This is a genomic window from Vibrio sp. sp1 (assembly GCF_016920955.1).
GTDB lineage: Bacteria > Pseudomonadota > Gammaproteobacteria > Enterobacterales > Vibrionaceae > Vibrio > Vibrio alginolyticus.
Genome location: NZ_CP060590.1, coordinates 1,151,510 through 1,266,852, shown reverse-complemented (window position 1 = coordinate 1,266,852; position 115,343 = coordinate 1,151,510). Strand labels below are relative to the sequence as shown.

The 115,343-nt window shown below is 43.3% G+C and carries 103 protein-coding genes and 6 tRNA genes (2 of these 109 running past the window's edge); 48 read left to right on the top strand and 61 right to left on the bottom strand.

What is annotated here, in order from left to right; all coding sequences use genetic code 11:
• The 8 genes from H9L11_RS21100 to H9L11_RS21065 form a co-directional block, all read left to right on the top strand.
• Positions 1-254, top strand: the end of a protein-coding gene (locus H9L11_RS21100; RefSeq protein WP_005390018.1) for an SPOR domain-containing protein. The gene continues 316 nt to the left of window position 1, outside the view; the window shows 254 of its 570 coding nt (coding positions 317-570); its start codon lies beyond the left edge, outside the window; its stop codon occupies positions 252-254.
• Positions 255-403: 149 nt separating this feature from the next.
• Entirely contained in the window at positions 404-1,393 is a 990-nt protein-coding gene (locus tag H9L11_RS21095; protein WP_033907069.1) for a D-alanine--D-alanine ligase, read from the top strand.
• A 128-nt stretch (positions 1,394-1,521) separates the two neighbouring features.
• Positions 1,522-1,908, top strand: coding sequence for a DUF3319 domain-containing protein (locus H9L11_RS21090; RefSeq protein ID WP_005376294.1), 387 nt, complete (start codon positions 1,522-1,524; stop codon positions 1,906-1,908).
• 1 nt (position 1,909) lies between these two features.
• Positions 1,910-2,221, top strand: a complete 312-nt coding sequence (gene yciH, locus H9L11_RS21085) for a stress response translation initiation inhibitor YciH (RefSeq protein ID WP_005376292.1) — start codon at positions 1,910-1,912, stop codon at positions 2,219-2,221.
• A gap of 1,090 nt (positions 2,222-3,311) precedes the next feature.
• Positions 3,312-4,331, top strand: coding sequence for an IS21 family transposase (gene istA / locus H9L11_RS21080; RefSeq protein WP_205390739.1), 1,020 nt, complete (start codon positions 3,312-3,314; stop codon positions 4,329-4,331).
• Positions 4,328-5,122 (top strand): IS21-like element helper ATPase IstB, encoded by a 795-nt coding sequence (istB, locus tag H9L11_RS21075; protein WP_205390738.1) that lies wholly within the window; start codon positions 4,328-4,330, stop codon positions 5,120-5,122. Before istA ends, istB begins: the two co-directional genes overlap by 4 nt.
• Positions 5,123-5,366: 244 nt before the next feature.
• Positions 5,367-6,206 (top strand): LysR family transcriptional regulator, encoded by an 840-nt coding sequence (locus H9L11_RS21070; RefSeq protein WP_005376262.1) that lies wholly within the window; start codon positions 5,367-5,369, stop codon positions 6,204-6,206.
• 296 nt (positions 6,207-6,502) lie between these two features.
• Complete coding sequence (locus H9L11_RS21065) at positions 6,503-6,715, top strand: hypothetical protein (protein WP_005376260.1); 213 nt, start codon at positions 6,503-6,505, stop codon at positions 6,713-6,715.
• Positions 6,716-6,805: 90 nt separating this feature from the next.
• Here H9L11_RS21065 and H9L11_RS21060 read toward each other — a convergent pair whose 3' ends face one another.
• The 10 genes from H9L11_RS21060 to H9L11_RS21015 form a co-directional block, all read right to left on the bottom strand.
• Positions 6,806-7,195: a universal stress protein gene (locus tag H9L11_RS21060; protein ID WP_017634770.1), complete on the bottom strand. Its 390-nt coding sequence runs from the start codon at positions 7,193-7,195 to the stop codon at positions 6,806-6,808.
• A gap of 873 nt (positions 7,196-8,068) precedes the next feature.
• Positions 8,069-8,230, bottom strand: coding sequence for a YoaH family protein (locus H9L11_RS21055; RefSeq protein WP_005376257.1), 162 nt, complete (start codon positions 8,228-8,230; stop codon positions 8,069-8,071).
• A 41-nt stretch (positions 8,231-8,271) separates the two neighbouring features.
• A complete protein-coding gene (locus tag H9L11_RS21050) occupies positions 8,272-9,411 on the bottom strand; it encodes a conjugal transfer protein TraF (protein ID WP_205391174.1) in 1,140 nt (379 codons plus the stop codon).
• Between the two features lie 60 nt (positions 9,412-9,471).
• Positions 9,472-10,353, bottom strand: coding sequence for a DUF2861 family protein (locus tag H9L11_RS21045; RefSeq protein ID WP_033907061.1), 882 nt, complete (start codon positions 10,351-10,353; stop codon positions 9,472-9,474).
• A gap of 6 nt (positions 10,354-10,359) precedes the next feature.
• Complete coding sequence (gene vxrB, locus H9L11_RS21040) at positions 10,360-11,022, bottom strand: response regulator transcription factor VxrB (protein WP_005376251.1); 663 nt, start codon at positions 11,020-11,022, stop codon at positions 10,360-10,362.
• Positions 10,997-12,451: a sensor histidine kinase VxrA gene (vxrA, locus tag H9L11_RS21035; protein WP_025767766.1), complete on the bottom strand. Its 1,455-nt coding sequence runs from the start codon at positions 12,449-12,451 to the stop codon at positions 10,997-10,999. Before vxrA ends, vxrB begins: the two co-directional genes overlap by 26 nt.
• 155 nt (positions 12,452-12,606) lie before the next feature.
• On the bottom strand, positions 12,607-13,983 hold the full coding sequence (pntB, locus tag H9L11_RS21030) for a Re/Si-specific NAD(P)(+) transhydrogenase subunit beta (protein WP_005376248.1): 1,377 nt from the start codon (positions 13,981-13,983) through the stop codon (positions 12,607-12,609).
• 8 nt (positions 13,984-13,991) lie between these two features.
• On the bottom strand, positions 13,992-15,548 hold the full coding sequence (locus H9L11_RS21025; RefSeq protein WP_205391173.1) for a Re/Si-specific NAD(P)(+) transhydrogenase subunit alpha: 1,557 nt from the start codon (positions 15,546-15,548) through the stop codon (positions 13,992-13,994).
• A gap of 434 nt (positions 15,549-15,982) precedes the next feature.
• Positions 15,983-16,264, bottom strand: a complete 282-nt coding sequence (locus H9L11_RS21020) for an HlyU family transcriptional regulator (RefSeq protein ID WP_017634616.1) — start codon at positions 16,262-16,264, stop codon at positions 15,983-15,985.
• 41 nt (positions 16,265-16,305) lie between these two features.
• On the bottom strand, positions 16,306-16,674 hold the full coding sequence (locus H9L11_RS21015) for a late competence development ComFB family protein (RefSeq protein ID WP_005376241.1): 369 nt from the start codon (positions 16,672-16,674) through the stop codon (positions 16,306-16,308).
• A 253-nt stretch (positions 16,675-16,927) separates the two neighbouring features.
• Here H9L11_RS21015 and H9L11_RS21010 point away from each other — a divergent pair, with 253 nt between their 5' ends.
• Entirely contained in the window at positions 16,928-18,166 is a 1,239-nt protein-coding gene (locus H9L11_RS21010) for a GGDEF domain-containing protein (RefSeq protein ID WP_205391172.1), read from the top strand.
• Positions 18,167-18,417: 251 nt separating this feature from the next.
• Here the strand turns inward: H9L11_RS21010 and H9L11_RS21005 are convergent, their stop codons facing one another.
• Positions 18,418-19,377 carry a diguanylate cyclase gene (locus tag H9L11_RS21005; RefSeq protein WP_017634619.1) on the bottom strand — a complete coding sequence of 320 codons (960 nt, stop codon included), beginning with the start codon at positions 19,375-19,377 and terminating at the stop codon, positions 18,418-18,420.
• A gap of 273 nt (positions 19,378-19,650) precedes the next feature.
• Between H9L11_RS21005 and H9L11_RS21000 the strand changes: the two genes are divergently transcribed.
• Positions 19,651-20,088 (top strand): DUF3069 domain-containing protein, encoded by a 438-nt coding sequence (locus tag H9L11_RS21000; protein ID WP_005376232.1) that lies wholly within the window; start codon positions 19,651-19,653, stop codon positions 20,086-20,088.
• Positions 20,089-20,164: 76 nt separating this feature from the next.
• Here H9L11_RS21000 and modC read toward each other — a convergent pair whose 3' ends face one another.
• The 4 genes from modC to H9L11_RS20980 all read right to left on the bottom strand — a co-directional run bounded on the left by modC (position 20,165) and on the right by H9L11_RS20980 (position 24,261).
• Positions 20,165-21,271, bottom strand: coding sequence for a molybdenum ABC transporter ATP-binding protein ModC (gene modC / locus H9L11_RS20995; RefSeq protein ID WP_205391171.1), 1,107 nt, complete (start codon positions 21,269-21,271; stop codon positions 20,165-20,167).
• Positions 21,268-21,957 carry a molybdate ABC transporter permease subunit gene (gene modB, locus H9L11_RS20990; RefSeq protein ID WP_205391170.1) on the bottom strand — a complete coding sequence of 230 codons (690 nt, stop codon included), beginning with the start codon at positions 21,955-21,957 and terminating at the stop codon, positions 21,268-21,270. Before modB ends, modC begins: the two co-directional genes overlap by 4 nt.
• A 27-nt stretch (positions 21,958-21,984) precedes the next feature.
• Entirely contained in the window at positions 21,985-22,740 is a 756-nt protein-coding gene (gene modA / locus H9L11_RS20985; protein ID WP_205391169.1) for a molybdate ABC transporter substrate-binding protein, read from the bottom strand.
• A 69-nt stretch (positions 22,741-22,809) separates the two neighbouring features.
• Positions 22,810-24,261, bottom strand: a complete 1,452-nt coding sequence (locus H9L11_RS20980) for a cobyric acid synthase (RefSeq protein ID WP_193837698.1) — start codon at positions 24,259-24,261, stop codon at positions 22,810-22,812.
• A gap of 155 nt (positions 24,262-24,416) precedes the next feature.
• Between H9L11_RS20980 and H9L11_RS20975 the strand changes: the two genes are divergently transcribed.
• Together H9L11_RS20975 and H9L11_RS20970 are read left to right on the top strand one after the other, a co-directional pair.
• A complete protein-coding gene (locus tag H9L11_RS20975; protein ID WP_005376220.1) occupies positions 24,417-24,791 on the top strand; it encodes a NirD/YgiW/YdeI family stress tolerance protein in 375 nt (124 codons plus the stop codon).
• A 154-nt stretch (positions 24,792-24,945) separates the two neighbouring features.
• A complete protein-coding gene (locus H9L11_RS20970; RefSeq protein ID WP_053307701.1) occupies positions 24,946-25,482 on the top strand; it encodes a hypothetical protein in 537 nt (178 codons plus the stop codon).
• 129 nt (positions 25,483-25,611) lie between these two features.
• Here the strand turns inward: H9L11_RS20970 and H9L11_RS20965 are convergent, their stop codons facing one another.
• The 3 genes from H9L11_RS20965 to H9L11_RS20955 form a co-directional block, all read right to left on the bottom strand.
• Positions 25,612-26,295, bottom strand: coding sequence for an ATP-dependent zinc protease (locus H9L11_RS20965; RefSeq protein WP_064354793.1), 684 nt, complete (start codon positions 26,293-26,295; stop codon positions 25,612-25,614).
• Positions 26,296-26,306: 11 nt separating this feature from the next.
• The gene (locus tag H9L11_RS20960) at positions 26,307-27,494 is read right to left on the bottom strand and encodes an amino acid aminotransferase (RefSeq protein WP_017634625.1); all 1,188 of its coding nucleotides are present in this window, start codon (positions 27,492-27,494) and stop codon (positions 26,307-26,309) included.
• Between the two features lie 155 nt (positions 27,495-27,649).
• Positions 27,650-28,507 carry an AraC family transcriptional regulator gene (locus tag H9L11_RS20955; protein WP_205391168.1) on the bottom strand — a complete coding sequence of 286 codons (858 nt, stop codon included), beginning with the start codon at positions 28,505-28,507 and terminating at the stop codon, positions 27,650-27,652.
• 120 nt (positions 28,508-28,627) lie between these two features.
• Here H9L11_RS20955 and H9L11_RS20950 point away from each other — a divergent pair, with 120 nt between their 5' ends.
• Positions 28,628-30,037 (top strand): MATE family efflux transporter, encoded by a 1,410-nt coding sequence (locus tag H9L11_RS20950; protein ID WP_205391167.1) that lies wholly within the window; start codon positions 28,628-28,630, stop codon positions 30,035-30,037.
• A gap of 84 nt (positions 30,038-30,121) precedes the next feature.
• Here H9L11_RS20950 and nrdG read toward each other — a convergent pair whose 3' ends face one another.
• Positions 30,122-30,592: an anaerobic ribonucleoside-triphosphate reductase-activating protein gene (gene nrdG / locus H9L11_RS20945; RefSeq protein ID WP_205391166.1), complete on the bottom strand. Its 471-nt coding sequence runs from the start codon at positions 30,590-30,592 to the stop codon at positions 30,122-30,124.
• Positions 30,593-30,676: 84 nt separating this feature from the next.
• Complete coding sequence (gene nrdD / locus H9L11_RS20940; RefSeq protein ID WP_205391165.1) at positions 30,677-32,797, bottom strand: anaerobic ribonucleoside-triphosphate reductase; 2,121 nt, start codon at positions 32,795-32,797, stop codon at positions 30,677-30,679.
• A 309-nt stretch (positions 32,798-33,106) separates the two neighbouring features.
• Here nrdD and H9L11_RS20935 point away from each other — a divergent pair, with 309 nt between their 5' ends.
• The gene (locus H9L11_RS20935) at positions 33,107-33,970 is read left to right on the top strand and encodes an endonuclease/exonuclease/phosphatase family protein (RefSeq protein ID WP_025767757.1); all 864 of its coding nucleotides are present in this window, start codon (positions 33,107-33,109) and stop codon (positions 33,968-33,970) included.
• Positions 33,971-34,006: 36 nt separating this feature from the next.
• Here H9L11_RS20935 and H9L11_RS20930 read toward each other — a convergent pair whose 3' ends face one another.
• Genes H9L11_RS20930 through H9L11_RS20920 form a run of 3 tightly spaced genes read right to left on the bottom strand, consistent with a single transcriptional unit; the run spans position 34,007 to position 35,171 of the window.
• Positions 34,007-34,447 carry a YeeE/YedE family protein gene (locus H9L11_RS20930; RefSeq protein WP_205391164.1) on the bottom strand — a complete coding sequence of 147 codons (441 nt, stop codon included), beginning with the start codon at positions 34,445-34,447 and terminating at the stop codon, positions 34,007-34,009.
• A gap of 14 nt (positions 34,448-34,461) precedes the next feature.
• Positions 34,462-34,863 carry a YeeE/YedE thiosulfate transporter family protein gene (locus tag H9L11_RS20925; RefSeq protein WP_025767756.1) on the bottom strand — a complete coding sequence of 134 codons (402 nt, stop codon included), beginning with the start codon at positions 34,861-34,863 and terminating at the stop codon, positions 34,462-34,464.
• Between the two features lie 17 nt (positions 34,864-34,880).
• Entirely contained in the window at positions 34,881-35,171 is a 291-nt protein-coding gene (locus H9L11_RS20920) for a metalloregulator ArsR/SmtB family transcription factor (RefSeq protein ID WP_005376206.1), read from the bottom strand.
• A 151-nt stretch (positions 35,172-35,322) separates the two neighbouring features.
• Here H9L11_RS20920 and H9L11_RS20915 point away from each other — a divergent pair, with 151 nt between their 5' ends.
• On the top strand, positions 35,323-37,026 hold the full coding sequence (locus H9L11_RS20915) for an FAD-dependent oxidoreductase (protein WP_104976080.1): 1,704 nt from the start codon (positions 35,323-35,325) through the stop codon (positions 37,024-37,026).
• Positions 37,027-37,093: 67 nt separating this feature from the next.
• Here H9L11_RS20915 and H9L11_RS20910 read toward each other — a convergent pair whose 3' ends face one another.
• Together H9L11_RS20910 and H9L11_RS20905 are read right to left on the bottom strand one after the other, a co-directional pair.
• Entirely contained in the window at positions 37,094-37,792 is a 699-nt protein-coding gene (locus tag H9L11_RS20910) for an aspartate/glutamate racemase family protein (protein ID WP_053349909.1), read from the bottom strand.
• 139 nt (positions 37,793-37,931) lie between these two features.
• A complete protein-coding gene (locus H9L11_RS20905) occupies positions 37,932-38,732 on the bottom strand; it encodes a PhzF family phenazine biosynthesis isomerase (RefSeq protein WP_031781164.1) in 801 nt (266 codons plus the stop codon).
• 147 nt (positions 38,733-38,879) lie between these two features.
• On the opposite strand from H9L11_RS20905, the gene H9L11_RS20900 reads away from it, so the two are divergent.
• A complete protein-coding gene (locus tag H9L11_RS20900) occupies positions 38,880-39,329 on the top strand; it encodes a YkgB family protein (protein ID WP_005376100.1) in 450 nt (149 codons plus the stop codon).
• Between the two features lie 198 nt (positions 39,330-39,527).
• On the opposite strand, the gene H9L11_RS20895 is transcribed toward H9L11_RS20900, so the two are convergent.
• Both H9L11_RS20895 and H9L11_RS20890 read right to left on the bottom strand, forming a co-directional pair.
• On the bottom strand, positions 39,528-40,004 hold the full coding sequence (locus H9L11_RS20895; protein WP_005376099.1) for a DM13 domain-containing protein: 477 nt from the start codon (positions 40,002-40,004) through the stop codon (positions 39,528-39,530).
• 195 nt (positions 40,005-40,199) lie between these two features.
• The gene (locus tag H9L11_RS20890) at positions 40,200-42,524 is read right to left on the bottom strand and encodes an FdhF/YdeP family oxidoreductase (protein ID WP_205391163.1); all 2,325 of its coding nucleotides are present in this window, start codon (positions 42,522-42,524) and stop codon (positions 40,200-40,202) included.
• Positions 42,525-43,190: 666 nt separating this feature from the next.
• On the opposite strand from H9L11_RS20890, the gene H9L11_RS20885 reads away from it, so the two are divergent.
• The 10 genes from H9L11_RS20885 (at position 43,191) to H9L11_RS20840 (ending at position 56,623) form a co-directional block, all read left to right on the top strand.
• Positions 43,191-44,075, top strand: a complete 885-nt coding sequence (locus tag H9L11_RS20885; RefSeq protein ID WP_005460961.1) for a LysR family transcriptional regulator — start codon at positions 43,191-43,193, stop codon at positions 44,073-44,075.
• A 53-nt stretch (positions 44,076-44,128) separates the two neighbouring features.
• Complete coding sequence (gene fdhD, locus H9L11_RS20880) at positions 44,129-44,959, top strand: formate dehydrogenase accessory sulfurtransferase FdhD (protein ID WP_205391162.1); 831 nt, start codon at positions 44,129-44,131, stop codon at positions 44,957-44,959.
• Positions 44,960-45,364: 405 nt separating this feature from the next.
• Complete coding sequence (gene uhpT, locus H9L11_RS20875) at positions 45,365-46,759, top strand: hexose-6-phosphate:phosphate antiporter (protein ID WP_021707729.1); 1,395 nt, start codon at positions 45,365-45,367, stop codon at positions 46,757-46,759.
• A 138-nt stretch (positions 46,760-46,897) separates the two neighbouring features.
• Positions 46,898-47,506, top strand: a complete 609-nt coding sequence (gene uhpA, locus H9L11_RS20870; protein ID WP_005376090.1) for a transcriptional regulator UhpA — start codon at positions 46,898-46,900, stop codon at positions 47,504-47,506.
• A complete protein-coding gene (uhpB, locus tag H9L11_RS20865; RefSeq protein ID WP_205391161.1) occupies positions 47,506-49,008 on the top strand; it encodes a signal transduction histidine-protein kinase/phosphatase UhpB in 1,503 nt (500 codons plus the stop codon). The genes uhpA and uhpB overlap by 1 nt, the downstream gene beginning before the upstream one ends.
• Positions 49,009-49,014: 6 nt before the next feature.
• Positions 49,015-50,355 carry an MFS transporter gene (locus tag H9L11_RS20860; protein WP_064369240.1) on the top strand — a complete coding sequence of 447 codons (1,341 nt, stop codon included), beginning with the start codon at positions 49,015-49,017 and terminating at the stop codon, positions 50,353-50,355.
• A 124-nt stretch (positions 50,356-50,479) separates the two neighbouring features.
• On the top strand, positions 50,480-51,697 hold the full coding sequence (gene manA / locus H9L11_RS20855; RefSeq protein ID WP_005376084.1) for a mannose-6-phosphate isomerase, class I: 1,218 nt from the start codon (positions 50,480-50,482) through the stop codon (positions 51,695-51,697).
• A gap of 352 nt (positions 51,698-52,049) precedes the next feature.
• Complete coding sequence (locus H9L11_RS20850; RefSeq protein WP_047101062.1) at positions 52,050-53,312, top strand: hydroxymethylglutaryl-CoA reductase; 1,263 nt, start codon at positions 52,050-52,052, stop codon at positions 53,310-53,312.
• A gap of 407 nt (positions 53,313-53,719) precedes the next feature.
• Complete coding sequence (locus H9L11_RS20845; protein ID WP_064369239.1) at positions 53,720-55,288, top strand: DUF1800 domain-containing protein; 1,569 nt, start codon at positions 53,720-53,722, stop codon at positions 55,286-55,288.
• A gap of 9 nt (positions 55,289-55,297) precedes the next feature.
• Positions 55,298-56,623 (top strand): DUF1501 domain-containing protein, encoded by a 1,326-nt coding sequence (locus H9L11_RS20840; protein ID WP_170890083.1) that lies wholly within the window; start codon positions 55,298-55,300, stop codon positions 56,621-56,623.
• A gap of 86 nt (positions 56,624-56,709) precedes the next feature.
• On the opposite strand, the gene H9L11_RS20835 is transcribed toward H9L11_RS20840, so the two are convergent.
• Positions 56,710-57,804, bottom strand: coding sequence for a ketoacyl-ACP synthase III (locus H9L11_RS20835; protein WP_053349917.1), 1,095 nt, complete (start codon positions 57,802-57,804; stop codon positions 56,710-56,712).
• Between the two features lie 162 nt (positions 57,805-57,966).
• Between H9L11_RS20835 and trxC the strand changes: the two genes are divergently transcribed.
• The gene (gene trxC, locus H9L11_RS20830) at positions 57,967-58,401 is read left to right on the top strand and encodes a thioredoxin TrxC (protein ID WP_005387991.1); all 435 of its coding nucleotides are present in this window, start codon (positions 57,967-57,969) and stop codon (positions 58,399-58,401) included.
• A gap of 176 nt (positions 58,402-58,577) precedes the next feature.
• Complete coding sequence (locus H9L11_RS20825; RefSeq protein WP_033907039.1) at positions 58,578-59,738, top strand: MFS transporter; 1,161 nt, start codon at positions 58,578-58,580, stop codon at positions 59,736-59,738.
• Between the two features lie 50 nt (positions 59,739-59,788).
• Here the strand turns inward: H9L11_RS20825 and H9L11_RS20820 are convergent, their stop codons facing one another.
• Complete coding sequence (locus tag H9L11_RS20820) at positions 59,789-60,178, bottom strand: nitrous oxide-stimulated promoter family protein (RefSeq protein WP_005387988.1); 390 nt, start codon at positions 60,176-60,178, stop codon at positions 59,789-59,791.
• A gap of 14 nt (positions 60,179-60,192) precedes the next feature.
• Entirely contained in the window at positions 60,193-60,702 is a 510-nt protein-coding gene (locus H9L11_RS20815; protein ID WP_033907038.1) for a GNAT family N-acetyltransferase, read from the bottom strand.
• Positions 60,703-60,838: 136 nt separating this feature from the next.
• Between H9L11_RS20815 and H9L11_RS20810 the strand changes: the two genes are divergently transcribed.
• Positions 60,839-61,030 carry a DUF2986 domain-containing protein gene (locus H9L11_RS20810; RefSeq protein WP_005376066.1) on the top strand — a complete coding sequence of 64 codons (192 nt, stop codon included), beginning with the start codon at positions 60,839-60,841 and terminating at the stop codon, positions 61,028-61,030.
• A gap of 49 nt (positions 61,031-61,079) precedes the next feature.
• Here H9L11_RS20810 and H9L11_RS20805 read toward each other — a convergent pair whose 3' ends face one another.
• Both H9L11_RS20805 and H9L11_RS20800 read right to left on the bottom strand, forming a co-directional pair.
• Positions 61,080-63,251: a TonB-dependent receptor gene (locus H9L11_RS20805; protein WP_005376064.1), complete on the bottom strand. Its 2,172-nt coding sequence runs from the start codon at positions 63,249-63,251 to the stop codon at positions 61,080-61,082.
• Between the two features lie 89 nt (positions 63,252-63,340).
• Complete coding sequence (locus H9L11_RS20800; RefSeq protein WP_042520969.1) at positions 63,341-64,078, bottom strand: siderophore ferric iron reductase; 738 nt, start codon at positions 64,076-64,078, stop codon at positions 63,341-63,343.
• A 419-nt stretch (positions 64,079-64,497) separates the two neighbouring features.
• Between H9L11_RS20800 and H9L11_RS20795 the strand changes: the two genes are divergently transcribed.
• Positions 64,498-65,829, top strand: coding sequence for an anaerobic C4-dicarboxylate transporter (locus H9L11_RS20795; RefSeq protein ID WP_005376060.1), 1,332 nt, complete (start codon positions 64,498-64,500; stop codon positions 65,827-65,829).
• Between the two features lie 86 nt (positions 65,830-65,915).
• On the opposite strand, the gene H9L11_RS20790 is transcribed toward H9L11_RS20795, so the two are convergent.
• Positions 65,916-66,404, bottom strand: coding sequence for an NYN domain-containing protein (locus tag H9L11_RS20790; protein ID WP_005387978.1), 489 nt, complete (start codon positions 66,402-66,404; stop codon positions 65,916-65,918).
• Between the two features lie 119 nt (positions 66,405-66,523).
• Here H9L11_RS20790 and H9L11_RS20785 point away from each other — a divergent pair, with 119 nt between their 5' ends.
• Positions 66,524-66,964: a DUF4174 domain-containing protein gene (locus H9L11_RS20785; protein WP_005387976.1), complete on the top strand. Its 441-nt coding sequence runs from the start codon at positions 66,524-66,526 to the stop codon at positions 66,962-66,964.
• Positions 66,965-66,980: 16 nt separating this feature from the next.
• On the opposite strand, the gene cobA is transcribed toward H9L11_RS20785, so the two are convergent.
• From cobA to nirB, 4 genes are all read right to left on the bottom strand, one after another.
• Positions 66,981-67,739 (bottom strand): uroporphyrinogen-III C-methyltransferase, encoded by a 759-nt coding sequence (cobA, locus tag H9L11_RS20780; protein ID WP_205391160.1) that lies wholly within the window; start codon positions 67,737-67,739, stop codon positions 66,981-66,983.
• A gap of 206 nt (positions 67,740-67,945) precedes the next feature.
• Positions 67,946-68,794, bottom strand: coding sequence for a formate/nitrite transporter family protein (locus H9L11_RS20775; RefSeq protein ID WP_005387971.1), 849 nt, complete (start codon positions 68,792-68,794; stop codon positions 67,946-67,948).
• Between the two features lie 211 nt (positions 68,795-69,005).
• The gene (nirD, locus tag H9L11_RS20770; RefSeq protein ID WP_054575426.1) at positions 69,006-69,329 is read right to left on the bottom strand and encodes a nitrite reductase small subunit NirD; all 324 of its coding nucleotides are present in this window, start codon (positions 69,327-69,329) and stop codon (positions 69,006-69,008) included.
• Positions 69,330-69,342: 13 nt separating this feature from the next.
• The gene (gene nirB / locus H9L11_RS20765; protein WP_205391159.1) at positions 69,343-71,907 is read right to left on the bottom strand and encodes a nitrite reductase large subunit NirB; all 2,565 of its coding nucleotides are present in this window, start codon (positions 71,905-71,907) and stop codon (positions 69,343-69,345) included.
• A gap of 527 nt (positions 71,908-72,434) precedes the next feature.
• On the opposite strand from nirB, the gene rnk reads away from it, so the two are divergent.
• The 5 genes from rnk to H9L11_RS20740 all read left to right on the top strand — a co-directional run bounded on the left by rnk (position 72,435) and on the right by H9L11_RS20740 (position 77,821).
• Positions 72,435-72,842: a nucleoside diphosphate kinase regulator gene (gene rnk / locus H9L11_RS20760; RefSeq protein WP_005390213.1), complete on the top strand. Its 408-nt coding sequence runs from the start codon at positions 72,435-72,437 to the stop codon at positions 72,840-72,842.
• Positions 72,843-73,080: 238 nt separating this feature from the next.
• On the top strand, positions 73,081-74,040 hold the full coding sequence (locus tag H9L11_RS20755) for a diguanylate cyclase (protein WP_064376974.1): 960 nt from the start codon (positions 73,081-73,083) through the stop codon (positions 74,038-74,040).
• A 227-nt stretch (positions 74,041-74,267) separates the two neighbouring features.
• Complete coding sequence (locus H9L11_RS20750) at positions 74,268-75,254, top strand: ABC transporter substrate-binding protein (RefSeq protein WP_005376042.1); 987 nt, start codon at positions 74,268-74,270, stop codon at positions 75,252-75,254.
• A gap of 298 nt (positions 75,255-75,552) precedes the next feature.
• Positions 75,553-76,593 (top strand): GGDEF domain-containing protein, encoded by a 1,041-nt coding sequence (locus H9L11_RS20745; protein ID WP_225455651.1) that lies wholly within the window; start codon positions 75,553-75,555, stop codon positions 76,591-76,593.
• 274 nt (positions 76,594-76,867) lie between these two features.
• The gene (locus tag H9L11_RS20740) at positions 76,868-77,821 is read left to right on the top strand and encodes an LLM class flavin-dependent oxidoreductase (protein WP_230238042.1); all 954 of its coding nucleotides are present in this window, start codon (positions 76,868-76,870) and stop codon (positions 77,819-77,821) included.
• Positions 77,822-77,826: 5 nt separating this feature from the next.
• On the opposite strand, the gene H9L11_RS20735 is transcribed toward H9L11_RS20740, so the two are convergent.
• Positions 77,827-77,900: transfer RNA gene (locus H9L11_RS20735), tRNA-Cys, on the bottom strand.
• A gap of 36 nt (positions 77,901-77,936) precedes the next feature.
• Positions 77,937-78,023: transfer RNA gene (locus H9L11_RS20730), tRNA-Leu, on the bottom strand.
• Between the two features lie 301 nt (positions 78,024-78,324).
• Here H9L11_RS20730 and H9L11_RS20725 point away from each other — a divergent pair.
• Positions 78,325-79,254: a CHAD domain-containing protein gene (locus H9L11_RS20725; protein WP_064376958.1), complete on the top strand. Its 930-nt coding sequence runs from the start codon at positions 78,325-78,327 to the stop codon at positions 79,252-79,254.
• Between the two features lie 69 nt (positions 79,255-79,323).
• The gene (locus H9L11_RS20720) at positions 79,324-80,112 is read left to right on the top strand and encodes a lipase (RefSeq protein WP_005375991.1); all 789 of its coding nucleotides are present in this window, start codon (positions 79,324-79,326) and stop codon (positions 80,110-80,112) included.
• 74 nt (positions 80,113-80,186) lie between these two features.
• Here H9L11_RS20720 and H9L11_RS20715 read toward each other — a convergent pair whose 3' ends face one another.
• The 4 genes from H9L11_RS20715 to H9L11_RS20700 all read right to left on the bottom strand — a co-directional run bounded on the left by H9L11_RS20715 (position 80,187) and on the right by H9L11_RS20700 (position 82,598).
• A complete protein-coding gene (locus H9L11_RS20715; RefSeq protein ID WP_005375990.1) occupies positions 80,187-80,441 on the bottom strand; it encodes a hypothetical protein in 255 nt (84 codons plus the stop codon).
• A gap of 130 nt (positions 80,442-80,571) precedes the next feature.
• A complete protein-coding gene (gene amyS / locus H9L11_RS20710) occupies positions 80,572-82,095 on the bottom strand; it encodes an alpha-amylase (RefSeq protein ID WP_115386660.1) in 1,524 nt (507 codons plus the stop codon).
• A gap of 306 nt (positions 82,096-82,401) precedes the next feature.
• Positions 82,402-82,475, bottom strand: a tRNA-Cys gene (locus tag H9L11_RS20705).
• Positions 82,476-82,511: 36 nt separating this feature from the next.
• Positions 82,512-82,598 (bottom strand) — tRNA-Leu (locus H9L11_RS20700).
• A gap of 550 nt (positions 82,599-83,148) precedes the next feature.
• On the opposite strand from H9L11_RS20700, the gene H9L11_RS20695 reads away from it, so the two are divergent.
• The 4 genes from H9L11_RS20695 (at position 83,149) to H9L11_RS20680 (ending at position 87,559) form a co-directional block, all read left to right on the top strand.
• A complete protein-coding gene (locus H9L11_RS20695) occupies positions 83,149-84,780 on the top strand; it encodes a methyl-accepting chemotaxis protein (RefSeq protein WP_005375988.1) in 1,632 nt (543 codons plus the stop codon).
• A gap of 201 nt (positions 84,781-84,981) precedes the next feature.
• Positions 84,982-86,211: an alanine racemase gene (gene alr / locus H9L11_RS20690; protein WP_005375987.1), complete on the top strand. Its 1,230-nt coding sequence runs from the start codon at positions 84,982-84,984 to the stop codon at positions 86,209-86,211.
• Positions 86,212-86,522: 311 nt separating this feature from the next.
• Positions 86,523-87,254 (top strand): AzlC family ABC transporter permease, encoded by a 732-nt coding sequence (locus H9L11_RS20685; RefSeq protein ID WP_005375986.1) that lies wholly within the window; start codon positions 86,523-86,525, stop codon positions 87,252-87,254.
• Entirely contained in the window at positions 87,251-87,559 is a 309-nt protein-coding gene (locus H9L11_RS20680; RefSeq protein WP_017820198.1) for an AzlD domain-containing protein, read from the top strand. Before H9L11_RS20685 ends, H9L11_RS20680 begins: the two co-directional genes overlap by 4 nt.
• 140 nt (positions 87,560-87,699) lie before the next feature.
• Here H9L11_RS20680 and dld read toward each other — a convergent pair whose 3' ends face one another.
• The 6 genes from dld to H9L11_RS20650 form a co-directional block, all read right to left on the bottom strand.
• Positions 87,700-89,406, bottom strand: a complete 1,707-nt coding sequence (dld, locus tag H9L11_RS20675; protein WP_205391158.1) for a D-lactate dehydrogenase — start codon at positions 89,404-89,406, stop codon at positions 87,700-87,702.
• A gap of 382 nt (positions 89,407-89,788) precedes the next feature.
• Positions 89,789-90,691 carry a LysR family transcriptional regulator gene (locus H9L11_RS20670; RefSeq protein WP_017633645.1) on the bottom strand — a complete coding sequence of 301 codons (903 nt, stop codon included), beginning with the start codon at positions 90,689-90,691 and terminating at the stop codon, positions 89,789-89,791.
• A gap of 239 nt (positions 90,692-90,930) precedes the next feature.
• Positions 90,931-91,006: transfer RNA gene (locus H9L11_RS20665), tRNA-Gly, on the bottom strand.
• A 37-nt stretch (positions 91,007-91,043) separates the two neighbouring features.
• Positions 91,044-91,117, bottom strand: a tRNA-Cys gene (locus H9L11_RS20660).
• Positions 91,118-91,321: 204 nt separating this feature from the next.
• Positions 91,322-92,776 carry an ATPase RavA stimulator ViaA gene (gene viaA, locus H9L11_RS20655; RefSeq protein WP_017820201.1) on the bottom strand — a complete coding sequence of 485 codons (1,455 nt, stop codon included), beginning with the start codon at positions 92,774-92,776 and terminating at the stop codon, positions 91,322-91,324.
• Positions 92,777-92,785: 9 nt separating this feature from the next.
• Entirely contained in the window at positions 92,786-94,447 is a 1,662-nt protein-coding gene (locus tag H9L11_RS20650) for an ATPase RavA domain-containing protein (protein WP_205391157.1), read from the bottom strand.
• Positions 94,448-94,716: 269 nt separating this feature from the next.
• Here H9L11_RS20650 and H9L11_RS20645 point away from each other — a divergent pair, with 269 nt between their 5' ends.
• From H9L11_RS20645 to H9L11_RS20625, 5 genes are all read left to right on the top strand, one after another.
• Positions 94,717-95,232 carry an NUDIX hydrolase gene (locus H9L11_RS20645; RefSeq protein ID WP_005375979.1) on the top strand — a complete coding sequence of 172 codons (516 nt, stop codon included), beginning with the start codon at positions 94,717-94,719 and terminating at the stop codon, positions 95,230-95,232.
• Positions 95,233-95,254: 22 nt separating this feature from the next.
• On the top strand, positions 95,255-96,259 hold the full coding sequence (gene ltaE, locus H9L11_RS20640) for a low-specificity L-threonine aldolase (protein WP_205391156.1): 1,005 nt from the start codon (positions 95,255-95,257) through the stop codon (positions 96,257-96,259).
• A gap of 78 nt (positions 96,260-96,337) precedes the next feature.
• A complete protein-coding gene (locus tag H9L11_RS20635) occupies positions 96,338-96,658 on the top strand; it encodes a cytochrome c (protein WP_149192240.1) in 321 nt (106 codons plus the stop codon).
• Between the two features lie 212 nt (positions 96,659-96,870).
• Positions 96,871-98,403, top strand: coding sequence for a putative basic amino acid antiporter YfcC (gene yfcC / locus H9L11_RS20630; RefSeq protein ID WP_205391155.1), 1,533 nt, complete (start codon positions 96,871-96,873; stop codon positions 98,401-98,403).
• Between the two features lie 110 nt (positions 98,404-98,513).
• Positions 98,514-99,509: a succinylglutamate desuccinylase/aspartoacylase family protein gene (locus tag H9L11_RS20625; RefSeq protein WP_205391154.1), complete on the top strand. Its 996-nt coding sequence runs from the start codon at positions 98,514-98,516 to the stop codon at positions 99,507-99,509.
• Positions 99,510-99,716: 207 nt separating this feature from the next.
• Here H9L11_RS20625 and H9L11_RS20620 read toward each other — a convergent pair whose 3' ends face one another.
• The gene (locus H9L11_RS20620) at positions 99,717-100,250 is read right to left on the bottom strand and encodes a lipocalin family protein (protein ID WP_005375974.1); all 534 of its coding nucleotides are present in this window, start codon (positions 100,248-100,250) and stop codon (positions 99,717-99,719) included.
• 307 nt (positions 100,251-100,557) lie between these two features.
• On the opposite strand from H9L11_RS20620, the gene H9L11_RS20615 reads away from it, so the two are divergent.
• A complete protein-coding gene (locus H9L11_RS20615; RefSeq protein WP_205391153.1) occupies positions 100,558-100,938 on the top strand; it encodes a cystatin domain-containing protein in 381 nt (126 codons plus the stop codon).
• Positions 100,939-100,997: 59 nt separating this feature from the next.
• Here H9L11_RS20615 and H9L11_RS20610 read toward each other — a convergent pair whose 3' ends face one another.
• The 11 genes from H9L11_RS20610 to H9L11_RS20560 form a co-directional block, all read right to left on the bottom strand.
• Positions 100,998-104,054, bottom strand: a complete 3,057-nt coding sequence (locus tag H9L11_RS20610) for an SMC family ATPase (RefSeq protein WP_033907017.1) — start codon at positions 104,052-104,054, stop codon at positions 100,998-101,000.
• Positions 104,055-104,063: 9 nt separating this feature from the next.
• Positions 104,064-105,197 (bottom strand): exonuclease SbcCD subunit D, encoded by a 1,134-nt coding sequence (locus H9L11_RS20605; protein ID WP_033907016.1) that lies wholly within the window; start codon positions 105,195-105,197, stop codon positions 104,064-104,066.
• A 361-nt stretch (positions 105,198-105,558) separates the two neighbouring features.
• Positions 105,559-106,398, bottom strand: a complete 840-nt coding sequence (locus tag H9L11_RS20600; protein ID WP_025767716.1) for a hypothetical protein — start codon at positions 106,396-106,398, stop codon at positions 105,559-105,561.
• Positions 106,399-106,689, bottom strand: coding sequence for a PAAR domain-containing protein (locus H9L11_RS20595; RefSeq protein ID WP_005375969.1), 291 nt, complete (start codon positions 106,687-106,689; stop codon positions 106,399-106,401). It lies immediately after the preceding gene.
• Between the two features lie 11 nt (positions 106,690-106,700).
• Positions 106,701-108,536, bottom strand: a complete 1,836-nt coding sequence (gene tssI, locus H9L11_RS20590; RefSeq protein ID WP_017820211.1) for a type VI secretion system tip protein TssI/VgrG — start codon at positions 108,534-108,536, stop codon at positions 106,701-106,703.
• 49 nt (positions 108,537-108,585) lie between these two features.
• Entirely contained in the window at positions 108,586-109,065 is a 480-nt protein-coding gene (locus tag H9L11_RS20585) for a type VI secretion system tube protein Hcp (RefSeq protein WP_005375967.1), read from the bottom strand.
• 208 nt (positions 109,066-109,273) lie between these two features.
• Positions 109,274-111,841: a type VI secretion system ATPase TssH gene (gene tssH, locus H9L11_RS20580; protein WP_205391152.1), complete on the bottom strand. Its 2,568-nt coding sequence runs from the start codon at positions 111,839-111,841 to the stop codon at positions 109,274-109,276.
• Positions 111,842-111,851: 10 nt separating this feature from the next.
• Positions 111,852-112,817, bottom strand: coding sequence for a type VI secretion system baseplate subunit TssG (gene tssG / locus H9L11_RS20575; protein ID WP_005375963.1), 966 nt, complete (start codon positions 112,815-112,817; stop codon positions 111,852-111,854).
• Positions 112,814-114,637: a type VI secretion system baseplate subunit TssF gene (gene tssF, locus H9L11_RS20570; RefSeq protein WP_017820213.1), complete on the bottom strand. Its 1,824-nt coding sequence runs from the start codon at positions 114,635-114,637 to the stop codon at positions 112,814-112,816. The genes tssG and tssF overlap by 4 nt, the downstream gene beginning before the upstream one ends.
• Positions 114,634-115,098 carry a type VI secretion system baseplate subunit TssE gene (gene tssE, locus H9L11_RS20565; protein WP_017635621.1) on the bottom strand — a complete coding sequence of 155 codons (465 nt, stop codon included), beginning with the start codon at positions 115,096-115,098 and terminating at the stop codon, positions 114,634-114,636. Before tssE ends, tssF begins: the two co-directional genes overlap by 4 nt.
• A 7-nt stretch (positions 115,099-115,105) precedes the next feature.
• Positions 115,106-115,343: the 3' end of a type VI secretion system accessory protein TagJ gene (locus H9L11_RS20560; protein WP_005375952.1), read on the bottom strand. It continues 557 nt past the right edge of the window; 238 of the gene's 795 nt are visible here — the last part of the coding sequence; its start codon lies off the right edge, out of view; the stop codon is at positions 115,106-115,108.

Sequence of the window (115,343 nt, the reverse complement as noted above, 5' to 3'; positions counted from 1 at the left end):
CTGTGGGTAGCCAAGCTAAAGTCGATCAGTTTGCAAATAAGCTGCCACAGAACGGTCAGCCAATTTGGGAAAACTACAAAGTTGTAAACGGTACTAAGTGGTTCTCAGTTTTATACGGAGACTACGCAACAAGCGCAGAAGCCAAGCAAGCGATTTCGACTTTGCCAGCTCAATTTCAGCAGTTAAGACCATTTGTTAAAAGCATTGATGCAATCAAAAACTCAGCTTACCCAACGCTTAACAAATTAAATTAACACATAAAATAAGGGAGCGAATAGCTCCCTTATTTATTTGCTCAAATCCTATTCGAACAACATTCCTCACATTAAAATTACTGTACGTCACACTTCAAAGGTTTATCATAATAAATAGTATCTTTTGTAGGTCACGGAAAGATGGATTCATGATTAAAAATATTCTTTTACTATGCGGCGGTGGCTCTTCTGAGCACGAGATTTCATTATTGTCTGCAAACTTTGTCGAACAACAACTAAATCTTATTGAAGACGTTCACGTTACACGCGTAGAAATAAAAAACGAAGGTTGGATGACCAACCAAGGTGAGTTGGTTTACTTGGATCTCAATACCAAGCAGTTGTGCTCAAGTGAATCTAATCAAACCATTGATTTCATCGTGCCTTGTATACATGGTTTTCCTGGCGAAACAGGCGACATTCAATCTCTGTTTGAAATCGCAGGTATTCCTTATCTTGGCTGCGGGCCAGAAGCGAGTAGCAATAGTTTCAATAAAATCACATCTAAGCTTTGGTACGACGCTATCGGCATACCCAATACGCCATACTTATTCTTAACGCGAAACGATGAAGAAGCTCACGTTCAAGCTCATAAAGCCTTTGAAAAGTGGGGAAAAGTTTTTGTTAAAGCCGCTCGCCAAGGTTCTTCCGTTGGCTGTTACAGTGTCACAGAAAAAGACAAGCTTTCTAATGCAGTAAATGATGCTTTTGGGTTTTCTGACCAAGTGTTGGTTGAGAAAGCAGTAAAACCTCGAGAACTTGAAGTTGCTGCATATGAGATGAATGGCCAACTACATATCACTAAGCCAGGCGAGGTCATCGCGCCTGATGGTGCTTTTTACTCGTACGATGAAAAGTACAGCAGTTCAAGTCACTCGCTCACAGAAGTTGAGGCGAAGAATCTAACTCAAATACAATTAGATTCCATCCAACACGCGTCAGAGACGGTATTTAAACAAATGAATCTTCGTCATTTATCTCGTATCGACTTTTTCCTAACGGAAGATGATGAGATTTACTTAAACGAAGTAAACACATTTCCAGGAATGACTCCGATCTCAATGTTCCCTAAAATGCTTCAAAACAACGGGCACAAATTTCATGAGTTCTTGGAAGATTGTATAAACAGTGCAAAGTGATTAACGTTATCGAGACGCGTTTTATGATACAAGTTGTTTTCTAGAGCAAGGATTATTCAAGCCGTATTTGAATATTGCTCAGTAGCAATTATGATTATATCAACGCATTAAACAGATGACTCAGTGGTATGGCGATTTCAAATTATAGAGGTTTTAACCTGCAGTCAGTCGGATCAGATGGCAGTGTTTGGAAGGTTAAAATCAAGAACCACGTTTTACAGGGCAGTTTGACGGCGGTAAAGAAAAGCATTGATTGGTGGTGTGACACCGCATCGATTATTGATCCCAAAGAGTTTGCTTCACTCGGACAAAGAGTGCAGCAAACTGGTGTTGCAAAATCAGAGGTCTTTAACGGCTATACTATTCAAAACGATACAGGCCAACCTAACTCTTGGTACTGTATGTTTAATGGTAAACTGATTAAGGGCAGTAAAGCCGCTATTCAACGCCATATCGAAGCTTATTTGGTTGCAAAGCAAAAAGCGATGCAAGCTCAACAACAAAAGAAACAATAGAATGACTCTGGTATATTCAACAGAAACCGGTCGAATTAAACCGGAAGAAGAAAAAGTATCTCGCCCTAAAGGCGATGGTGTTGTTCGGATTCAGCGCCAAACGAAAGGCCGTAAAGGTAAAGGCGTATGCATTGTTACAGGTTTAGACTTGGATGATGCACCTTTAAAGTTATTAGCGGCAGAACTCAAAAAAGTCTGTGGCTGTGGTGGCTCTGTAAAAGATGGCAATATCGAGATTCAAGGTGATGCTAGAGACAAGATCAAGGCACATCTTGAAAAGAAAGGCATGACAGTCAAATTAGCCGGTGGCTAATTTAATATTTCCAGTAAACAAAAATGGCGTCTAAAGAAATAGACGCCATTTTTTATAAGTTGCTAATTGAAGAGCAAGCAATCGTAGATTGATAGATTGATATTAGCTATTTTATGGTAAATAGATTATGGTTAAATTAGAAAAACAGCTTTCAGGGCATTATATGTACAAATATACGCTCATAGATTTTGCCAAGAAAGTAAGAGGGGTTATAAAGTTAACGTTCTAATTTATCTAGCCTTAGGGTAAGTACGTGTACAGAATACTAATCATTGTGAATTTAACATAACACATATAATGCGAACTTAAGAGTTAGAAGATTAGCATTGGTGAAGTCAGTTTAGTTACACCGTATTTGGCTGTTGCTGCTTTGCAAGCTTCATCAGCTGTCTTGTATGGGCCATGAACTTCGATTCCACCACAGCGACCACTTCTGTATCTGACACCATGCACGTTGGTTTTGCATCTTGCTCATTCAATATGAGACAACATGGACACGCATTTGCTTAACCCAAACGTGTAAGTACTATATTATCTTTATAGGAACAAGGAATCTATTAGATATAAACTCTCTACTTTTCAATCTATACCTAGATCTTTCTTCATATGTTCACTCAACTCGTTAGTGGTTCTTACATTAATCTTATGTTTGCAATGATGGATTCTCAACTCTTCACCAAATAATTTTACTAGTGATTTGGTATACAAAGTACTAATATTATTTATTATTCTATACAATGTATCTTTCGGATAAACAGATCTTTTCGAATTTTGTATTGCAGTCTTCATATTTAAATATCCTCACACTTTTAACTTTATAATTTAAAGAATCAATTTCAACTTTTATTATTACTTTTTCCGATATGGAATGAGTCATTATCAATGATGCACAATAAATAATTAAATCACCCGAATCCAACTTAGTAAGTTCACGAGACAAATTTTTTATTTTTAAATCTTTATTTTCTATATTTAATCCGGTTGAGTTAATTCCTGTCAGCGCCGATGTAAAAATGACCCACTAACGCCGATTTAAAATTGGCCCACCTGAGGCAAACTATCCGTTCGTAAATGGACAAAACGGCGGATTATGATCAATCAGGAGCAACTAGTGGAAATACACGTTTTACATCAGCAAGGGCGAAGCATCCGCCGCATCGCAAAGGATCTGGGTATCTCAAGGAATACAGTTCGCACTTATCTTCGAGATAAAAGCAAAGCGCCTGTGTATCCCGAGCGGCAATCTCGACCAACCAAACTGCAGCCTTACCATGACTACTTGCGCACCCGCATTGAAGCCGCAAAGCCTTATTGGATACCCGCAACTGTCTTACTACGTGAGCTGAAATCTCTCGGTTACGAAGGCGGTATAACGATGCTCAAAGAGCACATCAGGCAGTACAAACCGAGTACGCCAATCGACCCTGTCGTTCGATTCGAGACATTGCCAGGTGAGCAGATGCAAGTCGACTTTACGACCATCACCCATTACGGTGTACGTGTTAAAGCCTTCGTGGCAACGCTTGGTTATAGCAGAGCGACCTTCGTTCGCTTTAGTGAACGAGAGCGCCAAGAAGACTGGATACAAGGTCTTGAAGAAGCGTTTGAATACTTCGGCGGCGTCCCTAAAGAAGTTCTGTTCGATAATGCGAAAGCCATCATGATAGAGCGTGATGCTTATGGTGAAGGTGAACACCGCTGGAATCCAGCACTGCTCACCGCCGCCAAGAAATACAGTTTTAAACCAAGAGCCTGTCGTCCATATCGCGCAAAGACCAAAGGGAAAGTGGAGCGCTTTAACTCTTACTTGAAGAATAGCTTCGTCACTCCGCTTGCGGCGACACTCAAGCAGCACGGTCTTAAAATCACCGTCGATGTTCTTAATGGGCATATCGGCGCATGGCTAGAAACCGTCGCTCATCAACGAACTCATAGAACGACAGGTGCAAAGCCTCAAGTTCTCTTAGATGAAGAGCGCTTTATACTTCAGCTACTCCCATCGCCAACGCGCCCAGTCACAACCCTAACAATGAGTGATAATGTGGTGCCGCTGGAGAGCTTCCAGCACCCACTATCAACGTATGATGCACTGTTGGAGGTGCGACCATGAACCTTCAAATGAATCGCATTGAAGCTGCCTGTGCAGCGCTGAAGCTACAAGCTATCGGTCAGGAATGGCCGAGATTAGCAGAAGCCGCCAACCATCGTGAACTAAGTCTAGCCGATTACTTAGAGTCACTTCTGAACGCAGAGTTGGAAGCACGAGCGGAACGCACAAGAGCCACACTGACTAAGTTCGCCAGCTTTCCAATGAAAAAAACGTTCGATGACTACGACTTCAAGTTCGCAACAGGCGCTCCGAGAAAGCAGCTCAAAGAGCTAACAGGGTTGGCCTTCATCGAGCGAAAGGAAAACGTGGTGCTACTTGGGCCAAGTGGCGTTGGCAAAAGTCACCTTGCGGTAAGCTTGGGTCACATAGCGGTTCAAAAGGGTTTAAAGACAAGGTTCATCACGGCAGCAGACTTGATGCTTCAACTCTCCACTGCGAAAGCTCAAGGTAAACTTGAAAGCTACTTGAGACGCAGTGTTCTCGCTCCAAAGCTCCTTATCGTCGATGAAATCGGGTATCTACCGTTCGGCAGAGAGGAAGCGAACTTGTTCTTCAATGTCATCGCCAAGCGTTATGAGCAAGGCAGCATTATCGTGACTAGTAATCTGCCGTTCTCCCAATGGTCAAATGCGTTCGCCGACGATACGACCTTGACGGCAGCTTTACTCGATAGGCTTCTTCATCACTCGCACATCGTACAAATCAGCGGTGAAAGCTATCGATTAAAAGGAAAGAAGGCGGCTGGAACCATACCAACGGTTCTGGAAAACCTATCTGAAAGTAGAAGTTAATTACATGGGTGGGTCAGTTTTACTTCGGCGATAACGTCGATAAGTGGGTCAAATTTAAACTGGCGTTGACAATTCCTTCAGGATATCGGTTTAACTTAATATCCAATATGGTTTTATTAAGATAGTAGTCTGCCATTATTTCATGGCGGCTTTTAAATATCATTGTCCCCCTCCGATGATGCAAGTTATACTTTCCCACCAGTTAAAAGACAACGTGACTCAGAGTTGCAAAAAGGTAACAATCATGGAATTGATGAACAATGAGCTGATCTGCTTTGCAGCCATTTGTAAACGCCTCTCTCTTACAGATGCATCAAAAGAACTTGGAAAGTCTAAAGCTCAAGTCAGCAGGCAGCTAGCAGCATTAGAAAAACAACTTGGCGTAACACTCGTCCACAGAACAACAAGGAAACTCGTTTTAACTGATCATGGCGAAAGCATTAGAGAGCTTGCTATCAAGACGTTAGAGAGTTTGCACGAGTTAAATTACAGAGCTAGCTCGTTGAGTGAATGCATTGATGGAAAGTTTAAAATCACAATGCCCAACTCTATAGCCTCTTCTATTTTTGGTTCTGTTCTTAAAGACTTAAAAGAACGATATCCAAAAGTTGATTTTGAAATATCGTCAAGTAACAATGTAGAAAATTTATTAGAAAGCAATGTAGATTTAGCGATTAGGCTTAATAATGTTATTGATGACACTCTTATTGCACATAAACTTGGTGATTATAGTGATGTTTTGATATCTAGGGTAAGTAATGCCAACCACAAAACACTATTAATCTACAAACATCATTCGAATAAGGAATCAATTAAAAGTCAATATACTGATGTTATCGAAGTTGATAACACCTCTATTTTAATAAACTTTGTTTCTGAGGGAGTTGGGGTTGGTGTCATTCCAAACTATCTTGTTAAAAGTAACTATATAGACAAAAACATCCGAATATCGCAAACTTTTGATATAGAACGTTCCATGTATATGGCCTACCCTTATCAAAACCCTTTGCCAAGAAAGCTAGCCGAGATATCTACTTTTATTAGGTCTGAGTTATCACAAGTATTGAAGAGTGAGTCATTTTAGGGCGGTTGTTCAGATTTAGAATTTTGCGTTGTCTACTCAACTAGGCCTAACGCTAATCTTTGTAACATATTGTTTCGGCGGTATTTATTAACACCCCCATCTTTATGCTTGCTATCACAATGTGGGATGCTCTTCCGCTTTGTTATCAAGGTTTTGCGTGGAATAAATCACGTGGGGTAAATGATAGATTGACTTACATTAAAATTTTCATCAAAAGCAACTTTATATAAAATTGATTTCATACCAATCTATGTGTATCTTCTTCCCATATCCCCACAATAACCAAGGAGAATGCCATGGATAAGCTACTCGCGTCTGCATTAGAAATTAAGCAGCGAACTATGGTGACTGGCTTTTTTGCTAGAAATGGATTCAAAATCGCTATGACCGATTTTGATGATGTCACTTTTGAGCGAGAAGGCGTGCAAGTTAACGTACATTTTGATCTGCAGTCAAACGCGGAGTCTGCATCTGTTTTATCTCATGAGGCATCAATCATTCCTGGCTAAAAACTTTTATTATCACCGATACACCAAGCCGAACATAAACGTTCGGCTTGTTAGTGACAAAAAATGATGAGTGCGAACAAGAGTTGTCGATCACTCGTCTAAATAGACGATTAATAAATCAGCTTCAACCTCGTTCACAACCTTTGGTATCGATGAAAAAAAGCGACTCAATAAGTTGTGATGATGACCACATACAACTAAGTCTATCCCCTCTTTTTTGACGATTCCCGATAGTTTTATATGAAGATCGCCGATTACTACCATGGTCTCGTTTACTGGATATAAGCATTTATCAGCGAGCTCTTGCAGCCTTCTTTCCAATTCTTGCTCTTCCTTCGCTTCCATGACTATGCGATCAACATCTACGTAAACAAATGAGAGTTTGCTGCTTGAGTTATCTGCTTGCATTATTGCTTTTTCGATAACGGCTTGGCTAGATTGAGATAAGTCGACAGCAACCAAAACGTGCTTATAACCCATCATTCCTCCCTAGGTTAGTTTTTGTTCTCATATTAAGTCTAGTCCACATAGAGCGAACACAACATCAAAACTACTGCTACATGATAGTTAAAGGAGTTTAGTGTAAAACAGGCAAATAGTTTTCATTACAACCTTGTTGCTTCCTCTCATCCAAAGATCAACGATGTTTTTCCAATTTCTTCTCTAATTATCGGACTATTTAACAGGAAGGATGCCAGGAAACGTTACGTTGTAATGCGCGTTACTGCTCTTGATTTCTACTACTCTTGAGGATTCATATTACCCACTTCAACGTCGCCTAGTTTAGTAAAACTACTTTAGATTAAGCATATTCAATATGTAACGCTCCGCTCAAATCCAGGAGACGTATTTCGGCTAAAAAAGCAGCTCAATAAGATGAATTTCGATTCATCTATTACATATGTCTGCGAGTGCTTACTGTTCTTATATCGCTTATTTAATAACTCTGGTTTAATTATCGTTATAAGTTACGGTGTCTCTTTTTTCTTTTTTTAGCATAATCTTCTGTCTGAGAACGAAGCTCTCTTGGGCTTTGTAATTAAATTACAAGATCAATCGCGACCAATATGGTTGGCAGATTAAAAGACCGAGGTAAACAATTGATATAATAGAGTTTAACTTATAAGTTCTTTAAAAAATGCCTAACTACCTGCACTGTGTAAGCCAAGGTTAATATGATGAGGTAAAATTTTACTAACCCGCTATTTAGTTTTAAAGGTAATTGCACAAGATTACAATCATAGAGGTATAGTAAATTTTAGTTACAGCGTAACCAGGGTGGTGTTTGGGAGTGTAAAGGAATAGAAAATAGAAAGGCAAAAAAACAGGGCGTATGCCCTGTCCATGAATTGATTAGTTTTGTTGCTGTTGTTTTTCTGCGTACTCAGATCGAATCCGTTCTGCAACAATTTTGATAGCTTCTGCAGTACTTGTGCCCTTCGCCATCAATTCTTGAATTCTCTCTACAGCTTGTTGTTGCTCTTGGTGAGATAGAGGGGGTAAATCGTCAAACATAAAAAGCTCCTCATTTTGAGGAGCTGACTATAACGATTCAATTAATAGGTCGCAAGGAAATTAATGGATGCACCCATAGCGTTCTCGTTTGTGTACTGAGCTGCGATATCCAATTCGAACAACTTAAGTGGGGACAACCCGATACCAGCAGTAATGGTTCCTTCGTCATTACTTCGAGCTAAGTTCTTCATATACCCTGCTCGTAATGCCATTTGACGCAAAATATCAAACTCAATACCAGCTCGAATCATCTGCGTATTATCATCAAAGGATGAAAAACGTTTTTCTTCGTTAAGATCGTAGTCAACACTCATCGTAAAGTAATCGGCAACAATCCCTGCCCCAACGGTGTATACAGGACGCATGCTATATTCGTATGATTTTATCGTATCGCTGCCATATTGGAATGATTTTGTTTTAACGTCTCTTCCGATCAAATTTTTCGCTGAAATACCGAGACGATATGGGCCAAAGAACCAAAGTGCGCCTGCGTCTAAGTTAAACATCGTTTCCGCGGTCTCATTTTCACGTAAGTCTTTAGTATCAAAATTCTGAAAACTCGTGGCGTATGAGTACGTGTATATACGCTGAAGTTTAGGAGTAACACCAAAAGAAAGGTGTTGGTTCATGAAATTAGTGTATTTAGCAAGTGAAATACCAGCTTCAGCCACGCCAATAGAAACACCTTGTACATAGCTATCATCTAATGGATTAGTACCTGAGGTATCAACATTTGGTTGTACGAATGATTCAGTGTATAACTTACCGTATGCAGTTGCAGATAAGAATTTGTTGGGAATACCAATGGCAACGACACCACCAAGATCAAAGTCTGTCTTTTTCCCATCGATAGCATCCATCGATTTTTTGATTTCATCGACGTCTGCCAATTTGCTGATGCGTTCGATCTCATCAACTAGATCATATTGATCATCGTAGCTGCCACCAAAACTTGGCACGATCATGCCTGCATCGTCATTTCGGCGATAAATCGCAGTAAGAGCGGGGTTGAAAAAAGGCGCAGTTAGATAAGTTGCTGATACGGTACCAACGCCACCCATTGCATCACTACGAGCCTCTATCGCATAAGTAGCAGCAGAGGCAGCAGAGGCAGCAGAGGCAGCATTAGTGAAAAGAATAGTAGCAACAGAAGTGGCAAGAATTTTATATTTGTTTTTCATACTACACTTGTGATTTTAGTTCGTCCTGAACCTTTATCGGCACAAGTAGTATTTCTTTAACTATTCTTCCTGGGAAAGATCATAGGTTCGGCTAATAGTTTGAGCCTGCTCAACAATTATATCGCCCTGCCAACGGCGACTATTGATACTTACCGCCAATACGTATCTATCGTTTGGGACACCCGCTAGCTCCAATGAATTTGGATAGTTAGACTCGTAAGTCTTTTTCCACATTTGCTCGTACTGGCCATCAATGTAGTCATACAAACCGACTTCAAGTTGCGGTAATGGACAATGGGGATTACGAAGTGCGCTCTTTTCTACTTTCCAATTCTCTTTAGATGTCCAACGAACATATTGAGAAGAGTTTGAATCTCCAAGTATTACCCAAGTTCGATACTCTTGTTTATCAGTAGAAACAACGGTTAAGTGATATAAACCAGCTTCAAGTTTACCTGTTAAGTTATAGCGTTTCGAGTAGCTACGCTCGTTGGCAAGTTCTGTCCCGCTCGGCTGTTGTTCATAGCTGAATGAACTGTCCGCGGATATAGAATCATCCACCCATCGATTAAATGAAATATTTTCGATGTCAGTTGTAGCTCTTAGCTTGATTACCAATCTAAATGTATCTCGCCCAGGGCTTTGAATAGTCTGACGAATAACGTTCACACCACTTATCCAATCAGGCAGCGTTACACCAGTGAGAGCCTTGCCACAGTTTTTAGATAGTGACTGACCAAGAAGATCATTAAGGTGAGGAGTCAAATCTTTACTTGGTTCCGTTTGCCAGAGTTCAACAAGAGAGTTGAACATACCCGCAAGATCATCTTCAAGTAAGTGTTGATGTGCCTGTGTTAAAGGCGTGTTAGTTTGAAACCAGTCCATCGCATGGACTGGTTTCACTAACGCTAATGAGACAACTACAGGGAGTAGTATTTTCATTACGACTTATGCTTTCATCTTGTAGCCAACACCACGAAGTGTTTCAATTTCCAGTCCTGGCAGTTTTTGACGAAGCTGTAGTACATGTGTATCAACCGTACGTGTTGTCGGGAAATGATTGTAACCCCAAACGTGGTCAAGTAGCTCATCACGAGTAAACACGCGACCTAAGTTTGACGCCAAAAATAGCAGCAAATCAAACTCTGTTCGAGTAAGCGTAATTAGCTCGTCTTTATAAGTCACTTCACGAGTCGAGCGGTCAATCTCTAAGTCTTTTGTAATCACTTTATCAGCGTTGCTTTGTTCTGCTGAATCCGGTGCTCGTAGCTGTGCACGGATTCTCGCAAAAAGCTCCGCCTCAGCAAAAGGCTTTGTTAAGTAGTCGTTCGCGCCGGAATCAAGGCCTGCAACTTTATCTTTTACGGTAACAAGTGCCGTTAACAAGATAACTGGTACGTCTTTAATCTGTTTCCATTCTGGGAGACATTGTACAGAGTCACCATCTGGGAGTTGGCGATCGAGAATTACCAAGTCAGCTTTTTTCCATTGTGGCTCTACGTCTGCAATACGCTCCACATGTAAACACTCATATCCTGCTTGTTCCAGGCTTACTAACAGGCCGTCAGCCAAGTTTTTATCGTCCTCAACGAGAAGCAGTGTCTGTTTCACAAGGTATCTCCAATATAAAAGTTGTAGGTGGTCCCATTAAGGACATTTTTCCGCCCATGCGGCCTACCATAGATTCAACGATTGTTAATCCAAGTCCTAACCCGCTCTTACTTACGAACGGTTTCTTCAAATTTGCCCAATCTTTAGCCGTTAGGCCTCCTGCATCTCGGACTTGGAATACTATTTTTTCTTCACTAGTTGAGACATCCAATTCAACCGGTGCGACACCGTACTTAAGCGCATTACGAAGCAAGTTATCGATACAAGTTCCTAACCAGTACACATTAACTTTAGCAGCCACATCTTCATTGATGTTAAAAAGCACGGCACTATCAAATTCTTCTTCGATCTTAAATTCTAACCAATCTGCAACGGATGGTACCCAGTCTGTTGCAAGCATTTGGTTATCAGATTGCAAATAATCTTTACTTGCTTCTGCCAATTGACGCAGGCGGCGCGTATCTTCACACAATCTGCGGAATTCGTCATACACACTTTCAGGCAAATGCTCGAACTCTCGACGAAAGCCTTCAACCGTTAGTGACAGAGATGCAATCGGTGTTCTGAGCTCATGCGTTAAAATTTGCAACACGAGCATTCTACTACGTAGTTCTTCTCGCTTGCTATTCCAACGGTACACCGCCCAACCAATCACCAAAAGAATATTGGCGATTACCAGTATGATCATACTGATCCGCAGAACTTGCGAGTGATCTTCTACATCCCAACAAATATTGCCTCGTTTAACAAAGCAACTTTTGCTTTGAGAGGCTAGAGCGTATGACAGACCCGCATTCGCTACGTTCTCTTGCCAGATATCTTTCTCGAAAACAAAGTAACGGTCACCACGTCTTAGCCAAAGTTCGTTACCTTCAATAAACATGCTCGCGCCTGCAATCAAAGCATTAATGGCGTCGTCATCCATGTTTTTCAAGCTTTCTAGCAACTCATCCCCTTCCTCGTTATCACGCTCTTTTATATGCATGTACTGAGATAGTTTGGGTTTGAGTTCTGGATACTTATCCACATAACGTGCCGCGTACGTCCCACCACCAGGGTGAATGAGACCACTACGCGAGAACCAACGAGGTGTCAGCTGCGTCCCTTTACAAATCGCTCTTGTAAATACTAAAGGCTCAGTAATTAAAGGACTTAATGGTAATTTGCCACGACAAGTATTCGCCAAGCTGTAAAGCTGTTGGATATCTTTTAACGGATAGTCAGACGTTTGCGGCAGAAGCGAATCTGGCGCAAGTAACTTGGTAGGATAATTTGATTGCAGAATACGAATATCGTACGACTTAAGAGCTACTTCATAGTTAAATAGCTCTGTAAACGTATCTATTCTTTCTGGTAGTGAATCGGAAAATGCAGGTGCCGAAAAAAGCGGCAATACAGTTGCAAAACCGAGCAAAAACTTTTTAATCAAACTGTTACCGTCACTTGTTACATTAGCCAAAACTATACATCAATCTACAAGCAATTGACATCTGCTAACAGAAGGATTTGCATTACTATAACATTGAAACGGAACAAAAAAGGGCCAGCGATTGCTGACCCTGTATAGTTTTAAATCAAGAATGGTTAAAGTGCTTTAAAAATAGACTCAACACTTTCTTTCGCATCACCAAATAGCATTGATGTATTTTCTTTGAAGAACAGTGGGTTCTGTACTCCTGCGTAACCAGTGTTCATTGAGCGCTTGAATACCACTACGTTTTTCGCGTTCCATACCTCCAATACGGGCATACCAGCGATTGGGCTGTTCGGATCTTCCAGTGCGGCTGGGTTGACCGTATCGTTAGCACCGATAACCAATACGGTATCGGTTTCTGCAAAGTCATCATTGATTTCATCCATTTCAAGAACGATATCATACGGTACTTTTGCTTCAGCGAGTAACACATTCATATGCCCCGGTAGACGACCCGCTACTGGGTGAATCCCAAAGCGAACTTCAATACCTTGTGAACGAAGTACATCAGTAATTTCATGAACAGGGTATTGTGCCTGAGCTACTGCCATGCCATATCCTGGAGTGATGATTACTGATTTTGAGTTCTTCAACATCTCTGCAACTTCTTCAGCCGTTGTTTCACGATATTCGCCCTGCTCTTCGTCACCTGAAATCACTATCTCTTGACCAAAACCACCGGCAATAACACTGATAAACGAACGGTTCATTGCTTTACACATGATGTAAGAAAGAATCGCACCTGATGAACCTACCAAAGCACCTGTTACAATCAATAGATCATTTGCGAGCATGAAACCTGCTGCCGCTGCTGCCCAACCTGAGTATGAGTTCAACATAGAGACAACAACTGGCATATCAGCACCACCGATTGAAGCGACTAAATGGTAGCCGAATGCGAACGCGATCAAAGTCATCACAATAAGAGCGAACATGCTGCCATCTGCTTTTACGAAGTAGATCATAAGAAGCGTAGAAATAACAACCGCTGCGAGGTTCATTTTGTGCTTATGAGGCAGGTTAAGTGGCGACGAAGAAATCACACCACGCAGCTTACCAAATGCGACAATTGAACCGGTGAAAGTTACGGCACCGATGAACACACCCAAGAATACTTCTACAAGGTGGATAACATGCTCAGCATGTGTTGCTGCTTCTGGCGCATCTAGGTAACTGTTGTAGCCAACTAAAACCGCAGCTAAACCTACAAAGCTGTGTAGAATCGCAACCAGTTCTGGCATCTCGGTCATTTCTACTTTCTTCGCATAGAAAATACCGATCGCACCACCTATCGCCATCGCGATAATGATCCAACCAAAACCTTGCGCATCTGGGCTAAAGATCGTCGCTATCAGCGCGATCGTCATACCAGCGATACCGTAGTAGTTACCATTACGAGCAGACTCTTGCTTTGAAAGTCCCGCCAAACTCATGATGAAAAATAATGCAGCAACAATGTAAGCTGCTTGTACTAATCCTGCAGACATTGTGACTCCTATTTATCTTTGCGGAACATTTCAAGCATACGCTTGGTGACGGTGAAACCACCGAAGATATTGATACTCGCGATCAATACGGCAATAAAAGATAGGAATGAAACGACGCCATTACCTTGTCCAATTTGCAGTAATGCACCAACGACAATAATGCCAGAGATAGCATTCGTTACTGACATTAGTGGAGTATGAAGTGCATGGGTAACATTCCATACTACGTAGTATCCGACAACACACGCTAGAACAAATACAGTAAAGTGAGAAAGAAACGCTGCCGGAGCAACCGATGCAACCCATGCAAAGGCTCCAACAGCCGCTGCCACACCAATAATTTTCTTCGTTGGAGACGTAGGTTCTTCTACTTTAGGCTCTGGCTTCGCAGGCTGTTCTTGTTTCACTTGCGGCTGAGCTGAAACCTGAATTGGTGGCGCTGGCCAAGTAACTTCACCTTCTTTCACCACGGTAATGCCACGGATAACAACATCTTCAAAATCAATATTGATGTTGCCATCTTTCTCTTTACACAGCAGTTTTAGAAGGTTAACAAGGTTTGTCGCGTAAAGCTGAGAAGATTGTGTAGGCAAACGACCAACCATGTCAGTGTAACCAACAATTTTTACCCCGTTATCCGTCATGATAACTTGGTCTTTCACTGTATATTCACAGTTACCGCCATTAGCGGCTGCCAAGTCAACAATTACACTGCCCGCTTTCATGCTGTCGACCATTTCTTTGGTGATCAACTTCGGCGCAGGTTTACCAGGGATGAGCGCGGTCGTAATAATGATATCAACATCTTTAGCTTGCTCTGCGTATAACTCTGCCGCTTTTTTGTTGAAGTCATCAGACATTTCTTTTGCGTAGCCATCCCCAGAGCCTGACTCTTCTTGAAAGTCAACGGTCAGGAACTCAGCGCCCATCGATTCAACTTGCTCTTTTACTTCTGGGCGAACGTCAAACGCACGGACAATGGCACCTAAGCTACCTGCAGCACCGATAGCCGCCAAGCCAGCGACGCCAGCACCCGCAACCAATACTTTCGCTGGAGGTACTTTACCGGCAGCCGTAATTTGACCTGTAAAGAAACGACCAAACTCATGAGCTGCCTCAACCACTGCACGATAACCAGCGATATTAGCCATCGAAGATAGCGCGTCTAAGGCTTGTGCACGTGAGATACGAGGAACGGAATCCATGGCAAGAACGTTAATGTTCTTACTTGAAAGTTGTTCCATCAACTCAGCATTTTGAGCCGGCCAAATAAAGCTAACCAGTGTTGATCCATCTTGCAGTAACGCAATTTCGTCAATGCCTTGCTCATCATCCACAATTGGCGCATTAACTTTTAAAATAAGGCCAGGTGCCCAAACTTCTTCACTAGAAACGATTTTCGCACCAGCTGCTTCATAAGCGGCATCATCGAAACTCGCTAGCACCCCCGCTTGGGATTCAATCGCGACATCGAATCCCAATTTTATTAACTGCTCAACCGACTTCGGCGATGCAGCCACTCGCGATTCACCCGCGAGTATCTCTTTAGGTACACCGATTTGCAAAACGCATACTCCTTGTATACATATCAATAAATTAGTCCCAAAACAGAGCGTCGCTCTACTCTAATTCTTTTTTATTTCTATCTGTTTACCACGCAAGACAATTGCAAACGAAAGATGATGTTTGGGGACACCCATTTGCACAATAACACCTTGACTAACAGCCCTGTTATTATTCTGTTTGTATCGAACGCGTCTCATTACTTCAAGTGTTTTGTAATTTAAATACTAAATTTCATTACATATAACGCTAAGTAATGAATGATTGTCGCTCTGTGCTCGAAAAATAACAACGCAACACCGTACTAGACTGAGGTCTAACCAGGTAACGATTAAATACTGACTTAACAGAGATTTAAGCGTTAAAAAGAAAGAACCACTAGCATATACACTAATGGCTCTTTTTAAGATGACTGGAATCAAATTGCAGTAAATTGCTAGTCGAAGATTTTATCGCCCATTTGATCAATAAACATTTGAGATTTCTTCAACATAAGGTCATTGGCATCTTGCTCTGAGCCAAGTAAATCGGAGCGAATAAACCGATGTGTTTTCACTTCATCATTGTCATGCTTTTCTATTCGACCAGCGATGCGATATTGTCCGCCCTCTGAAAGGCTCTCTGGGTAAATAAAGAAACCTTTATACTCAACTGGCTCGATAGTTTTAGCTTCAGCGGTTTTCTCACTACCACCAAACAAACGCGAAAAAAATCCCACGATTCCTCCTTGGGTCAGCTCACTAGTCAACTGAGCGACTCTTACTTAATATTAACGTTAAGGATCGGTTTTTCATACCAATCCAACTCTTTGTCATCATCATAACTAGTATGGGAAAAAATTACAGGCACATCATACTCTCGGTTCTTACGCCTGTCTTCTTTCACCATTTCTGCGGCGTTTTTCACCGCTATATCCGCGCTTTGCTTAAACTGGCTTAATTTTTGTTCAGGAAGTGAAGACAAAAAATCAATATCATGACGGATATAGACAGGCTTGAGCTGGATAAGCGCAAGGCAAGCAATATCGGCTAACTGTTCGTTGTCATACTGTTCTAAAAATTCGGGCAAACTGAGGACCTGGCCTACTAATGTTTCCATGTAGTTGTGCACATCTGAGCTTATCTGCATCTGTAAATCTCCTTTTTCCTATGAAATGAGTATAGCAACGACTTGTTTATAACAACTTATTGATTGCTCTTAATTTAATCAATCTCTCTCTTTTTGCCGTAATGTCTTCCAAAATACTTGGGAAAAGGAACAAATAGACGTATTCTTGCTAGTTCTCAAAGTTCGAAATTCAATAACGGATAAATATCCATATTGATAAAACGATTTACCTAACCAATTATATAGTCAACTATTTTCAGGCAGTTTGTAATAGATGTCCTCATCGTCAATGACTTCATCAGGCTTCAGATTCTTATTCCCTTTTTTGCTACTGGGCATAGTGAGTTCGGGCATGGACAGCATTATTCAGATGACTCAGGCAAACTGGGGCATTGCCGCAAACTTGCCGTACATACTATTAGGTTGTGCGCTACTCCTTTGTTATTCATTTAAGCAAGGCAGAGAGTCCATGGTGTGCTTGGCAATGTTGCTAGCCTATTTCGTGATACAGCACCGCCTACAAGTCCCGCTTCAAAGTGGTACCGCTTTACTTGAGCTAACCATTTTAGCCACGTTACTTCCTGTCTCGTTTCTTACGGTATTTTTGTTTAGTAAAGAAGGTTTTGACTCCAGAGCCATGTTGACTTATATCTTGATGTTAGCAATGTTCGTTCTTTGGTCTTATCTAACGCTAGCATATTACGTTGAAGGAGGGTTTGAACAATGGACAAGCGGTATTTTATTTATTGTACCGACCGTCTCTAAACTGCCTTTCATTCTTGTTTTATATTGCGTGGGTATTGTCTGTTTTCTTGGAATCCTTGTTTTAAAGAAGAATGAAATTATCCATGCGATGACCTACTCTGCCATGGTATTGGCGTCTGCGACGTTCATTTTCTTTGATGTGCAGTACATATCAAGCACCATGTTTACGCTAACAGGGCTGCTTATCATTATTTATGCCGCTTCCGCTAGCCATCAACTGGCTTTCACCGATAGCCTAACGCTGATTCCGAGCAGACGTGCACTTGATCTCGATCTAAAACACATGGGTAAGAAGTTCACGATCGCAATGCTTGATGTTGACCATTTTAAAAAGTTTAACGACACCTACGGTCACGATACTGGTGATGACGTTCTAAAAATGGTCGCTTCGCGCCTCACTAAAACCCCAGGCGGCGCAAAAGTTTATCGATTTGGCGGAGAAGAATTTACCATCGTTTTTAAAGGCAAATACGCTGACGAATGTAAGAACTTTTTGGAAGAAGCTCGCAAATCGATTGCAGAATACGAGATGATATTACGCGATGAAGAATCTCGCCCTGAGAACCATAAACAAGGACAAAAACGTCGTGGTAGCAACAGTTCGAAAAGAAAGTCGGTTTTTGTTACCGCAAGTTTCGGAGTTGCTGATAGCCGGAATGGGCAAGCTCCTCTGGACGTTGTTAAATCAGCGGACGAAGCACTTTACAAAGCGAAAAAGGCGGGACGTAACTGCATAAAGCTTCGTTAGGCCCTAACCAATCGTGAAAGTTAACAAGCTTGTCTGGGTTTAAAACAAAACCGAACTTCCCCATCAGCATAATAACTGCACTCATCGTTGCCACTATCCCGATGTTATCTATCTAATCAAAGGTATAAGGTATACGCCCGATTGCGACATTCCGTTCGCACTGTTTGCCTATCTTACTTTGAGTTAGCTTTAAAACAACCACCAAAAAGTGACAACGCAACAAAAAGAGTGGCATTCATAAGGCTTTGTTTTTAAAAAGAATTAACTACAGTATGTGTGTTTCTTCCCAAAGACTTCGAGGTATATAGCGCTTTATCAACGGTTGCATACAAGTCTGATTGCACTTCTTTCCCTGTCGGTTGAAAAACAAAAACACCCTGTGACACCGTCACTCTATTTGACACACTAGAATACTCATGTGGGTAATCGAGAAAATACATAGCCTCTTGTATACGCTCGGCTTCTCTTTCTGCTGTTTGAGTGTCGGTACACCCTAGCAACACGACAAACTCTTCTCCACCATATCGACCCACATATTCCCCAGAGCGACAAAACGTCGCCTTTAGTTGATTCGCAATCGCTTGCAAGCAACGGTCGCCTTCAATATGACCGTAATTATCATTAAACGGTTTAAAAAAATCGACGTCCAATAGAATCAAAGCCATTGGCATATTGTGACGGCCATGCCATGCAACCATCGATTCCAACTTATGGTCGATATAACGGCGGTTATAGAGTTTGGTTAGGCCATCTTCATTCGCTTGCTGAGTCAAAAGTTGATTAACTTGCTCCAATTGAGCTGTCGCTTGCTTAAGCTCTCGTCTCATATGAGCAATACGCTGCATTGCGATAAGTTTAGAGTTCAGTACCAGTTTATCTACCGGCTTAATTAAATAGTCATCACCGCCCGCGTCTATGGCTTTAGCAATCATTTCTGGCTCTTCGTGACTACTCAAGAAAATAATTGGGATCCAATCCGGAAACGTTTCTCTTATATGAAGAGAGACTTCAAAACCGTTCATATCTGGCATTGATATATCGAGTAACACCAGTTCCGGATCAAAACTCTCGTAGGTATTTAACGCCTCTAGTCCACTACCTACGGCTTTTACAATATGTCCAAGTTGCTTTAGACGAATAGCCAACTGCATCCTGTCTAGCTGAACATCGTCAACCAGAAGGATTCGCATCGATGTCCCTGTCGGTTGCATAACGCGTTCCATTTTTAATTATGTCTTTATTAAACATATACCATACTCATAGAGTTGTTGCATTCGACTCATAATTAAGTGCTATATTTTTGTTTGAATATCACGGAATCCATTGCATAAAGCAGTTAGACTGGACGTTACCCTATCTAATCATGGCCTGTGAGCAGAAGTTCAACAAACTCATTCACTTTGGTCATCTTGTGGATTAATGGGTATAGCTATTTGATGCATTTGGTATTAATATTCCCGCCTTTTTGTAATGAGAGACACACCATGTCAGAAGCAACTAACAGCGAAAGCAAAAAAATCGATCTAGCCAGCATTTCTCCAGAGCTACGTAAAGTTATCGAATTTGACGAAGTTCCAGAGCAAATGTTCGAAATGGTTACCTCTATCCATGAAGTGTCTGAAGAAGCGGTACGTGAATCATGGGACGAAATGCCAGCAAGTGCACAGAACATTCTAGACAACTTTGAACAGTTTCATGCTCTAGTTTCTGTAGGCCAAGCATTCGCTGGTATTAATGTGATGGAAGAGTTTCCGACTCTTAATCTGCCAGAAAACATGACAGATGAAGATAAAGAAGAATACCGTGCTCAACTACTTGATAATGTGCTTCACAACTGTGTGAAAGACATGGTTAAGCAACTTAAGAAAGCACGTCGTGACCCACTTCTTAAGCGTGAATTCAAAGAAGTATTCGCGAAGTAATTCCGACATTCTTCTAGTAACAAAGGCCGCACTTTGCGGCCTTTTTTGATCATGAAGCGTAAATCAGTCTAAACGGTTAATGAGGCGTTAGTGCCATATCTTTTTGTGTCACACTGACACCTTTAATTTGTGCAAAAACACGGCTACCAACTTTTAGGTTGAGATCATCAAGGGCCCACGGTGTGATCGTTGCCCACAAATAACATTTCTCGTCTAGCTTGAGTGATACATTAATACTCTGCTTGTCATCGGCTGCGTTAAACGCCTCAATGGAATCGACAATAGCAGGCAAAATATTTCGAATCGACGTCGCCTTGGGTTGCTCGAGCGTGATAGAAACGTCGTTGGCACGCACTTGCAAGCGTATTGGCGTGTCTGGTGTTCCGTCAATCTTTTGCACCCACAGGAATACATTAGGTGCAAGGCTGATACAAGTCAGTGCATAACGTTCATGATGTTCAGCAATCCGGCCTTCAAATAAGCTGCTTTGATCTGAGAAAGATTGCCATGGACGCATAGTATGAGAAGCCCACACTTCCTCAAGCTTACCTGAACTCGAAATTTTACCTTGGTCAATAATTGCAAGGTGCTGAGCAAGCCTTAAAATTTCCTGGAGACTGTGTGTGACATAGATAATAGGGATATTTACCTTCTCCGACAACTCCTCAAGAAAAGGCATTACCTCACGCTTTCTTGGCATATCGAGTGAGGCAAGTGGCTCATCCATCAAAAGCAAATTGGGTTTAGATAGCAATGCGCGCGCAATCGCAACACGTTGCTTTTCACCACCAGAAAGTGATACCGGAAAGCGCTTTAGTAACGGTTTGATAGACAAGAGTTCGGTGACTGCATCAAAATACTCGTCATCTTTTTCTTTAACGCCATATAACAAATTGCCTTGAACCGAATAGTGAGGAAACAAACGTGAATCCTGAAACACATAACCAATACCACGCTTGTGCGTTGGTAGGTTGATTCCCTGTTCACTGTCAAACAAAACATGCTCACCAACCGCAACATACCCTTGCCTTGGAGTTACCAATCCGCTGATGATGTTAATCAACGTCGTTTTACCAGCACCAGATCGTCCAAACAAGGCACTAATTCCGTTACAGGGTAACTTAAGTTTGATGTCGAAGTCAGTCTCACCAAGCATTTGTTTAAATTGGACTTTAATCGTCATTGCTTCGCACCCAATCTGCTTGCCGCTTTACGATTTAGCCATTCAGAGATCATTAATGTAGACAAGGCTAACGCGATAGAAATGATACACAGACGAGCCGCCTGCATTTCTGCACCTGGCGTTTCAATAAAGTTGTACATCGCCAGCGGAATCGTTTGGGTCTCACCCGGAATGTTAGAGACGAAACTGATCGTCGCCCCGAATTCGCCAAGACTACGAGCAAATGACAGCATCGTGCCCGTAATAATTCCGGGAATGGTCAGTGGTAACGTGACGGTGAGAAACACTTTTAAAGGAGAAGCGCCTAACGTAGAGGCTGCGTGCTCCAATTTAGGGTCGACGCTATCTAAGCTTAAGCGTACTGAACGAACCATCAAAGGCAAAGCCACGACAATACAAGCGACTACTGCCCCTTTCCAATTAAAGCTAAAGACTACCCCTAAGTTTTCATAGAGCCACTTTCCAAGGACCCCTTGTCGTCCTAAAGAAATCAACAATAAATAGCCGATTACCACTGGCGGCAATACCAGTGGTAAATGAATTAAGCTATCGAGAATCGATTTACCAAAGAACGTTTTTCGAGAAAGTAGCCAAGCAAGAAAAACGCCGAGAGGAATCAGCCAAAGTACTGCGTACGCGCCTACTTTGAGGCTTAACATTAAGGCTTGGTATTCCAGTTCTGTCACGCTTCGTTCCTATAATTGAAGGCCGGTTTATTGCTGAAAGCCATATTGAGCAAAAACGCGTGCGGCTTCGTCCGATTTTAGGTACTGGAAGAACTGCTCCGACTCAGTAGAATCATTCACAATTGCAGCCGGGTAAACAATAGCCGCATGCGTATCACTCGCAAATTCGCCGACAATTTTGACTTTATCAGTTAACTGAGCATCGGTTTTGTAGACCACACCTAAAGGCGCTTCTCCACGTTCAACCAACGCCAAAGCTAAGCGCACATTCTTTGCTGGTGCGACGTGAGTTTGAACCGCTTTCCATGCACCCAGTGTAGTCAATGACTCTTTCGCGTACATACCGGCAGGCACTGACGTCGGATTGCCTAACGCAAGACGATTTCCATGCAATGCCTTCTCCCATGCCTTTGCATCAGAAAAGTTAAATGAGGTTAATTCTGAAGACTGGGGAGCAATCAACACTAAGCTATTGCGCACTAGATTTATGACATTGTCACGATAAATGACGTCTTTATCGACCAAATAATCCATCCATTTCGTGTTCGCAGAAATGAATACATCCGCTGGTGCGCCATTGATAATTTGTCGAGCGATAGAAGAAGAACCACCATAAACGGGAGTGATAGAAACGTCATACTTTTCTTCAAAGTTTTGCGCGACCTCGTTAATCGCATTCGTCATAGAAGAGGCTGCATACACTTTTAGGTTCGTTGCTGCGTTTGCTGAAAATGAAATGCTTAATACTGCCGCAAGGCAAGCATGCTGTTTCCATGCTTTCATAGAGATACTCCAATACAAGGCAAGCGAAAGAACAGGTTATTTGAATATAAAGTTCAATCAGTTAATGTGCTATTTAAACAAAAAATCAAGGCGCATATGTTGTTCTATCGCATCTGCGATGCGATTAATGCCTTGCTCCTTTAACTCTTCAAAGTCTTGTTGTTTGATTTGGGTGCCGTTTACCCATTCTGATACCAGGCTTAAGACATCTGCCTCGTCAAAGAACCCGTGAAGGTAGGTTCCCATGATTTGGCCACACTCGCTGATCGCCCCTTCCGCTTCACCGGAACTGAATGTAAGAGGTTGCAGGCCCCGTACTTCACTTCGCCCTACGTGGATTTCATAACCCTTTACATTGGCTGTTTTGCCGTTAAGAGAAAGCTGTGCTTGTGTGTTTGTAAGCTGTTTGCTGTTAGTTAGCGTCGTAGTGATATCAAGCAAGCCAAGTCCTTCGCTTTGACCTGGTTGGCCTTCGACGCCGTTTGGATCATCAATCAAGTTTCCAAGCATCTGGTAGCCACCACAGATACCAATCACTTTTCCACCAAGACGAATATGACGCAAGATATCTTTATCCCACCCTTGGCTTCTTAGATACTCTAAGTCGTCTCTCACTGATTTGGTCCCAGGCAAAATAACAAGGTCGGCTTTATCTATTTTTTCGCCTTTACCTACATAACGTAGATTGATATCTGGATTCAATCGCAGCACATCAAAATCAGTATGATTACTAATCCGGGTTAAAACAGGCACAACAACATTCAGTTTTACCTCAGAGTGCAACTCTTGCTGCGCAGTGATCGCGTCTTCTGCTTCTAAATTCAAACCATGAAGAAAAGGAAGTACACCAAGTACAGGTTTACCTGTTTTTTCTTCTAGCCAATCGAGGCCCGATTGCAATAAACGAATATCACCTCGAAAACGGTTGATAACAAATCCTTTTACTCGCGCTTGTTCAGATTCAGAAAGTAACGCAAGTGTTCCGTACAAATGTGCAAACACTCCACCACGATCAATATCAGCAACAATGATCACTGGTACATCAGCGGCCTCAGCAAAACCCATGTTTGCAATATCGCCTTCTCGTAAATTGATTTCAGCAGGACTCCCCGCGCCCTCGATAATGATCGAATCAAATTCTTGAGTCAGACGAGAGAAGGAATCTAACACCGTGTCCATCGCCACTTTCTTGTAATCATGAAAGCCAGCCGCATCCATATTGGAAATCGCCTTACCCTGCAAAATGATCTGAGCACCTGTATCACTGTTAGGTTTAATTAAAACCGGATTCATATGTACGGTTGGCTCAATATTACACGCCTGTGCCTGAACGGCCTGTGCTCGACCTATTTCACCGCCATCTTTGGTTACCGCACTATTTAGTGCCATGTTTTGTGGCTTAAATGGGGCAACATTTATCCCTTTTCGTGCTAATACACGGCATAAACCTGCCACAAGGACACTTTTTCCGGCATCCGAAGTGGTGCCTTGAACCATTAAAGATGGGATCGCTGATTTCATGAACATTTGTAAGGAATAGAGGAAGATGAACAATCATAACGTCATCGTCCCCACTTACTCAAGCAAATGAATAGAATATGAATGTTGAAATCATCATTGGTTCAAACAAGCCCTGCTTTAATGACCCCATCAAAACAAACCGATGAGGATGTAACATGAAAAAGAATACAATTATCGCAACAATCGCCGCCTTAGCTATTGCTCCTTCTATCGCGTTCGCGAAAGATAACGCTCAAAACCAATCAAACTTGCAGTTTAACGGTCCTGTCACTGTGGAAAAATTGGATGCCTTGCTAAACGACTCCAATATGTTTACTGAAAAAGATGTGGTCGTTGAAGGTAACTTATTGCGTCAAGTTCGCGCGGATAAGTTTGTCTTTAGCGATGGTTCCGGTGAAGTGATGGTCGAACTCGATGACGATATTCAGCTAAATACTCCGATTGACCACACGACTAAAGTCCGTCTGTTTGGCGAATTTGAAGGCGGGAACAAACCAGAGATTGAAGTCGAACAACTCGTGGTCATGTAAAACAAACCCCGATTGCTGTGCATATCAACATGATGTAGTGACGATTACAGCTAAATAGTGACGGCAAGCACTTAAAATGATAGCTTTATCAATCTTGGTCTGCTTTTTGCAGACCATTTTTTTGTTCATTTTAATCATCTTGCCCGGAGACACCATGCTAGGTAAAGTTCTAAAGGTTGCAGCCTTTGGTTTGTGTGCTATTTTGCCACTTTCCGCACATGCAAATAATTTCAACTACAACACGATGGAATTTCGCATGGGCACTAGCCCTGGTACATTTGGTGGCGAGTTCAATACCTACTTTACAGAAAATACCCATTTCATTGCTCGCGCAGACAGTGAATTCAGCGGAGACTGGGACATTGCTGGTGGTATAGGCTTTAATGGGCCAGCAGGCCAATTTGCAGATATTTATGGCCAAATGTTGGTACACAACATTAAAGAGAACGGCAGTGATAAAGTCGGCGACGAGTGGCGCACGGAAGTGAATATTGGCACTCGTATTTGGTTTATGCAAAATGTTGAGCTACATGGCCGTATCGGCCAAATCATAGATAATGACGATTCGAACACCATTTACAATCTGGGCGCACGATTCCACTCAACTCAGCAACTATCGCTTGGTGCAGATTTCAAAAATAATGGTGTCTATGGCCAGCAAATTGTAATGTCTGCTCGTTTTGCATTTTAGTGGACATGACTATGACTACCAGGGCATCACAAGCAAGCATATGATTCAATAAAAATGGCCTCCAATTTTGGAGGCCATTTTTTGTTAATCACGAATTATTAGCTTGTAGCAGAAACTAGCTGTAATACATCAGTTTTTAGCGGTTTTTTTAGGTTTATCTTGCACATATTTTTTCGATACATCTACAACGGCGATATCTCTAAAAAAGCTTCGACCAAGCAAAATTGGAAACGTCATATGTCCGCGATCCGCTAACGTAAACTCTGTCTTTTCTTTGTGATCCCCAACGGTAATGTAGGCTTTTACCACCGCTCGTTTATCCACCTCTTCTGACGAAGACTGCTTAACTTTAGCCCAGCGCTCAACGGGTACTTTAAATTCTTTGGTGTCTTTGTCACCTAAATCTATCTTAAATTTAACCCAGTCTTTACCATCACGCTCAAACGGAACAATGTCAGTCGCACTAATTGATGATGTTGTCGCACCTGTATCGACTCTAGCCTTGAAAGTCTGGTCAATTTCAGGAACATAAACCCATTCTTCAGAACCAAGAATTAACATGCCATCGGGTGTTTTTGTGACCTTGACTGGCTTCTTAGGCTTTGGTTCCGGCTTTTTCTCAGGTTTCGCTTCTGGTTTGGGCTCCACCTCTGGCTTTGGATCTACATCAGGTTTCACTTCTGGCTCGACTTTAACGGGCGCTTCGACCTTTGGCGACTCTGGCTCAACAGGTTCCTGCGTCGTTTGAGTTGACGTACAAGCAATTAAACTGCCGCTCATCATAAGCGGCAGAATCAGTTTCCAGTTTTTCATCCACACTCCAATTAAGCTTGAGATACTTTCTTAATTGCGTCCGCTACGTATGGAATATGAGTTTCGGTAAGTCCGGCAATGTTAATTCGACCATCGCCAACACCATAAATGCCATAATCTTCACGCAGTTGCGCCATTTGGTTTCCACTAAAGCCTAGCACAGTAAACATGCCTTTGTGACCCTCAATGAAATCAAATTGATCTGTATTATGGTTGTTTCTCAACTCGTTACACAAACTTTGACGAAGGCTAACCAAACGATGTTGCATTTCACTCAATTCTTGCTTCCAAACGGAAGTGAGATTGTCATCTTGCAGAATGGTCTTGACTAAAGCTGCACCATGGTCGGGTGGCATCGTGTAAGTCGAGCGAGCTAGAGTGAGGAGTTTACCTTTTGCATTGGTTACATCATGCATGTTCTTACCAACCACAATCGCTGCACCAGTTCGTTCACGGTACAGACCAAAGTTCTTCGAACATGAAGTAGTAATCAACATCTCTTCAACGTTATCTGCCATAAAACGAAGACCTTTTGCGTCTTCTTCTAGGCCATCACCGAAGCCTTGGTAAGCAATGTCCACAAATGGGATGAAACCGTTCTTCTGCGACAATTCTGTAATGGCTTGCCAAGCAGAGAAGTCAATATCTGCACCAGTTGGGTTGTGGCAACAACCATGAAGAAGTACCACATCTGAAGGCCCAGCTTTCGCAAGATCATCCATCATTTTTGCGGTGTCTACTTGTTTCGTTTCCGAAGAGAAATAGTGGTAGAACTTAACTTTAAGGCCTGCTGCTTCCATCACTGGCTTGTGGTTTACGTAGCTTGGGTTGGAAATCCAAACCGTCGTATCTGGCTGTGCGATCTTCATTAGATCACCGAGCATACGCAGCGCACCACTTGCACCTGGCGTTTGAATAGCTGCAACACGATCCATTGCAGACGTTCCCGTCAGCAGCAAATCGATCATGCTTTTATTAAATTCTTCGCAACCCGCAAGACCAACATAAGACTTGGTTTTTTGAGTTTCAACAACGACATCCTGCGCCATTTGAATGGCTTTCATAATCGGCGTTTCGCCTGCGCTGTTTTTGTATACGCCAATGCCAAGGTCAACCTTGTTTGGACGTTCATCGTTACGGTATGCAACGGATAGAGATAAAATAGGATCTAATACGGGAGTTGGGAGATTAGAAAACATGAAAGTCATAACCCTTTGAAATTCAAGTACCGAACCTCACGTTAACACCATCGCAAAAAATGACGAAATGATTTTTCACTTATTTCATCAATTAGAGAACAAAATTCTGGATTGCGGTGAGTTTTGTGCGCTCTATCGTTCAGAAAAAGAACGATTCACTCCTCGTCGTACCAATCCACTCTACCGTTTTTTCTAAACTCTCTTGGTGTCATGGTCGACCACGCTTTAAAACGTGTACTAAAGTTAGCGCTGGTCGGATATCCGACTATTTCTCCAATATGCTGAATTGGCCATTCTGTTGAACGAAGTAACCTAGCAGCATATTCCATGCGCATACGCGTTAAATGTGCCATTGGGCTTCGACCAAACTGCTTTTGAGTCAGTCGATGCAAATGAGGCTCCGAACATGGATATAGAGCCGCCACCTGCTCAACGCTCCAATCCTTATGGAGCTGACGTTGGACAAGGTCAAATACACGCCGAAGCCTCAATTGGCTGCGTGATATCGACTCTGAGGGCGGCATGTTTAACATCAGCTCTAACTGAGCCACACTATGCTCACCTACCGCACCACCATAATCGATTGGAAGGTTAATGCTGCGTAGTAACGTTTGGATACATGCATACATCACTTCAGGTGTAGATGAAAGCTGGTAGCGAACATCGCATTCTAATATCGGCCACTCTCTATCAGGAGCAAGAAAAAGCCACGCGATCTGCCAAGGTTCTTCTTCTATACCAAAACCGTTTTCAACACCTGCGGGTACTGTAATCAACGAGCCCGGTTCCAAATCGTATCGATAAGTCCCACTCTCTAGCCACCCTTTACCACGCACCGTATAGAGCAGCATGTGTTTCTTTTGGTTTTTACGATAAACAGAGAAGAAGTCACGACAAGTGGCAATGCCGCACTGCACAATGCCTCTCTCCTCAAGTGCTAATACTCGACTGTGATCAATAAACTCTTGATAAGTTTTTTCTGAAATCGCGTAGCGTTCTTGTTTATCTTCCATGATTTATTGGCTCACATGTGCGTTAGTAGAGAGTTTTACAAAGGTTTTGGATTCCTTTGAAAAATACACCGCCAAATCATGAGGATAAACTACTCGCATTAATCTTTAAGGAGAAATGCGATGCTCTTAACACGCGAATACATCGATAAAGCATTTTGGCAAAAGCTGATTACGATTGGCCTACCTGTTTCACTTCAGTCCATGCTTTTTGCTTTGCTCGGCGTCGTGGATATTTTCATGGTAAGCCTACTCGGAGAATCTGCAACGGCAGCAGTTGGAGTTGGAAATCGTATCTTTTTCTTCAACCTAGCGGTTGTCTTTGGCCTGTGCGGTGCAGTTACCGTACTTGCTTCTCAATACTACGGCTCAGGAAACCTAGCCGGAATTCGCAGAACGTTGGCGCAATCTTGGTTTATTTCCATTTTGGTGACGCTGCCGTTTATCGTTCTTTATGCGATTTTTGATGAAGAGATCGTCTCTTTTATGTCAGACGATCCTGAATACGTCACTTATGCACGTGATTATCTTGTGGTTACGGGCTTTAGCCTCATTGCTACGGCGATAGTAGTACCGATTGAAGCGGTATTGCGCTCCGTGGGCCAAACCAAACTGGCAACCAACGTTAGTATCTCCGCCATTGTCGTTAACGTCGCGCTTAATTATGTTTTGATTTTTGGTTTATTTGGTTTCCCTCAATGGGGCGTATTTGGTTTCCCTCAATGGGGCGTATTTGGTGCAGCCGTAGGTAGTTTTGTTTCTCGATTTTTCCAAACCGCCGTCTTGATTTATTTTTTCTACAAACGATATGCTTACCTAATTCCGACTAAGTTCGATTGGGTACAAGACCGCTTAAAACAGTATCGAAAAAAGTACTTTAAGGTTTCTTTACCCATGTTGGTCCACGATGCACTTTGGACTGGTGGATTGATCGTTTACAGCATCATCTATGGTCAATTGGGCGTTTCAGAACTGGCGATCATCTCATTCTTATCACCGATTGAAGGGGTACTGATTTCAACCTTTATGGGATTTGCGGTCGCTGCATCCGTTCTTCTTGGGAATGATATTGGTGCAAAACATTATGACCGAGTCGAGAAAACGGCGTGGTGGTATGTGTTAACCAGCGCAATCTTAGCCACCTTGCTGTTTTTCCTAGTGTGGTTGAGCTCGCCCATGATTCATCACCTATTGGTACTGAGCCCGTTAACCGATGCAGACATGGCACTTAACGTATGTTTAGTCATGGCGCTAGGTATGATTTTGAGGGTGTTTAACATGGTTGGGATTGGCGGCGTACTAAAGAGTGGCGCTGATATTCGCTATAGCATTTTCATCGACACGTTCGGTCAGTGGGCTATTGGCATCCCCCTTACTTATTACACAGGCATGGTGTTAGGGCTGCCTTTGCATTTTGTCTTGATGTCTCTGCTCGCGGAAGAGTTAGTGAAAGGCGTACTGACGACTTACCGTATTCAATCTAAACGTTGGATAAATAATATGGTTGAAGATGACCAATCGGTGACAGCGTAACCTAAAAGACATTAACGAACTCACACCAAAAGGGCTCACCCGTTATGCACGCGTGAGCCCTTTTTATGTGCGGAGAATGCTTGATTAGATGTCCGTAAAGCGATGAATGATTTGGTTTGAACTGCCACGCCATTCGAGATTGAGGTCTTTCTTGTCTTGTTCAAACTTACCATCAATCAAAACATCGATGTATTGCACCACTTCCCTTTGCGCGTTATTCAGTTCCGTCAGCGTGTAGCCAGTCCAAACCCAAATGTCTTTACCTGGGCACTCCTCTTTCACCCTTTTCACTATCTTCAAAATATGAGGCACATTAGCAGGGTGAAGCGGATCTCCACCCGACAACGACAAGCCACGGCGTTTGATACGCGTGTCGTTTAAGTCAGCGATGATTTTGTCTTCCGCTTCTTGCGTGAAAAGTACACCAGAATCCAAACGTTGCGTCGACTGGTTATAACACCCACGGCACTGATGCACACAACCCGACACAAACAGCGTGCAGCGCGTACCCGGTCCGTTAACAACGTCAATTGGATAGTATTGGTGGTAATTCATAATGCGTCTCTGTGTTATCGCGAAAGAGAAAATCAACCTGTTTAAAGTTGATTTTCAAAGTGTTAAAACGAGTGGTAGTAAACCTTACAGGTGTTTAACTCGGCGCTTCACTTCTTCTTGCTTACCGAAGTTAAACGGGCGTGCATCTGGGCTGCCTAGGTAGCCACAAACTCGACGTGTTACTGATACTTTAGTTGAGTCATGGTTACCACAGCTTGGGCAAGTGAAGCCTTTACTTGTACAGTCAAACTCGCCGTTGTAGCCACACTCGTAGCACTCATCAATTGGCGTGTTTGTACCGTAGTAAGGCACTCGGGTGTAACTGTAGTCCCATACGTTTTCTAGTGCTTCAACGTTACGTTGCATGTTCGGGAACTCGCCGTAACAGATAAAGCCGCCGCTTGAGATTTCTGGGTAAGGCATCTCAAAGTCGATCTTGTCGTACGGGTTCACCTTCTTCTCAACATCTAGGTGGAAGCTGTTGGTGTAGTAACCTTTGTCTGTTACGCCTTCAATTACACCGAACTCTTTCGCATCGATGCGGCAGAAACGGCTGCATAGGTTTTCACTTGGCGTTGCATATAAGCTGAAGCCATAGCCAGTTTCGTCAGCCCATTGATTCACAGCATCTTTTAGATGCTTGATGATAGCGACCGCTTTTTCACGCAAAACAGCGTCATCATAAACGTGCGCTTCTGTACCGAATAGCGCGTTAATTGTCTCGTGTACACCGATGTAACCAAGAGAAATAGAAGCACGACCGTTCTTGAAGATATCTGCGATTGAGTCGTCTGCTTTCAAGCGAACACCACATGCGCCTTCCATGTATAGGATTGGGGCCACGCGTGCTTTCACGTTTTCAAGGCGAGAGATACGTGTCTCTAGTGCTTTACGAGCAAGACGTAGGCGGTCATTTAGAAGCTCGTAGAATTTCTCTTCGCTTCCGTTTGCACGGATAGCGATACGAGGAAGGTTCAAGCTCACGACGCCAAGGTTGTTACGACCTTCGTGAATCAGCTCACCGCTTTCTTCGTAAGTACCAAGGAAGCTACGGCAACCCATTGGCGTTTTGAATGAACCGGTTACTTCCACTACTTTGTCGTAGTTAAGAATGTCTGGGTACATACGCTTAGACGCACACTCAAGCGCAAGTTGCTTGATGTCGTAGTTTGGATCTTCTGATTTGTGGTTCAAACCATCTTTGATGCCGAATACAAGTTTAGGGAATACCGCTGTTTTACGGTTCTTGCCTAGACCTGCAATACGATTCTTCAGAATCGATTTCTGGATCAGGCGGGATGCCCAGCTTGTACCAAGACCAAAACCGAACGTAACGAATGGGGTTTGACCGTTCGCTGTATGCAGCGTGTTTACTTCGTATTCTAGAGATTGAAATGCGTCGTAACACTCTTTCTCAGTGCGCGCTTTTGCGAACTCTTCTGGCTCAGCAATGTTCCACTCTTTTGCAATCTCTAGGTGTTTCTCGTAGCTTGTGATTACGTACGGTTCTAGAACCTCATCAATACGGTTGATGGTTGTACCGCCGTAAATGTGGCTCGCGACTTGAGCAATGATTTGTGCTGTTACCGCTGTTGCAGTCGAAATTGATTTTGGCGTATCAATCTCAGCGTTACCCATTTTAAAACCATGCGTCAGCATGCCTTTAAGATCGATAAGCATACAGTTAAACATTGGGAAGAACGGTGCGTAGTCTAAATCGTGGTAGTGAATGTCACCCACTTCGTGCGCTTGAACCACATCGCGAGGAAGAATGTGCGTCTTCGCGTAGTGTTTCGCTACGATACCAGCCAACAAGTCACGTTGAGTCGGAATTACTTTGCCGTCTTTGTTCGCGTTCTCGTTGATTAGATCCAGATTACTTTCTTCAATCAAACCTTCGATTTCGCGAGTTAGTGCACTTTGCTTCTCACGAGCGATGTCGCGATCGTGGCGATATTCAATGTAAGAACGCGCTAGGGCTTTGTAAGGACCTTGCATGAGTTCATTTTCGACTAAGTCTTGAATCTCATGGATGTGAACTTCATCGTGTTCTCTTAACTGTAACTCGACAGCAAGAGCCACATTAAGAGCATAAATAGCGACATCTTTATCTTTGTTTTCCGCTGCTGCTTCAACTGCTGCTTGGATACGATCCCTGTTGAACGGAGCTCTTGATCCGTCGCGTTTGATTACGATTGGTTTCACTTTGTTCTCCTTACCCGAGCATACTCACAGAGTTATCCATAAACACACTATATGGGGTCATTTTTTATTCTGGCAACACAATATATTGTGGCGCATTTAACGAGAAGCACCACTCGAAAACATTGATTTTGATCAATAAAGATTGGCTAGCGAACAAGAAGAAATCGATCTTATTGGCGTTGATCTCAGTTGCGAAGAAAACCATGAAAATTGCAAAATTGGTACTAAATCTACTTGCTATTTTTGGAGGTCTTGTAGGATAAAGGATGGAAAGGAATACGCTAAAAGATAGGAGTGCAACAGGCCAAAATGCGATCACTTTTTGTTACGTTAATATTACTTTTTAGTTCTCTTTCATTTGCTCAAAACTCCATCAATCTAACCAGTTGGAACATAGAATGGTTATCTATAGATGGTGGAAAAGTGTCGAGAACACCACAAGATTTTGAAAAGCTGACCCACTATGTGGATAAAACACAAGCCGACATTTTTGCTTTTCAAGAAGTCGAAAGTGCTGCTGCCATCCAAAAAGCCGTTGGCAATGACTTCACTATTTATCTTTCCGATCGTTCAAACGCCTCCAACCGACACCTTCAGTTTAACGACACCAACCAATACACAGGCTTTGCCGTGCGCAATGGCGTAAGCGTATTAGACAAGCCAGACTTCTCTATCACACGAGGCAACAGCAAGCTTCGCTTCGCGAGCTACCTTGTTTTAAATCCAAACCAAGAAAACGAGACTCACCTACTCTCTGTACATCTGAAAGCGGGTTGCAGTGGCGCGTATCGTAATAACCGCGATTGTAAGATAGTGAAACAACAAGGACAGGCACTAGCTAAGTGGATAAAGGCGCGCGAGGACAACAAACAACATTATGTCGTGCTTGGCGACTTTAACCACAACTTGGGTTATCAAGGAGATTGGTTGTGGGACGTGATATCGGACAATACTAGTGCAAAGCTAGTGACTAAAGACACTAAAGCGGAATGTAAAGTGCGCTCTAATCGTAATCCGAATAAAACCCACCAATTCCGCTCGGTGATAGACCACATCATTGCGAGTGGTGATTTAAAGGCGTCGTCTGGTGTTCAAACCGTTTTCAAAACACAAGATGTACTCGACTATAAACTGAGTGACCATTGCCCGGTTTCTACGACACTCACTTTTTAGCGTTTAAGTACTCTTTTTAACGTTGAAGTACTTTCTTTATTGACGAACCACTCTTTTAGCGGTGAATGACCCAACCAACATTGCCGCTATAAAGAGCAGAACTTGTGTGTTGCCAGTAAAAAGGCTGGCAACCGCAGGACCAGGACACACACCCAGTAAGCCCCAACCAATACCAAACAGTGCTGCACCAACGACTAACTTTTTGTCTATCGTTTTAGAAGTCGGACAGACAACCTCATCACCAAACACAGATTCGCTTCTTGGCTTTATTAATAAAAGATAAGCAGGAACGAACACAACAAGTGCTCCGCCCATAACGAAGGCTAAGCTTGGGTCCCATGAACCGGTAATATCAAGAAAGCCGATCACTTTTGCCGGATCTGCCATACCAGAGACCACCATACCAATACCAAAGAGCACACCAGAAAATGCAACAACGGACATTTGCTTAATACTTTTCATTACGTGAGTTTTCATAACGACACTATTCCTCACGATACTAGCAAGACGGTTAACATGGCTGTGGCCATAAAAGTACACGTCGCGACCACAGAACGGATTGAGAAACGCCCTATTCCACAAATGCCATGGCCACTAGTACAACCATTGCCGATACGCGTACCAACACCGACTAACAAGCCAGCAACGATAACTAAAATAAGAGAACCGCTGTACTGATCTGGTACATGCCCGCCAAGAACATAAACAGCAAACAAGCCACCTAATACCATCGCAATTAAAAAAACAATTCGCCAAACGCGGTCTGCGCTCTCAACGGCACCGTTTAAGATCCCACTGATCCCAGCAGTCTTGCCAGTAAATAGCATCAGTGTTATCGCTGATACGCCAACTATTATGCCGCCCAACAGCGACATCCAAGGAACTTCAAACATAGCAACCGCCAAACTAATTACTTACAGAAAACTTGCTTAAAGGCCTCAACCAACGGACCAACTCTTTCATCAGAAATTGAATAAAATACCTGCTGAGAAACTTTTCTAGCTTTAATAATGTCGTGCTTTCTCAATACGGTGAGATGTTGTGAAAAAGCAGATTGGCTTAATGATGAACCTTCAAACAGTTCACCAACCCCTTTCTCGCCTTCAATCAGCTTACACATCACGATTAGGCGCTCTGGATGAGCCATAATTTTAAGCAGCTCACTCGCTTCGGTCGCACTTTGTAGCATACTGTCGCCCATTCTTATGCCTCTTCATTACTACATTACATTTCATTAGATATTACTAATTAATATTATTAAGTCAATGCTAATGTAGATTAAATAACATTAGACTTAGCTAATTTATTTAAGTAAGGTGTAGGCGTTTTCGATCATTCAGCAGGAGAAATCCATGAGCAAAATCGTGATTATTGGTGGGGTTGCTGGAGGTGCATCTGCAGCAGCTCGCGCTCGTCGTCTTAGTGAAGACGCAGAAATCATTATGTTTGAACGCGGTCCATTTGTGTCATTTGCAAACTGTGGCTTACCCTATCACATTGGTGGCGATATCCAAGAGCGCAGCAAACTGCTTCTTCAAACGCCTGAGAGCTTTTTAGCGCGTTTCAATGTTGATGTCCGTGTGATGAACGAAGTGGTTTCTATTAACCGTCAAGACAAAACGGTTACGGTTAAGAATTTGCTTGATGGCTCGGAATACCAAGAGAGCTACGACTTTCTTCTACTCAGCCCTGGCGCAGGTCCAGTTGTGCCGCCTATTCCGGGTATTGATAACCCGTTAACGCACTCGCTGCGCAATATTCCAGATATGGATCGCATCATTAAAACGATCGAAACCAACAAAGTTGAACACGCTACGGTCGTTGGTGGTGGTTTTATCGGTTTGGAAATGATGGAAGCCTTCCACCAGCTAGGCATAAAAACCACATTAGTTGAAATGGCGGATCAAGTGATGACGCCCGTTGACCGTGAAATGGCTGGCTTCGCACATGCTGAAATTCGTGAGAAAGGCATCGACCTTAAACTTGGCGTCGCACTTGAGTCGGTGAAATTCGTACCTAACGAGCACGTGGCAAGTTTCGACTCTGGTGAGAGCGAAAAACACCAACATCTAGAAGGTGAATTAGAATTAACACTAAACAACGGTGAAAGACTCACCACCGATATTTTGATTATGGCAATTGGTGTTCGCCCCGAGACCAAATTAGCGAAAGAAGCTGGCTTAGAAATCGGCGCTCTTGGTGGTATTTATACCAATGAATACATGCAAACCAGCGATCCTTCGATCTACGCTGTCGGCGACGCGGTAGAAGAGAAAGACTTTGTGACTGGCGAGCAAACTCTAGTGCCACTTGCGGGCCCGGCAAACCGTCAAGGCCGAATGGCAGCAGACAACATGCTTGGCCGCCAAGAAACTTACCAAGGTACGCAAGGCACGGCGATCTGTAAGATTTTTGATTTAGCCGTCGCTTCTACTGGTAAAAACGAGAAACAGCTGAAACGTGAAAACATCGCTTATGAAAAAGTGTATGTGCATACAGCAAGTCACGCGAGTTACTACCCAGGTGCAGAAACCGTGTCATTCAAAATGCTGTTTGATCCAGTAACAGGTAAAATATTAGGTGCGCAAGCAGTAGGTAAAGACGGTGTTGATAAACGTATCGACGTAATGGCAGTTGCTCAGCGTGCTGGTATGACGGTAGAGCAACTGCAACACCTCGAGCTCACTTACGCGCCACCTTATGGCTCTGCTAAAGATGTAATTAACCAAGCGGCGTTTGTGGCAAATAACATCATCAAAGGCGATGCGACCGCGATTCATTATGATGAAATGGATTCACTGACAGAAGACCAACTGTTACTTGATGTTCGTAATCCTGGTGAATTGGAGTCCGTTGGTTATCTTGAAGGTGCAATTAATATTCCTGTCGATCAACTACGTCGTCGCATGCACGAACTTCCTAAAGACAAAGAGATCGTGATTTACTGTCAAGTTGGGTTACGCGGTAACGTAGCATACCGTCAGCTGGTCAACAATGGTTACAAAGCCCGCAACTTGATTGGTGGATACAGAACTCTCAAATTTGCTCGCTTATAACTTGATAATAAAAAAGAGAAAACCACGTGCTTGGTTTTCTCTTTTTTTGCAGGAAAGAAAGCGTAGATCATTCACCTTCAATTGCCAAACGGACTGCTGCTTGAGCATGGATAGAAGTGGTATCGAGTAGTGTAACATCGGTGTGACTTTGGTTTACAAGTAAGGCAATTTCAGTACACCCGAGAATCACAGCTTCAGCTCCGTGCTCTTTTAGTTTTTCAATAATTTGCAAGTATATCGTCCTTGACTCCTCTTTGATTTCACCTTGGCATAACTCTTTATAAATAATGTTATGTACTTTAGAGCGGTCGTCTTGATCGGGAATGACGACATCAAGCCCATAACGGTCGGAAAGCCTTCCTTTATAAAAGTCTTGCTCCATTGTGAATTGAGTACCAAGGAGTCCGACCTTTTGAACCCCTTTCTCACGAAGTAACTCAGCAGTCGCGTCTGCGATATGTAGTATGGGGATATTAATACTGGCTTCAATTTGAGGCGCAACTTTGTGCATTGTGTTAGTACAAATAAGAATGAAGTCAGCGCCCCCTTTTTCTATTAAAGATGCAGCATCAGATAGAATGCTTGCCGTTTCTTCCCATTTACCTTGATGTTGAAGTTTCTCTATCTCCGAAAAATTCACGCTATACATACAAATTTTTGCGGAATTTAGGCCGCCTAACGCCTCTTTGACTCCTTCGTTGATCAATTTGTAATAACTAAGCGTCGACTCCCAGCTCATACCACCTAGAAGACCGATAGTTTTCATATAACTCTCCAATCGTTATACACCACCGTGCCAGGGGTGTTTTTACAAAAAAAATCAGCCACTTAAATAAGCAGCATTCAAGCGTCTTCACTATTGAGCATTGGGTAACACGAAAATAAAATCATTCCCACAAGGACCGCTACGCGATTCTCATATATCCTCGCAATATCGTTACTGCATTTCCAGAAAGCTTAACGTGCTCAGTGCTTAACAACTCTGTATGGACGACCCCACTTCTCTTGGAGGCTTGGAAGCCTTTCAGTTGCTTTTTGTTGAGCTCTTTAGCCCAGTAAACACATAAAGCGCAATGTGCAGAGCCTGTAACTGGGTCCTCATTAACACCTACCCAAGGCGCGAAGTATCGAGAGACAAAATCGGCGTCAGTGCTTGATTGAGCAGTGATGACGACGCCACGGCCTTTTTGTTTAAGCAGCGCACCAAAATCAGGGTCGAGCTGTTCAAGCACAAATTCATCATTAATGACGACCAACTGCTTATTATCAAACTGACCGTAGGCGACTACATTGGCGGCATCTAGCCCCAAACCATGAAGTAAGTCTTTGTTAATACTAGCTCGCATATCTAAAGTTGGAGCAGGAAACACCAAATGAATTTCTTCATGATCGAGTTGTGCAGTTAAAACCCCAGATAGCGTAACGAACTCAATCGTATCTCCAGTATTATATAACCCCTGCTCTTTCAGAACGTGCGCCGTTGCAAGTGTGCCGTGTCCACACAAAGCAACTTCCGTCCTCGGTGTAAACCAACGAAGTTGCATTGTACTGAGTGACAGAAATGCCGTTTCAGATAACGACATCTCGGCCGCGATGGCCAACATCGTTTCCTCATCAAGGCTTGACTCTGTGATACAAACACCCGCGGGATTACCTTTGAAAACCTCTGATGTAAACGAGTCAACCTGAAAAATTTTAACTTCCACGAAATATCCTTAAGTTCTATCAAACACGTAATTCTGTATCACGTGATTTTTAATATCTGTTGTTTGAGCGAAAAAAACCTATGAAATTTTCTACCAACCTTATAGGTCTTGTTGGAAGCGCTAACAAACAGGAGAATGTAGTTAATTATGCAAAACGTAAAAAGCCATCATCAATGTGACTCAATTGGATATCTTATCGGAGTTTTCGGCGTTTCTTTAGTTCTAATATGGATTGGTATTTATAAATTCACACCTACAGAGGCCAAGCTTATACAACCGCTCGTTGAAAATCATTTTCTGATGAGTTGGTTGTATGATGTGATGTCAGTTCAAGCCGTATCAAACATCATTGGCGCAACAGAAATCATTGTCGCTATTGGATTAATCGTTGGCCTTAAAAACACACGAGTCGCTTATTTTTCTGGCATAGCCGCCGCAATTATTTTTCTTGCGACACTCAGCTTTCTAATTACGACACCGAATACATGGAAAGTGTCTGATGGGGTTTTGGTGACAAACTTCTTTTTAGTAAAAGATATTCTATTTTTAGCCATTGCGATTAGCGTCATCGAACGAAACAAGCCAAACAGAGAATAACTCTAAATAGTTCGAAATCTTGTTTTTCCAGAACGTAGCCTGAAAGGTGCAAACGACTTACAGGTCGAATGGTTCTGTCAATAACTCTAAACAAAGGCTCTTAAATTTAGAGTGTTTAAGAGTCTTTGCCTCTTAATTATGCGAAACAACATCCTAGCGTAAAGTGAAAAGAAAAGCCTTTCACTCTACTGCTAAGGTTTATTGATACTTTGCCGAAGTAATGAACTCACCGAATGTCTCGCACCATACAACAACCGTATTGTATTCAGAAATTGAAGTGCTTTGAGGAACCTCAACAACGAAGTTATCGAACGTTTTGACATCACCAATTAAGCTCATCTCAGATTTAAGGTCATTAAACTCTTGTTCCGTTTCGACAAACTTAGGAGATAGATAGAGTTTATAGTCTGGTCCGGGAGCGAGTTTTCCTACCAACGTAATGACTTCAGAACTCAAATGAATTTCTCCCTCTCCCCAATGAAAAGCGTCGCTACCTTTGAGTTCCCTCTTAAACACTGCGCTGTATTCTGCACCTTGCTTGCTCTTAGCAACTTGTTCATCGGTCGGCGCAGGTGGTGCAATAAGGATCGGTAAAGTATAGATACCTATCGCAATGCCAATAGAAACTGCCACTAAGTGACTGATTGTTAATTTAATTATATTTTTCAAGGTCATAAGCATCTTCTTATTAGTTTTACTACTTGAAATTAGATTCAAATCGGCCTTATCTGTCTATTATCGAGCAGCATAATGTCATTAACATTATACACAAGCTATGCGCACTAAATGCAGACTGAGCGCAATTAAAAACGGCTGATAATTAATATCAGCCGTTTGCTTATCGGAAATGTCGTTGTGCCGGTTTGGTCACTATTCCGCTTCCACCAAAGCGATCTTATCGGATGTCGATTTTTCCAATTTTATCGCAATAAACTTAGAGGTTGGCGTAAACGTTCTATCCCCATAACTGTCCAAAGGAACTAATGGGTTTGTTTCTGGATAGTAAGCCGCCGCCTGACCTGCTGGTACATCATAGGCAACAAGCGTAAATCCGCTCACACGGCGCTCAACGCCATCTTCCCACAATGACACCATGTCCACTTTGTCGCCCGGTTCAAAACCGAGTTTACGAATATCCGCTTCATTGATAAACAGCACTTCGCGCATACCAAATACTCCACGATAACGGTCATTCAAGCCGTAAAGTGTCGTATTGTATTGGTCGTGTGAGCGCATGGTTTGCAAGATCAAATCTGGCTTTTGGCCTTTTTCGAGTATCGCTTCGCTGATCAACTGCTTCGGCAACTCGCTAGAGCTGAACTGTGCTTTGCCGCTTGGTGTATTCCATCGACGCTCGGCAGCTGGGTTTACCAAGTGGAATCCACCCGGGTGTTTAAGCTTATGGTTAAAGTCGGTAAAGCCCGGAATCGTGTCTGCAATCAAATCGCGAATACGGTCGTAATCTTCAATCGCCCACAACCAATCAATTGGTTTTGCCCCGAGTGTAGCATTGGCAATACCGGCAATAATCGCTGGTTCTGAACGCAAATGCTCCGAACGCGGTTTTAGCTGACCAAATGAGATATGCACCATGCTGAAAGTATCTTCAACCGTCACGCCTTGTGGGCCCGTCGCTTGCTGATCAATCTCAGTACGGCCTAAGCATGGAAGAATAAGCGCATCTTTACCTGTGACAAGGTGAGAACGATTTAACTTCGTCGAAATGTGTACGGTTAAATTACAGTTTCGCATCGCGTTGTGCGTACGTTCTGTGTCTGGCGTTGCTTGTGCAAAGTTACCGCCCAAACCGATAAATACTTTCGCTTGCCCTTCTTCCATCGCTTTAATGGCTTGCACAGTGTTGTGGCCTTCACCACGCGGGACGTCAAAGTTAAATCGACTTTCAATGCGATCCAACAACAGATCTGAAGGTTTTTCATCAATGCCCATCGTACGGTCGCCCTGAACGTTACTGTGACCTCGCACTGGTGAAAGACCCGCGCCCGGCTTACCAACGTTACCTCGTAACATTTGCACGTTTGCGACTTCTTTAATGGTTGGTACAGAGTGACGATGCTGAGTCAACCCCATCGCCCAACACATGATCACACGTTCTGCACGTCGATACATGCTCGCCACCATCTCGATTTCACTTAAATCAAGACCCGATTGTTCCGCGATGTGTTCCCAAGAGGTTGCGTCCACTTCAGCCAAATACTCATCAATACCTATCGTGTGTTGCTTGATGAACTCACGGTCAAATACCGCTTTGCCACCGTTTTGCAATGCCTCGCGTTCCCATTGCAACAAGAATTTCGCGATACCACGAAACACTGCCATGTCTCCACCTAAAGCAGGACGCAAGTACGCCGTGTTGGTAGGTTCTGAGCCGTTACTGAGCATCTCAATCGGCATTTGTGGGTTTTGGAAACGCTCTAATCCGCGCTCTTTCAGCGGGTTTAGACAGATAACCTGCGCACCACGTTTTACCGCTTCGCGCAGAGGTTCAAGCATTCGTGGGTGGTTCGTGCCCGGGTTTTGACCAATCACAAAAATCGCGTCGGCTTCTTCAAAATCATCAAAGATCACTGTGCCTTTACCAACGCCAATGGTGTCTTTCATCCCGATTGCACTGGCTTCGTGACACATGTTGGAACAATCTGGGAAGTTGTTGGTACCGAATGCGCGCACAAATAGCTGATATAAAAACGCCGCTTCGTTGCTTGCACGACCAGAGGTATAAAACTCCGCTTGGTGCGGTGAATCCAATTGATTGAGATGTTTAGCCACAAGAGAAAAAGCCTCATCCCAAGAGACAGGTACATAGTGGTCGGACTCGGCATCGTATCGCATTGGGTGCGTGATACGGCCTTGGTATTCCAACCAGTAATCGGTTTGCGTTGAGAGAGATGAAACGCTGTGATTGGCAAAAAACTCAGGATCAACCAGACGATTGGTCGCCTCCCAGTTTACCGCTTTCGCGCCATTCTCACAAAAATTGACTTTACCACTATCTGGCGACTCGCCCCATGCACATCCCGGGCAGTCGAAACCGCCATTTTGGTTGGTTTTGAGCATAGTGCGAATGTTTTTAACTGCATTTTCACTGCCCCACCAACTTCTGGTTACGGCTTTCAGTGCACCCCAACCACCAGCTGGACCTTTGTATGCTTTTATTTGTTCTTTTTGGCTCACGACTTTACTCCTCGCAGATATACCAGCAAGCAGGGTGCCCGTGAAAACAAGCGCGTTATTTATTGAGATAATGCGGAAGTATTGAAGGGCTTAGTTTCTAATCCATGTATTTTTTAATCCAAATAAGTAACCACTCAACACGCTCTCGCTTGTCCGAGCGTTTACTTATCTAGATTCTTGATATCGGATACCCGCCTACTGTTTCTAAGACTGGTAGATTCAATTCGCATTGCTGCATCTTGATCTAAATCAAAGATTAAGTCGATATTCAATATGCGTCCAATTGATAATCCTGACCGAGTGATAAACAAAATCTATGACGATTTTTTCCACTGACGGTCATCACATTTTTAATCAATACAATTTATGAGGTTAATCGTTTTCCCATTCGATTCCACCTAGTTCGCTTAACGAACTCAATAAAATCGGCCCTCTTGATAATAGATAATATCTATCACACTATAGATACTTTAAATTTGACCCTAATTAATATCAGGAATAGCCTTGATTCAGATCAATTTTGAGTGTGGTTTTATTCTTGACTTGGTTTTGGTTTTCCATTCCCCAGTTAAAACGCTCCAGCGCTTAAAAAGTACGGTAGTGCTGTGCCCTTTTTAGGGAGTTCCCCCGTACATGTGACTCACAACGCAAGGTTAACAAGCCATTATGGATATCAAACAACTTAAATATCTCATCGCACTTGAACAGACCAAACACTTTGGTCAAGCCGCCGCATTGTGCCACATTACGCAGCCTACCTTGTCCATGAGAATCCGGAGCTTAGAGGAAGAACTCGATCTCGAATTAATCCAAAGAAGTCAACGATTTGAAGGATTTACTGAAGCCGGAGAACGCATTTTAGCTTGGGCAAAAACCGTCTTAGCAGCTCATGATGGATTGCAAGCCGAAGCCGCCAACTGCCGTGGTCAGTTGGTCGGCTCTCTTCGGCTTGGAATGGTGCCACTCGCCAGCCAAAACCCTATGCAATTGCTCAAACCATTAGCTCAACAGTTCCCTGAGTTACGCTTTCAAATACTCTCCATGACGACCGAACAGATCATAGACCAACTCAATCGCAATCAACTGGATTTGGGGATGTGTTATGTCGATCAAGTCAACACCGCTTACTTCGATGTTATCGAGCTAGATTCAACCAAACTTGGCGTTTTATTCGATGAGCGTCATTTTGATTTTGCCGAATCTGAAGTGTTGTGGGAGTCACTCAATAACATTCCGCTAGGGCTGCTTTCAAAGGGTATGCACTATCGCCACTCCATTGATCTTAGCTTTGTGAGTAAAGGGCTGGTTCCGCAAACCGTCATTGAAAGTAACTCCACCTTTCACTTGATCCAAGCAGTAACCAGTGGCCTTTGTTGCGCCATTATGCCGCTGAATTGTGGATTGGAAGAGTTGAACGATACGCTTCGCATTATCCCTATCGAAGAAGCCGCCGTTCACGCCCCGCTAGGTTTGTTAAAGCGAAAACAAGAACCCTTCTCCGCGCTAACCGATCAGTGCTTCGCAGAAGCAAAAAACATATTCAATCGATAACAAGAATCCACACGTCAATTTTTGGCATACATAACGGCTTATGAGGTGATTTCATGAGATGTACTACTCAATCTTATTTTGAACTGTCCGATTTCAATCAAGCACCACCTCGACCAAGTGCGTTCAATTACCGAGAATTGATTGATGGCCGCCCAGTGCAACAAATGTCGCTGGCGAGTGAATCCGCCTTAGCTATCAGCTACAACGGCATTAGCCAAGCGGTCATGATGGTGACGCCAGGCCATCTGGAAGACTTCGTGAAAGGGTTTAGCCTAAGCACAGGCATCGTCCACGATTTCAAAGAGATCAAAGACATTGAAATTGGCGGCGATCACGAATCTCACTATGCGGAAGTGGAAATCAGCAACCGCGCTTTCTGGGCGTTAAAAACACAACGCCGAAATCTTGCTGGCACAACCGGATGCGGCATTTGTGGTGTCGAGGCTCTGGAACAAGCTTTGCCTGATTTAGCACCGCTGACACCGTCTCTTCCTCCGCGCTCCGATGTATTTGAAGGGCTGCGAGACAAAGTCGCACTGCATCAAGAAGCCGCACGTGAATCTGGCGCGTTACACGCCGCTTTATTTGCAGATTTACAAGGCAACATCAAGTTGTGCCGAGAGGACATCGGCCGTCACAACGCGCTAGATAAGTTGATTGGCGCATTGGCCAACAATCACATCGAGCCTCAAAGTGGCTTCGCTATCATGACAAGCCGTTGCAGCTTAGAGTTGATCCACAAAGCCGTTCGCGCGCGTATCCCCACTCTGGTTTGCTTATCTGCACCTACAGCGTTAACCGTCGAATGGGCAAGAAGAAACCATTTGAACCTAATTCACTTGCCAAAATACGGCTCGCCGCGTCTATACAGCCCTGCGCCTTAACACGTCAACCTAGCCGAATTCCTAATATTTCTAACGGAGACCTCTGGGTCTCTGTTGTTTGTTTCTCATTCGCGATTGATAGCTAGCAACGAGACACTATTCTTCCAACCAAACGTACTCACCCCTTGTCAGCACTAAGCTTGCGTATATTAACCTGCTTGCATTTGAACGCTTTCCAATCCGATAAGAAACCAGTCAAAAACCCATAAATTAGTAAGGATTTTGTGTGACTCTTTTCACGCTTTTCCGCCTTCCTAGGCATTTCTAGGAATTTTTCCTAGCCGATCTAGGCAACCATCTCATGTGCCTCACAAAACCACTCTCTAGAATTCCGCTCAGTCAAAGGTAACAAGAGCGCATAACGGCCTCCGTTGTGTTTCTAAAACAATTACAAGAGAGTTCATCATGTTAAAATTCCTCGAACAGGTGCGGAAGCCGACCCTCGATCTTCCTGTCGAAGTTAGAAGAAAGATGTGGTTTAAACCGTTCATCCAATCTTACTTGGTCGTATTTATCGGCTACCTAACCATGTACTTGATTCGTAAGAACTTCAATGTCGCGCAAAACGACATGATCTCAACTTACGGTTTGAGCATGACAGACCTAGGTCTTATTGGCCTTGGCTTCTCCATCACATACGGCATCGGTAAAACCGTTGTCTCTTACTACGCTGACGGTAAGAACACCAAGCAATTCCTCCCTTTTATGCTGATCCTTTCTGGTCTTGCAATGCTTGGTTTCAGCTTCAGCATGGGCGGCGGTAGTGCAAGCCTGTTCTTGATGGTGGCTTTCTACGCTCTGAGTGGTTTCTTCCAAAGTACTGGTGGCCCTTCTAGTTACTCAACCATTACAAAATGGACACCTCGTAACAAACGCGGCTCTTACCTAGGCTTGTGGAACATGTCACACAACGTTGGTGGTGCGGGCGCAGCGGGTGTTGCTCTTTTCGGTGCCAACTACCTATTCGACGGCCACGTAATCGGCATGTTCGTGTTCCCTTCTATCATCGCGATCATCGTTGGTTTTATCGGTATGCGCTTTGGTAGCGACTCTCCAGAAGCTTACGGTCTAGGTAAAGTAGAAGAACTTTTCGATGAAGCAGTGAGTGAAGAAGACACCGCCGCTGAAGAAAACCAGATGACCAAAAAAGAAATCTTTGTTGAATACGTTCTTAAAAACAAAGTTATCTGGCTACTTTGCTTTGCCAACATCTTCCTTTACATCGTTCGTATCGGTATCGACCAATGGTCAACGGTATACGCGTACCAAGAGCTTGGTCTGTCAAAAGAAACGGCAATCTCTGGCTTTACTCTATTCGAAGTCGGTGCGCTTGTGGGTACTTTGATGTGGGGTTACTTATCTGACTTAGCAAACGGTCGCCGCGCATTGGTTGCTTGTGTGTCTCTTGGTTTGATCATCGTATCGCTTGAGTTCTACCAACACGCCACTAGCGAGTTCATGTACTTAGCCTCTCTATTTGTATTGGGCTTCTTGGTGTTTGGTCCGCAACTTCTTATCGGTGTTGCCGCGGTTGGTTTTGTCCCTAAAAAAGCAATCAGTGTGGCTGACGGCGTAAAAGGTACATTCGCTTACCTAATCGGTGACAGCTTCGCGAAACTTGGTCTCGGTATGATTGCAGACGGTACACCTATCTTCGGCTTAACAGGTTGGAAAGGTACCTTCGCAGCCCTAGATACCTCCGCCATGATTTGTATTGTTTTGCTTGCTTTCGTCGCTATCGCGGAAGAGAAGAAGATTCGACACGCGAAGAAGCTTCAACTTGCACAAAACCAAGCCTAACTTCTCTGCGCGCTTTACTTCGGTAAAGCGCGCAAGATCATTAAAATGAGTTGATCAATTCAGTATCATTAAAGGTTTTTCTATTGGCTCCTGTTGGAGCTTATTGTTGTTAGTCGTCTGCTCTATTTGGTTGTAATAATGATTCATGTTGCTCTAGTTGATGATCACGTCATCGTGCGTTCAGGTTTCGCACAATTATTAAATTTAGAAAGTGATATTACCGTTGTCGGTGAATTCGGCTCTGTCGCCGAAGCGCGCAAAGGCTTGCCTGCGGTACACCCTCATGTCGTCATCCTAGATATCTCCATGCCAGATGAAAGCGGCTTAAACTTTCTTAGCGAAATACCAACTGGCATTGCCTGCGTGATGCTTAGCGTGCATGACTCCCCTGCGATGGTGGAAAAATCACTAAAGCTAGGTGCAAAAGGCTATCTTAGTAAACGCTGTAGCCCAGACGAACTTATTCAAGCCGTGAGAACCAGTGCTTCTGGCGGCTGTTACCTCACATCAGATATTGCACTTAAACTTGCAACGCCTAGCGACAACACCACCTCTCTATGCCAACTGACAAAACGTGAAAACGAGGTATGTCAGCTACTTGCGACCGGGTTGGATGTAAAGTCTGTCGCGGCAGAGCTTGGCTTGAGCCACAAGACCGTGCATGTGCATCGTGCGAATGCCATCGACAAACTCGGCGTGAAAAACAACGTTGAGCTCGCCAAACTATTTTCTCAAGAGTCCTTTTAATGCGAGCCTATTCTGTCACAACGATTTGTGGTCTGTTTGTTATGGCCTGTGCTTGGTTCTGTTTGTGGGTGATCGCCTACTACTTTGTCAACGATCCAGAGCTCGCCATTCTGCTTTTCCCATTCGCCTTACGATTGGGGATTGCGCTGCACACTCGCACCGCGTACTGGCCAACAATCTACGTATCAGAATGGGCGCTGACGATTGCACTTGCGACCCTATTAGAGCAACCTCAATGGCTCACAGTGCTGATCGCCAGTGTTGCCAGCATCCCTGTCACACTGATTGCGAAAAAATACTACTACGGAGACCAAAACCGCCATTTAGCCGTGATGAGCGCAGTCATTATCATTAACGCGTTTATTAATGTGATGGCCGTTGGTTTTCACGTTCCTTCGGTTTACATGGTATGGCTGGCTAGCATTTCTGGAGGCTTGCTCGTGGTGCCTATGTGCTACTTGTTATGGAGTTATTTGTTCCAAAGTCGTTGGTCTCCGCTTAGCTCTCTCCTACTTAGTAATGCCGTTGTATTTCAGGTGCGTCATATCGTGCTTTATGCGCTACTTTTGATCGGCAGTATTTTGGTGCAAACCAGCTTGCCTGAAGAGCTAAAACGATTTGCGCCATTTTGTATGGCGATTCCAATCATCGTGCTTGCTCTGCGTTACGGCTGGCAAGGTGCTCTGCTCGCCACCATGCTCAACAGCATAGCGCTGATTGCGGCTCGTAGCGGCGTATCAAATCTAGAAATCACCGATTTGTTATTATCTCTCTCGGCGCAAACCATCACCGGCATTATGCTCGGCTTAGGGGTTCAGAAACAAAAAGACCTCAATCACAAACTGCGCGGCGAACTTGCGCGCAATCAGAATTTGTCTCGCCAGCTTATCAAAGCGGAAGAATCGGTAAGACGCGATATTGCGCGCGAGCTACATGACGAAATCGGACAGAACATCACGGCAATCCGCACACAAGCCAACATCATTAAACGAGTGAACAACGCAGAAACACGCGTTGGTTGCGCGGACATGATCGAAGGGCTTTCGCTCAACGTGTACGACACCACTAAGCGACTGTTGAGCAAGCTAAGACCCAAAATGCTGGATGATTTGGACTTGAAAGAATCCGTCGAGCAACTGACGCGAGAGATGGAATTCGCCAATCACGGAACGAATGTTCAACTGAACTGGCAAGGCGATTACACCAGCCTGAGTGACACACTCAAAGTCACCCTATTCCGTTTATGCCAAGAGTCATTGAATAACGCAGCCAAGTACGCAGAAGCGCAGTTGATCAATATTGAACTGACAATTGGAGAAGCTGCGGTGTCACTGATGATTCACGATGATGGTGTCGGTTTCAAAGTTCAGGACAGCATGAACGGCATGGGCGTTCGCGGCATGCAAGAGCGTGTGCACGCGTTAGGTGGAAAAATCGTTATCTACTCCACCAGCGATCAAATGATCGGCACACAAATCAGCATTACTTTACCTAAGGTGTAACTCAAGATGTTTGGATTTTTACGTTCACCTAAATTTACTCAACCGAGCCTGAGCAACGAGCAAATCGACCAGCGTTACCACCATTGGCGTTTGCACATTATGTTGGGGATGTACATCGGCTACGCAGGTTTCTATTTTACCCGTAAGACCTTTAACTACGCCGCACCAGCGATGATTACCGATCTTGGCTTAGATAAAGGCGATTTGGGTCTTATCGGTACACTTTTCTACATTACTTACGGCTGTTCGAAGTTTATTTCTGGCACGATTTCGGATCGCTCTAATCCTCGTTATTTCATGGGATTAGGATTGATTGCGACAGGTCTGGTCAATATCGCGTTCGGTTTTTCTAGCTCACTCGCGGCTTTCATTACTCTGTGGATCTTAAACGCGTGGTTCCAAGGCTGGGGCTGGCCTTCATGCTCCAAGCTGTTAACCACTTGGTATTCACGTTCCGAGCGTGGCTTCTTATGGGCGATTTGGAACACCGCACACAACGTTGGTGGCGCGCTGATCCCTATTTTGGTGGGCTATTTGACGTTGCACTACAGCTGGCGTGAAGGTTTTATTCTACCCGGCATCATCGGGGTATTGCTCGGTCTATTCGTTTGTTGGCGATTGCGCGACAAACCCACAACAATGGGTTTACCAAGTGTCGGTCAATGGCGCAACGACGCACTAGAACTTGCGCAAGAAAATTACGGACGTGGCCTCACCTACCGCGAAATTCTGAAATCGTACGTATTTAACAACAAATACATCTGGCTGCTCGCGTTCAGTTATGTGTTGGTTTACATCGTTCGTACCGCAATCAATGACTGGGGAAACCTGTACTTGACCGAGCAGCATCACTATAGCCTGATTAACGCCAACGCTGCTCTGTCTATGTTTGAAATCGGCGGTTTTGTTGGTTCATTGGTTGCGGGTTGGGGCTCAGACAAACTCTTTGGCGGTAACCGTGGGCCAATGAACTTGCTGTTCGCGATTGGGATTTTCTTATCTGTCTCTGCGCTTTGGCTGATGCCTCTGACCAACTTTGCATTCCAAGCGGCGGGATTGTTCTCCATCGGCTTCTTTGTCTTTGGACCACAAATGCTGATCGGTATGGCGGCGGCGGAGTGCTCTCACAAAGATTCTGCCGGCGCGGCAACAGGATTCGTGGGCTTGTTCGCCTACATGGGCGCAGCATTGTCTGGTTATCCACTGGCGTTAATTCTTGAAGAATATCATTGGACGGGTTTCTTCATCATCATTTCAGTTTGTGCAGCCGTCATTGGCCTTTTGTTGCTGCCATTTTTGCAAGCGCAGCCATCACGAAAACCACTCGAACCAAAGCCTCGGTTGTAAATCGACTTATCGCCCTTAGGGCAAATTGGCGAGTGACCTAACCGCGCTCGCCCTCCTTATTTAACGTATCTCTGCTCAATTTTTCTTCCGATTCAGTTCGGAGGGTTAACTATGGGAAAAATTCATGAATTTGAACACTATTTCATCGCATAGCTTCTTTCAAATGAACAACAAAATCCAAAACTACGCCTGGGGAAGCACCTCTTCTATTCACGATTTGTTTGGCTTTTCTAACGAAACGAATGAGCCTCAAGCAGAAGTATGGATGGGTACTCACCCAAACGGCTGCTCTGAAGTTCAGGTTGAGCAAAACACGCTGCCTTTGTCTGAACTGATCAAACAAAACCAACCCGCTTACTTATCAGCAGAAACCGCAGCGAAATTTGGCGACCTGCCCTTTCTGTTTAAGATCTTAGCGGCCGAACATGCACTGTCGATTCAAGTTCACCCAAGCAAACAAGATGCCGAAATAGGCTTCGAAAAAGAACAAAGTGCCGGGATCCCACTAAACGCAAGCCATCGTAACTACAAGGATCCAAACCATAAACCTGAGTTGGTGTACGCGCTGACAAGTTACCAAGCCATGAACGGTTTTCGTTCGTATGACGAGATTATTGAGGCATTTGGCCTTTGCGATATCAATGAGCTACGCACACCGCTAGATGCATTCAAACGCGAAATCAACTCACAAGGTTTACGCGATTTCTTTGTGCACATTCTGACCATGGAAGGCGAAACAAAAGAGCGTGCACTGAAACAGCTTCTTGCCCAAGCTTCAGACCAATCAGAGCAAGGTACTAACAACGACGTTTTCCAGCTCATCTTGGATCTATCCACTCAATACCCTGGCGATGTCGGCTTGTTTGCGCCATTACTGTTGAATGTCATCACGCTGCAACCTGGCGAAGCCATGTTCCTGAGCGCAAGAACGCCACACGCTTACATTAAAGGTACGGGATTAGAGATCATGGCGAACTCAGATAACGTTTTGCGTGCAGGACTCACGCAGAAACATATGGATGTTGAAGAACTGGTTAAATGCACAGACTTTGTGCCTAAGCCGTTTCACAGCCTTGTCCTAAAACCCAATGCCAATGGTTGCCAGAGCCTTTACCCCGTTCCAGTGGCAGACTTTAGTTTCAGCATTCTTAACCAACCGAACAATGAAGTGGTTGATGCCAATAGCGCAGAGATTTTGATGGCGATTGATGCCGACCTGACACTCATCAGTGATAACGGTGAGACGTTAACTGCCTCGAAAGGACAATCTGTATTTGTTCCTGCTTACGTTGGTCATTACCGTATTCAAAGTGCGGGACGTGTGGCTCGCGCCTTCAACTAGTTTTTGAATAACTGATTCAAACTAACGTCTGACCCAAGGGACTGGGTTAGACAATTTATTCCTTTCATAGATTGAACCATTCCGCTTTTAAGGCACTCATGCTTACACCTTGTCGAATCCAAACACCTACAGGCCAGTTTCTCTAAGAGGCATAACCTCCCGGATCTGCCATTTACTGCAACATTCATTGTCAAAACCCATTTATGTCCGGTAAATTCGTCGCTCCAATATCAAATCACTTGGATAATAAAGGCGCTTGCACAGTGGTATTTGTTGCAAAACGTATAATCAACGTTGTAATCAAAGCCTCAATCACTACAATCTCTGGTTCGATTTTTCAGTTAACGTTTGTATGCCGAAGTTAAACCAAGATAACCCTGTTCAAAGCTCCGCCCTTTCCGATATCGAAACCAGCAGTAAGATTCAATCGGCATTAGAACCGAAGTTTCACAAGCCAGAGAAACGTCTCTGCTTAAGCCCTGGCCTGTCGGATAAGCATTTGGCGCGCCGTTGGCAAGTATTGGAACACGTGACCAATAAAGATCATCTCCTTGATCCTTTCACGCAGTCACATTGCGATGCTTACTCCAACAACATCGAGCACTTCATTGGTACTGTTAATGTGCCGGTCGGCATTGCAGGCCCTTTGCGCGTCAACGGCTTGTATGCGAACGATGACTTTTTGGTTCCGCTCGCAACGACAGAAGCCGCGTTAGTCGCTTCCTACAACCGTGGCGCAAATCTTATTACCGCCGCTGGTGGCGCGAGCGCATTGTTGCTGAGTGAAGGGGTGAGCCGAACGCCAGTGTTCGCCTTTAATAACCTTGCCGACGCTGGCCAGTTCGTCAGTTGGGTTGTGACCCAGTTTGACGCATTTCGTCAAATTGCGGAATCCACCACCTCACATGGCAAACTCAAAGACATCAATGTAAATATCGAAGGAAACCACGTTTATTTGGTCTTTGAATACGTGACTGGTGACGCTTCCGGACAAAACATGGTGACCATCGCAACAAACGAAGTGTTCCATCATATTTTGGCGACCAGCCCAATCAAACCAACTCAAGCATTCTTGGATGGCAACTTATCAGGCGACAAAAAACCAAACGCGCACACACTGCGCTCGGTACGCGGTAAGAAAGTATCCGCCGAAGTGACCATTCCTGCTGAGTTGGTGGAAAAATATCTGCATACGACGCCGGAGTCTATGGTTCAATTTGGCAAAATGACTACAGTGGGCGGTTTACTTAGCGGGACAATTGGCGTCAACGCGCATTACGCAAACGCGCTTGCCGCGCTGTACATTGCTTGTGGTCAAGATGCCGCTTGCGTTGCAGAGTCTGCCATTGGAATCACTCGTATGGATGTGGACGCTCAAGGCAACTTGTACGCGTGCGTGACCTTGCCAAACATCATGGTGGGGACGGTTGGTGGTGGTACTGGCCTTCCAACACAAAAAGCATGTTTGGATATTTTGGGTTTGCACGGCAACGGCAATGCGAAAGCGTTAGCCGAAGTCGCAGCTGCGCTTTGTCTGGCTGGCGAACTCTCGATCGTGGGCGCATTTTGTGCCGATCACTTTTCTCGTGCTCACCATAAGCTTGCCCGAAAATAACCTTTGTTGCTTTGTACAAGAGAACATCCGTGTGGTTTTCTCTTGTGCAAACCAATGGACTTTATTTATTGGCTCAATAATTTCTTGAAACTAACTTAAGCCTTAACAAACATACCAATCTCTTGTTAACAGTACTTTAGCTGTCCCCCTTCTATATCCATTGCGATATCTCTGCTTGTTACTCTTCATTGGCCATATTTAATATCAGTATCTTAGAAAAAATAGCATCAAAAACTTCTAGCACTATAGTACCAAATTCATCGTTTGAGTTTTTTGTTCACCACTTATAGCTACTATACTCGCCTATGCAGCTGCTTGATTTTCATAAATTTACTAAACAGCTCAAAAGAGCTTAATAACTCCCGTTAAATGGACTTAAATCGTTACTTCGGGTAAGCGAGTTAACTATGAGACGTCAGAAGCTAAATAAAATCTCTGCTTGGGTACTAGGATTGGCTATCTTATTGCTGAGCCATGTGCCTAATGTATCAGCACAAATACAGCAATCCCCATCCGATCAAACCGTTGCGCGTTTTCTCTATCAAACCTCTTTTGGACCAACTCCTGCGTTAATTAATGAGGTTAGGGAAAACGGGTTAGAGGACTGGATACAGAAACAAATCAACCTGCCAGCAACCTACCATCAACCACTTTATCAAACGCCTTTTTCTAAAGGCCTACAGTCAAACCGAGAAAATGCTTGGTATCAGATTGTTGTTACTGCTGAAGATCAGCTCAGACAGCGAACGGCTTATGCATTGAGTCAGATCGTAGTCGTTTCTCGTTATGGCGGCGTTCTTTCCAGCAAACCTACAGGGTTAGTGAATTACTACGATCTGTTGGTTGAGCATGCGTTTGGCAACTACCGAGACCTGTTGTATGACGTTTCCATCCATCCAGTCATGGGGAGCTATTTGTCTATGCTCGGTAGTGCAAAAGAAAATAGTGCGACAGGAACGCTTCCCGATGAGAACTTTGCTCGAGAGTTAATGCAGTTATTCACTATCGGTTTGTATGAACTCAATTTAGATGGCAGTAAAAAGCTAAACCACGCAACAGGCAAACCTATCCCCACGTACAATCAAACTGATATTCAAGAGCTCGCGCGAGCATTAACTGGATGGAAAAATTCCGACATCGCATTCGTGAAACCGATGCGAGTTATCAGTCAAAGACACGACACCGGCGAGAAGCGATTTCTAGGGAATGTGATCCCATCGGGTCTAACCGCACAAGAAGAGCTTTCAAAAGTGATTGATATGTTGATGTCTCACCCAAATGTTGCTCCATTTGTTTCAAAGTTACTTATCCAACGTTTGGTCAGTTCAAATCCAAGCCCAGAGTACGTCGCGCGTGTTGCTACGATATTTAACAACAATGGGGAAGGAGAAAAAGGCGATCTAACCGCCGTTGTTCGAGCCATATTGCTCGACCCTGAAGCATTAGGGATGACGGATACCCCGCCTATAAAAGTGAAAGAACCGATACTGGTCCTGACTAATTTTCATCGAGCATCAGGTTTTACGATTAAAGGATCACGTTACGAAGACGCAACAACGATGATGAACATCGCTAATCAAGGGCCGCTTCGTTCTCCTTCCGTGTTTAATTTTTACTCTCCAGACTATCAGCCGTCTAACGAGTTTACGGAGTCTGGTATTAACTCTCCAGAGTATGAACTTCTCAATTGGTCTGTTTATACCGATTTGGTCAACTATATGTTAACCAGCACTCGTAGAGGAGGTGGTGATTCCTACCACTTCGATCTTAACGAGTTTTATCTTCTTCTGGACGATCACCGTGCCTTAGTCGAATTGGTTAACGAGCGTTTCTTTGCTGGAACGGCTTCTGCTGAATTGAAAGAGCTCATGCTCACCGCCCTGAATGATTATCGTGGGGACTATGTGCCAACAACAAAACTCGCTCTAGTGATATTTACCGCCATTTCTGGCGACGAATTTTATATTCAGGATTAGGAGTGAATTATGGATATTTCACGACGACATTTTATACAAAGCACGCTATCGATGGGCGCACTAGCCTCTCTTAGTCTGCCAGGTTACTCTCTCGCAGCGCCATCCAATGACTTTCGAGCATTAATATGTGTGTATTTAGCAGGCGGAAACGATGCATTCAACACCATACTGCCATTATCGGAGGCGCACTATCATCAATATTCCAAAGTCAGAGGGCCACTCTCTGTCGCCAAAGAAGACATACTCCCTATCAATTTGAGTGCTGTCGATAGCTCAAATCACCCAGTGAAGCTCGGCTTACACCCCAAGTTAAATGCGTTAACTTCCGTTTTCGAACAAGGCGATGCCAGCATCGTGCTCAATAGTGGCATTCTCAACCATCCCGTCACCAAACAAGCTATTGAGCAAGGTGAAGCATCACTTCCCGAGCAACTGTTTTCTCATAATTCTCAAACAGACGCTTGGTTACTTGGTGGAATGAGCGAGTCTAAAAATCTTGGTTGGGCTGGCAGAATGTTGGATGTATTAAACTCTGAATCAGAAATAACACCGCTATACAGTGTGCATGGCAACTCGCTTTGGTTACGGGCAATGGAACACCGCCAAACCGTCCTGAAAAAAGATCGCGCAGTTCAGCTTACCGCGATTGATAACCCGCTATACAAGGGGATCTATGATCGCCTTCTCTCTCATCAAACTGACAATCCATTTAATGGTCATTTTAATTTGATGGTTGATGAGTCGATGGTAATGAGTAGTGTACTGAGCGAGCAACTCAACCACATTGCTGACGAGCCGCTGTTTACGTCATCGACGCTCGGCAAGCAGATGCAAACCGTGTACAAATTGATAGCAAGCCAAGATGTCCTGAAGCAGCAACGACAAGTCTTTTTCGTTAAACACTCTGGGTATGACCTGCACGATTCGCAACTGACACGTCATCCAGTGTTACTTGAGGATCTCGCGACAAACCTTTTAGCAATGTATCGTGCGGTCGAACGGTTAGGGCTAAACAAGCAAGTCACCTCTTTCACTATGTCTGACTTCGGTCGACGGATGATGAGCAACGGAAATGGTACCGATCATGGCTGGGGTGGCCATCAACTATTAATTGGAGGCGCGGTAAATGGGAAACAACCTATCGGTACATGGCCGGAACTAATACTGGGCGGAAACGATGATTACTCTCAAGGCCGACTCATACCCAAAATTGCCGCTGATCAAGTTGGTTCAACACTAGCGCAGTGGATGGGCGTGAGTGATAACGCTGCACTGGAATACGTCTTCCCGAACATCCGTAATTTTACTCATTCAAACCTGGGTTTTATGGCTTAAGATATTTTTCAGGTTAGCTGTAGAACGCATCATCAAATAAGGGAGCCTCGCGCTCCCTTACTCATCTTATGTTTGCAGAGTGTCCGTTACACCTCGTCGCGACGGCGTTCGTTACACAGCTTAATGGCACGCTCAAGTAATTCTAACGCGGATTGCTCACATTCAGGCAGAACCGCATCACTTTCAGAAACTGGCGTTACGCGGTCACCCCATTTCAATACTGCCGCACCCCATGTCAAACCTGCACCAAATGCAGCAAGAAGCATATTATCACCTGGGTTAACTCGACCTTGCTCTACCGCTTCACACAATGCAATTGGCACCGTCGCAGCTGAAGTATTGCCATAGTTTTGAATGTTAACAAACGCTTTGTCGTGTGGAATTCCAGACAGGTCACACAAGGTTTGAATAATACGAATATTCGCTTGATGCGGAATCACAACATCGATTTGTTCCGTCGTTAACTGTGATGCTTTCAGTACGGTTTTCGCAGCTAGCCCCATGCCTTTTACTGCACGTTTGAAAATTTCTTGTCCTACAAAGTTGAAATCCCAGTAACCGTTGTCTTCCGCAAAGCGATCCATACAAGTACCAAACTTTGGTACGGACAGAATATCGCGGCCTTTTGCGTCACAACCGATTTGAGACTGTAGTAAACCCGTTTCTTTTTCCGTTCTTGATAACACAACGGCGCCCGCACCATCACCAAATAGAACAGCGGTATCTCGCATTGCCCAATCGATGTAGAAAGACAATCTTTCCGCACCAATAATGATCGCGTTACGATAGTTACCTGATTGAATCAAACGTGTGCCCGTTTCTAGGCCATAGACAAATCCCGTACATGCGGCATTTAAGTCAAAGGCAGCGGCTGCACGAATACCTAGGTTCTGCTGTACCTTAGACGCGATATTTGGAATCAATGAATCTGGTGAACAAGTCGCCACAATGATTAAATCCACGTCTGTTGCATCGACGCCTGCTCGAGCTAATGCATGTTTAGCAGCAACGGTCGCCATGTCTGACGTGTTTACATGACTAATACGGCGGTTTTCGATACCAGTGCGGGTACGAATCCACTCATCGGAAGTATCGAGGAAAGTGCTAAGATCATCGTTAGAGAGCACGGCTGGCGGAACACATTTCCCCCAACCTGTAATTTCAGCGTAGTAATTTGTCATCGCAGACCTATTTATTGTTGTATTTTAATAAAATTTCTTAGAACCTTAGGCTCAAATACAAACCTGCGCTGCGTTATTTCGGCAGGTTAAAAAATAAGTATACAAATAATGAGGCTGACTGGTAAGTCATGTTTTCATCAATACGTAATAAAGGAAGAAGTCATGTCATCGTTTAAAACTCGCTGCCCTTCGTGCGGCGGTCTAAATCGTGTCCCTAATGAGCGCGTTGCCGAATCTGCAACTTGCGGTAAATGTAAAAGTGCACTTTTAGACGGCTCGCCTATCGAAGGTACACAAGATAACTTTTCTGCTCTATTACAAAGTGATATGCCTGTTGTAGTAGATTTTTGGGCCCCATGGTGCAACCCGTGCGTTGGTTTTGCTCCTGTTTTCTCTGATGTTGCTCATGAGCAAGCCGGAACGGCTCGTTTTGTTAAGATTGATACCGAAGCTCAACAACAACTTGCGACGCAATTTGGTATTCGCAGTATTCCTACCATTATGGTTTTCAAGAATGGTCAACGCGTTGATATGATCAATGGTGCGTTACCTAAAACTCAATTCGATCAATGGTTAAATCAAGCACTTACTAAATAATCTTCCACGCCAACCTTGTTTGTAGGTTGGCGTTTTTATGCAACTTATCAACCTATCTAGTTAACAAATATTATTTATCGAAACGACTTAAATTTATCATTTTACTTGCCTAACTATTAGCGTCATATTCGCGCCGAATAACCCTTAGATTTCATTTAACTTATAGGCGCAAAACAGTGGAAAACACAGTCGTTCCTGCAGCATCACCACGAGTTACAGTTCCAGTCGTCGCACTGTCTCTTTATGCGGTGGCTTCGGGCTATTTAATGAGCTTGATCCCTCTCATGCTCGGTGAATACAACATCTCAGCAGATTACGCGAGTTGGTTGGCGAGTGTGTTTTATGGCGGCTTATTAACCGGTGCTATTTTTATTGAACGTATCGTACGTCAAGTTGGTCACCGTAACGCGTTTATTGGTTGCTTGGCCGTATTTTCGCTAACTATCGTCACACTACCCGTGTTTGCTAACGGATTGATGTGGCTTGCCGCTCGCTTTATTGCGGGTATCGCGGTTGCTGGTGTTTTTGTCATTGTTGAGTCTTGGCTAATGTCTGGAGACGAAGCATCGCGTGCGAAACGTTTGAGCTTGTACATGCTATCGCTTTATGGTGGTTCAGCATTAGGCCAGTTTGGTATTGGCGTGCTTGGCGTAAGTGGCGGCGTTCCGTTTATTGCGATCACGACGTTGATACTAATGGCGATGCTGGTGCTAATGTTCATTGAGTGTGAGCAGCCAAACAGCCATGAATCAACCGCTTTATCATTTAAGCAAATTGCCAAACTAAACCATGCAGCAATTATTGGTTGTGTTGTTTCAGGTTTGACCTTAGGTGCAATCTACGGATTAATGCCAGTTGAGTTAACTAACCGTAAAATTAGCCATCAAGACATTGGTACATTGATGGCGCTAGTGATTCTAGGTGGCATGCTAGTTCAACCAATGGTGACCGCGTTAAACAAATACATGAGCCGCACAGTGCTAATGGCGTTTTTCTGTATTTTGGGTATTTTTTCGATCGGTATGACCTTTATTTCCTCGTCAGCCGTGGTATTGGCTGCTGCATTATTCTTTTTAGGTGCAGCTACTTTTGCCTTGTACCCGATAGCAATCAACTTAGGTTGCGAAGGACTTGATGAACGCTTTATTGTCTCTGCGACACAAGTCATGCTGTTTAGCTACAGCATCGGCTCTGTTGCTGGCCCAGTTGTCGCTGATAAATTTATGGGCCAAGAACACGGCTTACTAGGCTACTTGTTTGCCGCTTTGGTTGCGACTGGCGTATACATGCTACTTGCTGCGAGCAAAACCAAGCAGCGTATGGCCGCTGGCCTCTAATCACGCCGCTTCTACTCAACGAAAACGAGGGCATGTCGCCCTCGTTTTTTTTATTCTTCGCATTTTTGTTTAGATAAACGCTTGTGACGGTTTGACGCGTTCGCTGCAGGCTTTTCCGGTACCATGCGCTTTTCATGAAGCAAATGACGAACCGCCAAGATGGGATGTTTCAGTAACATTCTGGGGCCAGAGTAACGCATGACCAAACGCATTTGTTCTTTCGGCTCTGGTTTGTAGCAGTGAATCGGACATTTATTACACGTCGGTTTATTCTCTCCATAAGGACAGCGGTCGAGGCGCACTTCTGCGTATTCAAGCAGCTCACGACATTCTGAGCATAAGTCACGTTTTGTTCCATGATGGTCATGACAGTAAACCTCTACCATGGCTTTTACTGTCTTAAATTCAGTGGCGAGTTTGCCAAGTAAAATATCGCTCATGCACTATCCAAAAATCACAACATCATTGTGTAAAGTTCTAACGTGCGGCCATTATCATATTGCTGCTCAACTCGTTCAAACTCAAAGCCCAGTTTTTTGAGCAAACTTATACTACGAATATTGTCATTGTTGGTGATGGCAACCAAATTATCGAGTTTCATTTCCTCTCTAGCGTATTCCAGCACTGCGGTTGCAGACTCCGTTCCGTAGCCGAAGCCATAAGCGGAAGGTAAAAATCCATATCCGAGATCATAGTGTTGTAATGTGTCACGTTTAACCAACCCACAAATCCCGATGGGTTGCCCATCTTCTTTCTTCTCTACAACGAGTAAACTCACGCCTCTAATTTTTTGCATGCGTAGCATGTTTTCTTTTATGTAACTCGCCGCTTCATATTCGGTACGAATTTGTTTATCTCCGACAAAACGGTAGAAGTCTGGGTGGTTATAAAGTTCTAGTATAAATGGTGCATCATCTACACTCACAAGACGCAGTATCAAACGTTCGGTGTACAGTGTTTTCATTTGGGCTCCATTAAAACGCGATAGATGATTGGACATAGGAACGTACTTGAATTTTGCGACCGATACCGGCGCTTATTTAGTTGTAACTTGATAAAAAAGTAACTATCCTGCCTCGCTAAATTAAAGGACCACCACCATGAACCGCAAGAAGAAAATCAATCAGATCTTGAAAGCGAAGCAGAAGAAGCATAACGCTAAGCTACATAAGAGCAATAAGCCGCGTTATATCTCCAAAGCTGAACGCGCGAAAATGGAAGCTGAAGAACAAAACCAAGCTTCAGAACACACGGAAAACGTTGTAGACACAGCGCAGACAGATCAAGCCTAAAAGAAAAGCCGCTTCAAGCGGCTTTTTTGATATTCGGAGATAGTTAGCTTTAGTATTCGACACTGTAGTTCAGTGTGAATGTGCGACCTCTTCCTTTGTAGTCGTACGCTGCTGCATCGTAGTGTGCTGCATAAAGAATCTGCGCACGTTGTCCCCAAGCGGTTGTGTAGTCTTCGTCAAATAGGTTTTGAATACCAAAACCTAACTGCCCGATAGGTAGTGTTACGTTACCAAGAAGATCAAACGTAGTGTATCCATCTAGTTTATTGTTTGCGTCATCTTCGTAATCAAACATCGTCTGGCTTTGTAAACGTACTGAATAGCCATCCTGATAGTAAGCCGCCCACGCGTTCGCTTTTGATGTACTTGCTTTACCCGCGCTTAGATCTTCCCACTTACCGTTGGTTTTCAGCTCAGAAACCACATAGTGACCTGATGCACCTAACAAAATATCACGGTTTACCCAGTAGTTAATGTTTGCTTCGGCACCGTATACACGTTGCTCGTCATCAACATTGGTGATTAGGAGCGTCTTCTTGTCATACTTGATTGAGTTATCCGACACCGAGTAGTAACCCGCCGCTTGCAGTGCGACAGTATCGGTATCTAATCGGTAACCAATTTCATAGCTGTCCGTTTTGATGCCCGACATTTTTGAGTCAGATACGTTAATGCTATTGTTCAACGCGTAGTGACCATTTGCATCCGCGGCATCGTAGCTACCTTGGCCGTAGTACTTTGCAGGATCAGCGAGTTCGAAACCTTGAGAGAAGTTCGCCCAAAGCTGAGATTCATCGTTAAGCTGATAAATGGTGCCCAAATTAAATAAGCTCACTGAGTAGTCAGTGCTGCCACCTGGTACCGCATCCGCTGATACACCATTACCCGATGCGATCTTCTTTTGTATACTATAGGCAACAAAATCATCAATCTTATTGTCCATGTATTGGTAGCGGTAGCCTGCTTGTACTGACCAATCTTGATTGATTTGGTAATCCCCTTGGACAAACATTGCGTAAGACGCCACATCAACATCTGGGTAACGCCCCACTTCGGCATAGGTTCGATTAATTAAGTTCCCAGAGCTGTTCGCAATGGTTGGATCGAACAGAGCCTGGTTACTTTCAAAACGGTCTAAGTACGCATCGACACCATAAACAAGTTTGAATGACTCCCAGCTTTTAGCTAACGCTAAGCGCCCAGCAAAAACTTCTGTTTTTTGTTGAGAGGCACTTTGGTAATAAGGAGTAAAGGTTTGGTCTTCACTACGGTAAGATAACTCGCCTATCAGTTGATGACCGAATACGCTGTCGTGAGCGTAGTTCGCACTTAAGAGAACTCGCTCTGTACCATGTTCACGGTCGGAATCGAACCCCTCTCGTACATCAACAAATTTATTGTTAACAATGTACAAACCGTATGGCGAATCTTGCTGGCTGTCATAGTATTGTGCGACAAGGTTTAACTTGCTGGCATCGGAGATTTGAATCTCGGTCGATCCCATAACATCGAGCGTTGAATTATACTGCAAGGAGCCCTGTGAAATGTCTGGGGTGACAATGTCGCCATTTGCGTCAAATGCACCTTGTGTCTCGGTGTACACAACCGAACCTCTAGCGGTAATTCGCTCATTACCACCCGAGATAGACTGAGCGAGTTTGTAATCAAAGTCATCGCTGCTATTAAAGCCTGTAGTGCCACTCACGTAGGATTCAAACGACAAGTCATCCGAGTACGCTTTCTTGGTGATAATGTTAATAACACCACCAGTAGCGCCTGCACCATAAATGGAGGTTGCACCAGATAGTACTTCAATTCGCTCGATGTTGAATGGGTCTATTGCGTCTAACTGACGACTAATCGGGCGAGAAGACTGTAAAGAGACACCATCAATCATTACCAACATTGCTCTACCGCGAAGGTTCTGACCATAATTAGTTCGACCACCGGTGCCGACGTCTAAAGAAGGGATGGTTGCAGAAAGAATATCACCCAGTGTCTTGCCCGCACGATATTGCTGAGCAATCTCTTCTTGGCCAACAAACCAAACCGTTCCTGGAATATCGGAGATCGATTTCGGCATCACACTGCCTACAACAACCAATTGCTCATCGCTCGGAGTCGATGTTTGTTGAAGATCTTCTGCTGCTATTGAGCTAACTGCGTATCCACTGCTCATCGCAAGTACGATGAGATTGAAAGAAAACGTCCTTTTCATCATTGTATTTATCTTTTTGTTGTCAACAAGAGCATGCAATGATACTTATTCTCACTCTCAAATCGAGCACTGTTACACAAGTTAAATAAATGTTAATTAAGAACCTTCTTGCTCATAAGCTGTCGATTTTCCTCTAAACGAGGACAATCTGCACAAAGCTTTCTGCCTTCACACTTATAGACTAAACAACAACTTTTTCTTACTAACTTTAGCGGCTGATCAGATTCCGTCTCATGAAGTGAGCGGCTATTATCAACATCCAAACCCATTGCGCTTAGCCACAAGACCGCATGCTCCTGAAGTGTCGAGTTAGTCATTTGCGGAAAGCGCTGTTGGAGACGAATTAAACAAGCCATGATTCCGTCCGACATCAATTGATGGGTGAAGCCAGGACGAATGCGTGTCCATTGACTCATCTCTTGTTGATAGAAGTCGAACAGTTCTCGGATTTGACGCCCCGCCTCTTTTATCAACGCTTCTGGCTCGCCATGTATATGCGCTTCGTCGGCGAATCGGTACCCAGAAACAAAACAAGGTTTGAGGTGCTGCGCTATCTCGCGAATGTTTGGCAACGTGTGGTAACCGTAAATGGAGATGAATGCGACATAAACTGGCTGCCAACAAAGTAAATCCCACGTTCTTGTCAACCAATATGCTTTTCCCGCTTCCGGATGAGCCTCCGAGATTTGCTGGTAAAGGCCTTGGATGATCGGGTTGATATCATTCTCGATATGGATAGCTTCTTGCCCTATCTCGCCGATATCACCGTGTAGATAAGGTGTAATCTCACTCGAAGTTTGAAACAGTTGCGGGAAAAATTGCTCAGACATGATGGCTTATTGTTGGTGTAGTCATTCTGACACCTTTATACCCAAGCACCAATCGCAATGCAAACTATTATCCTTTGCGTTTTCATAACAAAGAAGCACTCTTAGGGTTAGTTATGACTGTATTTCCGCGTTCTGTGAAACTGTAAGGTCTGGTTACGTATGCGATGAATAGCAACAAACTCTTAAACCTCTTCGCATTTAACGCTCACATGATCGCAAAAATACACAGCATAAAAACACCCTGATAAAACTGTGTTAACAGTTCCCCTGTGTAGCGTGAGTTATTGCCAATAATTGAATATTGCTGTTTCTTATCCAGCGGATTGTGAACAACATGAAGTATTTTCTTTCTGAATATCGAGACAATACAAAGAGGTAATTTGGCTATGTAGCCCTCTGTTTTGAATAAGGAAATCCACATGTTGTATCTTGAGTTTCTATTTTTGCTCGTGATGCTGTATATCGGCTCACGTTATGGTGGTATAGGCCTTGGGGTCGTATCCGGAATTGGCTTGGTGATTGAAGTCTTCATCTTTAAGATGCCGCCAACCTCTCCTCCTGTCACCGTCATGTTGATCATTTTAGCGGTGGTAACATGTGCTTCCATTCTTGAAGCCGCTGGCGGTTTGAAATACATGCTGCAAGTTGCCGAGCGTGTGCTTCGTAAGAACCCAAAACGCGTCACCCTTATTGCTCCGTTCGTGACTTACTTTATGACCTTCCTACTTGGTACAGGTCACGCGGTTTACTCTATCATGCCAATCATTGGCGACGTTGCACTTAAAAACGGCATTCGTCCTGAGCGTCCTATGGCTGCCGCTTCTGTCGCCTCTCAAATCGCAATCACGGCATCACCAATTTCAGCGGCCGTAGTTTACTACTTGGCGCAACTCTCTGATATTCAACACGAGATCACTCTGCTCTCAATTCTGCTCGTTACTGTACCTGCAACCTTATTCGGTACGTTGTTGATGTCACTTTACAGCCTAAAGCGTGGTAAAGAACTAGACGACGATGAAGAATACCAAGAGCGTTTGAAAGATCCTGTGTGGAGAGAAAAAATCCTCAACACAACTGCAACGTCTCTTGATGAAGTACTACCAACAAGTGCTCGTAACTCTGTATTGCTGTTCATTGCTTCTATCTTGGTTATCGTCGTTATCGCAATGTGGCCAGACATTCGTACCATCGTAGATGGCTCGAAGCCAATCAGCATGGCAGTTGTGATTCAAATGATGATGCTCTGCTTCGGCGGTATCATTTTGCTTGCGACCAAAACTGACCCGCGCGACGTACCAAATGGGGTGGTATTTAAATCTGGTATGGTGGCGGCGATTGCTATCTTCGGTATTGCATGGATGTCAGATACCTACTTCCAGTACGCTATGCCTCAATTTAAATCTGGCATCGTAGAGATGGTAACCAACTATCCTTGGACATTCGCGCTTGCGTTATTCATTGTGTCGGTTGTGGTGAACTCTCAAGCTGCAACGGCTCGCATGATGTTGCCTGTTGGTCTCGGCTTAGGTTTGGAACCTGCGCTGCTTATCGGCTTGATGCCAGCGGTATACGGCTACTTCTTTATTCCAAACTACCCTTCAGATATCGCGACTGTGAACTTCGATACCTCGGGCACAACTAAGATTGGTAAGTGGTACTTCAACCACTCATTCATGTCTGTGGGCTTAATCGGCGTGATTGGTGCGTGTTGCTTGGGTTACTTGCTAGGGCAAATGATCATTCCTTCGTAACTAGCCAAATCAAGGATAAATTAGAGGCGAGTCATTGTACGTTTCGTACAGCCTGAGTGACTCGCCTTTCTTTATTGCACTATTCACTACAGCAAGAAATCGTCATCAATCGCGACAAAATTGTCGGCACAATCAATCAGAGTTTGAGATGTAAGTTTAGGTACACCATAAACGGTCACCGTTTTATTGAAGCGCTGCTGAATTCTCTCTACTAGCAGACTAAAGTCTCCATCTCCCGAAACTAGAATCACTTCCTCAACTTCGGGAGCAATTTCAATTGCATCGAGAGTAATACCCACATCCCAATCGCCTTTCGAGCTGCCATCACGACGCTGGATGTAGGGTTTAAGCATCACCTCAAATCCAACACCGCGTAAAATGTGATGAAACTGACGTTGTTTTGGATCGTTACTCGCGATGGCATAAGCACGAGCACTCACCACCTCTTTCCCTTGTGTGGCGACATACCAAAACTGGTTGTAATCGAAATTGCTTCGATACGCTTCGCGACAGGTGTAATACACATTCTGTACATCAACCAAAATGGCGATTTTTTGTTTGCTTTCCGAACTCATCTATTTCTACGCTCAATTTATTTGCTGCCTACCCTATGCCAGTTTTGGAAAAAGCACAATGAGCCAATTCCACTAAACTTAACGTATAAAAAGTTATTTGGGTTTCTAGGGGAACTGTCATGGGCGGAAAGTTACTAGTGATACTGCTTTCTTGTATCTTGTCATCGACAGCATTTGGTTATCCAGCGCACTCCAAATACTGGCCACATAGAAGCGTGCTCTACTTTGCGCCAGAAAATGATGAATACGTCAAACAATTCTTGCTAGAAACACTTATGAATGAGTGTGAGTTGGAAGACAGAGATGTCGTCACGCTGGTCATTACAGAACAAGGTTATACTTTTCCTGCTTGGCTTAAAGAAGAGTTCGACCTAAAAATGCTAGCTCGTCTTTATGAGGTCGAAAAAGGTTCTCATACCGCTATTTTGCTTGGTAAAGATGGTCTAGAAAAGCACCGCTGGGGCGCAGAAACAGACTGGTCGTTTATCAACAACCTCATTGATCAAATGCCGATGCGTAAGCAAGAAATGCAGAGGCAACAAAGCCCCTGTAAAATATAGTCAGTTCTGGGCAGTATTACTTTGCGAGCCAATCCAACTTGTTGTGAAGTTGAGTCACGCTGCCAACCACAATCAATGCTGGGCTCACGGCTTGCTCTGCCATGATCGATAGCTCGTTCAACTTTCCTTGGAACACACGCTGCTCTGGGCGCGTACCGTTTTCAATAATGGCGCATGACATCTCAGGATCTAAGCCGTGAGTGATCAGCTTATCCATAATGTGGCCGCTTTGCTTCAAACCCATGTAGAACACAAGCGTGTTGTTGGATTGCGCCAGTGAATGCCACTCAATCTCACGACCATCTTTTTGTACGTGACCAGTGATGAATTGAACGCTTTGCGCATGGTCGCGGTGTGTTAATGGAATACCAGCATAAGCCGTTGCACCCGCTGCTGCTGTGATACCCGGAACCACTTCGTATTTGATACCAAATTCCGCTAGTTCTTCTAACTCTTCACCGCCACGGCCAAAGATAAATGAGTCACCGCCCTTCAGACGCACAACACGCTTACCTTCTTGTGCTTTCTGCACCAAGATTTGGTTGATTTGATCTTGAGGCACACAGTGAAAGTCTAATTTTTTACCTACGTAGATCATCTCTGCTGATGCATGAGCCAATTCTAGAATGTCTTTCGACACCAAACGGTCGTATACAACAACTTCAGCCGCTTGAATGGCTTTTAAGCCTTTTACTGTGAGCAAATCAGGATCACCTGGACCTGCACCAACAAGAGAAACAAAGCCGCTGTTTAAAGATGAGTGAGCAGTAGTCATATCAACGCCTATCGAAAAATTTAGATATAAAGAGTAACACTCGCGTTATGCACTTAGGGCTAAAACCACTCTAAGGAGTTATTACTTTTTATAGCTAAATCAATAAAATATGTCGCGAAAGTGAAAGTTAAAAATTGAAATCTAGTTAGAGAATAGTCCCGCCCATCCAGAAGCAGGACCATATTAAGCGAATTACCCGTTAATGGTTATTTAGCCATTGCAGGTTGCGCTTTTACTTCTTCTTCAGCATTGATAGAAGGCGCAGTTTTAGCGTGAGTTAGGTACAGTGGAATACAAGTCATTACTAGACCACCAACAATGTTACCTAGGATGGTTGGGATAAGGTTGAAGTTCAACCAAGTCGCGATACCAAAATCCGCACCTAGAATCATACCTAGTGGGAATAGGAACATGTTTACTACTGTGTGCTCGAATACTAGAGCGAAGAAGATGAAGATTGGGAACCACATCATTGCTACGCGACCAGATACTGAACGTGCTGTCATGTTGCCGATAACGCCTAGACATACCATTAGGTTACAGAAGATGCCGCGTACGAAACACGTGATCCATCCGTCCATACCCATGTTTTCAAAACCAAGGCTACGCGCGGTAGAAACAGCCACAAATTTCTTCGCTACTGCGTTCAGTTCTAGAGAGAAGTTACCTGTTAGAGAGATAGCCACTAGGTAAGCAACGATCAGAGAACCGATAAGGTTACCCAAGCCTACAAGACCCCAACAACGGAAGATACGACCCCAAGTGATGCCCGGACGGTTAGCAAACTTAGCCAGAGGCGCTAGACCAAAAACACCGGTTACTAGGTCATACCCCATCACACTTAGAATTACGAAACCAACGGGGAAAACAAGTGCTCCTACAAGACCGATACCCGTTTGTACAATCGCGGTAATAGCAACCACCACCGCAAGCGAAAGAATAACGCCAGCCATCGTACCGCGAAGCAGAAGGTCTCGCGTGCTTGTATTAGTTTTCGCTTCACCAACATTGATCATGGTTTGCACGAATTCTGCAGGCTTAAAATCAGTAGACATGAATGTGTCCTTATCCAAAATTGAAAGTTAAAAAGTTAAAAAGTTAAAAAGTTAAAGATTGAATAGAGAAAGGCTTCCCGTTGACACCTGAACGCTGTCTACAACACCTCGCTTCCCTGTTCCCCTGAGATGATGCTTGGAAAGCCTTTGTCTATTGAATCTAGGTTTCAGTTCATTCCCTCCCCCTAAGAGGAGGGAATGAAAACCAAGCTTACGCAGAGATTTCTACTTCGCCGTTGGTTACGCGGGTTTTGTACGCTTTCACGCTAAAACGCTCGTCTTCCATGCACGCACCTGTTGTCAGGTTAAAGCGCTGCTTCTTAAGTGGGCTTGCCACCCAAAGCTCGCCTTGGTGCTCACAGATCAAACCGCGAGAAAGCACGTTTGATTGGAAGAACGGGTCTGTGTTGCTGATCGCCAGCACTTCTTCTGCTTGTGTTGGGCGAAATACCGCAACTTGCTGACCATTAACCAAAGCACAAACACCCGTGCCCGGTACGATGTCGCTGATTTGGCAAATCTTTTCAAATGACATAATCAAACTTCCCTTATGCTTCAGTGATCGCTACGTGTAGGATGTCGCCTTTCGCTTCAGGGTGTTTTTCCGTGAAGGTTGCTGGGCGGTGCTGTTCGCGCTCTTGTACAAACACGACGTTTTCATCGCGCTTGTCAGAGTTGATGAAGTGCGCGAAACGAGTCAGTTGTGATTCGTCGTTGATGGTCGCAGTCCACTCACACTCGTACTCGTCTACAAGCTTCGCTACGTCAGCTTCTAGTTGAGTGTTGATGCCAAGTTTGTCGTTAACAATCACTTCGCGTAGGTAGTCAACGCCACCTTCCATGTTTTCCATCCAAACTGATGTGCGTTGTAGTGGCGCAGCAGTACGGATGTAGAACATCATGAAGCGGTCGATGTACTTGATTAGCGTTTCTTTATCTAGGTCACTTGCAAGTAGGTCTGCGTGACGAGGTTTCATACCACCGTTACCACATACGTACATGTTCCAACCTGCGTCAGTCGCGATAATACCAAGGTCTTTACCTTGTGCTTCCGCACACTCACGAGTACAGCCAGAAACACCGAACTTCATCTTATGAGGTGTACGAATGCCTTTGTAACGGTTCTCGATGTAAGAACCCAGACCAACAGAGTCTTGAACGCCGTAACGACACCACGTTGAGCCAACACAGGTCTTCGCCATACGAAGTGCTTTTGCGTACGCTTGACCTGTTTCGAAACCAGCGTCGATAAGCTTGCGCCAGATCTCTGGAAGATCGTCTTTTTGAGCACCAAACAGACCAATACGTTGAGCACCGGTTACTTTGGTGTATAGGTTGTATTCTGCTGCAACGTTCGCTAACGCACCCAGTGCTTGAGGTGTTACTTCACCACCCGCCATACGTGGGATAACAGAGTAAGTACCGTCTTTTTGGATGTTACCTAGGAAGTTATCGTTCGTGTCGTGCAGCTTAACCAGTTGTGGCTTAAGAATGTGCTCACCCCAGCAAGAAGCCAAGATAGAACCAGCCAGTGGTTTACAAACTTCACAGCCGTAACCTTTACCGTATTTCTCTAGAAGCTCATCAAACGTTTTGATCTCTTCAATACGGATTAGGTGGAACAGCTCTTGGCGTGAGTATGCAAAGTGCTCACACACGTCGTTCTTCACTTCGATACCAGATTTAGCAAGCTCAGCATTTAGAACAGAGGTCACTAGAGGAATACAACCACCACAGCCTGTACCTGCGCCAGTCACTGCTTTGATGTCGCCCAATGTGTGGTGACCATCAGCAACCGCTTGTGCGATCTTGCCTTTGGTTACGTCGAAACAAGAACAGATTACTGCGCTTTCTGGTAGAGCGTCTGCACCGAGTGCTGGTTTCTCAGCGCCTGCGTGTGCAGGAAGGATCAACGCATCCGGGTGTTCTGGTAGGTCGATTTCGTTCAACATAAGTTGAAGCAGGTCACCGTAGTCAGAGGTGTCGCCAACCATAACCGCGCCAAGCAGTTTCTTGTTGTCTTTAGAAACGATAAGACGTTTGTAAACTTCTTGTTCTTCGTTCTGGTAAACGTAACTCTTACAGCCTTCAGTACGACCGTTCGCGTCACCGATTGAACCTACTTTTACACCTAGAAGTTTCAGCTTCGCAGACATGTCAGCGCCTTCGAATTTGCTTTCTGTGTTACCTAGTAGGTGGTCAACAGCAACGGTCGCCATCTTGTAGCCAGGAGCAACAAGGCCGTAGAACATTTCGTTCCAAGACGCACACTCACCAATCGCGTAGATGTTCTCATCAGAAGTCTGACAATGGTCGTTGATAGCAACACCGCCACGAGGTGCCACTTCTAGCTCCATTTGGCGTGCTAGTTTGTCTTGTGGACGAATACCTGCAGAGAATACGATGAAGTCTGTTTCTAGTTCTGAACCGTCAGCAAAACGCATAACGTTGCGTGCGTTTGTGCCTTCTGGCGCAATCTCAAGCGTATTTTTGCTGGTGTGAACGTTCACGCCCATACGCTCGATCTTGTGACGAAGTTGGTTACCACCAGCCAGGTCAAGTTGCTCAGCCATTAGTTTTGGCGCGAACTCAACAACGTGCGTTTCTACACCCAGTGCTTTCAGTGCGCCTGCTGCTTCAAGGCCTAGCAGACCACCACCGACAACAACGCCTGATTTGCTCTTCTTCGCACACGCTTCGATCGCTTTAAGATCTTCGATAGTACGGTAAACAAAACAGTCTTTGCTTTCGTGACCTTTAATAGGTGGAACAAATGGGAATGAGCCAGTAGCAAGAATCAGCTTGTCGTATTGAACTTCACGGCCAGTGCTTGAGTAAACAATGCGGTTTTCACGGTTGATGTTAATCGCGCGTTCGCCGATCAGCATGTTAATACCGTGTTTCTCGCAGAAGCCTTCTTTTACTAAAGAAAGTTCATCTGCAGTATGGTGAGAAAAGTAAGAGGAAAGATGCACACGGTCGTATGCGACACGAGGTTCTTCACAGAAAACCGTAATGTCTATATTAGACATATCAGCTTTCTCGACTAAGTCTTCAATATAACGGTGCCCTACCATACCGTTACCGATGACTACTAGCTTCAACTTGCTCATTATAATTCCTAAGGGTTAGGTTCTTATCACTGAGCTCATTGTTAATTGTGAAAGAAAATTAATACATGATGTAAATCAATTACAATTTCAAACTACCCTAAAGGGGTAGATGAACGTATTTATCTGACTATTGCGAAATAAAAAGTAATTTATTAACGGATATTGGTAGTTTTAACAAACTGAGATAACCGAAGCCATGCTAGCAACGGACTATACCGTTTTGCTTTTATGAAGTTAGGCTGACCATCGAAACCGAGCACACCTACGATAAATCCTGCTTTGCTTCTAAACGACGCACTCACTTGACTTCACCGTTTCAAGGTGAACAGAGAACAATATCTGAAGTGATTGAAAGATTTAGAAAAATCAAGCTTCACAACAAAAATTTTTTACTAGCTAAGTCGCACTATAAAGACTAAAATCAGGTTTAGTTCATATGGAATAGCGTCCATATGATTGATACCGTAATTGACATATAGAGTGCCGTCCCATTTTTGTGAGGCGGCCTTTTATTTGGGAGTCATAAAATGTCAGAAAACAATTCTATCTACATCTCAAGCTTAGATATGAACCGAATCACGGCCTTGTTGGATAAAATGCCAAACATCGCAGCGGAGCTTGTGGAATTAGAAGCAGAGCTCGACCGAGCAACAGTTCTTGAGCCAGAACAAATGCCAGATAACGTGGTCACGATGAACTCGACTGTAGAGTTTAAATTTTCAGGTGAAGATAGAACCATGACAAAGACACTGGTTTACCCTTCTGAACTGAAAAGCAGTGATGATATCTCTATTTTTGCGCCCGTAGGCAGCGCACTGATCGGTTTGTCTGTCGGCCAAAAACTTGACTGGCCAATGCCAAATAATCAAGTGAAGACAATTGAAATTGTCGATATCACATACCAACCTGAGCGTTGTGGTGCACTAAACCGCTAACCCTCAGTAGTCCCGGTGCAAAGGCCTCCATTTAAGACTTTGCACCAGGAGAGCCCCTCGCTTACCCCCTATTTCCTTCTTTGTTTTCCAAGCATTTACTTTGCTGCTCTTAAGTAACATCACCGATTCTTTATTATTTACCGCATATTCAATACTTATATCTCCAAGCTCAATCATAGAAATTGCAAAGTATTTTTCGTATATTGTCGCTCCGAAAACGACGTAAATTATGCGCAAAATGGAAGAATATCTAACTCGAATTGCCTGCTTAGAAAAAGAAAATGAAGAGCTGAAGCGGAAGAATGCGCGACTACAAGAAAAGTTGAATGCTGCACTCGACAGTAATGGACTGTGTTTGTGGGAGCAGCATATTCCTTCAGGTACTTTGACGATATTCAATATGCAGTGGGGCAAAATGCTAGGTTATCAGCCCCATGAGTTAACCGCGACGGTTGAAACGTGGAAAAACAATCTCCACCCTGAAGATTATGATCTTGCGGTGGGTGCATTTGAAGATCACCTAGCTGGCAAAACCGACCTTTATGAGGTAGTGCATCGCATGATTCATAAAGACGGCAGTGATAGTTGGGTCTACGATCGAGGGCGCATCGTCGAGTATGGTTCTGATGGCGAACCACTGCGCATGATGGGCACTCATATCGATATTACAAAAGAAAAGCGATATGAGCAGCAACTGGCTAAGTTAGCTTCGAGTGATCCATTGACCGGACTGTTAAATAGAAAAGCAATTGAGGAAAACTTTAATCATCAACCTCAAACCAAGCCGTCTCAGCAGTCTGCCTTAGTGTTTGTTGATATAGATAATTTTAAAGCAGTTAACGACCAGCTAGGTCATCATACTGGTGATACTCTCCTCATTAATATAGCCAATAGCTTAACAGAGCTTGCGTCAAGCAAGTCTCAAGTTGGACGCATAGGAGGCGATGAATTTGTTATCTTAAACTGGCATTCAAGTCGAGAGGAAATATCCCAACTTTGCAATCAACTCTTAGACTCAATCATTCCAGCGATAAATCAAGACTTACATAAAGTAACTATAGGAATGAGTATCGGTGTTTGTCTCTTTAACAAAGGAAAGCAACCGTTTAATGAAGTGTATCAAAAAGCCGATCACGCAATGTATGAGATAAAGAAAAATGGCAAAAATGGAGTACAATTTTTCAACTTAAAAAGTTGATATCTCTCCATAAATCATCATGTTATGAAATCAGTCATTTGCTACAACTTGAACTAACTAAAGATAAATTCTTTATATCTAAGCCAGTTACCGAAATTACCCCTAGGTACTCATAAATTTGGCACGATACAAATAAATCCCCTCCTCTCCTAGCATCAACCCAATAAGCAACTACACTCATTTAACTGATAGATTAATTACTACTATTATGAAGGGAGTTGTTTTTGATGGATACAAAACAGATTTCTACAGTTATCATAATTTTAGTTCTTTCTGCATTAGTAGTTGCTTATTTAAAGTTAACAACGGTATCAAATGCTATCCACAAACCTACAACAATCGGTATATCTAAGACGCCTCTGTCAGCCCCTTTTATCATTGCAGAGCACATAGGTGCGTTTGAAGAAAACGATTTAAACGTCGAACTTATCATGTGCTTTGGAGGGGTCGAATGTTCAAACCTACTTCTAGAAAACCATGTTAATTACGCCACTTTTTCTGAAAGCGTACTGATGTTTAAAAGCTTTGAATACAAAGATTTAGCATTAATCACTTCTTTTGCATCTTCTACGAATGATATTAAGCTGCTAACTAAAAAGCGGTCTGGCATAGAAAGTATAGATAAATTACCAGGAAAAAAGGTTGGTGTAATAAAAAAGAGCGCTAGCGAATATTACTTAGACTTGTTGCTACAGGTAAATGACATTGATTTAGAAAAAGTAGAAAAAATATCATCAACAACGCAGGTTATTATAAATCATTTAATGCAAGGAAACGTCGATGCAATATCTACTTGGGAGCCATACGGATTTATGGCCAAGAATAGAATAAATGAAGAAGTAAAGAACATAGGAATTATTGGCGTGTATAAACTTTACTTTTTGCTTGTATCAAAAGAAATACACATTGAAAAATCAGATCAAGAAGTAATGAAAATAATAAAGTCACTTCATCACTCAATTAACTGGATGGATAAAAACCCTCATTTAACAATGAAAATACTATCACAAAAACTTAACACAACAGTTGAAGAAATATCTTGGAGTTGGGATGATTATAACTTTCGATTAAATTTAACGAATTCTTTATTATTTACATTACAATCAGAAGCTAATTGGGCATTAAAACAAAACTATGTAGAAGGACAGATTCCAAATTACAGAAAAATATTTAAAGAAAACTATATCAATTCATATTTTGATGGTCTAGATTAAAATGCATCGTTCGTTAAACCACTATTTAGCATCACTATTCAGTCTAAGCGTAATACTATGTATCAGCGTTATAGTATACATAAGCTTCATAAAAATAGAAGATTATAAAGCCAAGAAACAATTAAACCAAATAATGGACATACAAATATCATTAGAGTCATTAAGTAGTTATCTTTGGGCTTACACTCAAAATAGGGGAAAAAACAATTTCACACAATTCATGATTTCTCATAACAAATTAAACGAATTATTATCTCAAAATGAAGATGTTTTATACCTTACTAAAGACCTAAAAAAAATGAATCTCGAACTGTATTTTTTAGTTCAATACGAAAATAATCATTTACTAGACAAAGATCGCCATTATGATTCAGTCGTAAATTATAATAAATCAAATCCTGTCATACAATCCAGAATAAACATTGTATCCCAGGATATGAATAATGAAATAATATATATTTATAAAAAAATACTTAATAATAAGTCTACAAAACTACAAAATTTAAATTATTACACTCAAGCAGGTATTATTTTTATCTCTCTGGTTGTTATGCTATTATGCTTTTATATAAAAATAAAGTTCAAGAGAAGCTTTCAAAGGTTTATAAATGGAATAAAACAATTAAGCAGGTCAAATTTTGACTATAAAATCCCTTCAGAAAATCAATTCACGGAATTTGAAAATCTGTCTTGTTACTTCAATAAAATGGCGGCATTGTTAAACCACACAACAATATCAAAATCAAAACTTAAAGAAGAAGTAGAGAATCAAACTTCAGTTCTAAATCGTCAAAAAGAAAGTTTGGTATTTTTGTCTGAGCACGACTCCTTAACTAATATCTACAATCGTCGAGCAATAGAAAAACATTTGATCCAGCTTACGCGTAATTTCAGAGGCAGTGAGAATAGTTTTAGTTTGTTTTTTATAGATTTAAATTTATTTAAGGATATTAACGATAGCCATGGCCATGAGGCAGGTGATGCAGTGTTAAAATCTGTAGCTAGTAGATTATCAAGTATTATCGACGAATCAGACATGGTAGGCCGCTTTGGTGGAGATGAATTTATTATTATTCATCGTTCACACACAACAGGTACGTCTCTGTCTGCATGTGCACTACGCTATATCCAAGAAATAGAAAAAGTAATTCATTTTAAAGGTAAAGAGTTATGCGTCGGAGCTAGCATTGGTATTGCACTCTATCCTGAGCATGGGTCGAATGTACATGAATTATTAACAGCGGCAGACAAGTCTATGTATCAGTCAAAACGTTCTAAAGCTAGCTCGTTCACTATTGTCGACAACAGCAGTTCGCTGTTAAAGAGGCCTATGTTTTAATCTAAAGTAGCTGTGGAAACGTTCTACATGCGAATATTCAACGACATCGACCACTGTGGCCACTTACAGTAATAAAGCCGCTTTTATCACATAGCAAAAGCTAAACTCGTAAGCTAAACGCTCTCCAGGCATTGAAGAAAAATAATCCATTGTGAATGGTTAATCCTCCCCTTTTAAACGTCAACTTTCACCACCATATGATAGTTAAGATTCATTAACAGGCTATAACTATCCTATGTCTTTTCCTCGTTTATCTGTTCTGGATTTGGCACCCGTGTCCGACGGAACAAACTTCACCGAAACGTTCGAGCGCTCCGTTGAATTAGCTCAATCAATCGAGTCCTGGGGCTATCATCGGTTTTGGATGGCTGAACACCATAACATGCCCGACATCGCCAGTGCCGCAACCAGTGTATTACTCAGTCATATTGGAGCGCACACGAACTCGATCCGTTTAGGATCTGGTGGAATCATGTTACCTAACCATGCACCACTAGTTATTGCAGAGCAATTCGGAACGTTAGAGGCATTATACCCTGGTCGTATTGACCTCGGATTAGGACGCGCACCAGGCACCGACTACCAAACAATGCATGCATTAAGGCGGGAACCAGAGCATATGGATCCTGACTTTGAAGAGCTGTTGGAGGAACTTAATTTCTTTCTTGGTCCCGTATCTCGAAATCAACCAGTCGCGGCTTATCCAGGTAACAACACATCTCTGCCGATTTGGCTTCTGGGGTCGAGTACATACAGCGCACGTTTAGCAGCTAAGAGAGGCTTACCTTTCGCATTTGCTGCACACTTTGCTCCAGATGCAATGTCTCGTGCTCTAAACTTTTATCGAGATGAGTTTGTCCCATCCGAGCATTTAGCTCAACCCTATGTGATGATTTGTGCCAACGTTATCGTAGCGGATACTCAGTCACATGCAGATTTTCTCGCGACAACAGAGAAGCAAAAATTCTTAAAAATGATTCGCGGCAATCGCGAAAAACTTCGCGCACCAGTGAAAAGTATGGCACCACTATGGTCAGCACAGGAAAAGCTTCACGTTGAAACTCAATTACGTGAATCTATCCATGGTGATCAAACATATGTAAGACAGAAAATTGAGAAACTTTTGGAACGCACTGGGGCAGATGAAATTATGGTAAACACGATGGTGTTTGAACAATCTGAGAAGTTGAGATCCTACAGGTTACTATCGGAACTCATGGACAAGTAAAAGAATGGAGGCGCCTCCCGGAGTCGAACCGAGGTCCACGGATTTGCAATCCGCTGCATAGCCACTCTGCCAAGGCGCCTTTCTGATTTTGTATCTCTGTCACCAAAGATTTTGATGGTGCCCCGGGCCGGACTTGAACCGGCACAGCGCGAACGCCGAGGGATTTTAAATCCCTTGTGTCTACCAATTCCACCACCAGGGCAACGCAATCATGCGATGGGTTAGACACCATCTGTCTCTGCGGCCTTTGCCGTGAGAACGAGGCGTACTTTAACGGATTAATTTATCTGGTCAACAAAAAATTAGTCTCTTTTATTCAAATGGTTAAAAAGCCAACTCAAACGAACAAAGGGCGATCATTTTGCTCACAAGAACATCAGCATGCTTTGCTCTCGTTTACTTTGCTTCATCACTTCATGTCAATGAGGAATCGACAAGTCACACAAATTGGCAGTATGGGTATAAACTTAACTCGTACTGCAGGGGACAAATAAGCGCTCATCATGTTTCGAAAGTCATCATTTCAATTACCGCTACATACTGATTCCGAACTCGACTTCGTAGTGTCCCACTTCTTACTTACTGAATTTGATTATGCACGCTCTCTGGAACAGGGGATCGTCCATGACTTGGACCCTGAATATACACACCAGTATCGCGTCACACTAAGGCGCATACGCTCACTATGCTCACTACTTCGCGAACTGATCCCTCCTTTTGAACAGCGTATTTTGAAACCTCATTTAAGAATAATGATGAAGAAAACAAATAAGCTGCGTGATTTGGACGTATTTATCTTGGACAAAAACCAATACATTGAAATGCTCCCAAATCACAAATCGTCTCTTGAGCAGCTTTTTGGCTTTATCGAAGCCGAACGTGCTTACGAACAGGCAAGAGTTACGCGTTGGCTAGCTACAAAAGAATACACAACGCACTGCACTTTGGTCAGGAATAGTCTGCTGCGAAGTACGCAACACGAACGAGTGGATAGCAACGTACCTGCGTTACTCTTCGCAAGCCAAAAAATCTCCGATCAATTTAAAAAAGTTGATAAAGCACGACGCAAGATCTCGGACAAAAGTCGTGACAGCGTGATTCATTCGATGCGGATAAAGTGCAAAGCGCTGCGTTATCTGTTAGAAGGATTTTCCACGCTCTATCCTTCCCAACAGCACAAAAACAACGTGAAACAACTAAAACTATTGCAAGACAAGCTCGGTGACTTTAACGACACTTCAAGTCAAATTGAATTTTTCGCACAACTCAAAGAAACAGCAAATCTTGATAAACAAGATCGTAAGGCTTTGAAAAAGCTAATTAACGTGCTTAGCGAACATCATGCACTCTCTCGCCAAACCATCTTGACGCATTTAAGCCAGTTTGAGTCTTTCATTCGCGATACCAATACACAGAATCTCTACCGACCCTAAATCAAGGTTCACGTATTTTTAATATTCATTAATTACAGTCAAACGTTAGGCTCCACTAAGAAAGTTAACGTGAAACCATTAAAACGATACCAATACGAGCGCTATGCGGTGCTTTGTAATCTCGCCTACCCTCGCGTCTTCAGGCAAACTCAATACGGGTTCGATCCTAATGGGCAACGAGTCATTAGAAATGAACACGGTAAGATTATGATTCGCGTGCTCTGGAGTAAAAAACAGAGTGAAGTGGTCGTAGTGATTAAAGGCTCACACAGTATCAGTGATTGGTTGTTGAACTTCGCGATGTGGACGAGAAGCTGTCGAAGGTTGGGACTAAACTATCGCATTCACGCGGGTTTCTATCATCTGTTGTTCCAAGAAAGTTTACCGAGCCGAAATGAAGATCGGTTAGGGTTGACCGTGATCGAACGCCTCGAAGGTATCGTTGTACCACTTATTCTCAGGGGGAAAAGAATCACTATTACTGGCCACTCTTCAGGTGGCGCGATTGGCAGTGTTTTTGCTGACTATATTGAGAAAAAATACCCAAAAAGCATTAAACGCGTGGTCACTTTCGGACAGCCCGCTGTCGGGGATTGGACGTTTAAGAAACGCTACCGTTTGGGGCACAAAACATACAGGATTTGTTGCGACATCGACATCGTGACCTTTATGCCGCCCGTACCTTTTTTGTATTGGCATGTAGGCAAAATGCTATGGTTATATAACGGGAGAATATACGAGAACACCCCAACGCTCATACGGCTTGGGCGCTCCTTATTTAGTTGGCTAATGCGACCGTTCTCTTATCACTTTATGAGTAAATACATTCGCGACAAAGACTTTTTTGATGAACGCTGAGTTAAACATCCGAAAGGTATGACGTACAGACACGAAAAAGCCGGACTTCGCCGGCTTTACGATTAAGTGGTGATCTACAGAGAGGCAATTTCTTTTTCAAGTTGATATTTGTTATCTGTGACAATTCGCTCTAACACTTCAACACGTCGCTTCAAGTCACCAATTTGCTTGTTAAGGTTATCTTGTTCTTCTCGGCTCATCGTATTACGTTCAGATATCTCCAACGCTCTTACTTCTTTACGATGGTTCAAGATTAACTTTATTATCCCGCCCCCAAATATGGCACCGAACACAATAGCCACAACCAATACATCAGCAATAGATTCCATTCTTTATCTTCCTCTAGATTATGCTCAAATATAAGTTACTCATTTGTTGAATGAATATCAAATAACACATTGATTCATTGAAAAGTTTTATCAAGAATTGCCTACTCTGTATCAAAATCACAGGAATGGATTATTCAACGCCAACCCAAACCGAGACAGATCCGCCGTTTACTGGGAACTCAGCCCAACCATTCGCATCAGTCCAAACTTCTTCAGTTCGGATACCCAACTTGTCTACGTAGCGAGCACTTGGTTTACCCGTATACATCCACTTCGAGCCACCAGGTCCATCACTCATGATCACGGCCATTGAATGTGGATGATTTGCATCACCTTCTCGAGTCCAACCAATTACGTCCCAGTGGTCGAGATAAGAATGTTGTTTGCCATAGGCATAATCTTTACGCAGTGTTACTAGCTCTTTAATGTAAGGCACTTTGACCATATTGATGTCATGCCCTTTATCACTGTACTGCGCGCCGTAGTAATCTGCATAAAACACGGATGGATAACCTTCTTCACGCAATAAGATAAACGCGTAAGCGAGCGGCTTGAACCACCAATCAACGGTTGATTCCAACGCCTGCAAAGGCTGAGTGTCATGGTTTTCTACTAAGGTAACCGCTTTGACTGGATTGTCCTTCATCAGCGTACCATCCATGATTTGACGCATATCGTAGCTACCACCCGATTTAGACGCATTATAAAAGTTCATATGTAACGGTGCATCAAACAAAGACATGCTGCCAGAGGTTTTGGTGATAAAGTTATGCAGCTGATTCACATCGTAGTTCCAGTACTCTCCGACCGTGAATAGTTCTTTCCCTGTTTTCCAACGTAGGTGATCAATCCATTCTTGCAGGTATTGATATTTGATGTGCTTCACCGCGTCCATTCTAAACCCATCAACACCAGTCATGTTGATATACCACTCACCCCAGTCTTTAAGTTCTTTCTTAACTTCAGGGTGATCCATGTCTAGATCAGCGTACATAAGGTAATCGTAGTTGCCTTTTTCCGAGCTCACTTCCCAATCCCATGCCTTACCCTCACCTTTGAATTTGAAGATAGCTTTTTCTTCGCCAGCATCGTCCCAGTCCACGCCATCAAAGTGGTACCACGTCCAATGAAAGTTTGAGTACTTATCGTTGCGCCCAGGGAAATCAAACTCTACCCACGCTTCAATCCATTTATCACCAAGTTCAATATTTCGGTTGTTCCAATCGACTCGCTTGGTGTCGACCCAGGATTTACCATCCGCACCGCCGCGATGGTTGAACACCACATCGCCATAAATCTGGATATTGTTTTTATGGGCAGTATTGATGGCGCTTAGGTACTGATCTTTGGTGCCATACTTGGTGCGCACCGAACCTTTTTGATCAAACTCTCCCAAATCATACATATCATAAACGCCATAACCGACGTCGTTGCTACCACCAGCACCTTTATAGGCGGGCGGTAACCATAACGCAGTAAAGCCGTTGCCAGATAGTGCCGAAGCGTTGTTTTCAACTTGTGTCCAGAGCGCACCGTCATTTGGCACATACCAATGGAAATACTGCATCATGGTGCCATTTTGTGCCGCCATTACAGGCGAACTGAGCAGCAAAGTTAAGGGTAAAAGTGTAGGTTTAAGGTTGAATGTTTTCATTATTTTTCTCTCACGTTAAGGACTAGAATCCTCCTTTCTGCATATACGCACCAAGCGATACTAACTATGACGCTAGCTAGGTTGCTGCCTGTAATACAAAAAGTTCGGATTACAATCGAAGAGAAACTATCACCAATCACACTATACAATTATTGAGTTGTCTAACATTTATAAAGTCAATGATTAGCGCATTAAAAATATTGAATGGTGATCAAAACATGGGAGGCTTTAGGAAAGCGCGAGGGTTACGAAAAGGCGGACTAAAAACGAAAAAAGCCAGTCATTTAAGACTGGCTTTCGAAATAGTGGAGGCGCCTCCCGGAGTCGAACCGAGGTCCACGGATTTGCAATCCGCTGCATAGCCACTCTGCCAAGGCGCCTTTCTGATTTTATATCTCTGTCACCAAAGATTTTGATGGTGCCCCGGGCCGGACTTGAACCGGCACAGCGCGAACGCCGAGGGATTTTAAATCCCTTGTGTCTACCAATTCCACCACCAGGGCAACGCAATCATGCGATGGGTTAGACACCATCTGTCTCAGCGACCTTTGCCGTGAGAACGAGGCGTACTTTAACGGATTAATTTATCTGGTCAACAATAAATTTTATCTTTTTGATTTAAGTGCTTAAAAAGCGATCTGCCTAGTACATTTGGCATTCAATTAGACCAATAAGCACCCGTTCCCTTTCATTGGCTATTAAGTCATACGCATACTAGTGCCCGTAACTGCTTCGAGGTAAACACGCGACTATCACGTTATGAACGCTGATCTTTTCACCGCTGTAACATCTGTAACAATTTGATTCCCTGCTCTTGGCACGACTGCGTACAGAACATCATATTTTGTTACCGATAACTTTATATCGAATGTGGTCGTACCTTTATAAAATCATTGACTTTTTTTATTTTCAAAAAAAGCTCAATTCATTATCGAAAATATCAATAAATAATGGTACGTTACACGAGTTGCAGTAATTTAATGGACATATATCACATATAAGGATGTGGTTTACTTTGGCGACACAACATAAGAAAAACAAGGTATATCACTAATGTCTATCAAGAATCTTTCTATAGCGAAAAAGATATCGCTATCGTTTTTACTCATTGCCATCGTCAACATTGCATTTGGCGTGTTTTTATCTACAGAGCTCAAAAGCATCAAATCTGAGCTTTTAAACTATACCGACGATACGCTTCCTGCAATGGAAAGGGTCGATTCGATTCGAGATCACTTGTCTCGCTGGCGCCGAGCTCAATTTGCTGCGTACACTTATGAAGACGCAGACCAAGTCAAAACTAAAATTTCTAACAATATTAGAGAACGCGAAAAGATCACTAGAGAGCTCAACGCTTACGGTGAAACTATCTGGCCTGGCGAAGAGCAGCAAACTTACCAGCGTCTTATGCGTCAGTGGAAAAAGTACTTGGTTACTATGGACCAGTACAATGAAGCGATGCTAGCTAACGACAAAAGCAAGGCCCACCCTATTTTGGCGAACTCTTTGTCTGCTTTCGAAGCGGTTGACTCAGAGTTAGGCGAACTAATCCGTCTCCTTAAAGAAGCTATGGACAGCAACAAAACTCATATCCTGTCCTCTGTAAATGGATTGAGTAATTCTTCAATAGCAAGTAACGTGATTATCCTACTGATCATGGTAGGCATGACATACGTGCTGACTCGCCTAATTTGTGGCCCACTTAAACTTGTTGTTGAGCAAGCAAATGCCATCGCGACAGGTGATCTATCAAGTGACATTGACCGTAAAGCAATCGGCAATGACGAGCTTGGTGAACTGGCAGACGCGACCACTAAGATGCAAGATGACTTACGCCAAGTTATCGATAACGTGATTGCTGCAGTTACTCAGTTAAGCAGCGCTGTCGAAGAGATGAACCAAATCTCCGATATTTCTGCGTCTGGTATGAAAGATCAACAGCTGCAAATTACGCACATCGCAACAGCAATGACAGAAATGAAAGCGGCCGTAGCCGATGTTGCTCGTAACACTGAAGACTCAGCGAACCAAGCTAACGAAGCAAACCGACGCACACAACACGGTGTTCGTGAAACCCAAGGTATGGTTGACGCGATTCAAGAAGTTTCAAACGTAATTGGCGCTGCAGGCGATACCGTAGCAGAGCTTGAACAGCAATCGAATAAAATTAACGTGATCGTGGATGTTATCCGCGACATTGCCGATCAAACCAACCTACTTGCACTTAATGCAGCCATTGAAGCGGCGCGTGCTGGTGAGTCTGGTCGTGGCTTTGCCGTCGTTGCAGACGAAGTTCGAACTCTTGCCGGCCGTACGCAAGATTCAACGAGTGAAATCACTTCGATCATTGAGCAGCTACAATCACTTGCAAAAGACGCAAAATCAGCCACTGAACTTTCTAGAACCAGTATTTCAGAATGTGCAGAACAAGGCATTCAATCAAAACAGCTGATGAGCGACATTGAGCATTCGATTTCTGACATCTCAGACATGGGTACCCAAATCGCCACGGCTTGTAACCAGCAAGACTCTGTTGCGGAAGAGCTTAACCGCAGCATTGAAAACATACATTTGGCATCTCAAGAGGTCTCGCAAGGTTCGGAGCAAACCGCACAGGCGTGCCGCGAACTAAGCCAGCTATCCATTTCTCTTAAAGATGTAATGAGCCGCTTTAAACTGAGTTAAACTCAGTGGATACCTTAGTAGATATCAAATCAATCCCGATTTGCTTAAATTGAATGTCATCACTGAGGTATATTTAGGTATATATTAAATCACTATCTTAATAAACGCTCCAAAGCACCACTTGGAGCGTTTTACTTCGTCAGGTACTTTCCCCAAGTACTCAATAACATAACCAATACAAAAAACGCGTACGGAGACTTTATGCGCTTAAATAAAACCTTACTATCACTGACTATCGCTGCTGCAGTCGCGGTTCCTGTAATGCAAGCCACTGCCGCTCCTCTTCAAATTAGCAATACAGCAGCAAAAGCAGAGCAAGTTCAAGGTGCTAACGCTTGGCTAGAAATAAACTTAGGTCAGTTCCGCGATAATATTGAGCAGTTTAAATCGCACATGGATGGCAAAACGAAAATCTGCGCCGTGATGAAAGCCGACGCATACGGCAATGGTATCGCAGGCCTGATGCCGACTATTATCGAGCAACAAATTCCTTGCGTTGCCGTTGCAAGTAACGCCGAAGCACAAACTGTTCGCGACAGTGGCTTTAAAGGCCAACTTATGCGTGTACGCTCAGCGGATATTGGCGAGATTGAAGCCGTAATCGACCTAAATGTCGAAGAGTTGATAGGCACAGCAGAGCAAGCTAAAGCACTGTCTAAACTAGCCGAGAAAGCTGGTAAAGAAATCAAAGTTCACCTTGCTCTGAACGACGGTGGTATGGGACGTAATGGTGTTGATATGACGACAGAAGCGGGCAAGAAAGAAGCGCTAGAAATCGCTCAACAAGCTGGCGTTAATATTGTTGGTATCATGACTCATTTCCCTAACTACAATGCAGACGACGTGCGCCAAAAGTTAGCTTCATTCAAAGACAGTTCTGCATGGCTGATTAAAGAAGCGAATCTAAAACGCGACAACATTTTACTGCACGTAGCAAACTCTTACACCGCGCTTAATGTTCCTGAGGCGCAGCTTGATATGGTTCGTCCTGGTGGCGTTTTATACGGAGACTTACCAACTAACCCTGAGTACCCTTCTATCGTGTCTTTCAAAACACGCGTGGCATCCGTTCACCACCTGCCAAAAAATAGCACAGTCGGTTACGACAGCAGCTACACAACAAGCAAAGAAAGCTTAATGGCGAACATTCCTGTTGGTTACTCTGATGGTTATCCACGAAAAATGGGGAATACGGCAGAAGTTCTGATCAATGGCCAACGTGCAAAAGTTGCGGGCGTTGCTTCAATGAACACCACAATGGTAGATGTTACAGGTATCAAAGATGTTGAGCCTGGTTCTGAAGTTGTTTTGTTTGGCTCCCAACAAGGCAAAACGATTTCAGCTGCTGAGATGGAAAAACACGCAGAAGTCATCTTCCCTGAACTATACACGGTTTGGGGAAGCGCGAACCCTCGTGTCTACGTAAAATAAACCTATTCAGTTATTCGTAACAGAGCGAAAAAGCGAGCCTCGTGCTCGCTTTCTTTCTTATTTACTAATCTGTACTAGCTCGTGATGTTATCAATTAAACAGAGCTTACTATTTCTGTTGTTTTATTCTCCTTTAGCACTACCAAGCGCGACTCTCTACACTCTGTTTCTTAAAGCCGCTTGGATGGCTCAATTTTATATAGCACTTAGAGTTTGAAAGCCCCTCTAATTGATGTTAAACATGAAGTTTACAAAAGAATAACAAACACACTCGTATGGCACTGCCCCTTTGCCTGCTAGCTAGGTATCTCTATGACAGAAAATACTCAACATCTTCAACGCTCCTCCACTGAGTTGCACGAATTTAATCGGCTTGACGTCTGGAACGGCTTCACCCAACTTTTACCCCTCTCTATGTTCGTGGTCATATTTGGCCTCGCTTTCGGTGTTGCTGCGGTACAGACTGGACTAGATGTATTTCCCACTATGTTGATGAGCACACTGGTCTTCGCCGGTGCTTCACAATTTGCCACGTTAGAAATGTGGGGAGCGGAAGTCCCTTTCATTCCAGTACTTATTACTGTATTTGCGATTAATGCTCGTCACCTCTTGATGGGAGCCACACTTTATCCATGGTTACGACAACTCCCACCAACAAAACGTTACGGTGTAATGCTGGTAGCATCAGACGCTAACTGGGCAATGGCACTCAATGCATTTGGTAGAAAAGAACCAGGCTTTGGCTTGCTTGTTGGTGGCGGCTTAGCGATGTGGTCTTTTTGGATTGTGGGCACCTGGATCGGCATTTATTTTGGTAGCGCAATCAAAGATCCGGTGGGCCTAGGGCTCGATATGGTTATGGGATGCTTCCTGCTGTCTATGGTGGTGGCTGGGCCGAAAGACTTAAGAATCTTTGCAATTTGGGCCATAGCAGCAGCCTCTTCTATGTTGGCGTATTGGTATTTGCCAGAGAATAGCCACGTAGTGGTTGGCGCCATTACTGGCGGAGTCTTGGGTGCTTGTTGGAAGGAGAAGAAAGCATGAACATCGAAACAACCTTAGGTGGCACACTGCTTATCATTATCGCTATGGCGTTAGTCACGCTCATAACCCGCTGGGGCGGAGTGTATGTTATGTCATTCATTCCAATTAGCGAACGGGTTCAACGTTTCATTACTGCGATGTCAGGCTCCGTATTGGTTGCCCTTTTAGCTCCGCTAGCAGTAGAGGGTGATAACGGTGCTAGAGCAGCACTGTTTTCTACTGCCGTTGTCATGTTCATCGTGAAAAAGCCTCTACCCGCAATCGCAGCAGGCATCATCGCCGCCGCTGCAGTACGTGCTCTTTAGTCGCTGTTTCAACGCCGATACCAGTCATCAATAAAAGACCCAAAATACAAAACCCTGATGTCACGAGTGTCATCAGGGCTTATCTTATGCCCATCATTTTAACGATGAACAACGATTATTAATCATGGTGAGACAGCACATTACGTACAGCAGTTACAATTGCGCTTATATTTGTCCATTTTACCAATACCAGGGTTAAAGGTATTGGTTGGGTCTAATTCGTGGTAAAACTTCTGCAACGAGTTTTCGGCTTCATACAAGTGACCCACGTTATGTTCTGCTGGGTATTTGGCACCACGGCTATTGAGGTGCTCTAGCATCAGCTTTTTCATCAACTTCGTGTCAGTCCCTTTTTTGAAAATGTAATCTTGATGGAAGACGTAACACATAAAGTGACCATAATAGAGCGCTTGAACAAGGTTCTTACTCACCTCTTCAGGCAAAGTTTCTAGCCACTCTTCATCATTACGTCGCAATGCAATATCAAGTGCAACGATGTCTTCTACGTCTTTTCGATGAATCGTCTCGTACCGAATTGCTGCACCAGCGGCTGCAAAGCGATGTAAATAAGCTTTTTTACCTTCTTCCGGCGTACACTCGAAGAAATCACAGTCGTCTTCAACAGCCCAAACTTCTTTGAGGTATTTTTGTGCTTCAGCAATACCACCATCACTCATTTTCAATACCAGGTGATGCTCATACTTGTCACGGAAATCCAGCATTCGCTCTGGTAAATGTTGTGGGAACAACTTGCTCGCGTAGTACAAAATGGTGTCTGGCAGATATTTACTGACAAACGGGATGCGCTCTAAGAAGTTTTCTACCTTAGCTTTAAGTGCGAACATTTTTGGCAGCTTATCTGTGCCTAACAAGTCGATGGATAAGAACACATCCTTGCCGTACTTCTCTGCCATGTTGAAGATATCTCGATGCAAGTATTCTCCCATCTCAGGCAAGTTATCAAACGTAGATAAGAAGTCTTTTCGCAACTTCGTTAGTTTCGCAGGGTCATTGGTGCCAAGGTAAAAAACCTGCTCTTTTTCGGGTACTGGGTAGCTGTCAACCCGAACGGCAAAAACCCCCAACTTACCAGCGCAGCCACTGGCTTCAAATAATCGGCGTTCATCGGCATTAAAGCGAGAAGGAATGTCAGAAGTCACGTCTCGAACACGTTCATCGTATTCTTTGTCTGACGCCATTCGCTCATCATGAATGATCTTCGCTGGGTCAAAGTTCCCTTCTTGCAGGTTTGTTAGAATTTCTTCTGGCGTTTTACCTAATCCTTCAATACCAAGGTGGTTCACCAAATGTAACTGGCCTTGCTTATCCACCTGCGCATAGATCGCCAGTTCCGTATAAGCAGGACCACGCTTAACTAGCGCACCGCCTGAGTTATTGGCGATACCACCAACCACAGTGGCACCTAGGGATGAAGAACCGATGATAGAATGCGGTGCTCGATTCACTGCCTTCAGCTCTTTCTCCAAAGAGTGTAAGCTCGCACCAGGCAAGCAAACCGCCTGCTTACCGCCATCTAATAAGTGAATCTTCTTGATTTTGGTAATATTGATCACAACCACATCGCGATCATAATCATTACCACTCGGAGCCGAGCCCTCTGTTAAACCTGTTTTAGCCGCCTGCATGATAATGATGCAGTTTGCTTCAACACACTGTTTAATAATCTTCCATTGTTCTAGAAGAGTGTTAGGAAACACGATAGCAAGCGCATTACCACTACCCGAACGAAACCCCGAGCGGTAATATTTCGTTTTAACCTCGTCGGTTAGAACATTTTCTTCCCCAACGATGGTTTTAAATTCTTCAATCAGCTGCTTTTGTTTCATATCCGTATCTCTAGTTATTGTACTTCGCTCACAACACCGCTTAGCGGCAGGCATGGCGTTTGAGCCACTATAAGCAGTCCATTTCTCTGCGTCTATGTCAGACGGACGAGCAATACGTAATCAATAAACAACAAACAAAATAATTCTTTATTTTTCTGTCACTTATCTTTCACATTTGAGAAATTTAACGTAAGAAACAGACCGTTTCTTAAAAGAAACAATAGCAAAACCATTTGTTAACAGTTGTGCGGGGTATCTTGTTATCAATATTAGTGAAGAAAACGAGGAGAAGCGTAAGCTCCTAAATTTAAGAGGATTCTTAGAAATGAAGATGGAAACATAAGCTCAACACCAACATAACGATCGGTGTTGAGTTATTGGCTTAAAATCGATGGTTTTGACTTTGAAAGCTTGTGTATAGATGATCGATAAAGATCTTAATTTTTTCTGGTTGCTGACGAGTGTAGGGATACACCGCATAAATACCCAAACATTTGGCGGTTTCGTCTTTAAATAACTGAATCAGACTGCCTTGCTTTAAGTCTTCATAAACCAAGACACGCGGCACATAGATGATTCCCTGCCCTAACAGCGCCACATTTCTCAATACAGAAGAATTGTTGGTACAGAGGTTACCGTCGACGGTGATTTGATATACCTCGTCTCCATCTTTAAACGCCCACTCATGCGCTCCGGTTTCTTGGTAGGAATAGACTAAACAATTGTGTTTAGCCAAGGCTTGAGGTTGTTTAGGTATGCCATGTTTAGCTAGGTATTGGGGTGACGCGCAAATGATCCAATTCGCATCCACCAGCTTTCTTGCAATCAGACTAGAATCTGGCAACACACCCGTTCTAATTGCCAAATCAAAACGTTCATTCACGATATCGACGAAACGATTATCTAGATCCATATCGATATTGATGTCTGGGTATTTCTGATTAAATTCATTAATCACTTGAGGAAGAATTAATTCACCAGAGATAGTAGGCACCGAAATTTTAATGTTTCCAGATAAGTTTTTACCTAAACCCACAATGGATTCTTCCGCCGTTGCCACCGCTTGATAAACCGCTTTTGCATGAGTAAAAAACGCTCGTCCTGCTTCAGTCAACGTTAGCGTTCGCGTTGTTCGGTAGAGAAGCTGTACACCAAGCTCTTGTTCAAGCTTGGCAATGCGTTTACTGACGACCGATTTAGTCAGTGACATATGTCTCGCAGCAGCACTGAATGAACCTTGCTCGATCAAGTGATAGAAAATGATGTAATCGTCGGTATTTCTCATGCGTCTTCGTCAAATCCTTTGGAAGCCCGTATTGTAAACTGAAATTGGCTGAGGTGCGAAACATCAGGTCACACTTAATATCAGAAACTCGTGACAGAGATGGGGTTGCTAAGCTCACAGGTAATGAAAAAGAGATGGTATGAATTTATCAGTCTTCAGATACAAAAAAACCAGCTTTCGCTGGTTTTAAGTTGATGCACTTGGCATCGAGATACCGCCATGGCCATATCTGAATAATTTGGAGCGACACACGAGGTTCGAACTCGTGACCTCAACCTTGGCAAGGTTGCGCTCTACCAACTGAGCTAGTGTCGCATTTATTCTCGAAAGCCATTCGCTCTCAAAAGAATAATGGAGGCGCCTCCCGGAGTCGAACCGAGGTCCACGGATTTGCAATCCGCTGCATAGCCACTCTGCCAAGGCGCCTTTTTATTACGCTTCAGGGCTCTACCCCGTTGCGTTGGTGGCTACTTTACGGATTGAGAGAAGATAGTCAAACAAAAATATTTCATTTTCTGTTCGTTTGATTTCTTTTAAGTCAATTCGACCAAAGTTCGATCTTATTGGCTTAAAACGAAGCAATATAAATCTCGCTTTCAGTTCGTTTTGTCCCATGAAACATTAAGGCGTTTAATAGTTGCTGACCCTTTTTAGCAATCTTCCCACAACATTAGGGTGATAAGACCAAGTGTGATCAAACATCGACATTAATGCAGGATTTCCGTATTTCGATAAGCTAATCGCGTGAAAACGGTTTTTCTTCGCTTTGAGCGCATCCACTTTGGCCAGTAACTCGTCTTGTTGTTTTGGCGCGATAAAGTCGGAAATGACTACCATGTCTGCGTTTTTATATTTATCACCGCTCATCAAGTCGATAGATTTAATCAAAGTTGGCTCTAAGTCTGTACCACCATGGAAGCTATAAGTTAGAAAGTCCGCCGCCTCGCGCAGACCATCTTGTTTGGTTAGTTCGTAGGTAATGTGTTCCGTAGAAAAAATAATGACATAGCAATCACGTTGCTCCGCTAGTGCGATTTGCATCAGAGCATAAGCCATGGCTTTGGCGCATTGCTCAGGAAAGCCACTCATGGAACCGGACGCGTCCACACAAACAATGAAGGGGCCTTTTTCGATATCTACCGCTTTATGGTCAGGTCGGTGAGCTTTAACTTTACGTAACGTGCGCGATTTGCCTTGTGTACGATAGTTCATGAGCCGTTTATCGACTAAGTGTTTATAGAACACAACTTCAAGTTCAGGATACGCCAAAAACATCGTTTCGTTGGGAAGTAGCTTATTTAGATCATCGCTTTCGTGAATACCAACAATATCATCCGTCGCCTCATCACTTTTCTCTTCGACCAATTGAAGTTCTTCAGTGGGCGCACGATTTAGTTCAGGATCATTTACTTGCCCCGCCATACGACCGAGTTGCTCCGCAATTTCTTGCAAGCCTTGGTGCTTCTTCAGAAACTCAGCATGGCGTTTCATCACCGTTAAGTCTGTTTTACTCAACTTGGCAGATGCCATATCCCACAGGCGCCCTACACTTTCAGCATCACCCGACTCCGTGACTTTATCCATATTACGCATGGTTTCCATACGTTGATACAGGTCTTTCAGCACCTTTTCTTTATTGGCTTCAAGCTCGCTTACTTGCGCTTGTTTTATTGCATCGGTGAGGCTTTGGTACCATTGATCACAAAAGTAATGTGGGAACATAGGGTTATTCATCCCTTTGTTCTTTTCCATCATTCGGCGAGCTTGCATGTAAAACGCAGAGTGCCATTCCAGCTTTTTAATCACATCTTCGATGTTTTCAAAAAACGCCTCTTCATCCCAATGAATAACCTCTTGATATAAAGACAGCTCTTGTTGGAAACGCTCTGTCTCACATACCTTGGTGATCCGTTTTTTGACGCTGCCTCGCCACTTTAACAAGTGACCTTTGACCGAAGATTTAACACCTCGGTTTTCTGCCATCATCATGACTTGTGAACGAGCCATCAAATCATTAACTGCGCTATCGATGATGCCGGAGTCGGCCACCATCAGCGCGAGGTTAAGTCCGTCTGCACCTAGCATGTCGTCTCCTTATGAGAAAAACTGATGTAAGTTTTTAAAGCGTTGGATAACTTTTTCACTTTCTGCTTGGATTGATTCAAGTCTCTGACTGACCTGTTGCAGACTCGACTCCATAAGGCGGGGTAGTTCAGGATCAACAAAGCTATGCGGAAGCGCATCATGAAAGTTCGCTTTCACCTTGCGCATATGGTGTTCTGCCTCACTAAGCTGATTTACGGCTTTTTCGCTCTGCGTTAACCACTTTTGGTAAAGCTCTACATCCAAGCCCTCTTGAGTCACTAGGCTAACCAAAATGCCTCGGTTCGCGATATCACGGATAACTAGGTTATTCGCCGCGTCAACATCAAATCGTAAACGGCACATGTTGGTGTTTTGATTGACGTAACCATACACATTACCGCTTCCCTCTTTAATGACTCGATCTAACTCATCTTTGGGTACATAAACCCAGCGGCTATCACCTTTTTCTGATTCTGAAACCGACATGTTGCTTTGCAAGACAACCAATTTAACTAAGTTAACGGCTGCGCCAACTTTGTACATCTTGGCTTTAGAGGTATCAAAGCGCATGGTTTCTTTACGCAAAATACCCGTGGCCGCTTCAGACGTTAACGTCATGCGGTAGGCATCTTCTAGTTCATGTTGGACATCAACCAAAGACTCACGGCAGTACTCGATTTCCTGCTCCGCGTCTTGTTGATCAAATGCATGTTTTAAGGCGAACTCTTGAACCACTTCACGTACCACATCTCGCGATTCAGGACTGTTCCATAAACAATCTTGCAGCAGTAAAAGGTCAAGCGGATTTATTTCATCGCGACCATTAAAAAACGCGCTCGCTTTTAACAACTTCACGGCTTTCTTCCAGCGGCGGTCAGAGACATACATATCGGTATTGGCCACATCACCAAACTGAGCTTCAACTTTGCTTTCTAACATCGTTTTAAGCTGGAAAAGCTTTTCGAATGCATTGTCGGTTAACGTCAATTTGTCGAGCTGTTGTTGCCATTGATGATATTCTTCATCAGTTATCGCTAGGCCTTCTGGTACTTGTGCCTCTTGCGATGTGCCCACAGTCAACATCGACTTAAAGTTTTGTTTATTCTGAATTCGATTCACAAACACACGCACCAACATGCGGTCGTAGAGCGCATCCAATCCACTATCTTCATCGGGTAATTCATTGGAAGCCGATACCAACAAGCGCATTGGCACACGCTCGATATCGCTGCCATTTTTGAATGTTTTCTCATTAACCACTGTCAGCAATGTATTAAGAATTGCAGGGCCCGCCTTCCAGATTTCATCCAAAAATACGACTTGTGCAGTTGGCAAATACCCTTTAGTTAAGCGAACATAACGGCCGTTGTCTTTTAGCTCTTGGATACTCAGTGGCCCAAACACCTCTTCAGGGGTTGAGAAGCGCGTCATCAGGTATTCGAAGTAACTGCTGTTATCGAACGCTTGGATGAGTCGTTTGGCAATTAAGCTTTTTGCAATACCAGGGGGACCTAAAAGAAAAACACTTTCACCAGCAAGTGCAGCAAGAAGGCAGAGCTTGATCGTATGTTCACGCTCATAAACGCCATCCGTTAACGCTTTCGCCAATTTATTGATGCGTTCTGAGAGAAGCGCATTTTCGGCATTTGAGGTAAATAAGGTTTGTGTCATACGTTCTCCGGCTGCTGAAGTGGTATTGCGTTAACATTTTTATACACTTGTTATAACTTTGTTACAAATGTATTTTGTCGAATTCCCCTTATAGCAGATGCTTTTCCCCTTCTTGACGAAGCAATCAAAGTTTCCATTTATGAGACATTGCTCACTTAAAGTGCAAACGCTTTCGTCGTGTTGCAGTATTTTTTGCTTTTGTTTCCCACCATTTGTGGTTAATGTCGAAAAACGTCAAAAATGCGGTAACAGCTAGGGTTTATAACTGCATGAGCAAGATAATTCATAAATGGAAGCAAATTTCTCTGATTGAAGAAGACGTTGTGCTTCCTACAGGACAGGCAATTACGCACACCACAATCCATCATCCGGGTGCTGCGGTGATTCTCCCTATTACAGCGGAGGGTCACATTGTCCTTGTCCACCAATTTCGGCCTTCACTTAATAAATGGCTATTGGAACTTCCTGCTGGTACCAGAGAAGGCAACGAAGAGCCACTCTGCTGCGCCAAAAGAGAGTTAGAGGAAGAAACTGGGTTTAGTGCAGAGAAATTCACGTCTCTCGGCCAAGTCACCCCTCTTGCCGGATTTTGTGATGAGATACAGTATCTATTTGTTGCCGAAAAGCTCAACAAAACAAACCGTTACGAGTGCGATGAAGACGAAGTGATTGAGGTCGTCACCTTGTCAATCAAGCAACTCGAAGAAAAGATAGTCGATGGCACGATCACCGATGCCAAAACGATCGCTTGCTTAAGCAAAGCGCGCCTTTGCGGATATATTTAGGACTTTGACCAAGGAGACATTCATGGATTTTCGATCAGATACCGTTACACAGCCCACCCAAGCCATGCGAGAAGCCATGTTTAAGGCCCCCGTTGGGGATGATGTTTATGGTGATGACCCTACGGTCAATGAGCTTGAAAAATTTGCTGCGCAGCTTGCTGGTTTCGAAGCAGCTTTGTTTACCACTTCAGGCACTCAAGCCAATCTGCTCGGTTTAATGGCGCATTGCGAGCGGGGAGATGAATATCTATGTGGGCAACAAGCACATAACTACAAATACGAAGCTGGTGGCGCGGCGGTTTTGGGATCAATTCAACCTCAACCAGTCGAAAATAACCCAGATGGCACGCTACCATTTGATAAACTGGCTGCGGCGATTAAACCAGATGATTGTCACTTTGCTCGCACTAAGCTTCTCAGCTTAGAAAACACAATTAATGGTAAAGTACTACCTCTGTCTTACTTAGCAGAAGCACGTGACTTCGTGAATAAACATAACTTGCAGATGCATCTAGATGGCGCTCGCGTTTTTAACGCAGCCGTTGCACTTGATGTTCCGGTAAAAGAGATCGGTCAGTACTTTGATTCAATGACGATCTGTCTGTCGAAAGGTCTGGCTGCCCCTGTTGGCTCGCTACTACTTGGTAGCAAAGACTACATCGCAAAAGCACGTCGCTTAAGAAAGATGGTCGGCGGTGGTATGCGTCAAGCGGGTGTTCTTGCCGCAGCAGGCAAACTTGCCCTTACCGAACAAGTGGAACAGCTAAAACAAGATCACATCAACGCAAAAACCTTAGCGGAAGGCTTAGCAGAACTGCCTGGTTTTTCAGTCAACCCTGAATTTGTTCAAACGAACATCGTGTTCGCGAAGCTTGATCCTCAAGTGGACATAGTAAGTATCGCTGCGAAACTAAAGGAACAAAACATCACGATAACCCCTGGAAATCCAATTCGTTTTGTAACTCATAAAGATATTTCAGCGAAAGACATCGACACTTTCTTATCAAGTATAAAATCTCTACTTTAATTTGATTTTGATCATTGAGCTTCCCCTAAGGGGAAGCTTTATTGTATCGGCATGATTTTTAGCGAATAGATAACCTCCATGCTCAGATTTGTACTTCTAATCTCGTTTATTTTCTCTTCCGCTATCTATGCCGAACCGTTTGGTGATGCTGATAAAGGTAAAATCAAATCACCTAGCTGTGTCTATTGTCACGGTGTTACAGGCATCGCAACGAACAACACCTATCCAAGCCTTGCTGGTCAAAATGCTCAGTACCTTTACAATGCAATGAAATCTTATCAAGCCGGTGAGCGTAAAGGGCCACTTGCAGAAATGATGGCAGCACAGTTAAAAATGTTAAATGATGAAGACCTTCGTGATGTCGCTGCTTTTTATGCAGAACAGACAGAAATCAAGTGATTAGATCACCTGTAGATGTACTATGAAAGCTCGTGAATCATCCAAACTCAACGCATATTGAAACATTAACCCAACATTTGACCACAAAACAATCAAATTAACTTCACTTCAAATATTTGATGAATTTATAGTTCAACATAAGCATTAATATTGACTTTTTATTCTATTTTATCGATATTTCATGCTTTATTGAATTTGACGTGAAGTAAGTTATGTCTCACACACATGCGCAACCAGCAGACTCGGTTGCTACCCCTAAGTCGTGGCAGATGCCAGATACCCTCATTTTGATCTTCATTGTTGGTATTCTTGCTGCGATTCTTACCTACTTAATTCCTGCTGGTCATTTTGATAGCCAACAGGTGACCTACATGGTCGACGGTGCAGAAAAAACTCGCACAGTTATCGATCCTTCTTCTTTCTCTTATGCAACCGACGAAAACGGTGAATTGGTTTACAACAAAGTTGGCCTGTTTGCTTCTGGTGGTGGCATTGGTTTGATGAACTTCCCTTTCGAAGGGCTAGTTTCTGGCTCTAAATGGGGCAGCGCAATCGGCGTGATTATGTTCATGTTGGTTATAGGCGGTGCTTTCGGCGTTGTAATGCGCACAGGCACAATCGATAACGGTATCCTGCGCCTTATCGATAAGACCAAAGGTAACGAAGCACTATTCATTCCAGTGCTATTTTTGCTGTTCTCGCTAGGCGGTGCGGTATTTGGTATGGGTGAAGAAGCCGTAGCATTTGCGATTATTATCGCGCCGCTTATGGTTCGCCTTGGTTATGATGGTATCACTACGGTGATGGTTACCTATGTTGCGACTCAAATTGGCTTCGCTACTTCTTGGATGAACCCTTTTTCCGTCGCTATTGCGCAAGGCATTGCGGGTGTACCTGTTTTATCCGGCATGACAGCACGCATGGGGTTATGGGCTGGCTTTACGTTAATCGGTATCGCTTTCACAATGATCTACGCCGCTCGTGTGAAGTCAAATCCTACACTTTCTTACAGCCATCGCACAGACCAGTATTTCCGTCAGCAAGAGCTTGGCAATCAAGATTCTCGTTGGTACCTAGGTGACACACTCGTTATCCTTACGGTTATTGCGACCACGGTGTGGGTCGTTTGGGGCGTAGTCGCTAACGCATGGTACATCCCAGAAATCGCTTCTCAATTTTTCACTATGGGCTTTGTTGTCGCGATCATCGGTACGATTTTCCGCCTAAACGGTATGACGCTAAACTGCGCAGCTGATGCATTTAAAGAAGGTGCAGCTATTATGCTTGCACCTGCCCTATTAGTGGGTTGTGCAAAAGGTGTATTGTTGATCCTTGGTGGTGGTACAACTGATGAAGCGAGTGTACTGAATTCAATTCTAAACAGTGCTGGCGGCGTGATTAGCGGGCTTCCTGACGTGGCTGCGGCATGGTTAATGTATGTATTCCAATCTATCTTCAACTTCTTCGTCACTTCGGGCTCTGGACAAGCGGCACTAACGATGCCTCTACTGGCCCCTCTGGCAGACATTGCAGGAGTTACGCGCCAAGTGGCAGTTTTGTCATTCCAACTTGGCGATGGCTTTACTAACGTTATCGTCCCTACTTCGGCATCTCTCATGGCAACGCTTGGTGTCTGCCGTATCGACTGGGGTGACTGGGCAAAATTCTGCTGGCGATTTATTCTATTACTCTTTACCCTATCAAGTATCGTCGTTATCGCAGCTCATATTATGGGTTTTGCGTAAAACGAAACCAATTGGTAATTAAGGCGAGACATGTTCTCGCCTTATTAATATTCATCGTATGACGACGCTAAGGTTTTAGATTAGCTTATGGTTTTGGAGTGGTAACTTTAATGGCAACACAATTTCTCGATGACATGATTCAGGGTCATCAAGTGATTCAATCTCTCAATGTAGCAGACCTAAATTCGGGCGAGCATAAGTTTTGGTTTCGCATCGCAACGAATGCTCTCTCTCAGTGGCAACACCTACCTGTGCTAGTGTTCAAAGGTGAAAAACCTGGCAAGAAGATCATGATTACCGCAGGGGTTCATGGTGATGAGTACAATGGTGTGTTAGCAGCGCAGAAAACTGCTCGAGAGCTCATCGGGACTGAAGTCGCTGGTACTGTCACTATTGTTCCAACCATTAACATGCCAGGTATGCTAAACCACAGCCGCGATTTCTATTCCGCAGACCCTGACGCGTCTCCTGCAAACTTAAACCGCTTTTTTCCTGGTGACCAAAACGGCAATGAGGCCCAACGTTACTTATATGCATTGTGGAATGATTTGCTCAAGCCAAATGCAGATTTAGCCATTGACCTTCACACTCAAACCAGTGGTGCGGCCTATCCACTTTACGTGTTTGCAGATTTCCGAATCGAGCAATCATTAGAAATGGCTCGCCTCATTAATCCTGATGCGATTTTAAATGCTCCTGGAGATGCTGGCGTCCTTGAAACGGTTTGGAATAACCATGGTGTCCCAAGTATTACTGTTGAAGTAGGTATGGGGCGATACACCGAGCAAGAACTTATCAGTCGAACTGTAACAGGCATTTTTAATGTGCTGAAAAAGCATAACATTGTTGAAGGTGATATGGACCCTATTACGTCATGCTTGGAAGGAAACGAAATCGTCAGTGTGAAAGCGACACACGGCGGCTTTGTACTGCCTCATGTCAGTTTGATGAATTTTGTCGAGCAAGGCCAACTTCTTGCGATTCAATACGACAGCTTTGGCGCTGAGATTAAACGCTACACCGCCCCAACAAGCGGCACAGTACTTAGCCACAATGTTGAATCTATTCGAGCACCAGGTTCCCTGATCGTTCGTTTGATTAAGTAAACCATAACCGTTTGTTGATAGATCAACCTTTCGACGCTCACTCAAATTTATATAAGCCCCATCACGAGTAATCACAAATGATGGGGCTATATCCATTTTGACCACATTAAGTTACGCGGTAACAAATTACTGTTAAGCGAAATGACAAACTGAGCTCTTAATTAGGAAGCTTCCCCTCTGTCCGCTTTTTCAGCCACGCTAATGAACTTAAAGCTGTCTTTGTTTCTCTTGTTCAACAAAAATGAGCTCGTCGATAGCGAAACCTTTCTCTTTAGCTACGTACTTAAAGCGCTCCACTACTTTCTCATCAACGTTAGGCGTTCTAGACAATAGCCACAAATAGTCGTGGTTGTAACCGGAAACAAACGCATAGTTATAGTTTTCACCTAGCTCAAAAACAATGTAAGAAGAGTATATTGGCCCAAAAAAGGAAACCTTTAAGTGTCCAACCGTTTTATCTTCAACAAAATAAGCTTTGCCTTCAGCTTCTGACCACTGTCGCTCTTCTTCGGAATATCCACGGTTTATCACCTTAACCCCACCATCCTCGCGAACCTGATACTCAGCGGTAACGTTGGATAAGCCTCGCTCAAATGAATGGTCTAGGCGTGCAATTTCGTACCACTTACCTAGATATGGCTCTAAATCGAAATTATTGACGGGTTCCACCCCATCCGGCTTCGAGGTACAACCAAATAAAGTTGCAAGTGACAAAAGTAAAAATATTTTTATCGATTTCATACAACACCTAAATTTTAATTAGTGATTGATTTTACTCTAGAAGATAACAAATCGATCACTAAGCCGCACCATCGCCCTAATAGGTACACATCACAATTCTTCATCATCAATAGCGCGCTGAACACCGAAACCTCGTCATCTCAGCAAATCGATAACAAGATTGCTCTATTTTTGACTTACAAGCTGACCATGCTTGTACATTTTGTCAGCATTTAACCCTATGCATATAGAAACTTTGCACAACATAGACATTCGTAGGCATATCACCCTCCTATAATACGTTGCGTTATAGACAGAGGTTATTGTTATGAAATTAAAAACAGTGTCAGTTTGTGCACTTTTGGCGTTACTTGCAGGTTGTCAGCAGGAAAAGCCGAGCGAAACGACACAATTAACGACCTCGGCAGATGTATGTAATGCACAAGGAAACATGCCAGGTGGGTGGAATGAGTTTAACGCGACCCCTGATGCACAAAAGGCAATGGCCTTTGTTTTAAAGAAAATGGACACAATAGCGTCGTTTAAACGAATACTGAATGTTCACGCGCAAATCGTTAGCGGCGTCAACTATGCTATTGAGTTTGAATTGGATGATGGCTCTGTTTGGAACACGATTGTTTATCGCAACCTTGATGGCGAATATGCGATTACCCAATCACCAAAAGAAGGCCACTTTTGCGAACAGTAGCGACTTAGTCAGAAAGCCCCTAACAATAGGGGCTTTTTGATCTAACAGTAGTCACTGAATTAGACAGCGAAGCGACATTGAGATTTAATCGACACCGTTGAACCAAGTCTTGATGGTTCAACATCAATCCTCTGCGCCATTTGCTCTTTCAGCTCAGAAACGTGAGAAATAACACCGATCATGCGCCCAGTCTGTTGCAAGTCCACTAGCGTTTGAATAGCAAGATCTAAAGACTCTGGGTCTAAACTACCGAAGCCCTCATCAATAAATAAAGTGTCTAAACGAATACCGCCACTATAGGATTGCACAACATCCGACAAACCAAGTGCCAGAGCAAGCGCTGCCATAAATGATTCACCGCCGGAAAGTGTCGCAACATCACGCGTTTTTCCTGTGTAGCCATCTTCAACCATTAAATCTAAGCCGCGACCCGCTGCGCCTTTGAAGCCCTCTGTTTTTCGAGCAAGAATATAGCGCCCTTTACTCATAAGGCTTAAGCGTTGAGAGGCCTGAATCAGCACATCATCCAACAGTACACCAAGAACAAAGCGATGTAGGCTAACCCTGCTGCCTGTTTTACCGCTAGCAACGTCGTACAACGTACCAAAGACTTTGTATTCTTCTTCTAACTTACTATTTTTCTCATGCAACACGGCAATATCTTTACGAACCTTTTCAAGACGTTCAAATATTGAGCGTGTGGTATCAAGTTGATTCCTTACTTCAATATATTGCGCCTGCAGAGTGGTTAACCTGTCGTTAAACGACTCCAAATTAGGCCTTTCAAGATCTTTCAATGCATGATTTAAATCATGTAGTGTTTGCTCAAGCTTGGTTTGTGCCTGTTTGAAACTGTCTATTTCTTGCTGCCAGGCTTGAAGTTCATCATCTCCCACTCGACTACTTAGATAATGGCTTTCATCCTCAAATTTACTCGCCTGTAGCGCCTCATTCCACGCTAATTCTGCTTGGCTAAGTTTTTGCTCTGACTCAGATAACCACTGCTTGTTCGTCGCTAAGTGACTTTCCGCATTTGATTTCTCCAATATCGCTTGCTGCAAAGCGTTTTGCGCCTTTTCTAAGCCTTTGTTCAAACTCAGAATTTGCTCGTTTGTCAGCAAAATTTCACGTTCAAGCAAGTCAGCGGAACTGTATTTTGGGTCAATAGAAGCTTGTAATTGAGCCAATTGTTCTTGGTTCGCTTTAACGGTTGATTCATTTGCCGCCATTTGATTCTGCAGCTCATGAATTTTATTTTCACCCACGACGCAGCGTTGATTAAGCTGTTCAACGTTCTTTTCTAGCTTTTCAATATCAATAGCTTGTAGACGTAGGAGTTGAGCATTGATCGCTTGCAAATCATTTTGAACCGTCGAGATATCAGATGTAGCATACTCACCCAACTCCTCTTTCAACTGGTTACACTGATTCTGATACTGACTAATGACAACGTTATGTTGTTCTAGCTGATTGCTTAGTTGGTTCAACAAGGTTTGAGCTTCTCGCTCTTTCGCTCTAGCCGCCTGAACTTGCTCTTTTGTAACGGCTTCTTCAACAAACGTTGCGGGGTTAGGATGCGTTTCGCTACCACACACCGGGCATGCTTCACCTGCTTTTAGTCGCTGCGCTAATACTGCCGCTTGAGCGTTGTGCCACTTAAGCTCTATCGTATCAGCGGCTTGTTGACGCTGCATATAGCGCTGACTGGCTTCGTGTAGTGACTGCTGCTTGCCTACAGTTAGCGCATTGAGTTTAGAGAGCTCTAAAGTAAGATCATGCAGCTTTTGTAGATCCTGTAACAGCCGTTGTTTTTGTTTTATTTCCGCATCGATGCTGCCAATAAGCGCAACATCAACTCGTGCTTTCTCTAGCTCCTTCTGTCCCTGCTGGGCCTGTAACGTTAACTTATCTTTTAGTTCTATGTACTGTTTTAACGTTGCTTCAAATTGTTGTTTTTGTTGATAACCCGCCGTTATTTTACTTTCCAAATTGTCTTTCTCGACCAACTTGTTTTTCATACTTTCAAGTTGATACTGCAGTTGCGTTAACTGCGGGACCTTTGCCGCTGCCTTTTTTGCACTTTGCTGCAAGTTTTCTTGTTCTCTCGCAACGACATTAGCTTTTTCGAGACTCTCTTTCAAAGCTACGATTTTTTGCCTAAGCTCTTGCGTTTGAGCTTTTGCATTTTGTAATGAGATGTAGGGCAACTCTATCTTATTGGCATTTTTAGCGTTTTCTAATTGCTGTTGACGAGCTTTTATCGAATCTGAGTGTTCTAGATGCAGCTTGAGTGCGCTTTCTGCTTGCTCTCGTTTCGAAAACTCTCCATTCAAGGTTTCCGCTTTTTGCAATTCAGATTTAGCAGTATTGAGCTTATCTAACGCTGCTTGCTCATTCTTTTTATCAGACTCTAATTGCTTAGTTACTTGTTCCAGTTGTTGTAATAGCTCTTGTTCAGAACTCGCTTCTGCAACTTGTAAAGCACCTCGAATTTGATTATCAAATTCGCCTTTCGCTTTACTAATTGCACTCGCTTTATCTTTGAGCGCGTACTCAATTTTTTTATATATGTCAGTTTGAAAGAGCTGGCCAAAAATTTCTTCACGCTCTTTAGAGCTAGCAAGCAACAGTTCTCGGAATTTTCCTTGAGGCAACACCATAACTTGACGAAATTGAGTTTCATTCAAGCCAATAATATTGCTAACTTCAGTTTTAACCTGAGTCGTCTTGCTGGTGATAAGCGTTTCAGTCTCACCGAGTTCATAAAGAGCCGCAGTGTGCTTTTTAATCGTCATCCCTTCACCACGGGCCTTGGGCGCTTCCTGCTCAGGGGATCGAACAACTCGGTATTGTTTGCCGTGTAACGAAAATTCGAGAACTACTTCGGTTGGTAAATCTTGCGCGGATAAGTCACACCGCATCTGAATACCTTGTCGCTCATTACCTGTGGTTTCACCATAAAGGGCGAAGCAAATGGCATCTAAGATCGACGTTTTACCGGAACCTGTAGGACCATTAATCAAAAATAGAGGGTTACTGCCAAGCTTCTCAAAATCAATGATTTCAGTTTTTGCAAACGGACCAAAGGCTTGCATGGTTAGTTTAATTGGTTTCATCTTTGGTCCCTATTGCTGTGATAATTGCTTAATAATGTCAGTAACAGCTTGCTCTTGCTCTTTAGACAACTGGCTATCTTGCGCCTCAATAAAAAAATCTCGGAACATATCAATTTCGCTTCGCGCCAACTTTGCTTGCGCCATTTCCTGCTCTACCCCAATTAACATGCCAGGTTTCTCAAGGTGTAAAACGTTTGGATACACTGAACGAAGTTTTTCCATTGGGTTTAAAATCGCATGTTTATCCATCAAGCGAACTAACAAATAATCTTCATTCTTAGGGTCTGTTTTGCCTTGCTCAATAACTTTATCCAGCTCGCCCTCTACAATGCGCATTTCATGAGGAGCCGTAAGATCAATATGCTCTGCAGAAACAAATCCTTTCTTGTCCAGTTCAACTAACGTGAAACCTTTTCTCTGGTTCTGTTCACCAAAGCTATACTTCATGAGAGAGCCAGAGTAACGGATATGCTCTGCGCCTTTCTTTTGAGGCTGATGCAAATGACCAAGTGCGACGTAGTCAAAATCTAAGAAGTGTTCATGACTCACGCGATCAGAACCACCAATAGATAATGGTCGTTCAGAGTCTGACTCGATAGCCCCATCAACAAAACAGTGACTCACGAGCACGCGCTTTTGCTTAGAGATAAAGCGCTCTTTAATTTGCTCAACAAGCAATTGATGAGCCTCATCATGAGTGGATACCGAGGCTTTGTAGGCAAACCTGACCTGTTCAGGGTCGTTATAAGGCATACCATAAAACGCGACCTCGTCCGCAGAGTCCGTTTTTATGATGATGGGAGTGAGCATCTCTTCAAAGTTGCTAACAATATGGAGACCTGCATTTTTCATTTGCTCTGAGCCGAAACCTAACCTTTCTGCACCATCATGGTTGCCAGATATCAATATCATTGGTGTTTCTAACTCGGTACAAATGCGTTTCACGACTCGATTTAACAGTTCTATTGCAACCGTTGGTGGCACCGAACGGTCATAGATATCTCCCGCCACTACAACTGCATCGACGGGGTTGCGTTCAATATAGTTAATCAGTTGTTCGAGTACTGCTTGTTGATCTTCGAGTAGTGATACGTTGTGGAATTGTCGACCAAGATGCCAATCTGAGGTGTGGATAAACTTCATTCGAATTCACTTTCCGCCAATTCTATGAGTAGGCTTGCTTCTGTCAGAGTCCATGTACCGTTTATAAAAAGGAATGCGTCACGGGTGGGATCTCGAACAAGCCAAAACTCAAGTTATTTTATTTCGGTAAGGATATCTTGAGTCGAACAGCTTTTCATGTGGTTTGTGTTCTATGGCTGGCTATTTAATCAGAAAGCGAGAAGAACACTGTAAAAACGCGGTGAGCAAAGCTATTTTGAAAAGCAAGCTGCGCCTAGTCATTGTCCAAACATCATTAAAGGGCCAGTTTCGAGTCAATCCCCCATAACATTTGCATCACTAAAACCTCAGCTACTACTAGAAGGAAAAGCAATAGCCAGACCTATTCACTACGCCAATTGTATATTACTCCTACCGCATAGCCATCTGACTCGATGTCCGCTTGCAACACGTGAAAGTCTGGGCAGGGGCTGCTTCTTTGAAGCTCATCAATCACTAACGCTTTTAAAACGCCGCCACATGCACCCAATCCGCCAAGTTTGATATCAACAAATTGATACTGAGTTTGATCGGTCACCCACGGAGACAAGAATTGCATTGAGTTTAACCATTGCGGTTCTTCCTTATTAACGGATAAATACAATTGACTGAGTGGATGTTCACAACTTACTCCTAATTGCTTAAACACCTTGTCCACGGCGATGCGTTGTTGTTTGGCATCTAAATCAATTCGAACAACATCAGGCACAAGACCTGAATGTCGAAAAAAACACTTGGTTAAAATGATAGAGCTTTGAGGTTTGACATGCCCTTCTACATCACTCGTAACCTCTATAGCCAGTATCCAAGTCGCTTGCGTTTCATTAACTTCACGATTTATCCGATTTAGTGCCATCAAAAATGCAGCTTGGCCATAAGGATAAAAGTAAATTTCAGTATTGACAGTTTGGTCAACGAAAATAGAAAGCTCGCTTATCAATGCTTTAAGCAAACTTTTGTCCACCGAAGATGGTAAAAGAACACAGAGATTCCCCTTGATATCAGCTTGCTCAAGACTCTCGCGCTCAGAGCGCACGAGGCTTAATATATGCTCATCTATTGATTGAGCAAAGTCAGGGGGTCGGATTTCCTCGGACAATCTAAAAGAATCATCAGCTATCTCGCGAACGGTGTGTGAACGGCCATTAAAAGATAGAAGATGCGTTTGAAATGCGAGTGGCATCTAGCCTCCGATTAAAACCGTAGGCATACCAGATAGAATTTTGCCACCATGAGACGTTGAATCGCCGACTCTCGCGGCTGGTTTACCGTTGATTGTTACGCTAGAAGAACCTGCTGAGATACTATCCGGAGGACCGATACAAATAAGCTTGTCGCCTTGTCTTGCCGCAGGTATCCCGCCAATCGTTACGTTTGGTGAGCCAACAACGACGGGACCACCGACATGCGGTATCTTTCCTGTTTTTTTAGGGCAAAGATGAAAGCTGCCCAAAATTGCGGCTGGTTTACCCACTTTAAATCACCTTAGTTCAATGAAATTTGCCCAGCTTTAAGAGCAATAGCTGAGCCGTTAATGGATATTTTATTACCTTTGATATTGATTTCTCCAGAGCTAGACATCTGAATAGAAGCACCACCTACTTTGATCTCGACGCTCTTTCCTGCATTAAAAGACAGCACTTCACCCGTTTCATTCGAAAAGTTTTTACCTACTTTCAAGCTCGCGTTCTGACCAACCTCTTGATTAACATCATTGGTCACTTTTTCGGTTTTACTGTTTTCAACGGCGATATCAACACAGTCTTCAACTAGCATTTGGAACAGTTTTTCAGCATGAAGATAAATGTGCTCTTCACCAGGCTTATCATCGAAGCGCAACTCATTAAAATTGGATGTACCTTTTTGTACAGAGCGTGATTTATAACCACTCTGAGAACTTTGCTCTGGTAAAGCGTAAGGAGGGAGTTGACTACCGTTATATAGTGATCCCGTAACGATTGGTTGATCAGGGTCTCCGTTGACAAACTCGACGATGACCTCTTGTCCGACTCTAGGGTGAAACACCGACCCCCATCCGTTACCTGCGATATTTTGCGCAACACGAATCCAACATGAACTATTTACATCGTATTTACCAACACGGTCCCAGTGAAACTGAACTTTGATACGGCCATGTTTGTCTATGTAAATTTCACCATCTTTGTTCCCCGTAACTATTGCAGTTTGCAAACCTTTCATCTGAGGTTTCGGATAGTTAACTGAAGGACGAAGGATTGTCTTTGAGTCAACACAACTAAACGAGACTTTGACACCTTGCGCACCGGTGCCACCTTGACCAGTCTGGTTATAAACAGCAGCAGACAAAAAAACAGAAGACAGTACATATTCTTTGCCAACTCGAGATTTATCTTCATGTTTTTTAAACTTGAAGCACTTGCCTACGCTGAATGTTCTGCACGTAGCCTCGCCACGACACAAATATGCATTTTGCTGTAGTGCTTCTATTGCATGCGTGTTTCTCAGTGCGTATTGATCATTGCTCTCCATTTCACCCATGTATTCAAAATACTCGCTTTCAGGCACTGTAAAAAAATCACTTTCACCCTTTGCAGTATTTTTAGGATTCGAAGAAGGCTTGAGCATGTTATAGCCTGACTTTTGACTCGCTTTAGTAGTCAGAATTTGCGTTTCATGCCAAGAAGAAATGTGGCTAGATTTCGCCGTACCTGTATCAAAATCGACTAAAAACTCAGTACCCGGCTTATAAAAACTGATGTCATCAAAAATATTGAGCGTATGGGCAGACTTAGTATGTGTAAAACAAAATGATAGCCCCTCTTCCGATAACAGACGTCGAACAAATTCAAGATCTGATTCTTCATATTGTACTTTGTACGTGTATTTAGGATAGGACTTGGTTAGCTCAAAACTAAAGGCAACACTATGCTCCGATAGTACTTCAGAGATAATTTCCTTTATATCTTTATGCTGAAATATTCTGCAATTTTTTCGATATTCAGCGAAACGTAATTTAGGCTCTATTAATAATTCTATGTTTTTATAATTTTCGCCTTTATGTGTATTAGAAACCCTTTTCCCTTCTAATCTTGCAGCAGAAACGTAACCATGCATATAACGAGGATTTGAAGAAACATCCTCATTATTTTCAAGGGTAATGGTAACTTCCTTACCAATAATTTCGTTTAACTCACTTCGTTGATCATTAAAGTAAGCTTTAGCACGCAATGAAAAAAGTTCTGAGATCTCTTCTTTATACTCAAACGAGTTTAGTATGATGGCATCTTTACCGAATGGGGAAGAAATTCGGATGAAATTGTTATCTTGAGTTGCTCTTTTCATTAAATACTTCTTTCAAAAAAATGCGGAGGAATACTCCCCCGCATGAAAATTACATTTGTTGACCTTTAACACCGCTGTAGCCGTATACCAATGGAGCAGAAGTGTTGTTCTTATCGTCAGTAGGAGTCACTGTCATCATCATTTCTGTGTAAGAAATTGTGATAGTTTCAACTGGACGATCGTCTTGGATAGAAACTGAGTAGTTAGAAATCATCGCATCAGTCAGTTCGATCTTCATGATCTCTTCAACCTTCTCACCCTGCTTAGTAATATGGAAAACCGCTGGTTTACCTTTACCAATCGTCGCTTCTTTAAATAAGTCAGGAGAAGAACGGTCTTGAAGTTTAGTGATAGTCAAATCATATAGACGAGTAGCGCTCGCTTCACGGTCCATCGCTGTACCAGTGTATGATGAGATCTCACGACCTACACTCCAATCTACAGATAGTAGTGTAATCAAATCTTTGTATTGCTCGGCTGTTGCCTCACCCTTAATATCTGCGTATTTAAGATACGTATTAGACTGCATGCTAATCTCCTATAGCATTATTAATTGACATATATCGTAGTAATTTAATTATCTGACGTTTGGTGATAATTAGTGATTAATGTATCAAAAACTTCATTTTAAATACGCCCTGTTATATCTTTAAATAAGATTTAATTTAAGCGTTTTTTATAAAAAATAATAGTTAATATGAACCAACTCCCAATTATTATTGAGAGTGTAAAGGATGTTAAACTATTGAGACATCAAGTCCACTAGTTGTACCTTTAACAATAATTTCATCAAACGTCTTATCATTAAGAATTGCATGCAATATTTCATGAGAAATCTTCGGAAGCAATGTATTTTCTATGGTTGTTTGTACCACACGCGCACCACTGCCAGACTCATTGCTATTGTCTACAATATCATTAATTAGTTCCTCATCAAAAAACAGGTCAGCGTTATAGTGCTTACGAATACGAGTCGTAATTTTATCCAACTTTAATTTTGTTATTTCTATCAATACTTTTCTTGATAGAGGCAAATAAGGTAATACGTTCACACGCCCTAAAAATGCAGGTTTAAAGTCGACCAACAAATCATCGCGTAAAGCATCTTTTAGTGCTGACGGCTCAGGAGATAAATCAGGATCAGAATACAAAGACATCGTCGTTTCGGTCCCTGTGTTCGCGGTCATAATAATAATAGTGTTTTTAAAGTCTATATCTCGACCTTCACCGTCTTTAATTGAGCCTTTATCAAACACCTGATAAAAAATATCTTGAACACCAGGGTGCGCTTTTTCCATTTCATCGAGGAGAATTACACTATAAGGTTTACGTCTAACAGCTTCAGTCAGTACACCTCCTTCTCCATAACCGACATAACCAGGAGGAGAACCTAATAGCAATGAGACTTTATGCTCTTCCTTAAATTCCGACATATTGATAGTCGTGACATTTTCTTCACTACCATAGACTTTCTCTGCAATCGCCAAAGCCGATTCGGTTTTACCCACTCCGCTTGGTCCGGTTAGGAGAAATACACCATTTGGTCGTGTCTCATCCGTGAGCTGCGCACTCGCGGTTTTTATCACTTCAGACATGAGCTCTAAAGCGTGATCCTGCCCGACAACTCGCTTACACAAACTTTCTTTCAAACCCAATACTGCTTGGATTTCATCATCCTGAAGTTTACCTAGCGGTATACCGGTCCAATCCGAAATAACTTCTGCGATTAGCGCTTCATTTACATGCGAAAAAACTAAGGGCTGTGAGTTAGCGGAAAGGTTATTTTCAAGCTCTTGTAACTTGTCTCTAGCAGTTTCAGAACCCTCCTGGATTATTTGGGTTCTAAGTGACTTAGCTTCATTTACCCATTCTTTTTCTTTTTCCCAAAGTACTTCTAATTCAATAATGTCATTAGATAGCGCATCAATCTCTTTTCGGACACCTTGCAGCTGCACATCAAGAGATGCTCCTAGCCGACTCTCTTGGCTAAGATGCTCATACTCAGCTTGCTTTGCTTTAAGTTTGTTTCTTTTCGCATCTAGGCCTCCCGGTGTAGATGACTGACTTAACGCAACTCGAGAACAGGCCGTATCCAAAACAGAAACCGCTTTATCTGGCAGTTGACGACCATTAATGTATCGAGCTGACAGTTGGACCGCTGCATTGAGAGCTTGGTTAGTGATATGAACATCGTGGTGTTGTGCCATTACATCAAGTAAGCCTCGTAACATTTCGATCGCGAGTTCAGGGGCTGGCTCATCAACCTTTACGACTTGAAAACGCCTAGTTAAAGCTGCATCTTTTTCAAAATACTTTTTATACTCTGCCCACGTTGTTGCTGCGATCGTTCTGAGTTCACCTCTCGCTAATGCTGGCTTCAGAATATTCGCCGCATCACCTTGGCCCGCTTGCCCACCACCGCCAATTAGGCCATGAGCTTCATCAATGAACAATATAATAGGCTGTGGAGCGTCGTTTACTTCCTTAACAAGGTTCTTAAGCCTGTTTTCAAACTCACCTTTCATGCCTGCGCCGGCTTGCAGTAACGCCAAATCCAGAGACTTAATTGCCACATTTTGCAGAGCGGGAGGTACATCGCCATCAATGATCTTTTGCGCCAAACCTTCAACAACGGCTGTTTTTCCAACACCGGCTTCTCCCGTAAGAATCGGGTTGTTTTGTCGGCGTCTTAATAAAATATCGATCATTAGGCGAATTTCATTATCTCTACCAATCACCGGATCTATTTTACCTTCCCTAGCTTGCTCAGTAAGGTCTGTTGTAAATTGATTCAAGGCGGAATTCGCGTTTGACTGCGCTAAGTCATTCGATCTTGATTGAGGCGCATTACTTTCTTTAAAGTTCAATAAGCGAGATGGTTCTATCTTGTTTAGTTCAGGACTAATCGAACCAGCCATGTTGACTAACGTATCATCAGACAAGTAGGCAAATAAAAGATGGATGCACCCCAACTGTTCTTGATTGAATTCAATGGTTGCAGACAACAAGGCATTTTGCATAACAGTCACCGTATGAGCTGATAGCCCAGGCACCGACTGGCATCCTGTTTTGTATTTTTCTAATGCCTTTTGAATATCGGTTTCAACCTTGATTTTATCGACATCAAATTCGTCAAAAACTTCAGAGTAAATATCGTCAGGATGGCGGATAATCATCATTAACCAGTGAGACATTTCAATACTGTGATGAGTTCGGGAGCTTGCCATCGCAGCTGCCTGTTCAAGTGCTTCCTTAGCCTGAGGAGACAATCTTTCGACCAACGCTGAAAGTGAGAGTGAAGCCATTACATTTCCTTTAAATAGTAATTGTTATAGTTCGATCTTTTGTACGTTCGTGTTTTTTAAGCACAGAACCAATACCTAACTGCCCCTGCTGTTTCGATAAACAAGCTTGTGGTAGCAAACTATGTTTGGTGGTGAGCTGCCACTTCAGTTGTTTATGTTTTCCAATCAACTCATAAGCAGCGTTCTTAATGATTGCTATATTGGGTTGGTTAGGAAGCAATTTACTAACTAGCTGTTTATCTTTTGGCAGAAATTCTATTGTTGTCCCCGCGTTGATGTTCCATGCTTTCGAACCCAAAGACGCTCCTAAACCAAGTTGAGCAAACTGCCCTTCAGGCATAGTTCGGGATGCAAGGCGTGTTTGCTCTTCTTTCGTAAGGTGTAACCATTGTCCTTGAAATTCATGAACTTTTACTTGGCATCCAGATAAACATTCAAGAATACTTTTCAGTCCACCTTTACTTCTCACTGGTGAAGCAAACACACCACCATAGTGCCGGGACAGTGAACTCCCTTTCCCAGTTAATGCCGATTTACAACTTTCTAACGGCGAACGCGCGCCCTGCGCATGCGCACGAGACTGAACAGTCAGCTGACTCAGTTGCCAACATCGATAATAAAGAGATAATAAGCGATGATTGAAAATATCGTAGAAGTCCACCATAGCCGTATCGCCTTCTTTTTGGCGATGTAAAGCTAATTCACTATAGTGCTGGGGAAGCACACCTTGCTCACCCGTTAGGCCTATTAAATTGGTCTCAATCTCTAACTTGCTGTCATCTATATTTTTCAGTTCACAAAGCTGAGCATTTTCAAAACCTAATGATGGATTAACCTTTAAGTTTAGCTTTTCATGCTTCGGTAACGCATCTGTTCCTATTTGCGCCTCTGCTTGCAGAACTTCGTGTTCAATAAGATGAATCGCTTCAAACAATGGATGTTGCTTTAATTCTCGATAAAATTGTTCCGCGCTCATAGCAACACCTTATCGCCAGTTAATGCGGGCCATAGGTGGAAAGACTTTCCCGTGGACTTAATTCTTATTTCTAACTGCGTAAAAATGTTAATTTCAGCATATTGCGAGAAGTAAACAGATAAAACACTACCTAAGAGAAAGATCTGCTCTTTAGGTAAAATTTGATCAGAAACCGTCAAAATAATTTTTATACCGTGCGCAAATCCAACTTTGCCTTTCTGACTAATTCTTCCTGTAGTAGGCTCAAACTCTAACTTAGTTAAAGCATCGATTACCGCTTTCGTTTCTGCTGTCCCAGAAAATGCATAGAGATTAAGGGTCTGCTTCAAAGTTGCTAAACCATCTTCCTCGGTAAAATGGTTTAAAGTTAAAAGCTTAGTTAACTGCCATCGTGTGCTTTCATCCATTTCTGGCCGAATAGTTTCTGATAAAGAAACTAAACAACGAACAGATTCGAAATTGTCATTTACCTCCGGTAAAGATACTTGCGGCAGCCCACCTCCAAATGGAAGTTTCTGCGCTAAGTTGCGGTTACAGCACTCAGCTTCCACGTACATTAACCAGTTTTCCCGGCTATCCGGGCTGAACAATTGATGTTTTTTATCAACAAAAGAAATGTAAGTTTCTCTACCTGGCTCATCATACCCACCAGCCCAGTTCTTATCCTCACGTCTCATCAACCAATAAATCTCACTAGTGTTTGTATAATGCGTGTGCTCACCAGCGTGATAACATGGCAAATTGTGGTACGTTTTGTTCCAGTTTCTCAACGTTACGTCAGAAATTGAGACAACCTCATTACTTTCAGATTCTTGGTATTGCGGAGACAAGTGGTAATCGTATTCAGTTGGTAGAATACGCTTAGGCTCCATAATACTTTTAAATAAGTTGATTACAGGCACACAACCTACCATTAAGCTTTCTTCGTCCACTTGCTTTGGAAGCCAGTCATCGTTGGTATCAAAGTAAAAATACAGTTCGACTTGCTCTCCAAGATCTAGCTCAGATAATCCAAGTTCGGTGATATCAAAGAACATAAACTTCTCAGGAAAGTGCAAATACTCAACAAGTAATCTTGCTCCTGAAAAGCTTCTTTTACTGTATGGCACAACTTTCTCATCTTCTGAAAATCCTACTTCAGAAAGATGTCTTTTGGTTAAAGGACGAACTTCTTTGCCATCCACAACAACAGATAAACCAATTAGGTTTTGAAACAGCATTTGGTAGAGCTTAAAAGTCAATTGAGATTGACCGTTTAAATAGAAGCGCAGCCGTTCTATCCCCATTTCACCAAGAGGAGTCTCTTCATCTTGAGCCGTGAGCTGTACTTTCAAAACTGAATGAGCATTGCTTTCCCATCGTGAGCCAACTGGCTTGAAAGGCGCATTTTTAAAAACGCCAGAGGTCACATCAACAGGATACATTCTGACCGGATAACAAGTTCTAAACTCGCATTCATGATATCCAGTAGCACCGATAACAACTCGCTCGCCTTCTTCTACATCAAAATAAGAGGAAGTGGAGTTAGAACAGCTCATTTTAATGACTGACATTGACGGGATTGGGGCGTGAAAATCCGGATATAACTGTCCCATCAAAGACTCTGTAAACTGAGGGTAACTATTGTCTAAGCTTTGTCTAATCCTTGCTGTTAGAAATGCGCAGCCTTCTAACAATCTTTCTACGTGTGGATCGTCAACCTGTTCCTCACTAATACGAAGTCTCGCGGCAATCTTGGGATACTGCTCACCAAACTCTTGCCCTTTGTGACGCAAATAAGCTAACTCGCGATTATAGTACTTGAGAAACTCTTCACTCATTTTGCTCTACTCAGTTTCATACCTAAATTTACCGGCTCTACTTCAGAATTGAATCGCACTTCATGAATACTGTTATCAATTAAGCAAGTGGCATTTATCTGTAACCTCAATACCCTATCAATAGCGTTTTTCTCGTCCGAAATCTGGACATGAGGGTTCCTTAACCTCGGCTCAAACTCTTTAATTGCATCATGAACGATGTCGCAAAGCTGATTCTGCCCTTCTTGGCTGCTATAGGGCATTGAGGAAAAATCTGGCAGCCCATAGTTCAATATTGAATAACGAACCTCTAGAAGATCATCAGGAATATTTTTCCATCCAATACGACTATTCAGCATCGACTCTAGATCTCTAAGTAAGCTGCTCAACATCTGTTGCTGGCTTGCAGGGAAGTCTTTCTCATCTCGAGTGAGAGGATCACTATCTATCAATTTGTCGAGCAGAGAAACGGTTAACGACATGATATTTCTACGCTATTTGTTTCTGTTCTAATAATGTAGTCAAATCACAGATTGGAAGCGCTGAGTCACCGACTAACCAACATTTTTGACCCAAGCCAACAAAAGATTCTTGCTCACCAATCTGCTTCCAATCCGTTTCTCGACCTAACTTTTGCGCATCGGTCTCTGAGTCAACATATGTCAACGGCATATGGCCTTCGCCTTCACCAAGTCCATCGATATCAAACTCGACAGGTCGCCAAATA

Excerpts from the sequence above, each read along its gene's own strand:
- H9L11_RS21095 (WP_033907069.1), top strand. The coding sequence starts at position 404 with ATGATTAAAAATATTCTTTTACTATGCGGCGGTGGCTCTTCTGAGCAC.
- H9L11_RS21090 (WP_005376294.1), top strand. The coding sequence starts at position 1,522 with ATGGCGATTTCAAATTATAGAGGTTTTAACCTGCAGTCAGTCGGATCA.
- yciH (WP_005376292.1), top strand. The coding sequence starts at position 1,910 with ATGACTCTGGTATATTCAACAGAAACCGGTCGAATTAAACCGGAAGAA.
- istA (WP_205390739.1), top strand. The coding sequence starts at position 3,312 with ATGATCAATCAGGAGCAACTAGTGGAAATACACGTTTTACATCAGCAA.
- istB (WP_205390738.1), top strand. The coding sequence starts at position 4,328 with ATGAACCTTCAAATGAATCGCATTGAAGCTGCCTGTGCAGCGCTGAAG.
- H9L11_RS21070 (WP_005376262.1), top strand. The coding sequence starts at position 5,367 with ATGGAATTGATGAACAATGAGCTGATCTGCTTTGCAGCCATTTGTAAA.
- H9L11_RS21065 (WP_005376260.1), top strand. The coding sequence starts at position 6,503 with ATGGATAAGCTACTCGCGTCTGCATTAGAAATTAAGCAGCGAACTATG.
- H9L11_RS21060 (WP_017634770.1), bottom strand. The coding sequence starts at position 7,195 with ATGGGTTATAAGCACGTTTTGGTTGCTGTCGACTTATCTCAATCTAGC.
- H9L11_RS21055 (WP_005376257.1), bottom strand. The coding sequence starts at position 8,230 with ATGTTTGACGATTTACCCCCTCTATCTCACCAAGAGCAACAACAAGCT.
- H9L11_RS21050 (WP_205391174.1), bottom strand. The coding sequence starts at position 9,411 with ATGAAAAACAAATATAAAATTCTTGCCACTTCTGTTGCTACTATTCTT.
- H9L11_RS21045 (WP_033907061.1), bottom strand. The coding sequence starts at position 10,353 with ATGAAAATACTACTCCCTGTAGTTGTCTCATTAGCGTTAGTGAAACCA.
- pntB (WP_005376248.1), bottom strand. The coding sequence starts at position 13,983 with ATGTCTGCAGGATTAGTACAAGCAGCTTACATTGTTGCTGCATTATTT.
- H9L11_RS21015 (WP_005376241.1), bottom strand. The coding sequence starts at position 16,674 with ATGCAGATAAGCTCAGATGTGCACAACTACATGGAAACATTAGTAGGC.
- H9L11_RS21010 (WP_205391172.1), top strand. The coding sequence starts at position 16,928 with ATGTCCTCATCGTCAATGACTTCATCAGGCTTCAGATTCTTATTCCCT.
- H9L11_RS21005 (WP_017634619.1), bottom strand. The coding sequence starts at position 19,377 with ATGCAACCGACAGGGACATCGATGCGAATCCTTCTGGTTGACGATGTT.
- H9L11_RS21000 (WP_005376232.1), top strand. The coding sequence starts at position 19,651 with ATGTCAGAAGCAACTAACAGCGAAAGCAAAAAAATCGATCTAGCCAGC.
- modC (WP_205391171.1), bottom strand. The coding sequence starts at position 21,271 with ATGACGATTAAAGTCCAATTTAAACAAATGCTTGGTGAGACTGACTTC.
- modA (WP_205391169.1), bottom strand. The coding sequence starts at position 22,740 with ATGAAAGCATGGAAACAGCATGCTTGCCTTGCGGCAGTATTAAGCATT.
- H9L11_RS20980 (WP_193837698.1), bottom strand. The coding sequence starts at position 24,261 with ATGAAATCAGCGATCCCATCTTTAATGGTTCAAGGCACCACTTCGGAT.
- H9L11_RS20975 (WP_005376220.1), top strand. The coding sequence starts at position 24,417 with ATGAAAAAGAATACAATTATCGCAACAATCGCCGCCTTAGCTATTGCT.
- H9L11_RS20970 (WP_053307701.1), top strand. The coding sequence starts at position 24,946 with ATGCTAGGTAAAGTTCTAAAGGTTGCAGCCTTTGGTTTGTGTGCTATT.
- H9L11_RS20965 (WP_064354793.1), bottom strand. The coding sequence starts at position 26,295 with ATGAAAAACTGGAAACTGATTCTGCCGCTTATGATGAGCGGCAGTTTA.
- H9L11_RS20960 (WP_017634625.1), bottom strand. The coding sequence starts at position 27,494 with ATGTTTTCTAATCTCCCAACTCCCGTATTAGATCCTATTTTATCTCTA.
- H9L11_RS20955 (WP_205391168.1), bottom strand. The coding sequence starts at position 28,507 with ATGGAAGATAAACAAGAACGCTACGCGATTTCAGAAAAAACTTATCAA.
- H9L11_RS20950 (WP_205391167.1), top strand. The coding sequence starts at position 28,628 with ATGCTCTTAACACGCGAATACATCGATAAAGCATTTTGGCAAAAGCTG.
- nrdG (WP_205391166.1), bottom strand. The coding sequence starts at position 30,592 with ATGAATTACCACCAATACTATCCAATTGACGTTGTTAACGGACCGGGT.
- H9L11_RS20935 (WP_025767757.1), top strand. The coding sequence starts at position 33,107 with ATGCGATCACTTTTTGTTACGTTAATATTACTTTTTAGTTCTCTTTCA.
- H9L11_RS20930 (WP_205391164.1), bottom strand. The coding sequence starts at position 34,447 with ATGAAAACTCACGTAATGAAAAGTATTAAGCAAATGTCCGTTGTTGCA.
- H9L11_RS20925 (WP_025767756.1), bottom strand. The coding sequence starts at position 34,863 with ATGTTTGAAGTTCCTTGGATGTCGCTGTTGGGCGGCATAATAGTTGGC.
- H9L11_RS20920 (WP_005376206.1), bottom strand. The coding sequence starts at position 35,171 with ATGGGCGACAGTATGCTACAAAGTGCGACCGAAGCGAGTGAGCTGCTT.
- H9L11_RS20915 (WP_104976080.1), top strand. The coding sequence starts at position 35,323 with ATGAGCAAAATCGTGATTATTGGTGGGGTTGCTGGAGGTGCATCTGCA.
- H9L11_RS20910 (WP_053349909.1), bottom strand. The coding sequence starts at position 37,792 with ATGAAAACTATCGGTCTTCTAGGTGGTATGAGCTGGGAGTCGACGCTT.
- H9L11_RS20900 (WP_005376100.1), top strand. The coding sequence starts at position 38,880 with ATGCAAAACGTAAAAAGCCATCATCAATGTGACTCAATTGGATATCTT.
- H9L11_RS20895 (WP_005376099.1), bottom strand. The coding sequence starts at position 40,004 with ATGACCTTGAAAAATATAATTAAATTAACAATCAGTCACTTAGTGGCA.
- H9L11_RS20885 (WP_005460961.1), top strand. The coding sequence starts at position 43,191 with ATGGATATCAAACAACTTAAATATCTCATCGCACTTGAACAGACCAAA.
- fdhD (WP_205391162.1), top strand. The coding sequence starts at position 44,129 with ATGAGATGTACTACTCAATCTTATTTTGAACTGTCCGATTTCAATCAA.
- uhpT (WP_021707729.1), top strand. The coding sequence starts at position 45,365 with ATGTTAAAATTCCTCGAACAGGTGCGGAAGCCGACCCTCGATCTTCCT.
- uhpA (WP_005376090.1), top strand. The coding sequence starts at position 46,898 with ATGATTCATGTTGCTCTAGTTGATGATCACGTCATCGTGCGTTCAGGT.
- uhpB (WP_205391161.1), top strand. The coding sequence starts at position 47,506 with ATGCGAGCCTATTCTGTCACAACGATTTGTGGTCTGTTTGTTATGGCC.
- H9L11_RS20860 (WP_064369240.1), top strand. The coding sequence starts at position 49,015 with ATGTTTGGATTTTTACGTTCACCTAAATTTACTCAACCGAGCCTGAGC.
- manA (WP_005376084.1), top strand. The coding sequence starts at position 50,480 with ATGAATTTGAACACTATTTCATCGCATAGCTTCTTTCAAATGAACAAC.
- H9L11_RS20850 (WP_047101062.1), top strand. The coding sequence starts at position 52,050 with ATGCCGAAGTTAAACCAAGATAACCCTGTTCAAAGCTCCGCCCTTTCC.
- H9L11_RS20845 (WP_064369239.1), top strand. The coding sequence starts at position 53,720 with ATGAGACGTCAGAAGCTAAATAAAATCTCTGCTTGGGTACTAGGATTG.
- H9L11_RS20840 (WP_170890083.1), top strand. The coding sequence starts at position 55,298 with ATGGATATTTCACGACGACATTTTATACAAAGCACGCTATCGATGGGC.
- H9L11_RS20835 (WP_053349917.1), bottom strand. The coding sequence starts at position 57,804 with ATGACAAATTACTACGCTGAAATTACAGGTTGGGGGAAATGTGTTCCG.
- trxC (WP_005387991.1), top strand. The coding sequence starts at position 57,967 with ATGTCATCGTTTAAAACTCGCTGCCCTTCGTGCGGCGGTCTAAATCGT.
- H9L11_RS20820 (WP_005387988.1), bottom strand. The coding sequence starts at position 60,178 with ATGAGCGATATTTTACTTGGCAAACTCGCCACTGAATTTAAGACAGTA.
- H9L11_RS20815 (WP_033907038.1), bottom strand. The coding sequence starts at position 60,702 with ATGAAAACACTGTACACCGAACGTTTGATACTGCGTCTTGTGAGTGTA.
- H9L11_RS20810 (WP_005376066.1), top strand. The coding sequence starts at position 60,839 with ATGAACCGCAAGAAGAAAATCAATCAGATCTTGAAAGCGAAGCAGAAG.
- H9L11_RS20805 (WP_005376064.1), bottom strand. The coding sequence starts at position 63,251 with ATGATGAAAAGGACGTTTTCTTTCAATCTCATCGTACTTGCGATGAGC.
- H9L11_RS20800 (WP_042520969.1), bottom strand. The coding sequence starts at position 64,078 with ATGTCTGAGCAATTTTTCCCGCAACTGTTTCAAACTTCGAGTGAGATT.
- H9L11_RS20795 (WP_005376060.1), top strand. The coding sequence starts at position 64,498 with ATGTTGTATCTTGAGTTTCTATTTTTGCTCGTGATGCTGTATATCGGC.
- H9L11_RS20790 (WP_005387978.1), bottom strand. The coding sequence starts at position 66,404 with ATGAGTTCGGAAAGCAAACAAAAAATCGCCATTTTGGTTGATGTACAG.
- H9L11_RS20785 (WP_005387976.1), top strand. The coding sequence starts at position 66,524 with ATGGGCGGAAAGTTACTAGTGATACTGCTTTCTTGTATCTTGTCATCG.
- cobA (WP_205391160.1), bottom strand. The coding sequence starts at position 67,739 with ATGACTACTGCTCACTCATCTTTAAACAGCGGCTTTGTTTCTCTTGTT.
- H9L11_RS20775 (WP_005387971.1), bottom strand. The coding sequence starts at position 68,794 with ATGTCTACTGATTTTAAGCCTGCAGAATTCGTGCAAACCATGATCAAT.
- nirD (WP_054575426.1), bottom strand. The coding sequence starts at position 69,329 with ATGTCATTTGAAAAGATTTGCCAAATCAGCGACATCGTACCGGGCACG.
- nirB (WP_205391159.1), bottom strand. The coding sequence starts at position 71,907 with ATGAGCAAGTTGAAGCTAGTAGTCATCGGTAACGGTATGGTAGGGCAC.
- rnk (WP_005390213.1), top strand. The coding sequence starts at position 72,435 with ATGTCAGAAAACAATTCTATCTACATCTCAAGCTTAGATATGAACCGA.
- H9L11_RS20755 (WP_064376974.1), top strand. The coding sequence starts at position 73,081 with ATGGAAGAATATCTAACTCGAATTGCCTGCTTAGAAAAAGAAAATGAA.
- H9L11_RS20750 (WP_005376042.1), top strand. The coding sequence starts at position 74,268 with ATGGATACAAAACAGATTTCTACAGTTATCATAATTTTAGTTCTTTCT.
- H9L11_RS20745 (WP_225455651.1), top strand. The coding sequence starts at position 75,553 with ATGAATCTCGAACTGTATTTTTTAGTTCAATACGAAAATAATCATTTA.
- H9L11_RS20725 (WP_064376958.1), top strand. The coding sequence starts at position 78,325 with ATGTTTCGAAAGTCATCATTTCAATTACCGCTACATACTGATTCCGAA.
- H9L11_RS20715 (WP_005375990.1), bottom strand. The coding sequence starts at position 80,441 with ATGGAATCTATTGCTGATGTATTGGTTGTGGCTATTGTGTTCGGTGCC.
- amyS (WP_115386660.1), bottom strand. The coding sequence starts at position 82,095 with ATGAAAACATTCAACCTTAAACCTACACTTTTACCCTTAACTTTGCTG.
- H9L11_RS20695 (WP_005375988.1), top strand. The coding sequence starts at position 83,149 with ATGTCTATCAAGAATCTTTCTATAGCGAAAAAGATATCGCTATCGTTT.
- alr (WP_005375987.1), top strand. The coding sequence starts at position 84,982 with ATGCGCTTAAATAAAACCTTACTATCACTGACTATCGCTGCTGCAGTC.
- H9L11_RS20685 (WP_005375986.1), top strand. The coding sequence starts at position 86,523 with ATGACAGAAAATACTCAACATCTTCAACGCTCCTCCACTGAGTTGCAC.
- H9L11_RS20680 (WP_017820198.1), top strand. The coding sequence starts at position 87,251 with ATGAACATCGAAACAACCTTAGGTGGCACACTGCTTATCATTATCGCT.
- dld (WP_205391158.1), bottom strand. The coding sequence starts at position 89,406 with ATGAAACAAAAGCAGCTGATTGAAGAATTTAAAACCATCGTTGGGGAA.
- H9L11_RS20670 (WP_017633645.1), bottom strand. The coding sequence starts at position 90,691 with ATGAGAAATACCGACGATTACATCATTTTCTATCACTTGATCGAGCAA.
- viaA (WP_017820201.1), bottom strand. The coding sequence starts at position 92,776 with ATGCTAGGTGCAGACGGACTTAACCTCGCGCTGATGGTGGCCGACTCC.
- H9L11_RS20650 (WP_205391157.1), bottom strand. The coding sequence starts at position 94,447 with ATGACACAAACCTTATTTACCTCAAATGCCGAAAATGCGCTTCTCTCA.
- H9L11_RS20645 (WP_005375979.1), top strand. The coding sequence starts at position 94,717 with ATGAGCAAGATAATTCATAAATGGAAGCAAATTTCTCTGATTGAAGAA.
- ltaE (WP_205391156.1), top strand. The coding sequence starts at position 95,255 with ATGGATTTTCGATCAGATACCGTTACACAGCCCACCCAAGCCATGCGA.
- H9L11_RS20635 (WP_149192240.1), top strand. The coding sequence starts at position 96,338 with ATGCTCAGATTTGTACTTCTAATCTCGTTTATTTTCTCTTCCGCTATC.
- yfcC (WP_205391155.1), top strand. The coding sequence starts at position 96,871 with ATGTCTCACACACATGCGCAACCAGCAGACTCGGTTGCTACCCCTAAG.
- H9L11_RS20625 (WP_205391154.1), top strand. The coding sequence starts at position 98,514 with ATGGCAACACAATTTCTCGATGACATGATTCAGGGTCATCAAGTGATT.
- H9L11_RS20620 (WP_005375974.1), bottom strand. The coding sequence starts at position 100,250 with ATGAAATCGATAAAAATATTTTTACTTTTGTCACTTGCAACTTTATTT.
- H9L11_RS20615 (WP_205391153.1), top strand. The coding sequence starts at position 100,558 with ATGAAATTAAAAACAGTGTCAGTTTGTGCACTTTTGGCGTTACTTGCA.
- H9L11_RS20610 (WP_033907017.1), bottom strand. The coding sequence starts at position 104,054 with ATGAAACCAATTAAACTAACCATGCAAGCCTTTGGTCCGTTTGCAAAA.
- H9L11_RS20605 (WP_033907016.1), bottom strand. The coding sequence starts at position 105,197 with ATGAAGTTTATCCACACCTCAGATTGGCATCTTGGTCGACAATTCCAC.
- H9L11_RS20600 (WP_025767716.1), bottom strand. The coding sequence starts at position 106,398 with ATGCCACTCGCATTTCAAACGCATCTTCTATCTTTTAATGGCCGTTCA.
- tssI (WP_017820211.1), bottom strand. The coding sequence starts at position 108,536 with ATGAAAAGAGCAACTCAAGATAACAATTTCATCCGAATTTCTTCCCCA.
- H9L11_RS20585 (WP_005375967.1), bottom strand. The coding sequence starts at position 109,065 with ATGCAGTCTAATACGTATCTTAAATACGCAGATATTAAGGGTGAGGCA.
- tssH (WP_205391152.1), bottom strand. The coding sequence starts at position 111,841 with ATGGCTTCACTCTCACTTTCAGCGTTGGTCGAAAGATTGTCTCCTCAG.
- tssG (WP_005375963.1), bottom strand. The coding sequence starts at position 112,817 with ATGAGCGCGGAACAATTTTATCGAGAATTAAAGCAACATCCATTGTTT.
- tssF (WP_017820213.1), bottom strand. The coding sequence starts at position 114,637 with ATGAGTGAAGAGTTTCTCAAGTACTATAATCGCGAGTTAGCTTATTTG.
- tssE (WP_017635621.1), bottom strand. The coding sequence starts at position 115,098 with ATGTCGTTAACCGTTTCTCTGCTCGACAAATTGATAGATAGTGATCCT.